The sequence below is a fragment of the Variovorax sp. V93 genome (assembly GCF_041154485.1).
GTDB lineage: Bacteria > Pseudomonadota > Gammaproteobacteria > Burkholderiales > Burkholderiaceae_C > Variovorax > Variovorax beijingensis_A.
Genome location: NZ_AP028670.1, coordinates 953,212 through 1,066,276 on the forward strand (window position 1 = coordinate 953,212; position 113,065 = coordinate 1,066,276).

A 113,065-nucleotide genomic window follows, 5' to 3' on the forward strand; every position below is an offset into this window, starting at 1 on the left:
GGTGGGCTTCGGCGCCTACGCGACGGCGCTGTTCATGATGCGGCTCTCGCTGCCGTGGTACCTCGCGCTGGTGGCGGCGATGCTGCTCACGGCCGCCGTCGGGGTGCTGCTGGGCGCGGTGAGCACGCGCATCAAGGGGCACTACCTGGCCATCGTCACGCTGGCGCTGAACGAGATCTTCCGCATGGTGGCGCTCAACGAGGAATGGCTGACCGGCGGCCCGATGGGCATGCGCGACATCCCGACCCTGAGCATTCCGGCGCTGGGCGACACCATCGACCGGCAGCTGTACTTTCCGCTGCTGGCGCTGTGCTTCGCGGCCTATGCCGTGACGGTGTTCTTCCATCGCGCACGCACGGGCCGCAACATGCGCGCCGTGCGCGACGACGAGATCGCCGCCGAGGCCATGGGTGTCGATTCGCGCCGAGTGAAGACCATCGCCTTCGTGGTGTGCAGCGCGTGGGCGGCGCTGGCCGGCGGCCTGTATGTGCTGCTCGTGGGCTTTGCGGCGCCGGCCAACTTCACGGTCTTCGAGAGCATCAAGATGATGCTGATGGTGGTGCTCGGCGGCCTGGGCTCGATTGCCGGCACCTTCCTGGGCGCGGTCGTCATCACGGTCCTGCCCGAAGCGCTGCGCGGCCTGCAGACCTACTATCTCGCGGCCTTCGGCATCGGCGTCGTGGCGATCCTGCTGCTCGCGCCGCGCGGTCTCGGCGTGGTCGGCGACTGGCTGCTGGGCGCGTTCCTGACCGGCAAGCGCGAGCCCGTGGGCGAGGCGCCCGCCGCGCCGCTCAACCTGGGCGCTGCGGCGGCGGCCGCGGCATCGGCGCTGCGTGCCCACGTTCCAGCGCCCGGCGCCGGCGAGGCGCTGCTCAGGGTGCGCGGCGTATCGCGCAGCTTCGGCGGCGTGAAGGCGCTGAACGAGGTGGCGTTCGACCTGCAGCGCGGCGAGATCCTGGGCCTCATCGGACCCAACGGCTCGGGCAAGTCGACCATGATCAACGCCTGCTCGGGCACGGTGGGCGTCGAAGGTTCCATCCAGCTGGGCAGCGACCGCATCGACAACCTCGCACCATGGACCATCCATGCACGAGGCGTCTCGCGCATTTTCCAGAATGTCCGGCTGTGGGAATCGATGACGGTGCTGGAGAACGTGATGGTGGCCCATCGCGCGCCGCGCGACCCGGCAGGCTCGCGCGAAGCCCGCAGCCGCGCCGCCGCACTGGAAGCCCTTGCCAGCATGGGCGTCGCGCATCTTGCGCACCGCCGCGGGGGCGACCTGTCCTTCGGCCAGAGCCGGCTGGTCGAGATGGCGCGCGCCATCGTGAACAAGCCGAGGCTGCTGTTGCTCGACGAGCCCGCGGCCGGGCTGCGCGGCGGGCTCATCCTGGAACTCTCGCAGATCCTCCAGCACCTGCGCGCGCAAGGCATGTCGATCCTGGTGGTCGAGCACCGCATCAAGCTGGTGATGAACATGTGCGACCGGGTGGTGGTGCTCAACCTGGGCGACAAGATCGCCGACGGCCGCCCCGCGGAGGTCATGGACTCCCCGGCGGTGATCGAGGCCTACCTGGGCGAGCGCATTCCACCGGAGCCGGCGGCTCCCCTGGCGCGCGAGCCGGCCCCGGCGTGAGACCGGCATCTCCATCTTTCCGCTCCCTCGGTTTTCAACAAGGCGCATGTTGCGCAACTCACCGGAGACACAAGCCATGAAGAAATCTTCCATCCCGTTCCCGCGCGCCGGCTGGCTCGGCGCCGCCGCGCTGGTGCTGTGCGTTCCAGCCATGGCCGATGCGCTGATCGGCGTGTCGCTGCCCCAGACCGGGCCCAAGGCCCTGGTCGGGCGCAACTTCAAGCAGGGCGTGGAACTCGCGGTCAGCGAAATCAACGCCGCGGGCGGCGTGCTGGGCAAGCCGCTGGAAGTGGTGTTCGAGGACGACCAGGGCGACAACCCGAACGGCGCCATCAATGCCGTCAACAAGCTGATGCAGGTCAGCAAGGTGCCGGTGATGATCGGCCCGCACTACTCGGTCACGCAGATGGCCACGCAGAAGACCTACTGCAACGGCAAGGTGGTGTCCATCACGGGCGGCACGTCGGTGGCGATCACGCACAGCGGATGCAGCTACGTGGTGCGCACGCGCTCGGACGACGACGTGCAGGCCCGGGCGCTGATCGCCTATGCGCGCAACGAACTCAAGGCCGGCGAGAAGACCGCGGTGTTCTATGCCAACGACGACTTCGGCAAGTCGGGCCAGGCGCGCGTCGTCGCGCAGATGGCCGCGCTGGGGCTGAAGCCCGTGGCGGTGGAAAGCCACAACCCGAGCGACAAGGACTATTCCGCCCAGCTCGCGAAGCTGCAGAAATCCGGTGCCGAGCTGGTGATCCTGTGGGCGCACGACACCGATGCGGCATTGATCCTGCGCCAGGCCAGGCAGTTCGGCCTGCCCTTCAAGTTCGCGGGTGCCGTGCTCTCCGAGGATGCGTTCCTCAAGCTGGCGGGCAGCGCGGCCGAGGGCTCGATGAGCGCGTCCTATTTCGTGCCCACCGATCCAAACCCCGCGGTGCAGGCGTTCGTCAAGAAATACGAAGCCAGGTACAGGATGGCGCCCGACGTGTGGTCCGCCACCTACTACGACGCGACCATCCTCGCGGCCAAGGCGATCAACGAAGCCAGGTCGGCCGATGTCGAGAAGATCCGCGCGGCGTTCTCCAGCGTGAACTACAGCGGCCTGCTGGCCGACTACAAGTGCGACAAGGCGGGCGACTGCAACAAGCAGGTGAACATCGTCGAGATCAAGGGCGGCCAGCCGGTCGTGCGCTCGGCCGTCAGGTTCTGAGGTGGCGCGCATGCGAGGAAAGCCATGATGCAAGCCGATCTGCCTGCTTCGGCGATGGCCGAGCGCCCGGAGCTCGAGCTCGCGCACGTCGACGTGTTCTACGGGAAGGTCCAGATCCTGTTCGACCTGTCGATCCGCGCCTACCCCGGCCAGATCGTCGCGGTGATCGGTGCCAACGGCGCCGGCAAGTCGACCACGCTCAACCTGGTCGTGGGACGCCTGAAGCCGAGTGCCGGCCGCGTGGAGTACTGCGGCCACGGCATCCATGATCGATCGGTGGAGCAGATCGTGGCCTCCGGCATCGCCTGCGTTCCGCAGCGCCGGCGCATCTTCTCCACGCTCAGCGTGAAGGAGAACCTGGACGTCGGCGCCTACGTGCGCCGGCACGACAAGGGGGCCGTGGCCGAGACCCTGGACGAGGTCTACGAGCTGTTCCCGGTGCTCAAGCGCAAGTCCGGCGAGATGGGCGGGGTGCTTTCGGGCGGCGAGCAGCAGATGCTGGCCATCGCCCGCGGTCTGATGGCCGGACCGCGCGTGCTGCTTCTGGACGAACCTTCGATGGGGTTGTCGCCCAAGCTGACCACGGCGATGTTCATGGACATTCGCCGCATCGCGCGCGCCGGCCGCACCGTGGTCATCGTCGAGCAGAACGCGTTCGCCGCGCTCAGCGTCGCCGACCATGGCTACGTGCTGGAGGGTGGGCGCATCGCTCTGGAGGGCAGCGCCGCCCAACTGCTGCACGACGACCATGTGCGCGACGCCTACCTTGGCGCCTGAACATCAACACGCAGTTAACGATGGCCTTTCACAAATCCCTCGAACAAACCGCGCGAGCGGTCGAACTGCTCCTGCCCGAGTTCCGGGCGATCTTCGGCGAGCGCGCCGTCACATCGGCTGCGGTGCGCGCGCACCACAGCCACGGCGAGGGCCTGCCCGACCCCGGGCAGCCGGACCTCGTGCTGTTCCCCCTTGCGAACGAGGAAGTGGCCGCCGCGGCCCGGCTGTGCCATCGTGCCGAGGTGCCGATCATCGCCTTCGGCAGCGGAACCTCGATGGAGGGGCACGTGGCGGCGATCCACGGCGGGGTGTGCATCGACCTCTCGCGCATGGACCGGGTGCTGGAGGTCTCGACGGATTCGATGGACTGCCGCGTCCAGGCCGGCGTGACGCGCGAGCAGCTCAACGAACACCTGCGCAGCAGCGGCCTGTTCTTCGCGGTGGACCCGGGCGCCAACGCGTCGCTGGGCGGCATGGCGTCTACGCGAGCGTCGGGCACGGCCGCCGTGCGCTACGGCACCATGCGCGAAACGGTCATGGGGCTGACGGTGGTGACGCCCGACGGCCGCATCGTTCGCACCGGCACGCGCGCGCGCAAGTCGGCGTCGGGTTTCGACCTCACCCGGCTCTACGTGGGCAGCGAAGGCCTGCTGGGCATCCTCACCGAGGTGCAGCTGCGCCTGTTCGGCCTGCCGGAGCATGTGGTTGCGGCGGTCTGCCAGTTCGACAGCCTCCGCGCCGCGATGGACACGGTGATCGCCACGCTGCAGCTGGGTGTTCCGGTGGCGCGCATCGAGCTGCTCAACGATGTGCAGATGGACGCATGCATCCGCTATTCGAAGCTCGACGAATTCGAGGCACGGCCCACGCTGTTCATCGAGTTCCACGGCAGCCAGGCGGCCGTGGCCGAGCAGGTGGACATGGTGCAGGGCCTTGCCAGCGAGAACGGCGGCAGCGGGTTCCGCTATGCCCACCGGCCCGAGGAGCGCTCGCGCCTGTGGAAGGCCCGCCACTCGTGCTACCACGCCAACCTGGCGATGCATCCGGGCTGGAGTTCGATGGGCACCGATGCCTGCGTGCCGATCTCGGCGCTGGTCGACTGCATCACCGAGACCGAGGCCGACATCCGCGAAAGCGGGCTCTATGCACCGATCGTCGGCCACGTGGGCGACGGCAACTTCCACCTCGGGATCATCTACGACGACGCAGACCGGGCGGCGCGCGCCAAGGCCGAGGCGCTGGCCGAGCGTGTTGCGCTGCGCGCGATACGGATGGGCGGCACCTGCACCGGCGAGCATGGCGTGGGGCTGCACCGCATCGGCCAGATCGAAGTCGAGCACGGCGAGGCGATCGATCTGATGCGCGACATCAAGCGGGCCCTGGACCCCGCCGGAATCATGAATCCGGGGAAGATGCTGCGCATGTGACCGCCACCGGCGGCTCGAACGCGCGGATCGGCGGCAGCGCGCCGTCGTAGCGTTCGATCTGCACCGTGCTGAGCTGGCCCGCGCAGCCTTGCGCGAGCGACGAGGTGCCGATGTCGCGCGTCAGCACGTTGGGGTTGCCGTGCGCGCACATCGGGCGGCCCTGGTCGTCCGTGGCCGGGTCGTACCAGGCGCCGGTGGGCAGCTGCACCACGTCCTCGCGCATGTCGGCACACAGGTGCGCGCTGGCCAGGCAGGCGCCGATCTCGTTGAAGAGCCGCACGATGTCGCCTTCCTGGATGCCGCGCGCCGCGGCGGCGGTGGGATGCAGCGTGCAGACCTCGCGGCCGCGGCGCTTGCTGGCCTGGCTGTGGGCGCCGAAGTCGAGCTGGCTGTGCAGCTTGGTGTGCGGCTGGTTGGCAACCAGCCACAGCGGATGCTCGGCGGTCGGCGCGAACCTCGGTGCAAGCCAGGCCGGATGGCCCGGGCAGTCGGCATAGCCGAAGGCGGCGATCGCCGGCGAGCTGATCTGCACCTTGCCGCTGGGCGTGGGCAGCGGCGCGGCGGCGGGATCGTTGCGGAAGGCGCGCAGCATGCCGCCGTCGTCGTCCCGCTGCGGCAGCATGAGTTCGCCGCGCTGCCAGAAGGTCTCGAAGTCCGGTGCGTCCAGGCCCAGTGCCTCGAGCCCGCTGCGGGTGCGCTCGTACAGGTGTGCCAGCCATTCGCGTGTCGTGCGGCCCTCGCTGAAGGCCTCGAAGGCGCCGAGCCGTTCGGCCAGGTCGCAGAAGATGTCGTAGTCGTCGCGCGCCAGGCCGCAGGGCTCGGCGATGCGGTGCATGGCCACCACCATCGGGTCGGTGGCCGTGGCGCCGATGTCCTCGCGCTCCAGTGTCATGGTGCTGGGCAGCACGATGTCGGCATGGCGCGCGGTCGCGGTCCAGGCGATCTCGTGCACGACGAAGGTGTCGAGGGTGCGGAAGGCCTCGGCCAGGCGCGCGAGGTCCTGGTGGTGGTGGAACGGATTGCCGCCTGCCCAGTACGCGAGGCGGATGTGCGGATAGGTCCGGCGCTGGCCGTTGTAGTCGAAGGGCTGGCCCGGATTGAGCAGCATGTCGCTGATGCGCGCGACCGGAATGAACTCCTTCACGCCGTTGCTGCCCTGGGGCAGCGCGGCCGCCGGCACGGCGTTGTTGCGCTTGCCGTAGTGCGCGAGCGTGCCCAGCGCGTAGTTGTAGCCGCCGCCGGGCAGGCCCAGCTGGCCGAGCGCCGCGGCCAGCACCGCGCCCATCCAGACCGGCTGCTCGCCATGCTCGGCGCGCTGCAGCGAGTGCGACACCACCACCAGCGTGCGCTTGCCCACGAGCGAGCGGGCCAGCTCGACGAGCTGCTGTGCCGGCAGGTCGCAGATCGGTGCGGCCCAGTCACAGCTCTTGGCCACGCCGTCGCTGCGGCCCATCAGGTAGTCCTCGAACGCGGCCCAGCCGTCGCAGTGGCTGGCGATGAATTCGCGGTCGTGCGCACCGTCGCTCACGATCTGGTGCACCAGCGCCAGCATCAGCGCCGTGTCGGTGTTGGGCCTGGCGGCGAGCCACTCGAACTGCGCCTCGTCGGGCAGGTCGCTCCGGAGCGGGCTGATGCAGACGAAGCGGCAGCCGCGCGCCGCCGCCTCGCGCATGGCGCCGCGCTCGACATGGCGGCTGATGCCGCCCGAGGCGATGCGCGAATTCTTCAGCGCCATGCCGCCGAAGGCCAGCACCACGTCGGTGTGTTCGACGATCTGCTCCCACGTCACGTTGCGGCGCGCCACCTCTTCCATCGAACCGAGGATGTGCGGCAGCATCGGGCCCGAGGCGCCGGCGCTGTAGCTGTTGACCGAGCGCACGTAGCCGCCGAGCGTGGTGTTGAGGAAGCGGTGCACCTGGCTCTGCGCATGGTGGAAGCGCCCCGCGCTCGACCAGCCGTAGGAGCCGCCGAAGACTGCACCGGCACCGTGCCGCTCCTTCACGCGCCGAAGTTCCGCGGCCAGCCGGTCGAGCACCTCTTCCCACGGCAGGGCCGCGTACGCGTCCCGGCCGCGCATCGGATCGGGCCCGGGGCCGCGTTCCAGCCAGCCCTTGCGCACCATCGGCGTGGTCACGCGCGCGCGGTGGCGCAGTGCATCGGGAAAATTGTCGATCAGCGGGTTCGGGTCCGGATCGCCCGGATGCGGCTTCACCGTGAGCGTGCGGCCGTCCCAGGCGGCGGAGAACACGCCCCAGTGGGCGCTGTGCGGATGGAAGGTGGGCATGCGCGGGTCCGCGGAGCTTCCGGTCAGGCGGCCGGTCCCGTGGCGATCGGCGCGCCCGGCTGCGCGCTCCATTCGCTCCACGATCCGGGGTACAGCGCCGCGCCCTTCAGGCCCGCGACTTCCATGGCCAGCAGGTTGTGGCAGGCGGTCACGCCCGAGCCGCACTGGTTCACCAGTTCCGCGGCGGGCCGGCCGCCGGTGATGGCGTCGAACTCGGCGCGCAGCTGCTGGGCGGGCTTGAAGCGGCCGTCGGCGTCCAGGTTGTCCTTGAACAGGCGGTTCCTCGCGCCCGGAATGTGGCCGCCGACCGGGTCCATCGTCTCGTTCTCGCCGCGGAAGCGGTCGGGGGCGCGGGCGTCGAGCACGAGCTTGTGCCGGCTCTCGATGTTGGCGCGCACCTCTTCGTAGGACAGCGTCGTGACCAGCGATTCGCGCAGCGCGAAATCGCCGGGCGGCCGTGCCGGCGGCGCCTCGGTCGACACCGCGTGGCCCGCGGCTTTCCAGGCCGCGATGCCGCCATCGAGCACGGCCGCCGCGCGGTGCCCGGCCCAGCGCAGCATCCACCACAGGCGCGCCGCATACATGCCGCCGGCGTTGTCGTAGGCCACCACCTGGGTGTCGTTGCCCACGCCGATCGCGGCCAGGGTGCGGGCGAAAGCTTCGCGCGCGGGCAGCGGATGGCGGCCGTTGCGGCCGGTCTTCTCGGCCGAGAGCGCGTGTTCGAGGTGCAGGTAGAACGCGCCGGGGATGTGGCCCGCGTCATAGGCCTGCTGGCCGGCGCCGTGATTGGTCAGCTCGAAGCTGCAGTCCAGCACCAGCGGCGGATGCGCGCTGCGCAGTGCCTCGGCCAGCTGCGCGGCGGAGACGAGGGTGTCGAAGGTCACGTGATTCACTGGGCGATCTCCTTCATCAGCGCAGGCGTGATGGCCGCCTTGTAGCGGGCGATGTCGTCGACGATGAAGCTGCGGAAGCGTTCCATCGGCAGGTCGTGCTCGGTGGCGGCGTCCTTGCGGATGGCGTCGCGCACCTCGGGCGTCGCCAGCGCGCGGCTGAGGTGCTCGGACAGCAGCTTCACCACCGCCTGCGGCGTGCCCGCGGGCGCCACCAGCCCGTACCACTGCGTCACCGGCACATCCACGCCCAGCTCCTTGAAGGTCGGCACCTCGGGGATCGCCGGGTTGCGCTTTTCGCCGGTGATCGCGAGCAGCCGCAGCTGGCCCTGGCGCACCTGGCCGACCAGGGGCGATGCGGTGGCGAAGAAGCTGTCGACCTGGCCGCCCAGCATGTCGGTGATGGCCGGACCCGATCCCTTGTAGGGCACGTGCAGCATGTCCACGCCGGCCTTCTGCTTGACCATTTCCATGCCGATGTGTGCGGCGCCGCCGGTGCCGGTGGAGGCGAAGCTCAGCTTCTGCGTCTTCGCGGCATCGAGCAGTTCGCGCGCCGTTCTGAAGCGCGAACCCTGGCTCACGAACAGGCCGTGCGGCGCTTCCAGGATCAGCCCGATCGCGGCGAAGTCGTCGGGCACCTTGTAGGGAAGGCTCTGGGGCTTCATGGCGGGCGAGACCGCGAGGTTGCCGCTCATGGCCAGCAGGATGGTGTAGCCGTCGGGCTTGGCCTTGGCCACGATGTCGGCGGCGATGTTGCCGCCGGCACCGGCGCGGTTGTCGACGATCACGCTCTGCCCGAGCGTCCTGCCCATGGCGTTGGCGATCAGGCGGCCATACAGGTCGCCGCCGCCGCCGGGCGGAAAACCCACCACGAGCTTGACGGGCTGCTCGGGGTAGGCGGCCCGGGCGGCGGGTGCGGCCAGGGCCAGCAGGCTGGCGCCGGCCAGTGCAAGGGCGCACAGGCGGCGGATCGGGGCGATGGTGTGCTGCATGTCATGTCTCCTGTCTTTGTTCGTGCAGCGGGAGATGCACTCCCGCAGCGGGCGCAATTCAGCCGAGCCAGGCCGCCTGCGCTGCCACGACACGGTCCACCGAAGCACCGCACTGGCCCAGGTAGGCCGCGGGGTCCGTCATGTCGCGGATCTCGTCGTCGGCGAGCAGCTGGCCGAGGCCCGCGTGCTGGCGCATCGCATCGGCGAAGCTCAGCTTCTGCGTGATGCCGTGCATCGAGGCTTCGTAGATCCATTCGTGCGCGGTCTGCTTGCCGACGCGCTCCGACAGCTCCAGCATCACGCGCTCCGAAAGCAGGTAGCCGCGCATGCGGTCGAGGTTGGCGGCCATCGCGTCGGCATTCACCTTCAGGCCCGCGAGCAGGTTCTTGGCCTGGAACAGCATGGCGCCGGCAATCAGGCAGCACTCGGGCAGCGCCTTCCATTCCATCTTCCAGGCGATGCCGTCGCGCTCGCCCTCCTGCACCATGCCCTCGACCATCATCGCGGCGTTGTAGCGCAGCGGACGCGAGAGGCCGGCCAGGTTCTCGGCCGAGGTCGGGTTGCGCTTGTGCGGCATGGTGGACGAGCCCAGCTTGCCTTCGGAGAAACCTTCCTCGACCTCGCCGAACTCGTTGCGCTGCATGTTGAAGAGTTCGTTGCCGATCTTCGACAGTGTGCTGCCCAGCATGGCGAGCAGGCCCGTGTATTCGGTGAAGCGGTCGCGCGCCGGTGCCCAGCTGATCGTGGGCACGCCCAGGCCGAGCTTCTTGAGCATCAGCGCTTCGAGCTCGATGGCCTTCGGGCCCAGCGAGGCCTGGCTGCCCACGGCGCCGGCCAGCATGCCGACCAGCACGCGCGGCGTGGCCTGCACCAGCCGCTCGTGGTGGCGGCCGAGTTCGTCGAGCCACACGGCGCACTTGTGGCCGAAGGTGATCGGCAGCGCCTGCACGCCGTGCGTGCGGCCTGCCATGGGCGTGTCGCGGTGGGCCACGGCCAGGCGGGCGAGTTCCCGGCCCACGGCCTGCAGGTCGCGCATCGCCACCGCATGGAATTCCTTGAGCTGCAGGGCGACGCCGGTGTCGACCACGTCCTGCGTGGTGGCACCGTAGTGCACCCATTCGCCGTTTTCCTTCGAGCAGGCGGCCTGCAATTGCTTCAACGCCGGCACCAGCGAATGCTTGATGCGGCGGATCTCGGCCGACATCGCGGCGATGTCGATGTGCTCGACCTTGGCCTTGCTCGCGATCTCCTTCGCGGCGGCGGCCGGGATGAGGCCCAGCTCGGCCTGCGCGGACGCCAGCGCGGCTTCGAAGTCGAGCCACTTCTGGATGCGGTTCTCCTCGCCGAAGATGGCGCGCAGTTCATCGGTGCCCCAGAGGTGCTGGAGCGATTGCATGTCGAAGACGGAAACGGGCATGGAGGTCCTGGTGGTTCAGCGGAAGGTGAGGGGGTCCAGCAGCGCGCGCGGCAGCATGCGGCCTGGATTGAAGGTGTTGGCCGGATCCAGCGCGCGCTTGATCCGCGCCATGGCGGCCAGCGCGACCGGGTTCTTGTAGTGCATGAAGGCCGCCTGCTTCTGCCGCCCGATGCCGTGCTCCGCGGAGATGGAGCCGCCCAGCCGCGCGGCGGTGGCATGCACGACGTCGTGCACCGCCTCCTCGCGCGAGCGGAATTCGGCATCGGCCATGCCGGCGGGCTTGCCCTGGTTGTAGTGCAGGTTGCCGTCGCCCACATGGCCGAAGCAGACGATGCGGATGCCGGGCATCAGCTGCTGCAGCGCTGCGCCGGCCTGCTCGATGAATTGGGGAATGCGCGAGATGGCAACGGCGATGTCGTGCTTGATCGACGGGCCTTCCAGCCGCTGGGCCTCGGGGATGTGCTCGCGCAGCGCCCAGAAGGCATGGGCCTGGCTGTCGGAAGCGGCGAGTGCGGCATCCGGCACCAGGCCGTCTTCCATCGCCGCGCCCAGCACCTCCTCCACCGCGGGCCGCAGGTCCAGGCTCGCGGAAACCTCCGACACATCGAGCAGCACCGACCAGGGGCTCGCGCTGCCGAGCGGCGCGCGCATGCCGGGCGTGCCGTGCCGCAGCACCAGGCCCAGCGGCTCCTCGCCGATCAGCTCGAAGGCGGTCACGCGCTCGCCCACCGCATCGGTCAGGCGCGACAGCAGTTCCACCGCGGCCTGCGGGTCGCGCACCGCGGCCCAGGCCGTGACCACCTGGCGCGGCCGCGCAAAGAGCTTGAAGGTGGCGGCCGTCACGATGCCCAGCGTGCCTTCGCCGCCGATGAAGAGCTGCTTCAGGTCGTAGCCGGTGTTGTCCTTGCGCAGCGCGCCCAGCAGGTCGAGCACGCGGCCGTCGGCCAGCACCACTTCCAGGCCCAGCACCAGCTCGCGCGTGTTGCCGTAGCGCAGCACCTGTTCACCGCCGGCATTGGTCGAGACCACGCCGCCCACCGTGGCGCTGCCCTCGGAGGCCAGCGAGAGCGGGAACAGGCGGCCCGCCGCCTCGGCCGCGGCCTGCGCCTCGAGCACCGTGCAGCCGGCCTCGAGCGTGAGCGTGTTGTCCAGCGGATCCGCGCGGCGCACGGCGCGCATGCGCTCGAGGCTCAGCACCACCTCGGTCCCCGAATCGTCGGGCGTGGAGCCGCCGACCAGGCCGGTGTTGCCGCCCTGCGGCACGATCGGCACGCCGGCGGCCGCACAGGCCGCGACCACGCGCGACACCTCATCGGTGCTGGCCGGGCGCACCACGGCGCGCGCGCTGCCGGGGAAGGTGCGGCGCCACTCGGCCTCGTAGCGGGCCCTGTCGGCGGCGGCCGTCAGCACGTGGGCAGAACCCACGATGCCGGACAGCATCTCGGCCAGCGCGTCGGTGGCCGGGGCGGCGGGAATGTCGATGGTCGCGGTCATGCAGAAGGCGGGTGGGCTTCTCGGCCAAGCTGGCACGAGGGCAGGAATGTCTCTTTGTCGATTTGCTGTATTTCATTGATTGAAATACAGTTCAATAAACAAAATTCTAGGCGGGCGCGCGACGCACTGTCAACCGGGTCGGTCCCGACGCGGCAATCGCACACAATCTGCTCCCATGAGATCTACCCCTGCTTCGAAGAAGACATCGGACGCGGCCCCGGTTCGCAAGACGGCGCGGCGCGCATCGGACGCCGCCTCGCCCGTCGAGGCGCCGGCTCCCGAGGTGGCGCCCAGTGCGCCGCAGCCGCCCTCCGGCGTGCTCGAGCGCGGCCTGTCGATCCTCGAATGCTTCACCGAAGACCGGCTGCGCCTGAAGCTGCGCGAGCTGGCCGACTGCACGGGCCTGGACAAGGCCACGCTGCTGCGGCTGCTCGGCGTGCTGGTGCGCGCCCGCATGGTCCACCGCTTCGACGACGGCGCCTACGCGCCCGGCCCGGCGCTGCTGCACATGGGCATGCTCTACCGGCGCACCTTCGACATCGGCACGCGGCTGCAGCCGGTGCTGCAGGAGGTGATGCGGCAGACCGGCGAGACGGTGGCCTTCTACGTGCGCGACGGCGACGAGCGCGTCTGCCTCTACCGCGAGAACAGCAGCAACGAAGTGCGCCACCATGTGGAGGTGGGCGCGCGGCTCAAGCTTTCGGCCGGCGGCTCGTCCTCGCACGTGCTGCGCTATTTCACGGGCGGCAGCACGCCGCATGCAGAGGCCATTGCGCGCGACGGCTTCGCCATCACGCGCGAGGAGCGGGTGCCGCAGATCGCGTCGGTGGCCGTGCCGGTGTTCGACAGCGATGGCGCCTTCCAGGGCGCGCTGGTGGTGATCGGCCTCGCGCAGCGGCAGAGCGCGACGGCCCAGCGCAAGGCCGTGCAGGTGGCGCAGAAGGCGCTGGTGCAGCAGGGCTTCAGCAACCGCCCGCCGCGCGACTGGCGCCGGTAGCGCGCGCGGGGCTCACAGCCGGTCGACCGGGATCTTCAGGTAGGCGGTGCCGTTGGCATCGGGCGGCGGCATGCGGCCCGCGCGCATGTTGACCTGCACCGCCGGCAGCATCAGTGCCGGCAGCGCCAGGGTGGCGTCGCGCGCCCGGCGGCGCGCGACGAAGTCGGCCTCGGGCACGCCGTCGCGCACATGGATGTTGCCCGCGCGCTGCGCGGCGACCGTGGTGCGGCAGGCGGCCTCCCGCCCCGCGGGCGGATAGTCGTGGCAGAGGTAGAGCAGGGTCTGCGGCGGCAGCGCGAGCAGCCGGCGGATCGAGCGGAACAGCGTGGGCGCATCGCCGCCCGGGAAGTCGCAGCGGGCGGTGCCCAGGTCGGGCATGAACAGCGTGTCGCCGACGAACACCGCGTCCGGGCCGCCGGCCGGGTCGGCGATGCGGTAGGCCACGTCGGCCGGCGTGTGGCCGGGCACGTGCAGCGCCTGCGCCTGCAGCCGGCCGATGGCGAAGGCCTCGCCATCGGCGAACAGCCGGTTGAACTGCGAACCGTCCGCCGCCATGTCGGCTGCATTGAAGATGCCGCGGAATTCGCGCTGCACGGCGGTGATGCCCGCGCCGATCGCCAGCGTGCCGCCGAAGCGCTGCTGCAGCCAGGGCGCGCCGGACAGGTGGTCCGCATGCGCATGCGTCTCCAGCAGCCACTGCAGCTGCAGGCCCCGTGCCTCGACGTGCGCCGCCACGGCCTCGGCCGGACGCGCATCGGTGCGGCCGGAATGCATGTCGAAGCCCAGCACCGGGTCGATCACCGCGCAGGCCCCGGCGCCGTCGTCGACCACATGGGAGAAGGTGGAAGTGGCCGCATCGAAGAAGGAACGGATGGACAGGCTCATGGGGCGGATTCCTCGCAACTCGTTGCATTTTATATAATGATCCAGATTTCATTCAATAAAATTACCTTGCCGTGATCGCAGCTCCCATTTCCGATGTCCTGCCGGAATCCGTGCTGGTGGCGCACCTGTTGCGCCAGGCGTCGCAGCCACTGGCCGCCGCCACGCGCGCGCGGCTCGCGCAGGCGCTGCTGGACTGGTTCACGGCCGGCTGGTCGGCGCAGGACATGCCCGCCGCCGCCACGCTGCGCGGCCTGGCGCAGACGCTGATGCCCGGTGCGGGCGAGGCGGCGCTGTTCGGCGGCCAGGGCGCCACGCCGCTGGCGGCCGGCTTCGCCAATGCCGGCATCGCGCACCTTCGCGAGATCGACGATGCGCACCGCGCGGCCATGCTGCATCCGGGAGTGGTCGCGATCACGCCGGTGCTCGCGCTGGCGTCCTCGCTCGGGCTCACGCACGAGCGCGCCGCGCGCGCCATCGTGGCCGGCTACGAGGTCGCGCTGCGCCTGGGCGAGGCGCTGGGCGCGCGCCATGCGGGCCTGTTCCATGCCACCGCCACGGCGGGCGCGGTAGGCGCGGCCGCTGCGGCCGGCATGGCGATGGGGCTCGATGCGCCGCGGCTGCACCATGCGCTGGGCATCGCCGCGACGCAGGCGGCCGGCCTCTGGCAGCTGGTCGACGACGATGCGCACGAATCCAAGTCGCTGCATCCCGCGTTCGCGGTGCGCAACGGCATGACGGCGGCGTTTGCCGCGCGGGCCGGCCTGCCGGGCGCGCGCGCCTTCTTCACCGGCCGGCGCGGCATGTACGCCGCACTGGCGGGCGAGGGGCCGTTGGCAGCCGTCGCTGAAGGACTCGATGCGCCCGAGCGGCTGCACACCGCCACCATCAAGGCCTGGCCGGCGTGCGCGATGCTGTTCACGCCGCTCGACGCGACGCGCGCGTTGATCGAGGAACACCGCATCGGGGCCGCCGACGTGCAGGCGATGGAGATCGAGATCTTTCCGCATGCGCTCAAGATCGCAGGCGTGCAGTGGCCCGCCAGGCCGGCCGAGGCGAGCTTCTGCCTGCGCTACCTGCTCGCGGTGCTGCTGGAGAAAGGAGGCGTGCTCGGCATCGCCGACACGGAAGCCCCCGATCTTGACAGCCCGAGCCTGCGCGCCCTGGCCGCGCGCATGCAGGTGCGGCCGAACGAGGAGTTCCAGCGCGCGTTCCCGCAGCGCCGCCCGAGCCGCGTGACCCTCATGCTGCGCGATGGAAGGCAGATCAGCGCCTACCGCGATCTGCGCCGCGGCGACCCCGAAGACCCGTACAACTGGGCCGGCCTGCAGCAGCGCATGCGCAGCTTCGCGCCCGCCATGGACGAGGCGCAGGCCGCCGCACTGGTGAGGTGGTGCGAGGGCTTCACCTCACCAGCGCAGGACGCCTTGCCCTGTGCGCCGGCCGGCGCGCTGTTCGGCGCAGCCTAGCGCGGCCCCCGGCACCGGGGCGGCGCCATGGCTCCGCCGCGTTCAGGTGGCCAAGCTCAGCCCGGCAAGCCGGCCTTGATCCGGGCCGCCAGGCCATCGGCCGCTGCGTGCATTGCATCCCAGAGGCACACGGCAGCACGCGTGTGGTAGCGGTTGAGCGAACGTATCAGGCAGGCCGTTCGCGCGAGCGTGGGATCATCGATGGCGACGGCGCCGCGCACATCGAGGCTCAATGCCGTGGCCGCATTCACCACGGCCGTCATGCCCCGGTGGCGCACGGCATGCACCAGGTCTTCCTGGGCATCGGACTCGAAGCGGACCTGCGGCCTGAGGCCTTGCGCGGCAAACAGGCTGTCGATCCGGCGGCGCATGGCGTATTCGGGCGGCAGCAGCGCCAGCGGCTCGCCGGCGAGTTCGGCCAGCGCCATGGGACGCCGCCGCCTGCCCGATCGCACGGCGACATAGGGTTCGGCAAAGCAGGGCTGGACATCCATGTCCGGGCGGTCCGACGCATCGAAGGTGACGGCGAAATCCAGGTCGCCGCGCGCGACCCCTTCGGCCAGCGCCGATACCGTGCGGCGGGACATCGAGATGGACAGGTCCGGCCAGCGCGCCTGCGCCGCACGCACCACCGGCGCCACCCAGCAGCTGCCGTACGACTGGACCAGGCCGATGCGCACGGTGCCCGAAACGGCAGCGGAACGATCGCTCGCGGCGCGCAGCGCCGCCTGGAGATCTCCCATGGTGGCGGTGATGCGCCGATGCAGTTGCAGCGCTTGCTGCGTGGGAATGGCCCGCCGGCCCACGCGGTCGAAGAGGCGCAGGCCCAGGGCCGACTCGAAGGCGGCGATCTGCTCGGACAGCGCGGGCTGCGAGATCGAGCATTCGCTGGCCGCCTTGCCGAAGCTGTCGGCCCGGATGACTGCGTTGAAATAGCGAAGCTGGCGCAGCGAGACGAGTTCCAGCGGATCGCGGGCACGACGGGACATATTGATAGGTTTTTCCGAAGAATATCGAGGATAGAACCGATTTGATCAATTCCCTCCTATCCGTGACATTGGGATGTACCCAAGCAACCCCGAGAATCATGCAGACACGCCGACACTTCATCCAAGGCGCCGCGGCAATGGCCACGGCCGGCAGTTCGTGGACCGCAGCGATTGCGCAGGGCTTTCCGGCAAAGCCCATCCGCATCGTCTGTCCCTACCCGCCCGGTGCCACTACGGATGCGATCTCCCGCCTGATGGCCACGGCGCTCCAGACCACGAGCGGCGCCACGGTGCTCGTCGACAACCGCGACGGCGCGGGCGGCAACATCGGGACCGAGGCCGTGGCCCGCGGCGATGCCGATGGCTACACCCTGCTGCTCGGCGCGCTGGGGCCGCTGAGCGCGAACGAGGCCCTATACCCCCGGCTTGGCTTCAACCCCGGGCGGGACTTCAAGCCGCTGGCGCTCGCTGCGGTGGTGCCGCTGATCATGGTGGCGCACCCGTCGTTTCCCGCAGCCACGCCGGCCGAAGCTGTCAAGCTGCTGCGTGCGAACCCCGGGAAATACGCTTACGCATCGGCCGGCAACGGCACGCCGCAGCATCTCGCCGGTGAACTGTTCAAGCAGGTCACCGCCACCGACTTCGTGCATGTGCCGTACAGGGGCTCGGGCCCGGCGCTCAACGACGCCATGGGCGGGCAGGTCCAGCTGCTGTTCGAGGCCTCGCCTGCCGTGCTGCAGCACATCAAGTCCGGGCGGTTGAAGGCACTGGCCGTCACCACCCGCGAACGGATCGCAGGCTTGCCCGGGGTACCGACATTGAAGGAGTCCGGCATTGATGCCGATATCGGCGGCTGGTACGGCTTCCTCGCCCCCGCGGCCACGCCCGCCGACAGGGTGGCCTGGCTGTCGGAGCAGATGCGGCGTGCCCTGGCCGATCCGCTCGTGCAGACGCGCCTGGCAGACCTGGGATCGCAGAAGGTCGACAGCTCGCCGCAGGCGTTCGCCCGGCTGATCGACGCCGAGCGGGCGCGCTGGGGCCAGTTGATCCGCGAACGCGGGATAAGGCTCGACTGATGCCGCACCTGCATATCGAAGTCAGCGCGGACCTGGCCGCCGCATTGCACTGGAAGCAGCTGGCTCGCGACATCCACCTCGACCTGGCCGCCCGCGAATGGGCCGACATCGGCGACCTGAAGACACGGGTCCTGGTTTGCGCCGATACCCTGTCGGGCCAGGATGGCGGCGCGCAGCAACTGGTGGCGACCTTGATCCTCACCCGGGCGCGTGCGCCCGAGCTGCAGCGCGCCATGAGGGACCGAGTGATGGCGCACCTGGAACAGGCCGTGGGTGCGTTGCGGCCCGTGCATTGGGTCCAGTGCTGCGTCTTCATCCAGGCCACACCCAGGGACGACTATGCGAAGCGGCAGTGGAACGCGCCGGCCGCGCTGCTCCCGCGCGTGCGATGAGCGGCGTGGCTGCGGCGACCCGCCCTGGGCGGGCGTCAACGCACGGAATTCGCCATACGGCCGGAAGCCACTTGGGCGCAAAGGTTGCCGCCGATCGGCGGTTCGTGCGACCGCCTGGAGCGATCGCGCGCGGCCACATTTCAGGAAGCCGGTTCGAACCATGTTCGCCCTTGCAGGCGAGTGCATGTCTCAGCCCGCTCGCGCGGAACAGCATGCGCCAGGCTGGGCATCTGGCATTCCATCTTGGGCGACTGAAGCGGCATGGGCCTGCGGGCGCGTCGAGCGGGTCGGCGGGCCCCCCACTTTCTCCTGCCATTGCCCGACGGCACAAGCCGCGGGCTTCCGCTTGATCTTCCTCAAGCACCCTGTGGCGCCATCGGTGCATCCTCGTGCCTGGATCGTCGTCTCCTGATCAGGCGGATCCGACCATGACCGAACCGACCCTGGCCCCACGTCCCCATTCGCTACACCGGCCGCGCACTCGCGCCATGCTTTTCCCGGCTGCCGCCATCCGGCGGCGGGTCGTGCGCGTCGTGTCGAACGCAGTCCGGTGACTGTGCCTCTTCATCCGATCGTCCGAAAGCAGCGCATGTCCAGGCCCGTTCCGCATCTCTTTGGCGACGCCCCTGCCGCGCTGCCGGCACCCGCCACCACGATCGAGCAGCTCAATCGCGAGTGCTTCTGTCTCAGCCTCGACCGGGACGCGCTCGCGCGCGCGCTCGACGCCGAGCTGGGGCAGCCGGGCCTGTCCCAGCTGGTGCGCGAGCGCTGCCCGTTCGTGTTCGCGGCCCAGCCGGTGTTCGTGGCCGCGCCGCGGATACGGCGCATGGCGCAGGTGGTGCGGGCCGTGGAGTCGGTGGTGGCGCTGCCGGCCTACCGCGAACAGGCCCTGGCCACCGCTCCCGCGATTGCCCGCCTGGGCAGCGCGGGCCCGCGCGGCGTGTTCTTCGGCTACGACTTCCACCTCGAACAGGACCGCCTCGGCCTCATCGAGATCAACACCAACGCCGGCGGGGCGATGCTCAACGCGGTGCTGGCGCGCGCCCAGCGAGCCTGCTGCGAGGCGATGGATTCGATGGTGCCCACGCGGGCCAGCGCGGCCGACTTCGAGCAGCGCATCGTCGACATGTTCCGCCAGGAATGGCGCCTTGCAGGCCGCTCGCGGCCGCTGGCCAGCATCGCCATTGTCGATACGGCGCCGCCGGAGCAATACCTCTACGCCGAGTTCCTGCTGTTCCAGCAACTCTTCGAGCGGCATGGGCTGCGAGCCGTCATTGCCGACCCGTCGTCGCTCGAATGGCGAGATGGCACGCTGTGGCACGGCGACGTGGCCATCGATCTGGTCTACAACCGCTTGACCGACTTCTATCTCGAGCAGCCGGAAAGCGCCGCGCTGCGCGAGGCGTACCTGCATCAAGGCGTTGTGCTGACACCCCACCCGCAAGCCCACGCGCTGTACGCGGACAAACGACAGCTCGCCGTTTTCAGCGATGCAGCGCGGCTGCAGGCGTTGGGTGTGCCCGAAGCCACCCGGCAGGTGCTGCTGGACGCGGTCCCGCACACGGAGGTCGTGAATACTGCCGATGGCGAGCGCCTGTGGGCCGCACGCCGTGGCCTTTTCTTCAAGCCCGTCGCCGGCTTTGGCAGCCGCGCCGCCTACCGCGGCGACAAGCTCACGCGGCGGGTGTGGCAGGAGATCCTCGCTGGCGGCTACGTCGCGCAGGCCATCGTGGCGCCGGGCGAACGCCTGATCGACGAGGACGCCGACCATGCCATGAAGTTCGACCTGCGTGCCTACGCCTACGCCGGCGACGCGCAGTGGGTGGCGGCTCGCCTGTACCAGGGGCAGACCACCAACTTCCGCACCCCCGGCGGTGGTTTCGCGCCGGTGTACAGCACGGTCGATGCGTCGGGCCGCGCGCTGCGCCAATCGGGTGGCGAGCATGCCTCGTATGTGTTCCTGCTCGACGAGGCCGGCGGTGTGCACGCGGTCCCGCATGCGCTGTATGTGGCGCTCGCGCGCCGCGAAGCCGCGGCGCCCGCATGGGCCGGCCGGAACCTGCGCCTGGCCGACTGGTATGTGCGGCTGAAGGACGGTGAGCCCGATGCCATCGTCAACGAGACTTATGGCCTTGCCCATGTCGACGCGCAGGGTCGTCTCGGGTCGGTGGCCGCACCCGCCGATGCCGGCTGGCCGACGGTGAAGGAACGGGAACGCATGCATGCCATGCTTTTCGAGGCGGCGGATTGCCCGGGGAGCGCGCGATGAACGATCGGGTCGATCAGCCGCCGGCCCGCATCGCCTGCTTCGAATGGCGCCGCCGCGGCGAGAGGCTTGGCCGGTGCATGCTCCTCGTGGCTGCGGCGCTGCTGCTCGCTGCCTGCGCGGCGATCGCCTTCGACGCGCCGCGCGCGCCGTCCCATGCGTTCGACCAGCCCCTGCAGACGTCGCTCGGACGGACCTACTTCGCGCAACTCGCATCGGCACCGGGCCAATCGGGCTTTCATCTGCTGGTTTCCGGACCGGAGGCGTTTGCTGCTCGCGGCGCTCTTGCCGCGGCGGCGGAGCGAACGCTGGACCTGCAGTACTACAGCGTCGCCGACGACTCGACGGCAACGCTGCTGCTGGACGGTGTGCTGCGCGCCGCGCAGCGGGGCGTTCGCGTGCGGCTGCTGGTCGATGACCTCAATGTGGGCGACCGCGAAGCTCACCTGTCGGTGCTTGCCGGGCATCCGAATGTGGAGGTGCGATTGTTCAATCCGTTTTCGCAGCGCGGCAGTTTCGGCCTGGTGCAGGTGCTCGAACTGCTCGGCGATGGCGAGCGCCTGAATCGGCGCATGCACAACAAGCTGTGGATCGCCGATGGCGCCGTGGCCGTGATGGGTGGCCGCAACCTGGGCAACGCCTACTTCAATGCGTCCCAAGAGCGCGACTTTGCCGATCTCGACGTGCTGGCCGCCGGTCCCGTGGTGGCCGAAGTATCGCGCAGCTTCGACCAGTACTGGAACAGCCGGGAGGCGGTGCCGATTGCCGCCGTCGCCGGACCCGCGCCGCCGCTGGCCGATCTTCGGCAAGCGTGGGCCGAGACTGCCGCGCAGGCCGGACATTTTCGGGAAGGCGCCTATGTGCGCTCGCTGCGCAGGACAGCGTTCGGCGGCCTGGTGCGCTCGGGACAGCTGCCGCTGGTTGTGGCGCCCGCCGAGGCGCTGTTCGACGTGCCCGCGAACTCGCTCGCCGGTTCGCCCGAGACGACCAGCGCGATCTTCCCGGTGCTGCGCAAGGACGTCGAGCAGGCCCGGCACGACGTGATTCTGGTGTCGCCCTATCTGGTTCCGGGTGCGACCGGTGTGGAGGTGCTGTGTGGTCTGGCTCGTCGTGGGGTGCGGGTGCGGATCCTTACCAATTCCCTGGCCTCGACCGATGTGCCGGTGGTGCACGCCGGATACGCGCGTTACCGCCCGCAGCTGCTCGCCTGCGGCGTGGTGCTCTATGAGTTGCGGCCCGGGGGACCCGGCGCCAGGACCCCGCGCCTGGGACTGTCGTCCGGCGCCAGTCTTCACGCCAAGGCCGTCGTCGTGGATGGCCACGCGGTGTTCATCGGATCGATGAACCTCGATCCGCGCTCCAGCAAGCTCAACACCGAGGTGGCGCTGCGGATCGAAAGCCAGGAACTCGGGGGGCAGCTGACCGCGCTCTTCGGCGAGGCCACCACGCTCGACCAGGTCTTCGAGGTCGAGCTCGATGAGCCGGGCAACGCCGCTTCATCGCTGCGCTGGCAGTCCCTGGATGGCGATCGGCCGGTGCGCTATTCGAGCGACCCCCTCGCCAGCGCGTGGCGCGTCTGGATGGCCCGCTTTCTGGGGGGGCTGGCGCCGGAAGCGCTGCTGTAGAGAGCCCCTGCTTTGCACGCTGGCTGCGCTCCCTGCGGGCCTGTCAGGGGCGCGATCCTGCTGGCGGATCGGCCTCAGTGGCCGCTGGCGGGGCGTGCGTGCGAAGCCTTGAAAAAATTCGGCACGAACCGAGGCGTGGTCTTCGCGTACTCCCGCCAGGCATCGCCGAAAGCCATCTCGGAGTCGCGCTCTTCCGAAATGGCCAACCGAACGTACATCACCACCAGCACCGGGAACATTCCGAGCGTGAGCATCGTGGGCCACTGAAGCAGGAAGCCGAACATGATGGCCACGAAGCCGATGTACTGCGGATGGCGAACGAGCCGGTAGGGACCTGCCTTGGCCAGTTCGTGACGTCGCTGGGCGTGATACAACACGTGCCAGGCCTTGGACAGCAACGTGAACCCGGCAAAGATGAAGGCGAAGCTCAGGACGTGCAGCGCGCCGAAATGCGGATTGCCGTGCCGGCCCGTGATGAGCCACCACAAATGGCCAGCGTCATGCTCGAGCAGGTTGACGCCCGGAAACTTCGTGCCGAGCCAGCCGGAGAGCAGGTAGATGGTCAGCGGGAAGCCGTACATCTCCGCGAACAGGGCCACGATGAAGGCACCGTACGCTCCGAAGCTGCGCCAGTCGCGCAGGTTGGCCGGTTTGAAGAAGCTGTATGCGAACCCCACGAAGATGACGGAGTTCAGGAACACGAGGCCCCAGAGGCCGTAGTCATTCGGAGCGCTGTTCATGGTCGTTCCCCGGGGGCTGTCCGTGCGGCTGTCCATGGCCGCCGTGGCCATGGCCGTGGTGCATGAAGATGTGCATCAACGGACAGGCCAGGATGATCAGGTAGGGCAGGGCGCCGAACAGGTGTGCCGTGTGCTCCGTGACGAGGTAGAAGCCACCAGCGGCAGTGGCTACGAGCAACGCCAGGCCCGCAGGAGACCGCCAGAACGACGGCGGCTCGGAACGATCGTGGTCCATGGACGTGCTCCTTTGGTCACCGGGCTCCCTGCCGTTGCACGAGCGTCGCACGTATTTCGATGCGCGGCTTGATGTGCGTCAATGCAGCCCGGCCCCATCGCGCCAAGATCTGAAGTGGCAACAGGAGAATCTCATGGGCACGACCTCGCCTTCAGTCCGGAACCTGGAATCCGCTCCCACGGCTCTGCGTACGGGGATGGCCTTGGCCGTGACCGTTGCGGTCTTCTACACGCTGTGCGCAATGGTCTGGCTCGCCGCGCCCGGCCCATTCCTGAATTTCATGAATGGCCTGTTCCACGGCATGGACTTCAGCGCACTCCTGCGGCCTGCACCGTTCTCCTGGGCCGGCTTCCTCGAAGCGATCGTCGTGTTGAGCGTTTGGGCATTCCTCGCAGGGTCGTTCTTTGGGTGGCTGCGCCGGCGTCTTGGCAGCTGAACCCTTCTTCGGGGTGGTCCTCCCCGCTTCAGGTCCTGCAGACGCCGGTCCGGATCCAAGGCCCGTCCGTAGCCGCGATGCCAGATGCGCCCAGGGTGTTCCAGCTGGATCACCTCTGCACCAAGGCCACGGACGACCATCGCGCAGTTCATACAGGCCGCGGACTCCGACATCCATTGGTACACCGAACAGCGGATCAAGATCTTCCTGGGCTGTCCGAGGCCCATCGAATACCGAGAGAGCCCTGGACTTACGACATAGAACCAGTCCAGGTTTTTATCCGCACCCCCCTCGGCACCAACTTGAAGTCAATGCCGTAGCCGCCCCAGAAGCCGGCGAGATCCGGGCTGACCTCGGCAGGCTTTTCCTCCATCCTGAAATCAAAGGGCTCGTAGCCCGCGAGTCGAAATGTGCGTTGCAACGCAAGTTCGATGCGGACTTGCACGGCTTCGGTTCCGTCCGGAAAGTCATGGCGCATCGAGAAGTCGAGGTCGACAGATTCGCGCGACGTCAGCTGGTGGATGAGGGCCATCGCGTTGCCGCCCTTGAGCACCAACTGGTCCATGAGCTCGTCGTCAGAGAACATGGCCGTGACGGCCAGTTTCTTGATTTGCTCGAGGCTGATGAGCTCGTCGTGTTTCCTGTTGACCGCGCTTTTCGCCATGTTCTTCCCGTGACTGCCAAGGGGCCCTGCTGCGTTTTCGGCATCGCTCGAGTGCGACGTTCCTCAAGTTGTCGGCCCGATGTTGCCATATGCACGCAAGAGTTCATAAAGGCTGTATTTTGAATGCCATGGGTGATCAAAATGCCGGAAAACTGAACCGCCTGCTGGCCGAGTTGGGCGGCACACGCCTTGGTATCGCCGGCGTGCGGCGTCCACATGCCCAAGGGCGGGCGCCTGCAATGGGAGGTGGGTGATCCGCAGCCTGGGGGCGCAACGACGCGCTGGATGGTGGCGCCGGCAACGCCACCGTCAGTGGCCTCGGCGGGATGACACGTATGTCGACGGCGCAGGCAACGACACGCTGACCGAGACGGCGCCACCTCGTCGGACGTGTATTGGAGAATTGATTCATCGCCTCCTTCCAGTTGTGCGCCGCTCGTCCACCGTCGGCCGCGGCGTTGCGCAGAGATGAAGGTCTTGCGGAATCACCGCTAGGTCACCCGGAGCGTTGGGACTTGCGCGTTTCCGGCAAGTTGATACAGATAGTCCGCCCAGCGCTGCATCATGTCCTTGCGCATGTCCATGAATTGCGCACGAGCGTAGGCTGCACCCATCGGCCCGCTCTTGCCATGGGCAAGTTGTGCCTCGATGACATCGGGCGAAATGCCGTGCATCTGTTCTGCCATGACCGTGCGTGCCATCGCGCGAAATCCGTGGGCGGCCATTTCGTCGTTGGTGTAGCCGAGCCTTCGCAACGCCGCGTTCATGGTGTTCTCGCTCATGGGGCGCTCGCCAGTGCGGATACTCGGAAAGACATACCGGCCGTGCCCGGTCAATGGCTGAATATCTTCAAGTGCCTGCACCGCCTGCCTCGCCAGCGGCACGAAGTGGGGACGGCCGTTGAGCTTTTCATGGAGCCTTCGCTTCATGTCCTGCGCCGGGATGGTGAGCATTGCCTTTTCGAGATCGATCCAGGCCCATCCCATCGCACGGATGCTGCTCTGCGCGCTTCGCGAGGCCGGGATCGATGTTGTCGGCAAGCAGTTCGCGGGCCTTGTCGCGCCGTTGCCGGGCCTTCGCGAGCGAGACCGCGGGGTAGACGCCCAAGGCCAGCGTCTTCGCCTTGCCGTTGAACCGGTAGTCCATGCGTCAGTACTTGCCTGCCGCCTTGACGCGCAGGTACATGCCGCCGCCGTCCGCGTAGCGCTCGCCGATCTCGGTGCCCTTGTGCTTCACTTGCCTCACAAAAGTGTCTGTCAGCATTGGATTCTTCTCCTTGCTGTCTATCTCCGGATACTTTTTCTAAATGGTGCGCGTCTGGTGCAGGGGCGCCGTGCGCGCAATCACGCGGATCTGCTCGAAATCCAGCCGATCGAGCGCCTGGCGAAGCGTCTGCGCCAGCGGCTGGCTGTGTGCGTCCGCGGCCAGCCGGTTCACCCATTCGTGCAGATCGCTCCATCGCCCATCGCGGGCCAGCGCCTCGAGTTCCTCCTTCTGCGCCGGCGACAGCGGTGTCAATGCCGGCAGCGACCGGCCACGCGCCCTCGGCGTTGCGCGCGGGATCGGCGTGGAGACTGGGTGCGGCGGCGGTGCGGGTGGCGCATCCGATGAGGGCGCAGGCCCGGTCGACAGCGAGAAGGCGATCCGCGTTCCCGTGCCCATGCCGCTGTGGATCGCGAGTTGTCCGCCCATGCGCTGCACGATGCGCTGCGCAATCAACAGCCCGAGGCCGCCGCCCGCCAAGCTCGGTGCGTTGCCGGCCAGCAGGCGGCTTATGCGGTCGAGCGTGTCGGGGTCGATGCCCGCGCCGCTGTCGGTCACCTCGAAGTGCAGTTGCCAGGCCTCGCCGAAAGGTTGGGCTCGCAGCCGCAGTCCGATGGCGCCGTTGCGCGTGAACCTGGCCGCGTTCGACAGCAGGTTCAGCACCACCTGCTGCAGCCGCTTGCCGTCCAGCCGGACCAGGGTCGGGAGCTCGCCGTCGATCGTCAGTTCGAAGCTGTTGTGCTGCCGCTGCGCGAGCGCGTCCGCGTACCGCGCGATATCGTCGACCAGCGTGCGCAGCTGCACTGGCTGCGCCTCGACGGCCAGCGGCGCCAGCTCGCCCTTGGCATAGTCGACCAGGTCGTCGATGAGCTCCAGCTGGTAGGCCGCGCTGCGTTCGATGGTGGCGAGCTGCGCGGGCGCGGGCGTGCCGCCGGCGTCCTGCATCAGCTTGAGGCTCCCGAGGATGGTGGCCACCGGCGCGCGCAGGTCGTGGCTGATGTAGGCCAGCAGTTCCTTCTGCTCGCGTGTGCGCTGCTCGGCCTGGCCCAGCGCCTCGCTCAGGGCGCGGGTCTTGCGCGCCACTTCTTCGTCGAGCCGCTGCTGCTCCTGGGCCTGCCACAGCAGCAGCGTCTGCTGCGCCGCGTTGCGCTGGCGCGTCTCCCGGAACGACCAGGCCGTGATCGCGAAGGCGGCGGCCAGCATGCCCGGGAATGACAGCGCATCGTGGTCGAAGCCGGACATCGGGTGCTCCGCGAACATCATCGCCGACATGTGCACCAGCATGCCCACGCAGATCAACAGCATCACGAGCAAAGAGAGCCGACCGCCCGGGCCAACGCGCCGCTGGTAGATGAAGATGCAGGCCGTGAGTGCGAGCACGATCAGCAGCGCGTTCACGATGCCAATGGCCGCGAAGCTCGCGTAAGGGCCGAACAGGGTGCCCAGCAGCACGGCGATTTCGACACCCGCCAGCAGATACAGCAGCGGGCGCCCGGGCACGCGCACCGGGCTCCGGCGGCTGTGCTCGTGAAAGTACAGCAGCAGGCACAGCGCCGTGGCCGCCAGCAACACGCCGTGGCTGCGATAGCTCCAGCCGGTGCTGTCCGGCCACAGCGCAATGCGCGCATAGCCGCGGTAGGTGGCCTCGTACAGCGCCAGCAGCGCAAAGCTTCCCGCCTGGAACGCGGGCATCGGCGCGCGCGAAATCCACCATAGCGCGGCCGAATACACCGCGAAGGCCAGCAGCCCGCCGATCAGCAGGCCGCTCAGCAGCGCGTGGTTGCGTTCGAGGTGATGCCAGGCCTCCTCGGTGTGCAGTTCCGGCACCAGCTGGATCTGGTCCGTGCTCATGATCCGCACCTGCACCCGCACCGACTCTCCCGGCTGCAGGTCGATCCGCAGTTGCGGAATGCGGTCGTGGCGGTGCGTCGCATCCATCGGGTCGGACACGCCGGCCTGCGCGTGTGTCCACGCGGGCTGCCCGTTGCGCATGCGCAGCAGGTGGAAGTCGACATGCCGCAGCCACGTCGCGTCGAGCCCCAGCCGTGCCGTGCGGAGGTCCGGCGTGTCATTGACCAGCGACAGGCGCAGCCAGACGGCCGATGACGAAAACCCGCGCACCAACTGGTCGGGCGTGGCGGGCACGAAGCCGTTCGCGCCACTGCTCGGCAGCGCGAGCACCTCGCTCGCCGACAGGCGGGCCGTCGGGTCTTCCAGCACCTCCACGGTCTGCGCGACGGCGATGTCGTCCCGGGCCAGCGCGCTGACCTTGATCGCTTCCGCCGCACGGGCCGCGAAGACGCACAGCCACAAGGCCAGGCCGAGCAGCAGGCAGCTCGTCCATCGGGACAGGCGCGCCGGCTGCATCGCGCCTCAGGTGCCCGACCGGCCGGCGCCGGCCTGGCGGCAGGCGGAGGGCGTGCAATCGAAGTACTCGCGAAATGCCGTCGCGAAATTCGCGGCGCTGGAGAACCCGACCGCCGCGGCGATCTCCTCGATGCGCATCGCCGATTCGAGCAGCAGGCGCTGCGCCTCATGCAGCCGTGCTTCGCGCACGAACTCGAAGACTGTGCGGTCCGCAAGCTCCTTGAACACGCGCGACAGGCGCTTCTCGTGCGTGCCCACGCGCGCAGCCAGCTCGCGCAGCGGCGGCACGCGGCTCAGGTCGGCCAGGATCAGGCGCTCGGCTGCCTGGAGGAGCGCGTGGTCCATGCCCGCGCCCGCCGCACCGCCGTCGTTCGCCGCGGGGCGGTCGGGCGGCGGCGCAGGTCGTGTCCCAGCGGCGGTGCGCGCCCTGCGGGATTCCGCGAGCGCCAGGTGGATTTCGATGCGGGCCATCACCTCGGCGGGGTCGAAGGGCTTCACGATGTAGTCGACCGCGCCGGCCCGCAGGCCCGTCAGGCGTTCTTCCAGGCTGGCCGACGAGCTGACAAAAATGACCGGGATATCCGCCGTGGTCGGGTTGGCCTTCAGCAGGCGGCAGACGCTGAAACCGTCGGTGCGCCCCAGGCGCACGTCCAGCAGCACCAGGTCCATCTGCAGCGTCGTCGCGCGTCGGTAGCCCTCCATCGCGTCGAAAGCGAGCGTGATGCGGTAACCGGTACCCCGCAGCGTTTCCAGCAAGAGCTTGAGCTCGTCAACGTTGTCGTCGACAACGAGAAGATGAGCTCTCCGGGGCTCCGGCGCGGACCAATAGGACATGGGCAGGAAGGGCGCGGACACGGCGTTTGCACGCCCGGTGACCGAAACAATGTAACCAAAATATTAATTAGTAATCATTGTCACAAGAAATGCCATTTCATCCAATGACTGCTATTCAGTCCTTATTGGGTGACCTGCCATTCGCACCGAGGGTTCAAAAACGGGATGCCGCGCGCGGGTCTCCGAAACCGCCTCTGCCAGAGGGGAAACGGGGCGTGGGAGGAGGGCGAATCCAGCATTGCCGGTATTCCAGCAAAGGGCCCGGCCAATGCCGTCCAGCAAAAGAAACAGGCGCTCTTACAAAGCCCAGAAGCCGCAGGCCATCTGCATCCGCTTTCCTTAATGCACAAATTGTTTGGTTTCTTTTGCCATTTTTGTGAAGTATTCGACGTTTACACACGTTTGTAAACAACTGTCCGCTGCGGAAAAAGCCACAGCCTTTCCAGCAAAAGTCTGGCCGACACCTCGCACCAAGAATCCCGCCCCATGCAAGCGCAAGCCGGCGTGGCCCACGCACCGGGCCTCGCTGGCGAGTCCTCGAGAGACGCAAGCTGCACTCGAGATTTCCCAATGTGCGACCCGGGCTGTTCGTCCAAGACGAAGGCTCGCCCGAGGTTCGAAGTCAAGGAGCAAGGACAAATCATGGAAGCTGTTTACAAGTCTGGTGGCGCCTCCCGCAAAGCGGCGGCTGAAGCCCCTCTGGTTCTGGATCGCCCGTCGATCGTCTCGCTGAAGGTTGCGCCCGAGAGCGTGCTCAAGTTCGAGCGCCGCGGCGGCGACCTCGTGCTCGTGCTGCGCGACGGCCAGGAAATCGCCGTGCGCGGCTTCTTCGCCGAGTACCCCGACGGCGGCCGCAACGACCTCGTGCTCGAAGACGGCGCCGGCGTGCAGTGGTGGGGCCAGTACACCGCACCCTGGAAAGACTTCCACTTCACCGAAATCGAGTGGAACGACGCCGGCGGCGCGCTGCTGCCCGACGGTGTGCCGGGCTGGCTGCTGGGTGCGCTCGGCGTGCTGGGCGTCGGTGCGGCCGCGAGCGGTGGCGGCGGCGGCGGTGGAGGTGGTGGCTCGGCCTTCATCCCGCCGTTGCTCCCGCCGCAGAACCGTGGCCCCGAAGGCAAGGCCGAGCCCGTCGTGACCGCGCAGGACAAGCCCGTGCAGGGCCAGGTGAACGCCACCGACGCCGATCGCGACGCGTTGAACTACACCGTCACCAAGGCCCCCGAGCACGGCACCGTCACCGTCGATCCGTCCACGGGCCACTTCGTCTACACCCCCCAGCCTGGCTACGAAGGCCCCGACAGCTTCGAAGTGATCGTCAGCGACGGCAGGGGCGGCACCACCACCGTCACGGTGCCCGTGACCGTCTCGCCCGTCAACGACGCGCCCACGGCGCCCGACTACACCGAGACCACGAACGAAGACACGCCCGTCAGCGGCCGCGTGACCGGCAGCGACCTCGACAGCAGCGACACGCTGACCTACATCAAGGGCACCGATCCGTCGCACGGCTCGGTGACGGTCAACCCGGATGGCACCTACACGTACACGCCAGACCCGGACTTCCACGGCACCGACAGCTTCACCGTGACGGTCAGCGACGGCCACGGCGGCACGACGACGAGCACCGTGACGGTGACCGTCGACCCGGTGAACGATGCACCGACGGCACCCGACTACACCGAGACCACCAACGAAGACACGCCGGTCAGCGGGAGCGTGGTCGGCACCGACGTGGAGGGTGACGCGCTGACGTACGTGAAGGGCAGCGATCCGTCGCACGGCACGGTCACGGTCAATGCCGATGGCACGTACGTCTACACGCCGAACCCCAACTTCAACGGCACGGACAGCTTCACGGTGACGGTCAGCGACGGCCACGGCGGCACGACGACGAGCACCGTGACAGTGACCATCGACCCGGCGAACGACGCACCGACGGCACCCAACTACAACGAGACGACAGACGAAGACACGCCCATCAGCGGCCAGATCGTCGGCACCGACGTGGATGGCGATGCGCTGACGTACGTGAAAGGCAGCGATCCGGCGAACGGCACGGTCACGGTCAATGCAGACGGCACGTACGTCTACACGCCGAACCCCAACTTCAACGGCACGGACAGCTTCACGGTGACGGTCAGCGACGGCCACGGCGGCACGACGACGAGCACCGTGACGGTGACCATCGACCCGGTGAACGATGCACCGACTGCACCCGACTACACCAAAACCACGAACGAAGACACACCCGTCAGCGGCCAGGTGACGGGCACTGACCTGGACGGTGACGCACTGACCTATGCGAAGGGCAGCGACCCCGCGCACGGCACGGTGACTGTCAATGCGGACGGCACGTACACCTACACACCCGCGGCCAACTTCCACGGCACCGACAGCTTCACCGTGACGGTCAGCGACGGCCACGGCGGCACGACGACGAGCACCGTGACGGTGACCATCGACCCCGTGAACGACGCACCGACGGTGCCCAACTACAACGAGACGACAGACGAAGACACACCCGTCAGTGGCCAGGTCGTCGGCAGCGACGTCGATGGCGACGCGCTGACCTACGCGAAGGGCAGCGACCCGGCGCACGGCACCGTCACGGTCAACGCCGACGGCACCTACACCTACGTCCCCGGGGCCAACTTCCACGGCACCGACAGCTTCACCGTGACGGTCAGCGACGGCCACGGCGGCACGACGACGAGCACCGTGACGGTGACCATCGACCCCGTCAACGACGCACCGACGGTGCCCAACTACAACGAGACGACAGACGAAGACACGCCCGTCAGCGGCCAGGTCATCGGCAGCGACGTCGATGGCGACGCGCTGACCTACGCGAAGGGCAGCGACCCGGCGCACGGCACCGTCACGGTCAACGCCGACGGCACCTACACCTACGTCCCCGGCGCAAAATTCAACGGCACCGACAGCTTCACGGTGACGGTCAGCGACGGCCACGGCGGTACGACCACCAGCACGGTGACCGTGACCATCGACCCGGTCAACGACGCCCCGGTGTTCGTCGACGCCGGCGGCACGCCGGTGGACACAAGCACCGGCTACGTCTTCGGCTATGAGGAGAACCGCCCCGCAGGCACCGTGCTCGGCACCGTCCGCGCCACCGACATCGACAGCGCAACCGTCACCTACAGCATCCTCTCGGGCAACGACAACGGCTACTTCAGCATCGATCCGGCCACGGGCGAGATCAGCCTCACGGCCTCGGGCGCTGCGGCGTTCGTCAACGACTACGAAGCGGGCGCCAACGCACATGCGCTGGTGGTCGGTGCGAACGACGGCACGGTCACGACGAGCATCCCCGTCACGCTCAACGAGCAGAACCTCAACGAGGCACCCGCGGTGCCCGACTACAACGAGGTCACGAGCGAAGACACGCCCGTCAGCGGCCAGGTCGTCGGCAACGACGACGACGGCGACACGCTGACCTACGCCAAGGGCAGCAACCCATCGCACGGCACGGTCACGGTGAACGCCGACGGCACCTACACCTACGTTCCCGGCCCCGACTTCAATGGCACCGACAGCTTCACCGTCACGGTGAGCGACGGCCATGGCGGCACGACCACCAGCACGGTGAACGTGACCGTCAATCCGGTGAACGACGCGCCATCGGCCACGGTGACCAATGCCGACCCCGTGTCCGAAGGCAGCCTGCCCGGCGGCATCGCGGGCGCGGGAGAGCCGCCGGTGCAATCGACCGGCAAGATATCGATCGCGGACCCGGACAGCCTGGCCGGCGACCTGTCGGTGTCGCTCAGCGGCCCGGCCGGCGTCACCTCCGGCGGCCAGCCGGTGTCGTGGACCTGGGACGCGGGCACGCACACGCTCACGGGCAGCGTCACCGTCGGCGGTGTCACCACCGAGGTGATGACCGTGGCGGTAGGCAACGTCACCGCCGACGGCGCGGGATTGTTCGAGGCGGGCTACACCGTCACGCTGAAGGCGCCGATCGACCACCCCGCGGGCAACGGCGAGGGCGTGTCGAACCTGCACTTCGAGGCGCATGTGACCGACGGCCAGGCCAGCGCCGCGCCGGTGGGCTTCGACGTGCCTGTCAAGGACGACGCGCCGGTGCTCGTGAATGGCGAGCAGGCCGTCGACGTGGCGCCGATCAACACGAACCTGATGGTGGTCCTCGACCTCTCCGGGAGCATGGGGCAGGAAACCCCGACACGCCTCAGCCGAGCGAAAGAGGCCGTTCAGAACCTGATCGACGGCTACGACCTGTACGGCGAGGTGCGGGTGCAGCTCGTCACCTTCAGCACGACCGGGGCGTCGCAGCAGGCCTGGATGACGGCGGCCGAGGCCAAGGCGCTGGTGCAGAACCTGCAGGCCAGTGGCAGCACCAACTACGACGCTGCCCTGGCTGCAGCGATGAACGGCTTCTCGGCCAGCGGCAAGCTGGACGGCGCCCAGAACGTGTCCTACTTCCTCACGGACGGCGAGCCGACCCTGGGCGACGGCAACACAGAGCAGCTGACGAATGGCAGCAACAGCAATACGGCCGACAGGGGCATCCAGGCCGCGGAGGAAACGATCTGGAAGGACTTCCTCAGCACCCACCAGATCAACTCGTTTGCACTGGGCCTGGGCTCGAGCCTGAACGCGGCGGCGCAGGCTTTCATCGACCCTATCGCCTACAACGGCAACACCGGCACGAACACCAACGGCCAGATCATCACCGACACGAGCCAGCTGAACGACGTGCTGCAGGGCACGATCGGCGTGCCCCCAACGGTCAGCAACCTGCTGACCGGCGGCCTCGGTGGCTCGTCGGGCTTCGGCGCCGACGGCGGCCATGTGGCCGAGCTGAGCATCGACGGCACCACCTACGCCTTCGACAGCAGCACGGGCCTGATGACAAAGACCGGCCCCGCCACCGGCAGCGACTACAGCTACGACGCGGCGACGCACCAGGTCACCATTGCCACGGCGCAGGGCGGCAAGCTGGTCGTGGACTTCGACTCGGGCGAGTTCAGCTACCAGGTGGCACCGAAGACCGCTGCCTCGCAAAACTACGAGGAGACCATCGGCTACCAGGTGGTCGACCGCGACGGCGATGCAAGCAACGCGGCCACGCAGACGCTGCACGTCAACTACACGCCTGCGGCTGGTGCGGCTGGTGCGGCGGCGATGTACAGCTCGGCCGACTCGCTGGGCCTGGCCGGTGTCGACGAGGTGACGGTGTCGCTCGAGCAGCAGCCGCACGAGGCGCGGCATCTCGCCTTCGGCGACAGCGCGGCGGGGGAGGGCATGCAGCTGTCCGACATGCTGCAGGCCTACAGCGCTGCCGAGTCGCTGCATGCGCTGCTGCAGGCCGCGTTTCCGCCGGCCTTCGCGGGCACGCAGCCATCGCCCTCGGTGCTGGCCCTGGCGTCGTCTGCCGATTCGCTCGCGGCCTACGCGCCGCCCGTGGTCCCTTCGCTCGACGACGAGCTTCACATGGGCCTCGCGCTTCACCACTGACCGACCGGGGCGCCGGTGCCGATTGCGGTGCCGGCACCTTGTCCGCACGTCTTCACGCATGCTTTCTCCTCGTCATCTTCCGCTCGCCGCCGCGGGCCTTCTCATCCTGCTCGCGAGCACGGCGGCACTCGCACAATCGAGCGCCGCCCCCCCGCTGGGCATGGCCGAGGCGGTGCGCCTGGCCGCCACCTCGCACCCGACCGTGCGCAATGTCGTCGGCCAGGCGCTGCAGGCGGGCGAGGGCATTGCGGCGGCGCGCTCGGGCTACTACCCGCAGGTCAGCGCCGGCCTCAGCGCGCGCACGGGCAACCGCCAGCTCCAGACCGACGGCCGCCGCCAGGCGCACGAGGCCTCGCTGTCGGTGACCCAGCTGCTGTACGACTTCGGCAAGGTCTCGAGCGCCGTGAACGAAGCCGAAGCCTCGGCCACGGCCGCGCGCGCCAAGCTGCTCATGGCGGTCGACGATGTGGTGCGCGACACCGCGCAGGCATGGATCGAAGTGCATCGCCAGCAGGCGCTCGGCGAAATCGCGCAGGCCCAGGTGAAGGGCGTGCAGTCGCTGGCCGGCCTGGTGGGCGAACGCCAGGCCAAGGGCGCCACCAGCCAGTCCGACGTGGCGCAGGCGCAGTCGCGCCTGGAAGCCGCGCGCGCCCAGCAACTCAACACCGCGTCGCAGGCCGAGCGCTGGCGCCTCAACCTCATGCATCTGACCCAGGGCCGCATGCCGGCCGATATTGCCGGCGAAGCGTCGCCGCCGCTCGCGAGCGCCTGCGCCGTGCAGCCGCAGGCGGCCCTGCCCGCGCCGGCCGTGCAGGTGGCGCAGGCCGAGCGCGACATGGCGCAGGCCGCGCTGCGTGGTGCCGATGCCCAGCTGCTGCCCACGCTGTCGCTGAACGCCGGCGTGAACCGGGGGCTCGAATCGGGCGCGCGGCTCGCCGGCCAGTCCGGCACCGAAAGCACGCTCACCGTGAGCTTCACCGCACCGCTGTACGAAGGCGGGCGCAGCCAGGCCCGCCAGCGCGCCGCCGCGCACGCCGTCGAGGCGGCCGAGGCCGCGCTGGGCTATGCGCAACTCAGCGTGCGGCAGCGCCTCGAAGACGCGCGCGTGCAATCGCAAGGCCACGCGCAGCGCCTGCCCGTGCTCGCCGCGCGCGTTCACAGCACGCAGCGCACGCGCGACCTGTACCGGGAGCAGTACCTGCAACTGGGCACGCGCTCGTTGCTCGACCTGCTCAATGCCGAGCAGGAGTTCCACGGCGCGCGCTTCGAGCAGGCCGAAAGCGCGCACGAAGTGCAGCGGCTGGCGGTCGAGTGCCTGTACCAGTCGGGCCGGCTGCGCGAGGCCTTTGGGCTGGTCGATGCGGGCGAGCTGGTCGCAGGAGGCCAGCCATGACCGCCACCACCGTGCCCGAGCTGTCCGCCGCGCGCGGCCCCGTGCTGCTCGGCAGCTGGGTCGACGCCGTGCTGGCCGTGGCCGCCCACTACCACCTCGACACCTCGCGCGAGCGCATCCGCGGCGCTGCCGCATGGAGCGACCACGAAGACATCGGCGAGCGCGTGCGCCAGATGGCCCGGCAGGCCGGGCTCACCGTGCGCCAGGTCGCGCCGCGCCTGGACACCCTGAGCCCCTGGCGCCTGCCCGTGGTGCTGCAACTGCGCGACGGGCAGGTGGCCGTGGTCACCGCCATCTCGGCGCAGGGCCTGCGCCTGATGCTCGGCGGCGACCAGGGCGCGGAAACCGTGCGCACGGCCGACGAGCTGCAACCCGCGCTCGAAGCCATGGCTGTGCTGCGGCCTGCGCAATCGGCGCCCGACTCGCGCGTGGACGCCTACATCCGGCCGGTGGAGCCGCATTGGCTGCGCCAGATCGTGCTGGCCGACTGGCGGCCCTACGCCCACATCCTCGTCGCGTCGCTGGCCTACAACCTGATGGCGCTGGCCGGCACGCTGTTCTCGATGCAGGTGTACGACCGCGTCGTGCCTGCGCAGTCGCTGCCCACGCTGCATGTGCTGTTCGGCGGCGTGCTGCTGTCGATCGCGTTCAGCTGGGTCATGCGCGGCGCGCGCATGCGCATCACCGACGTGGTGGGCAAGCGCGCCGACCTGCGCATTTCCGACCGCGTGTTCGGCCACGCGCTGCGCGTGCGCGGCTCGGCGCGCCCGCGCGCCACCGGCACCTTCATCTCGCAGTTGCGCGAGCTGGAGCCCGTGCGCGAGATGCTCACGTCGACCACCGTGGCGGCCGTGGCCGACCTGCCGTTCTTCTTCGTGTTCTGCGTGCTCTTCTGGTTCATTGCCGGATGGCTGGTGCTGGTGCCGCTGGCCGCATGCGTGCTGCTGCTCGTGCCCAGCCTGGTGGCGCAGCCGCGCCTGCGGGCGCTGGCCCAGGCGGGCATGCGCGAGTCGTCGCTGCGCAATGCCATGCTGGTCGAGACTGTGCAGGGCATCGACGACATCAAGGTGCTGCAGGCCGAGCCGCGCTTCCAGAACCAGTGGAACCACTACAACGCCGTCAACGCCGACTCCGGCCTGCAACTGCGCGCGCTGCTCAACACCCTGAGCAACTGGACGCAGACCGTGCAGGGCGGCGCCTTCGCCTTCGTCGTGTTCTTCGGTGCGCCGCTGGTGATGGACGGCCACATGAGCACCGGCGTGCTGGTGGCCGCATCGATCCTGTCGACCCGCATGCTCGCGCCGCTGGCCGGCGTGACGCAGGTGCTCAACCGCTGGCAGCAGGCCAAGGTGGCCGGCGAGTCGCTGGACCAGCTCATGAAGCTCCCGGTCGACCATCCGCCCCACGAGACGCGCGTGCACCGGTCCGCCGTGCAGGGCGACTACACGCTGCGCGACGCCGTCTTCAGCCACGACGGCCGGACCACCGCGCTGCAGGTGAAGGCGCTGCACATCGGCGCCGGCGAGCGCATTGCCGTGCTCGGGCGCAACGGCGCGGGCAAGTCGACGCTTCTGCAGGCGTTGTCGGGCCTCCTCGAGCCGCGGGCGGGCAGCGTGCTGCTCGACGGCGTCTCGATGGCCCACATCGACCCCGCCGACGTGCGCCGCGACGTCGGTCTGCTCGCGCAGGACGCGCGCCTGTTCCATGGCACCCTGCGCGAGAACCTGCAGATGGGCACGCCCCACGCCACCGACACCGAACTGATCGCGGCCCTGCAAGCGACCGGCGCCTGGGCCTTCGTGCGCGGCCTGCCCTCGGGGCTGGACCACCCGCTGCTGGAAGGCGGGCGCGGCCTCTCGGGCGGACAGCGCCAGAGCCTGCTGCTCGCGCGGCTCATGCTGCGCCGCCCCGGCGTGCTGCTGCTCGACGAGCCCACCGCCTCGCTCGACGAAGTGGCCGAGCGAGAAGTGATCGAACAACTGCGCGCGCTGCCTGCAGGCCGTACGCTGGTGCTGGCCACGCACCGCCCGGCCGTGCTCGAAGCGGTGGACCGCATCCTCGTGGTGGACGGCGGCGCCGTCGTGCTCGACGGGCCACGCGAACAGGTGATGGCGCGGCTGCGTCAAGGCGCGGCGGCATCGCGCGAGACGGCGGCTTCCGCAGGCCGTGGCAAGGAGGGGCAGGCATGAACGCCGTGACACGGACCGGGACACAAGTGCAGGCACCGGCCGCATCCACCGCCACCGTGTGGGGACCGGGCGGCGCCGACGACTTCGACGAGGCACGTGCCAGCGGTTCCGCCCGCGTGGTGTGGTTCATCGCGCTCTTTCTGCTCGCGTTCTTCGTATGGGCCTGGTGCTTCGAGATCGACGAGGTGTCCAGCGGCATGGGCAAGGTGATTCCCAGCTCGCGCGAGCAGCGCATCCAGTCGCTCGAAGGCGGCATCCTCGCCGAGCTGCGCGTGCACGAAGGCCAGATCGTCGAGAAGGGCCAGGTGCTCGCGCAGCTCGATCCCACGCGCGGCGAATCGAACGTCGAGGAAACCGCCGCGCGCTACCGCGCCGCACTGGCCAGCAGCGCGCGGCTGCGCGCCGAGGTGGAGGGGCGAAGCACCCTGCAGTTCCCCGCCGAACTGCAGGCGCACGCGCAACTCGTCGATTCCGAAAGCGCGCTCTTCCGTTCGCGGCAGGGCAGCCTGCGCGACACGGTGTCCGGCCTGGGCCAGGCGCTTGCGCTCGTGCGCAAGGAGCTCGACATCACGCGCTCGCTGCAGGTGAGCGGCGCTGCCAGCAACGTCGAACTCATCCGCCTGCAGCGCCAGGCCGCCGACCTGGAGCTGAAGATAGCCGATGCGCGCTCCAACTACATGGTGCGCAGCCGCGAAGAACTCGCCAAGGCCGATGCCGAGGTGAAGTCCTTGTCGTCGGTGGTGCGCGGGCGCACCGACTCGCTCGAGCGGCTCACGCTGAACTCGCCCGTGCGCGGCATCGTCAAGAGCTTGCAGGTCACCACCATCGGCGGCGTCGTGCCGCCCAACGGCTCGCTCCTGACCCTCGTGCCCCTGGACGACCAGCTGCTGGTCGAGGCGCGCATCTCGCCGCGCGACATCGCCTTCATGCGGCCTGGGCAGGAGGCGCAGATCAAGATCACCGCGTACGACTACGCCGTGTACGGCGGCCTCAAGGGCCGCGTGGTGACCATCGCACCCGACACCCAGCGCGACGAGGTCAAGCCCGAGATCGTGTACTACCCCGTGCTCGTGCGCACCGAGTCCGACGCACTCACCGACAAGGCCGGCCGCCGCATGCCCATCGTGCCCGGCATGGTGACCACCGCTGACATCCGCACCGGCCGCAAGACCGTGTGGGACTACTTGACCAAGCCGCTGAACAAGGCGCGCGAAGCCATGCGCGAGCGTTGAACCGCGCGCTCATTCCCCAAGAAACCCATCTGACCAAAGAGGACGCTAGCCATGAACCAGACCCTGCATGCATCACCCGCCGCTGCCACCTTCGTGCTTGTCGCCGCGCTGCTCGGCGTCGCCACCACGGTGGCAGCCCGCGACAACCCCGTGGACCCCGTGAGCAACCCCGACAAGCTGAGCTATCGTGACGTCGAGGCGCGCCGCCCGGACTTCAAGGAACCCTTTCTGCGCGACGGCGTGGTGTCGCGGCCCGAGCGTTTTCGCGAGATCAAGCCCGGCATCAGCCAGGCCCAGGTGCTCGCCGTGCTCGGCCAGGCCCTGAAGGAGCAGCGCGGTGCGCTCGGCACCGAGTGGGACTACCACTTCAAGTTCCAGATGCCCCAGTCGGCCAACTACCTCGTGTGCCAGTACAAGGTCGTGTTCGACGACAGCCAGGCCGTGCGCAGCGCCGTGTGGCGCCGCCGCCAATGCCTGGACCTGATTCCTCGTTAGGCCCTGCTTCGATCCCACGAACGCCGGGCCCCAGGGGGGCCGCATTCGAGCGGAACGGTGCACGCGGAGAATGCGGGCTGTTCCAGGAGAAAGCGATGGACGAAGAAGGTGGTGTCGCGGAAGACTTGATGCTGCTCGTCGCGGTGATCGAGGCGGGCGGTTTCAGTGCGGCGAGCCAGCGGGTGGGTATCCCCGTGTCGCGCCTGAGTCGCCGCATTGCTGCGCTCGAGAAGCGGCTGAACGTCCGCCTGATCGCGCGCAGCTCGCGCAGCTTCAAGGTGACGGACATCGGCCAGCGCATGTACGAGCATGGCGTAAGCATCCGGGCCGCGACCCAGCGCGCGGTGTCTGCGGCGCATGACAGCCTCGGCGAGCCATCGGGGCCGCTGCGCATCTCCTGCCCCATGGCACTGAGCGCATTTCTCGTCGGCCCTCTCGCCATCGGTTTCAGTGCGCGCCATCCCGCCGTGGCGATCACGCTCGACGCGACCGATGGCCGGGCGTCGGTGTTCAGCGAGCCCGTGGACCTGTGGATCCGCCCCAGCGACCAGTCGCTGCGGGATTCGAGCTGGGTGATGCGCAAGCTGATGGACGTCCCCTACATGCTGGCCGCATCGCCCCGGGTCCGCGACGCCTTGCCCGATGCCGCGACGGCCGCCGGCCTGCGCGGGTGCCCCGCGATCGGCTGGACCTTCAAGCCGCGGCCCGCCGCCTGGCTGCTGCGTCATGCGCGCGACGGCGAACTGGAGATCGATGTGCGCGTGCAGTTCACCAGCGACAGCCTGATGCAGATCAAGGAGGCCGCCATCGCCGGCCTCGGCGTGGCGCAACTGCCGGCGATGATGTGTGTCGCGGACCTCGAGGCGCACCGCCTGGTCGCCGTTGCACCGGGATGGGCGCCGCCGTTGATGTCGCTCTATGCGCTGTACCCCTCGCGGCGCGACCTGACCATCGCGGGGCGCATGTTCCTGGACGAACTCTGCAAGGCCGCGGCCGGCATCGCAGGCCCGCCGGCGCCGCCGCAAGCCTCGCATTCATAGAAAGCTGCGTTGCACGGATGGCGCTGTCGTCCGCGGGCCATCGTTCATAGACTCGCCTGCGTTTCGGGCCTCTTCAGGCCCGGCGATCAGAGGATGCGGCCATGAACCCGAGCGCTTCACGCGAACCCCTGGCGGCCGACCGGCGCCGCTTCGTCCTGGCAGCCGGCGCGCTGGCGGCGCTGCCGCTGGCAGGATGCGGCGGTGGTGGTGGCGGCAGCGGCGGCTTCCCCGCGGTCGCGGTGCCGCCCCCTGCACCGGCACCCGCACCGGCACCCGCACCGGCCCCGGCGCCCGACACGCGGCCCGTGGCGGACACGAGCTCCGGAAAGCTCCGGGGGCAGCGCAGCGCCGACGGCAGCATCGTGTCCTTCCTCGGGGTGCCGTATGCGCAGCCTCCCGTCGGCGCACTGCGCTTCCGATCGCCGCAGGCCTACCGGGCGGCGGCCGGCACTTTCGAGGCCACGGCCTTCGGGGCCGCGGCCCTCCAGACGCTGCCTCCCTATGTCACATGGATCTATCCGCGGCCGGACCGCCAGGACGAGGACTGCCTGAGCCTGAACGTCTGGGCACCCAGCCAGGACGGCCGGCTGCCCGTGGTGGTGTGGCTGCACGGCGGCGCATGGCGCACCGGCGCGACGAGCATGCCGCTGATGCATGGCGAGGCATTGGCCCGCAAGGGCGTGGTGGTGGTCACGGCCAACTTCAGGCTGGGCGTCCTCGGCACCCTCTCGCACCCCGATCTCGCCGATCCCGACACCGGCATGCAGGCCAACTGGCAGCTGCAGGACCAGATCGCCGTGCTGCAATGGGTCCGGGAGAATGCGCAAGCCTTCGGCGGCGATCCTGGCAACGTCACGCTGATCGGACAGTCGGCCGGCGGCACGAGCGGCGCCATCCTGGCGCAGAACCCCGTGGCCCGGGCGTGCTTCCACAAGGCCCTCCTGATGAGCCCGGCAGGCGTCCCGCCGCCCACCGCCTTCACGCTGGCCGACGCGGCCACCTATGCCCAAGCGCTGGCGGCGCGCCTGGACACCACCCCCGCGGGCCTGCGCAACATCCCGGCGCAGACCCTGCACAACGCCGAGCTGGCGCTCAATGCGTTGCCGCTGCCTGCCGGCATCACCTCGGGCCGGGGCTTGCGCGCCGCACCCGTCATCGACGGGAGGACCTGCCTTGGCGACTGGACGCGCACGGCATGGCCGGCCGACATGCCGCTGATGCTGACCAACACGCTGACCGAGGGCTCGTTCTTCCTCGATGCGTACGACCCGGCCACCCAGGCCATGTTGACGCCGCCGCTGCCGGCAAGCCGCTCGGAGCTGCTCGCGCTCGTCACGCCCCAGGCGGGCGGCTCCCAGGCGAATGCCGATGCCGTGATCGACGCCTACGCGTCAGCCGCGGCGAGCGACAACCGCTCGTCCACGCCGGGCGACCTCTGGATCGAGATCTACGGCGACCGGGTGCTGCGCAACTTCGGCGTCAGGTACGCCGCCCGGGTCGCCCAGGCCGGCGGCAACGTCCGCTACGCCACCTATGCCCACGAGATCGTGGCACCGGGCCGCGGCGTGCCGCACTGCGCGGAGCTTCCGATGCTGTTCGGCAGCTACGGGCTCGACCACTACCGCGACAAGGTCGGGGCCGGACCGGCCGAAGCGCAGCTCGCGGACATGCTCATGAACGCGGTGGTGTCGTTCGCGCGCGGCGGCAACGCGCAGCTCGGTGCCGGCGCGGCCTGGCCGGGCCTGGCCGACCTCGCCACCAGCGCCGTATCGCTGGGCGCAGCCGGCGATGCGGCGGGCTTCAGCATCGGCGCGGTGCCGAAGCTCGCGCAGCTGGGCATCTGGGATTCCATCCTGGGCTACTGAAGCGGCATGGGGCCCGCGGGCGCTGCAGAAGCGCTACATTGCATGCGCCATGGACCGCCTCGAAAACATTGAGACCTTCGTACGGGTCGCGCAGACCCAGAGCTTCGCGGAGGCCGCACGCCAGCTGCGGGTCTCCAAGTCCGTGGTGACCAGCCGCGTGAAGCAGCTCGAAGACCATGTCGGCGCGCCGCTGTTCCACCGCAGCACGCGCGTGGTGCGCCTCAGCGACGTGGGGCAGGCCTTCCTGCGCGACTGCGTCGAGCTGGTCGGTCGGGCCAACGACATCATGGACCAGATGCGCGACGCCAGGGACGGGCCCACCGGCACCTTGCGCGTGCATGCGCTCACCGGCTTCGTGCTCGGGCATTTCGCCACGCTGCTGCGGGCCTTCCAGTCGAGCTTTCCCGACATCCATCTCGAACTCATCGTGAGCGATGCGGTGGTCGATCCGGTGAAGGCGGGCGTGGACTGCGCGCTGCAGATCTTTCCGGCGGCGTCGACCGAGCTGGTGTCGCGCTCGCTGTTTCCGGTGCGGCGGGTGTTCTGTGCCACGCCCGAGTACCTGCGCGCGCACGGCCGGCCCGCGAGCCCGCGCGAGCTGCACAAGCACACGCTCGGCCTGTACTCGGGCTATCCGACGCGCGACCGCTGGACCTTCCACCACGGCGGCGAGCAGGTGACGATGTACATGAGCGCCGTACTGCTCACCAACAGCGTCCACCTGCTGCGCGAATACGCGATGGAACATGCCGGCATCGTCTGCCTGCCGACGCTGGTGGCCGGCGAGGCGATCCTGCGCGGCGAGCTGGAAGTGGTGCTGCCGTCGCACCAGCTGTCGTCGTTCTCGCTGAGCGCGGTGTATGCGGGCACCTCGCGCAATGCGTTCAAGCTGCGGCTCTTCATCGAGCACCTGACCCAGGCCTTCTCGAAGATGCCGCCATGGGATGCGGCCATGATCGAACGGGGCCTGCTGCCGCCGGGCCTGATCTGGGACGCTTGAGCCGGACACGGGTCGTTCGCGGGTAAACCCTGCGCATTGGACGGAATTGCCGAACAATGCGGACCGCGTTTCGGGCCTACCGCCCGTGCCGCGCGTTTCCTACAGTGCGTACATCGCAGCGCCACGCTGCATCGTCCAGCACCTCAGGAGACATCCATGACCGTTGCCTACCAGACCCGCTTCGGGTCGCTCAAGCACTTCGAGAAGGGGCACGTCGAGCCGATCGACGACGACGTGCGCCACTACGCGTTCTCCAACTGCTTCGAGATCGCCAGCATCAGCCGCCCGTACGAGAAGGTCGTGTTCGGCCAGAACCAGATCTACGTGCTGGAAACCCTGCGCGCCGAAGGCACCTCGCCCTGGTACACCAGCGCGCACGACGAGTTCGCGCTGGTGATGGATGGCGAGGTGGAAGTGCACCTCGTGCAGCTCGATGCCGCCCAGGCCGTGGCCGACAAGGACAAGAACGGCGCCGTGCTCGTGGAGGGCGAGCCCAAGGGCAGGAAGATGGGCTGGATGAAACTCTCGCGCGGCCACCAGGGCCTGCTGCCGAAGAACGCGGCCTACCAGTTTCGCGTCGCCGGCGACCCGGGCGTGATCGTGCTGCAGACCTGCAAGGGCGACCTCTCCGTGGAGAAGTGGGCCGACATCTGCCAGACGCAATGAACGCATCCAGGAGCCACACCATGAACGCACCCGCAGAACTCGCCAAGGTCCTCGCCTCGCAGCCCGACGCCACGCTCGGCTACAAGGACTTCTCGCTCGGCAGCTTCGGCTTCCGCCGCGACGAGTATTTCGCCCACATCACCTGGAAGACCCGCGACGGCCGTCCCATGAGCCACACCATGGACGCCGGCAGCTACCTGCGCGCGCTGATGCGCGACGTGGCCTGGGGCTTCTTCTACGGCTGGGTCAACTTCGACGACGTGTTCGGCACCATCAACCACTACGACTCGGTCGACCTGTATGCCGGCAGCTTCAACGGCACGATGAAGGACGCGGGCATCGACCTGCTGGAGAACTTCCCCACGGCGCAGATCCGCGCCACCTTCGAGGCCATGCTCGACGACTGGACCAACGAGAGCTTCGACCCCTTCGCCGCGCCGCAGGAAACCGGCTCGCCCTACGGCCGCAAGAGCGGCAACAACACCGCCAAGATCACCCGGGCGCGCGAGCTGGCCAAGCGCTGCGTGGGCCTGAAGGGCGACCTCGACCTGCGCAGCGACGAGCGCGGCGCGCCGGTCAACCGCGCCTTCGCGGACGTGCCGCAAGGCCAGCCCGAACTGCACCCCGAGCCCGGCTTCGAGAACGAGGTGCACGGCTTCAACCTCTTCGGCTTCCTGAGCCGTTCGCAGGTCACGTGGAACCCTAGCTTCACCTCAGTGGTGAAGCACAGCTTCATGTGCCCGACGACCGAGGAGCACATCCTGCCGATCATCCACGGCAACGACCGCGTCGAGTGGTTCTTCCAGATGACCGACGAGATCCACTGGGACTGCGGCGACAAGAACACCGGCCGTCCCATGGCCCGCGTGATCATGAAGGCGGGCGACATGGCCGCCATGCCCGCCTACTGCCGCCACCAGGGCTTCAGCCCCAAGCGCTCGATGCTGCTGGTGTGGGAGAACGGCTCGCCGAGCCTGGTGTACGAGATCCAGAAGGGCGAGAGCCCCGAGATCCCGGTGCAGTTCTGAACTGACTTGCTCCCTCCCCCGCTGGGGGAGGGCAGGGGTGGGGGCCCTCCGAGCCCGCGCCCTCCTTGATGAAGCCCCCACCCCAACCCTCCCCCAGCGGGGGAGGGAGAGGAACGCCCATGCCTATTTCTTCCATCCGCCACCAGCTCTTCATCGACGGCCGCTTCGTCGACGCCGAATCCGGCGAGACCCTGGCCACGCTCAATCCGCACGACAACACGCCCATCGCCCATGTCGCGCTGGCCGGCAGGGCCGATGTCGACAAGGCCGTGGCGGCCGCCAAGCGCGCGTTCCCGAAGTGGAGCCGCATGGCCGCCGCCGACCGCGGGCGCATCCTGCTGAAGCTCGCCGACCTGATCGAGGCCAACGCCGAAGAACTGGCGCGGCTCGAGTCGCTCGACACCGGCCATCCGATCCGCGACTCGCGCCGGCTCGACGTGCCGCGCACCGCTGCGTGCTTCCGCTACTTCGGCGGCATGGCCGACAAGTTCCAGGGCGAGACCATTCCGGTCGAAGAGGGCTTTCTCAACTACACGCTGCGCGAGCCCGTCGGCATCGTCGGGCAGGTGGTGCCGTGGAACTTTCCGCTGATGTTCACGAGCTGGAAGATGGCGCCCGCGCTCGCGGCCGGCAACTGCATCGTGATGAAGCCGGCCGAGATCACGCCGCTCAGTTCGCTGCGCATCGCCGAGCTGATGGCCGAGGCGGGCGTTCCGCCCGGCGTGGTCAACATGCTGCCGGGCCTGGGCAGCGTGGCAGGCCAGTCCATCGCCGAGCATCCGGAGATCGCCAAGATCGCTTTCACCGGCAGCACCGCCACCGGCCGGCGCATCGTGCAGGCCAGCGCGGGCAATCTCAAGAAGGTCCAGCTCGAACTCGGCGGCAAGGGCCCCAACATCGTGTTCGAGGATGCGAACCTGCAGGCCGCCGTGAACGGCAGCGCCTGGGCCATCTTCCACAACCAGGGACAGGCCTGCATCGCGGGCTCGCGGCTGATGCTGCACGAGAAGATCGCCGACGCCTTCCTCGAGCAGTTCATTCCGCTCGCGCAGTCGATCCGCCTGGGCAACCCGCTCGACGAGGCCACCGAGATGGGCCCGCTCACCAGCGCCCAGCACCGCGACCGCGTGCTGGCCTATGTCGAGGTCGCGCAGGGCCAGGGCGGCGAGGTGCTCGCGGGCGGCACCTCGCCCGGCGGCGATCTTGCGCAGGGCTGCTACGTGGCGCCGACCGTGGTGCGTGCGAAGTCCTACCAGGACCGCGTCGCGCAGGAAGAGGTGTTCGGCCCCTTCGTCACCGTGCTCACCTTCAAGAGCGACGAGGAGGCGATGCAGATCGCCAACGGCACCGACTACGGCCTGGGCAGCGGCCTGTGGACGCGCGACCTGCAGCGCGCCCACAAGGTGGCGCGCGACCTGCACGCCGGCATGGTCTGGATCAACAGCTACAAGCGCGTGAACCCCGGCTCGCCCTTCGGCGGCGTGGGCCAGAGCGGCTACGGCCGCGAGATGGGCTTCGACGCGATGCGCGAGTACACGCAGGTCAAGAGCGTGTGGGTCAACGTCGACGCGCAGATTCCGCCGCACTTCGCGCGCTGAGTTTCTTTCTTTCAATCCACCGGGCACACACGATGTCTTTTCCGATCCTTTCCCGGGCGCTGGCCGCCTGCATGCTGTTGCTGCTCGGCGCCGCGGCCCAGGCCCAGGTGCCGGCCTGGCCCGCCAAGCCCGTGCGGCTGGTCGTCGGCTTTCCGCCGGGCGGCATCGTCGACACGGTCGCGCGCCAGCTGCAGCCGCGCCTGCAGGCCGCGCTCGGCCAGACCGTGATCGTCGACAACCGCAGCGGCGCCGGCGGCACCCTGGCGGCGGCCGAGGTGGCGCGCGCGGCGCCCGACGGCCACACGCTGCTGATGGTGTTCGACAGCTATGCCACCTATCCGCTGGTCTATCCGAAGCTGAGCTTCGACATCGCGAAAGACCTGCAGCCCGTGACCCAGGTCGCGAGCAATCCGCTGGTGCTGGTGGTCAACCCGAAGGTGCAGGCCAAGGACTTCCAGCGCTTCGTCGGCCTGCTCAAGGCGCAGCCGGGCGGCCTCAACTACGCGAGCGTCGGCCCGGGGTCGAGCAACCATCTCACGGCCGAATACTTCAAGGCCGTGAGCGGCACCTTCGTCACGCACATCCCCTACCGCGGCGGCGGCCCGGCCCAGCAGGACCTGCTGGGTGGGCAGGTCGAGATGATGTTCCTCTCGGCCGTGCTGGCCCAGCCGCATGTCAACGCGGGCCGGTTGCGCGCCCTGGCCCAGACCGGCTATCCCGGCTTCGAGGTGAGTTCCTGGGTCGGCCTGCTCGCCCCGGCCGGCACGCCGCGCGCCGTGGTCGACCGGCTGCAGGCCGAAGTGCGCAAGGCGGTGACCGAGCCGGCCTTCCAGCAGCGGCTGCGCGAACAGGGCCTGACGGGCATCGCCAACACGTCCGAGCAGTTTGCCGCCGTGCTGCGCACCGAGCGGGACAAGTGGACCCGCCTGGTGCGCGAACGCCGCCTGAGCCTGGAATAGGCAGACCGAAGGAACGCGCCATGCACGACTTCATCCACACCACCCATCCGCAGCGCGTGGTGTTCGGCGCCGGCTCGCTGCGCCACCTGGCGCGCGAAATCGACGCGCTAGGCGCGAAGAGGGCGCTGGTGCTCTGCACACCCGAGCAGCGCCCGCAGGCCGAGCGCGTGGCGGCTTCGCTCGGCGCGCAGGCGGCCGGCCTGTTCGACCGCGCCGTGATGCACGTGCCCGTCGAGACCGCGCGCGAGGCGCGCGAGCTGGCGCGCCGGCTCGGCGCCGACTGCGCCGTGGCGCTCGGCGGCGGCTCCACCACGGGGCTGGGCAAGGCCATTGCGCTGGAAGGGGGGCTGCCGATCGTCGCCATTCCCACCACCTACGCAGGCAGCGAGATGACGCCAATCTACGGCCTCACCGAGAACGGCCTGAAGAAGACCGGCAAGGACCCGCGCGTGCTGCCGCGCACGGTGATCTACGACCCCGAGCTGTCGCGCACGCTGCCCGTGGGCCTGAGCGTGACCAGCGGCATCAACGCCATCGCCCATGCGGCCGAAGGCCTCTATGCGCAGGACAGCAATCCGGTGATGGACCTGATGGCCGAGGAGGGCATCGCCGCGCTCGCACGCGCGCTGCCGGCGATCCGCGCGCAGCCCGGCGAGCTCGCGGCGCGCTCGGACGCGCTCTACGGCGCCTGGCTCTGCGGCAGCGTGCTCGGCGCGGTGGGCATGGCGCTGCACCACAAGCTGTGCCACACGCTCGGCGGCAGCTTCAACCTGCCGCATGCCGAAGTGCACACGGTGGTGCTGCCGCATGCGCTCGCATTCAACGCCGAGGCCGCGCCGCGTGCCATGGCGCGCATCGCGCGCGCGCTCGGCGGCGTGTCTGCGCAGGCGGCGGTCTTTGCGCTGGCGCAGGGCAACGGCGCACCGGTGGCGCTCAAGGACATCGGCATGCGCGCCGCCGACCTCGACCGCGCGGCCGACATCGCCGTCGCCAACCCGTACTGGAATCCGCGGCCCTTCGGCCCGGCCGAGCGCGTCGAGATCCGCGCGCTGCTGCAACGCGCCTTCGACGGCGAGCCGCCGGGCTAGGCGCGGCGCAAGCATCGAAGACACACACACGAACAACGAAGGAGACAGCCATGACATTCAACCGCAGACAGTTCACGCAGGCCGCCGCCGCACTCGCCGCTACGGGCGCCGCGCCGCGGGTGTTCGCCGCCGACACGCTCAAGATCGGCTACGTGTCGCCCCAGACCGGGCCGCTCGCGCCCTTCGGCGAGGCCGACAAGTGGGTGATCGAGCAGATGAAGGCCGCCTTCAAGGACGGCATCGCCGTCAACGGCAGGAAGTACGCCGTGCAGATCGTGCTCAAGGACAGCCAGTCGAACCCCAACCGCGCGGGCGAGGTCGCGAACGACCTGATCCTCAAGGACAAGGTCGCCCTGGTACTCACCGCTGGCACGCCCGAGACCGCCAACCCGGTGAGTGACGCCTGCGAACTCAACGAGGTGCCGTGCATCTCCAGCGTGGTGCCGTGGCAGCCCTGGTTCTTCGGCCGCAAGGGCGACCCGGCCAAGGGCTTCAACTGGACCTACCACCTGTTCTGGGGGCTGGAAGACGTCATCGCCAACTTCACCAACGGTTGGAAGACCGTGGCCACCAACAGGAAGGTCGGCGGCCTGTTTCCCAACGACGGCGACGGCAATGCCTGGGGCGACAAGGAACTGGGCTTTCCCAAGCCGCTCGCGCAGATGGGTTTCACGCTCACCGATCCCGGCCGCTTCCAGAACGGCACGCAGGACTTCAGCGCGCAGATCGCGGCCTTCAAGCGCGACAACGTCGAGATCGTCACCGGCGTGGTGATCCCGCCCGATGCCAAGACCTTCCTCACGCAAGCGCGGCAGCAGGGCTTCAAGCCGAAGGTCATCACGCTGGGCAAGGCACTGTTGTTCCCGGGCGCGATCGAGGCGCTGGGCGATCTGGGCGACGGGCTGTCGACCGAGGTGTGGTGGAGTCCCTCGCATCCGTTCACGTCGAGCCTCACGCAGCAAAGCGCGAAGGCGCTGGCCGAGGCCTACGAGACCGGTGCGAAGAAGCAGTGGACGCAGCCCATCGGCTTCGCGCATGCGCTGTTCGAAGTGGCGGCCCATGCCCTGTCGCGGTCGAAGTCGTTGAAGGCGGCCGACGTGCGCGATGCGGTCGCATCGACCTCCATCGACTCCGTGGTCGGCCCGGTGAAGTGGGGCGGGCAGGGCCCCTTCAAGAACGTCAGCAAGACGCCGCTGGTGCTCGGCCAGTGGGGCAAGGGCAAGAAATACAAGTACGAGCTCGGCATCGTGAACAACGAAGCGGCCAAGGGCATTCCGGCCGGCGGCGCGCTGCGGCTGCTCTGAAGAACGCCATGGCACTGCTGTCATTGCATGCGGTGAGCAAGTCGTACGGCGCGCTGCGGGTCACCGACGACATCTCGCTCGAAGTGGCCGAGGGCGAGACGCTCGGCATCCTCGGGCCCAACGGGGCAGGAAAGACCACGCTGTTCAACCTGATCTCGGGCGACGCGCGCGTCGATGCGGGGCGCGTGGAGTACGCGGGGCGCGACGTGACGCGGCTGCGGCCGCACCAGCGCTGCCATGCCGGCATCGGGCGCAGCTACCAGGTGCCGCAGCCCTTCGGAAACATGAGCGTGTTCGAGAACCTGGTGACCGCGGCCTGCTTCGGCGGGCAGCAGACCGAGCGCGAGGCGTGGCGGACGGCGCACGAGGTGCTCGCGCAGACGGGGCTGATGCCGCATGCGAACAAGCCGGCGGGCGGGCTCACGCTGCTCGATCGCAAGCGGCTGGAACTCGCGCGCGCGCTCGCGACGAAGCCGCGCCTGCTGCTGCTCGACGAGATCGCGGGCGGGCTCACGGAGCCCGAGGCCGCGGTGCTGGTGGCGGAGCTCCAGCGCATCAAGGCGCGCGGCGTGACCATGATCTGGATCGAGCACGTGGTGCATGCGCTGCTGTCGCTCGCCGACCGGCTGTTCGTCATCAACTTCGGGCAGAAGCTGGCGGAAGGCGCGCCGCTGGAGGTGATGAACGATTCCGACGTGCGTCGGGTGTACATGGGGATGGAAGCATGAACGCTCTGCTCGGAACCCGCGGCCTCCAGGCCTTCTACGGCGACGCCCAGGCCCTGTTCGGCATCGACTTCTCCCTGGCCGCCGGCGAGCTCGTCGCCATCATCGGCGCCAACGGCGCGGGCAAATCCACTTTCCTCAAGAGCCTTGCCGGCCTGGTACGTACGCCGCGCGACGCCATTCGATTCAAGGGCGAACCCATCGGCGGGCTTCCTCCCGGCGAGATCGTGCGGCGCGGCGTGGCCATGGTGCCCGAGGGCCGCCGCCTCTTTCCGAGCCTGAGCGTCGAGGAGAACCTGCTCATGGGCGCCACCGCGGCCCGCAAAGGCCCGTGGAGCCTGCAGCGCCTGTACGCCCTGTTCCCCATCCTCGCCGAGAAGCGCCACGCGCCCGGCACTTCGCTGTCCGGTGGCCAGCAGCAGATGGTCGCGCTCGGCCGCGCGCTCATGAGCAATCCGGAAGTGCTGCTGTGCGACGAACTCTCGCTCGGCCTCGCGCCGATCGTCATCCGCGAGATCTATGCGGCCATGCCCACCATCACGGGCGAGGGCATGACCGTCGTCATCGTCGAGCAGGACGTGACGATGGCGCGGCAGGTCTCGCAGCGCATCTACTGCTTCCAGGAAGGCCGCGTGTCGCTCGAAGGAAAGTCGGGCGATCTCACGCGCGAACAGATCTCGCAGGCCTACTTCGGCATCGAGGCCGCCCATGCTTGAAACGGTCATCCAGGGCGTGCTGCTCGGCGGCCTCTACACGCTGTTCGCGCTCGGCCAGTCGCTGATGTTCGGCGTCATGCGGCTCACCAACACGGCCCAGGGCGACTTCATCATCCTCGGCGCCTTCGCCGTCATCGCGGGCGTGTCGGCGGCGGGCGACGCCGCGCCGGGGCTTGTTGCCATGGTCGCGCTCGCGGTGCTGCCGGTGGCCTTCGCGTTCGGCTACGCGCTGCAGCGCTGCGTGCTCAACGGCACGCTCGGCAAGGACCCGCTGCCTTCGCTCGTCGTCACCTTCGGCTTGTCGGTCGTCATCCAGAACCTGCTGCTCGAACTGTTCTCGGCCGACCCGCGCGCCATCGAGACCGGCGGGCTCAGCACGCAGGGCGTGGCGCTGGGCGACACGCTTTCGCTCGGTGTGCTGCCGCTTGTCGTGCTCGCCGTCGCGCTGGTTGCAACGGCCGCGCTGCAATGGCTCTTCGCGCGCACGGCGCTGGGCCGCTCGTTCCGCGCGGTGTCCGACGACCGCGAGATCGCCGAACTCATGGGCCTGGACGCGAAGAAGGTCTATGCCTTCGCGACCGCCATCGCCTTCGTGCTGATCGCCATCGCCGGTGCGCTGCAGGGCATGCGCACCACGGTGTCGCCGTCGGACGGCCCGATGCTGCTGCTGTTCGCCTTCGAGGCCGTGATCATCGGCGGCATGGGCTCGTTCTGGGGCACGCTGGCCGGCGCGATGATCCTGGGCATCACGCAGCAGGTCGGTTTCCGGCTCGATCCGGGCTGGGGCATCTGGTTCGGCCACATCGTGTTCCTGGTCGTTCTGGTGCTGCGGCCACAGGGCCTCTTTCCGAAGACACGTGGATGAAGCGGATGACGAACATGCCCCCACCCCTCATCGCCGTCGAGCGTGCCACCGCCGCGAGCCGCGTCGCGCTTGCCGCCGGCATCGCAGTCGTGCTGATCGCCGCCAGCCTGCCCTTCTGGGGCGAGCCGAGCTGGATGCGCGAGTTCGTCGAGATCGCCTGCTACTTCATCTTCGCGATGATGTGGAACCTGCTCGCCGGCTACGGCGGCATGGTGAGCATCGGGCAGCAGGCCTTCTTCGGCTTCGGCGGCTACGTGATGCTGATGCTCGGCGACTTCGCGGACATCAACCCCTTCGTGGCGGTGCCGCTGGGCGCGCTGGCGGCGGGGCTCATCGCCGCGCCCGTATCTTTTGTCGCGTTCCGGCTGTCGGGCGGCTACTTCGCCATCGGCACCTGGGTGATCGCCGAGGTGTTCCGCCTCAGCTTCGCCAACGTGTCGGCGGTGGGCGGCGGCTCGGGCACCACGCTCACGGCGCTGCGCGGCATCGAGCGCGCCACGCGCGAAAGAACCACCTACTGGATGGCACTGGCCTGCGTGGTCGCGGCCGTTGCGCTGGTCTACCTGTTCCTGCGCAGCAAGCACGGGCTCGCGCTGCTGGCCATCCGCGACAACGAGGTGGCCGCGGAGTCGCAGGGCATTCCGGTGGCGCGCATGAAGCTCGCGGTGTATGTGGTGGCGGCCTTCGGTGCAGGGCTCGCGGGCGCGCTCTACTTTGTCGGCAACCTGCGCATCAGCCCCGACGCAGCCTTCAGCGTCAACTGGACGGCGTTCGCCATCTTCATGGTGGTGATCGGCGGCATCGGCCGCATCGAGGGGCCGCTGGTGGGCGCGCTCGTCTTCTGGGCGTTGAACAAGTTCCTCAGCGACTACGGCACCTGGTACCTGCTCGGGCTCGGGCTGCTGGCCATTGGTGTCACGCTCTTCTTCAAGCAGGGGCTGTGGGGCTGGGCGCAGCAGCGCTGGGCCTGGTCCCTGTTCCCGACTCAGCGGCGGCTCTTGCCGCCCGCGCTTTCTTCTTCTTCTTCCGACCTGGAGCGGGGCTTCCATGCGAAACATCGATGAACACACCATCACCGCCGCCGTGCTCGAACGCATGGCCGGCTGCGAGGACGCGCGCCTGAAGGAAGTGATGTCGGCGCTCGTGCGCCATCTGCACGACTTCGCGCGCGAGGTGAAGCTGACCGAAGCCGAATGGAGCGCCGGCATCGAGTTCCTGACCGCGACCGGCCAGAAGTGCGATGCGCAGCGCCAGGAGTTCATCCTGCTGTCGGACACGCTGGGCCTGTCGATGCTGACCGTGGCGATGAACCACGCGAAGAGCCCGCAGGCCACCGAGGCCACCGTGTTCGGCCCCTTCCACGTGGCGGGCGCGCCGCAGCTGCCGCTGGGCAGCGACATCTCGGGCGGCGCGGCGGGGGAGCCGCTGTTCGTGCAGGCCAGCGTGCGCGGCCGCGGCGGCGAGCCGGTCGCCGACGCGGTGGTCGATGTCTGGGAGGCCGACACCGAAGGCTTCTACGACGTGCAGCGGCCCGTCGCGCAGCCGCAGGGGCGGGCGGTGCTGCGCACCAACGCCGAGGGCCGGCTGTGGTTTCGCGGCGTGGCGCCGGTGGCTTATCCGATCCCGACCGACGGCCCCGTGGGCGCGATGCTGCGCGCGACCCGGCGCCATCCATGGCGCCCCGCACACGTGCACTTCATGATCCAGGCGCCGGGCTACGAGACGCTGATCACGCACGTCTTCCGCGAGGGCGATCCCTACCTCGACAGCGACGCGGTGTTCGGCGTGCGCAGTTCGCTGATCGGCGACTTCGTGCCCCATCCCGCGGGCCGTGCGCCCGACGGCAGCCTGCAGGAGGGACCGTTCCACACGCTGGAGTTCGCGTTCGTGCTCGAGCCCGCCGGAAGAGGCTGAGCGGCTGCGGGTGGCTGTCGAGTTTGACTGCCAGGCCAAACACGAAGTCCTTCGAGATCACCCACTTGCGCGCGAGTCGATCATTGGCGTTGGCAGCGGCGTTTCACCTGGAGTGGAATTTCTCGGGGTTTGCGTCACTAATTTTGGAATTGAGCGGCTAATTTGCGGACTCGGCACCAGCGTCACAGGTCGTTGTGGTGATGCGATGCCCAACAAGAGGATTGCAATCGGCCAAGAGTCGGCCGTTCATCACAAATTCTCTGTTTCGCTGTCAACAAGCTTGGCGACGTGCGACCTCATGGTTAAAGTGAGCCGGACGCAAGACATCCATATTGCTGTGCGTGGGGCAGAGGTTCACGCGGCCTTTGTCATTACATATTTTCCGGCCCAAGGAGAGCCGACCGATGAAACAACAAATTGAACGATTTTCCCCTCACCAGAATGCCAAGGTCTTCGGCGTCCTGATGGCTGTGAGTTCGCTGATCATCATGCTGCCGTTCTCGCTCCTGCTCTTCGCCGCGGCTCCCACACAAGCTAGACCACCAGCCTTTTTTCTTCTGCTTGCACCGCTGATGTACTTAGTTATGGGCTACGTCATGGTCGCGGTGGGATGTGCAATCTACAACTTCATGTTCAAGTACATCGGCGGCATCGAGTTTCAAGCCAAGACCGACGGCGCTTGAGCGCCGTCGGCTACGCAGTCGGCCAAGACCGGCTCGGACAGCAATCGGCCAGAAGCTGCCGCTCGACCGCGCGGTCCAGTTGGCTAGGAAGCAGACAGTCGGTGCGCTTGCAGATCATGCATTTCACTGAAATAAGACATGCCCGATCGTGACGATGCATGGCCCTTCGAGGACGCGCCGAGCCGCGTGAATTCTGGCCGCAAAGCTCTGCCCGACGCGTGTCACTGCGGCCGGTAGAGGTCAACATGACATGCCTGTCCGCTTACGAGATTCGTCGTCGATGCTTCATGGCGGGGACGGGGGAGCTTTTTTTGCTAGAACCAGCGTTGCTGATTCAGCGCGTGCCAAAAACCAGCGGCGGCCTAGTTTGCAGTTTTGCTGTTCTTAAAGATGAAATTCAACCCTGTTAGAACCCGTGAAGTGACTCCAGGCGCTGTGGCGCGAGCACTGCGAACCGAGTACGCATTTGGACGACCGATGGGAAATGTTGCGGCATGCGAGCTTAGTGAGTGCATTCGTGCATGGATGGTAGGTTTTCATTCTGAAGTCGCATCTATAGTTCGTCGGAGCAATGAATGGCTGGATCGTGCGATCAAAGAAGATGAAAAGTTCGGAGTAAATCCTGATCTTCATCGTGTGACCCTCTATCAGGCCAGGGCACTGGGGGAGTGGATGGAGACCGGAAGCAATGAGGAGCTCATGTGGAATCGAGCTCACGTCCATGAAGAATCAGCTTGGCGCTACGTGCCAAGCCCCTGGTCGAACAAGGAAATTCTGCAGAACGGCTTGGATGATTTCATGGCGTTTGCTTGCCAGAGCGGGAAGCAAAGCGACACGATCGAGGCAGCGATTGCCACATATGAGCGCAGGACAGGAAGAAACGAGATTTCACTTAAGAAGTCCCTCAAGCCTCGTGATTTTGGATATGCCAGATGCTTGCACCTCGCGCGGCGGCAGTTTGATCCAGGCGACCTGTTCGAGGCCGGTCGGAAGATGCTGCAAGCCCATCTTGAAGAGAAGTGGCTTGGCGGAGGGCAATTCATCAGGGCGGCGACTTGGTTGATGATCGTCTACTGTGACGATTCAAGTCTAAGTCCGCTTCGGAAAATCCTTTGCGCCTATGACAACATGCCCAGCGTGCACCGTCCTGATTGGTTGGCATAGCGATTATGCGGACTACTACCTGCGCCAAGTGGAGAACAGCGGCTTTTCACAGTTCATTTACAACTAACAGCGGACGACACCTGTCACGCCGCTTCTGCGTGAAGATCTGGGCTCGATTGGTGCGTATCCCTGCGCCATTCACAAACGACCGCTATTGAGCAAACGAGAGGGCTGCTTAGGTCCCGATGCCGCGGCACAATGATCAGGATCAGAAGGCCGAACTCGGCCAGGAGCTGTCCCCGGGCAATCCCGCCTAAACGCATAAATCAGAGGATCAATTGAGCTTTGAACGGCATTGGGAGCGAAGCAGCCTGTGGGCTGAAGTAAAGGCGTCATTCGAGGTCGCCGCCTTCGGTTTCGACGGTGAGTTGATCGGGACCGGGACGCGGCGACTCGATCAGCTATCGCCACGGTGGCTGTCTGCCTGCGACGTAATGCTCCGGGAAAATGGGGACGTCTTCCGTAGGTCGCTAGGGACACAACTCAGTCACATAGAGATCCAACTGACATCTGCTGATGGCACGGCACTCGGCATGTTCTTTGTGAACGGCACGCTCGCTTTGTCGACCGCGTACTTCCGTGGGGAAAGCGCGTCTACAGAGTCCTCCGTCATGAGCCTGTTCGTCGACTCTTTGCGCAATATTCCCAGAGTGCAGGAAGCGGCGGAATCGCCGCTTCCCTTTGAGGCCTTGCTGTCCGTCAAAACTCGACCGCTTGCCGCGCTTGTCTTCTGGGCGCCGAGTGATGTGGACGAAGGTGACCATGAACTTGTGCGGGAGCTTTCGACGCATTTTGCTGGTGCGTATCTCTGCCGGACGACCAATTCTTCGGGCGCGAAGAAGTCATAGAGCACCGTTCGCGAGTCCACTTGGGAACGTCGCGAACGGTCGCTCGGGCCCTTTGCTCCGACCGTGCGCGGGGCTCCAGTCGGCCAATAGCAGCCTCTCGCCGTCATCAACCAAACTGAGAGTTTTATGCCTTCTTCGCCGCCAGCAGCGAACACATGCCCTCGATGTCACAGCGATGCGCAAGTCAAGGCGAAGCTTGTTCTCATCGGAAGAGCTAGTCCACGCCTGCTGTTTCCCGATGAGGAGCGAGCCGGCTATAGGCGGCGTGACCAGTTGGCCATCGACGAGTGCAGCACCGAGAACCTGCAGAAGGCGCCCTTGCAGCAGTTCGTGCCTGGGTTCTACTGCCATGCCTGCGGTGTCGGCTTTGTTGCCAACAGCATATTGAAGTGAGGCAAAGGCAGTCATGAGCTGCACGATTCGGCCGACTACAGTCGGCCATAACGAGACTTTCCCGATGACCATTCAACTGCCAGACGTCTACCGAGTCGTCATCGACACAAATGGATTGTTCGAGGGCTTTGCCGGGACGGCTGACGATGAACAGTACGTCATCCTCTGGGGCGAAGACGAGGTAGCTACCGCCAACGCCGAGATGGAAGTCGACGTGTACGCTCCGGGCTTCGTGGCGTTCGCCGGGAACGGTGGCGGCGAAATCTATGCCTTCAACGAAGTTGGCGCCGTCTTCATGCTGCCGATGATTGGAATGGAGCCAGGCGCGGCAATCAAATTGGCTGCTGACTTTCTCGAATTTGCGCGGGGTTTTCAGCGGGAACCCGCACCCGGCAAGTGACCGCTTCGGAGCAAAGCGTATTGCCGCAACGGGCCCAAAGCTTCGAGGCTGCGACCGGCTACAGTCGGCCAGAAGCAGCCGGACACCGGCGATGCAGAATCGCGTCACACCTCACACCGTAGAACGATAGGCATCATGGGAAAGATTGTTTCAATTCCAAATTGGGCCGCGCCTGCCCTTCAAGGTCTTGCGTATTGGCTGGGATCGCAACACTCCCTTGGCCTCGCTAGCAACATCAGCGAAGGCGCAATCACTTGGGAGCTGATGCGCCAGTTGTTTACACACCGAATGCCGGAGCGTCATCTGGAAGCAGAAGTCTTTTATCGCCACATTCCTGAGTTCCGATCAGCAGAAGTGCAAGACAGATCTCGCGAGCGCGCCGATCTAATAATTGCTCGCAAGGCTCGCGCAAATCGGGCAACGCCGTACGCTACGGGTGATGTGGAGGCAGTCGTTGAAGTGAAGCACAGCCGCTCACGCAAAGATCTAGTTTGGCAAGACATTGACTACCTGGCCGAACGACGAAAAAAGGATCCGGCAGTGCGTGCGTTCTTGATCTACGCAACCATTAACGAACGTCCGCCTGACTTCACGAATTCGGACGGTGCTGCAATTACTCCTCGCAGCCGCGAAACACCGAAGGGCAACAAGTACCGGGTGCGGCGAGTCTGCCGCGCCAGCAAAATCATTCCCGCCAATAACAAAAGTGCGAGTGGGCACTACGCTGTGCTGATCGAGGTAGCCCCGCCCAAGAGTGCTGCGGAAAATGACGCCTAACCGCCCCAAGCTCATGTGAAAGATCGAGCGTCTGCTATTAGGTCTGAGCTACTTCCGCTTGGGGCCCGCTCATGACAGCGTCGCGACCGGCTACAGGTCGGACAAAGCTCTGCTTTCGTTGAAGTCAAAAAATTAACGCTTGCCCCAATGAACTTCCGAATTTCCTCTTCAAAGCGCAGAACTCTATTCGGTTTCTTCCTTTTAATCACCATTTTGGCACTCGATGCGTGCACTACTCAAATTTCCGCGTTGAAGGCAACTACGGAACATTCAGCAATGTTTCCGAAGGCTCCGTATGTCTATGGTGATGCGGGCACTACCCTACGGGTCGCGACAAGAACGACGCTTTTGCCTGGCACCTACAGACCACTTGGTTCGAACGAGCAGGGGCTTTGGTATGTCGGCGCGGAAAGCAACGTGCGCGTCTTCTATACCGAGAAGAAGAGAAGTGATGGGAAAAGGCTCCTTGCAAGCTATACAGGGGGCATTCTTGTACCTCCTAAGCTCGATAGCCTTCCCGCCGTTTTTATCATTCCTTCCACCGAGAGACTGGCGCTTGTTTCAGATTCGGCGGAAATCGAGGCCATGGAGTCTGGGAACATAACTGAGGGTCAGATGCATGCAGAGGCTGCTACCAACGTGGGGGTAAATCCTATTGGAGCGACCGTGGGTGGCATCATTGCGGACGGCCTCCTCGCTTACGACGCGAAAGGTCTGAGGGTGATTCCTCAGACAGCGGGTGCGCCAGGACTTGTGGCCTGGTTGGAAGGACGCTAGATCATCGGTCAGGTCGCGCGCGGAGGTACTGGCACTTGATGCCGACGAGTCACGGTGATTTGTGCACGTAGGGCGGCTTGGCTTCTAGTCGGCTCCTCCACAGGTGGTTGAAGAAGGTCTGCTTTCGAGCAGCGGCAACGACGCCTTCGGGCCCTTTGCACCGACAGCCCGTCCGGCTACAGTCGGCCACAACCAGACACTGGGGGACACGTTCGTGCGTTCATTGAATGAATTGCTGGAGATCCGAGAGCCAGCAATGGCGCTTGTTGAGCAATGGGCTCGGGAGGCCGAACTCCCCGTTGAGATACTGCCTCCTTCCACAAGCAGCGGCGATGTCCTCGTTGAACTTCAGGTGACCACCCGGTCGGTGCTCGGAGCCGTGGCATACGGGACGGGTGGCATATTGATAGACGGGGGATGGTTACGGATGCTTGGCTCGGGACACCCCAGGTTGACTCGCAACATTGCGGCTTGGAACGCAGAGCGGTCGAACGGGTTTTGTCTTGTGGCAGATGATGCGGTCGGCGGCTTCTTCGCGCTCAATGGCGGCGCTTTCGGTGACGACCAAGGGGTTGTTTACTACCTCGCACCGGACACGCTCAAGTGGGAGAGCCTGGGAATTGGTCATGCTGCTTTCACACAATGGGCGTTTACCAAACGCCTCCACACCTTTTACGATCAGATGCGCTGGGTCGGATGGGAGCGTGAGGTGAGCAACCTACCTGGGGACCAGTGCTTCAACTTCTACCCTTTCCTCCATACGGAGCAGGGCTCGACGCAGAGTAGCTCACGGCGTCCAGTCCCGATCTCCGAGCAATACGCACTCAACACCGAATAAATTGTCGCGACCGGCTACAGTCGGCCAGCACCGGTCTTTCGCCCGACGGGCACAACTCAGCCAGAACCGGACGCTCAACTCATTGACTCACCAGCCTATGAATGATGACCTGATAGAACAACTGGTCCAGTGGCAGCGAAGGCTTAGTGAGGCGCTGCTGCAGCGTTACCCCGAGGTGCAAGGCAATAGATGGCTCCTCGGCGTTCAGATAGCTGAGGATCTCGAAGTTCAGGGTGAGCGTTGGGCAGCCCAGAAGCACGGATCTGGCGTGGTCTTCACCCGGCAAGCTCCAGCGCCCCACTTGGTCGTCGATATGCACACGGCGGTCAGCGACCCGGAGGTAACCGATCCTTGGCGAGTACAGCAATTCGCCGAATCGAAGGGTCAGCCTTTGAGTTATGACGAAGCCGAATCGCTACTTCGCCGATCATCAGTGGGCTGACAGCCCTCGGCCACAAGCAGACCTACTACCGACACATGCACCTCGACGGAAAACTGAATCGCATCAGTCGCGACGGATACGAACGCACTCTCGAAGTCGTCGTCGATGGTTGGGCCGTTTATTGGATTGGGGCCATCGAGTTCGAAGAGAACAATCGAGAAGTTGAGCGTTTCGTGGAGGGAGGTGAATTTTCCTCTCAGATCAAGGTTCAATTTGCCACCGAGATCCGTCCGCAAGTTGCTTCAGTGCGCCACTCGTTTGCGCAACCTATCGCTTCGTCGCCCCACTGCCAGATCGCTACCACCGTTCTCGATAGTCCCGACGCCTACAGCTTCCGTTGTTCAATCTCAGAAGGCGGGCCGGCTATCCTTGTCGAAACGGAAAAGGCTCACTCCTTAAAAATGGGGGAAGTCATCGAGTTTGCCGGTGAACTCGCGCTACTTGAAATCGACGACCGAACGTCTGCTTTGGAGAATGACCGAGGACTGCTTTGGGCCCTAAGCTGTCCTACGGTTTTCTCAGAAGCCGTCGTTCCAGTGACGGGACCTACGCCAGCTTCAGCGCGACTCGATTGGCTTGCTCCAAGGCCAGCGCCTCAGGGTCTTTGTCGCGCCACCTTTGATGCAACTGTGAATACGTGGAATGCCAGTCGCGATTCGGAAGATTGGCCAAGAGGCCAAGGAGCTTCTCCACTTCTGAGATGGCATCGAGCTTGGCCAACTCATGTGACCGGAGAACCTCGATAACCTGCTGCATGCCGTTCGCCGCGCTCTCGGGCGTCGCCATGTTCCATGCTCGCCCGTTGGCTATTCGGGACCCATGCGGGTCCATGTAGCCGTCGACGGGCCCGAAGGGTAACGATGCACAAAGGACGACGCATGTTCTCTTGCTCCCTCCAGAGCCATTGGCATCAACCCACAGTTGCTGAAACACGTCGCTCCGTTGCCGCACGAACTTGCGAGGCGTCACCTTTTGAAAGCCCTCGTTCTTCAAGAATGGCCATAGAGTCGTCGTTATCGCGTGGGTGAGTGCGTCTGCCATTTCAGATTTTTTGGTCAGGCTTCAAGGAACTGCAGAAGTCCGCTGTTGACCGACTGTAGCCTCTACGATCGAGATAGCCGCCAACGGTCTTCTGGCCGCTACCGGCGACAGAAAACAACGCCTCGTCCTGTCTGGCATCCCTTACTCGTCATTTGTCGCTGCTCCTTCCTGCCAACCACATAGCAGCTGTGGCAATACAGGTAACGCCAAGGACGGCGAAAAGGAGGTTGCGAAGCTCAGAAGAGCTAACAGGAAAATGGAGCACCCCGTGGACTGCCCAGCGTATCAAAGGCATGGCAACCAGCGCGCTCAAGGAAAACCCAACGCCAATCATGAAAAGGAAGGTCAGGAACAAAGTACCCAACCTTCTAAGGCCTGATTTACTTGGTTCAATCATCCACAATCTCTAGTTCGGATCTGCTTGGTGGGCTGGCGATTCAGAAGGCGGCTTTTGGCCGCCTGTCGAACTTGCGGAGCAGGACGGTCGAGCAGCTTGCCAGCATCACCGGTAGAGATTCGCCTCAACTGAGGAGGGTCAGCCGCGATCGAACGCAACTCGCTAGGACGACCTCACGGGCCCAAAGATTTGGCCGCCGACGAGGGGACCCCAAGCATAGGCATATTGGTCCGCGGCTGCCTCAACTTCCTTGGAGTTCGCCTTGCTCCACATACGGGTGTACCAATCCACGTGGTGCCCGACCTCGTGGCATAGCAGGTGCTCAAGATAGAAGCGACGCAGTCCTGCCATTTCGAAAGAAATCGACCAAGAGTCCCGCATTGGCCGCAGCACACCTCCGTATCGAATGAAGTGTGCAACGTCGCCTCGTGGGGGCTGTCGTTTTCCCAAGGGTAAGACGCCATCTGCAGGCCAAGCGTACAGAACAACTACGCGCACGCCACTGCCACAAATGAACTCCGCGAGCGATTCATCTGGCCCTCCATGGCGACGCGCACGCTTCCGCAGCCAGATATGAGTGATGCCCTCGCGGTGCTGTGCCGGCAGACGCTCCAGCGCCGCTGCTACTTCTTCTACGCTGACTGGAAACACATAGTCGCGCGAAGGATTGTCCTGCAAGAGCACGGGCAGGCGTTGCCCGTCGACAGGGCGTTGCAGCGAGTGCGCGCGAGCAAAGATGTTGTCAGTCAACCTCCGGCGAGTTCGGCCGCCGTACAGGTCGTCATAGGTTCGACTCTTCTTCCAAGGAGTTGTGGAACGCCGCGTCATGTGGCCTATCGCCTGAGTTCAAGTGGCCGAATTCTGCCGCAACTGCGAAAGTCCGGTCTTGGCCGACTGTAGCCTCACGCCGGGCCGGAGCAAAGGGCCCAAAGCCGTCGCCCACGCGATGTTCCTCACACCCGCGCGGAGTACAGGCCAGAGCGCTGCAGGAAGCGCCAACGAAACCGTACTTGCGCCCGACCGCCCGGAGCCCAGACGTGCTCCGGCCTACTTGGGCTGTGCGGCCTGGGGAGTGTTCCGAAAGCTGATCGCCATCCGGTTGTAGGTGTTCATCACGCCGATCGCGATGGTGAGGTCCACCAGTTCGCGCTCGTCGAAGACCCTCCTTGCGGCTTGGAAGTCCGCATCGGGCACGCCCGAATCGGCAACGCGCGTCACCGACTCCGCCCAAGCCAGGCCTGCCTGCTCACGAGGATCGAACAGGTCGCCGGCCTCGCGCCAGGCCTGCAGCAGCGCAAGCTTTTCCACGGGCACGCCCTTCTTCAAAAGGTCCCGCGTGTGCATGTCAAGGCAGTATGCGCAGTTGTTGATCTGCGAGACACGCAGGTACACGAGATCGACGAGGACGGGTGAAAGGCTGCTCTGGGCGACGTAGCCGTAGACGGCGCCGAGCGCCTTGATGCCAGCGGGGGCGAATTGGTTGTAGTCGAGACGTTGGCTCATTGCTTCTTCTCCATGGATTCGGATTCGGCTGCAGGGGTGGTCAGCGGAGAGTCCCCGGTGTCCGTCACAAAGACCGCCAGCAGCTTCGCGGGCTTCATCCTGCTGGCATTGCGGCTGACGGTGTGCCGCGCGCCAGGTGGCTCGTAGAAACTCTCGCCGGCGCGCAGGAACTGCTTCGGCCCGTCGTTCACCTGCGACTCGATGGAACCCGAAACCACATAGGCGTAGATGAATGCGGACTTCGCATGCATGTGGGCGGGCGAGGCGGCCCCCGGCGGATAGTCGACCACGACCGCGGTCAGCGACTTGCCGGGAATATTGGGGATGGCCTGTTGAAGCGCGGGGGTGACTTTCTCGCTCTGCTCGTGCGCCGCCGCGGCAGCACACAAGAGGCCGGCCGAGGCTGCTGCAACCAGGCTGGCAGCGAGCCGTGAGTTGTTGTGTTCATGTGGGTTCTCCTTGGTGAAACGGTGAAGGTGCCCCTATAGGGATGGCCTTGCCACCGAATGATGGTTGCTCCGCAGCTCCAAGGGAACTGATGTCTTTTCAGCCACGAAATGCACGCCGTGCACTTCGGCGGCGGCGCTTACTAGCCGAGCGATTCCTCGGCGGCACGGGCCATCTTTGCCACCATGTCGAGCAACCACACGTGCGCGGCCTCGTGCTCGTCGCGGCGATGCCAGACCGTGCGAATGGTGGAAGTTCCGGCCTGATAAGGCGGTTGCCGACGCAGCAGATCGCGGTCCTTCACGAGCGCCACTGCAAGCGAGGCGGGGACGATGGACAGCATGTCAGTGTCACGAAGGAGTTCGGGTATCGCCAGGGAGTGCGGCACTGTGACGCGCGCATGTGGCGCTTCCTGTTCCGCCTGGAGCGCCTCTTCGAGCGCTTGCCGGTCGAACATTTCCGACTGGCGTGCGAGGCCGCGCTCCAGAATGAATCCGCCGACGGCGCCTTCTTCCTGGCCGCCGACGGAAACGGTCACAAGCGGGTACTTGGCCATGTCACGCAGCGTGAGCTTCCGGCGTGACGCGGGATGACCGCGCCGCATCAAAATGGCCTCGCCTTGCGACATCAGCGTGCGCGAGTTCAATCGGTCGGGCACATGCGCGAAGATGCCGATAGCGAGATCGATCCGCCCCAGGTCGATCTGCTCCGCAAGGTCAAGCCGCGTGGAGGGCCGAATCACCAGCTCCACGCGGGGGGCGACGTGCTGAAGCTCGCGCGAGAGCGGTGCAATGATCACCGAGGTCAGATGATCGTTCGCGGCAATGACAAAGCGACGGGACGACTCTGCCGGAGCGAAGGGCTCGACACCGAGGGTTGTCTCGATTCGACGCAGGGCATCGCGCAGAGCCGGGGCCATGGCTGCAGCCCGCCCGGTAGGAACCATTCCCTTGCCCGTTCGCATGAACAATTCGTCGCCGACCAGCTCGCGCAGCCTTCCGAGCGCGTGGCTTACCGCAGATTGGGTGAGATTGAGCCGCTTGCCCGCGAGGACCAGATTGCGCTCCTCGTAGACGGCATCGAACACCTTCAGCAGGTTCAGGTCCATTCGGCCAATGCTCATGCTTGCCCTTCTGCAATGAATGGCGTGCATTATGAGCTTGCAAAAGCAGCAGTTCCCTTCAGTTCGGTCAGCGCCCATGATTGCCCTCAAGTTAACCGCCGGAGCACTGAAGATGACCACCGAGACACCCCTCTGCGCACGCGAGGCGCTCATCGAGCGCTGCATTCCCTTCCTCGAAGAAGTGAAGTACATGACCGCCGGCCCGCTGGTGGAGCGCTGGCTGAACGAGAAGTACGGACCAGAAAGCGAGCTGTATCAGACCCTCTACCGACTCGTGAAGTCGGGCGTCAAGCAGGGTTGGGCGGCGAACGTGGAGATCGACGGCCCCAGCTACCGCCGAAGCCGCGTCGCCGAACCGTCGGACCGCACCTTGCACTTCAGTATCACCGCGGTGTACATGAACAGCACCGGCAACCACCAAGGGCATCCCGACCACCGGTTCCGCGGCCAATACCACGGGCATCCATACGGCGAGTTCAACATGGTCGTGCCCGTCACCCTCGGCGCGGCGCTATGCGGCCCGAGTGGATGGTGCTACGGCGGCTGGACCGCGCCTGCACCCGGCAGCAAGCACTACCCGGAAGCCAAGGGAGGGGCGGTCATCGCGCTGTTCTTCCTTCCTTCGGGGCGGATCTCCTACCACTCTGCACCGCAGGAGTAGACGATGGACAACTCAGTACGTGATTTGGGCCAAAAGGCCATTGCCCAATGCGTCTCGGCCGTCATGCGCTCGCGGCACGCGGTTCGTGCGTTCAAGCCGCAGCCACTCGACCGTAAGCTGGTGGAGGACATCCTGGAGGACGCTGTCACGGCGCCGAGCGGCGCGAACATCCAGCCCTGGCGCGTCTACGTCATCACTGGTACGGTGAAGGATGATCTCGCCGATGCGCTGCTCGCGGCTTCGCGGGCCGGCGCTGTTCCGGCGCCGGCACACTTTCCCGACCCATTGCCGGATGTGTTTCGCGCGAGGCTGCAGGACTTCGGAGCGCGCTACTACGAATCCCTCGGAATCGATCGGACCGATGCTGCCGCGCGGGCGCGCCAGTCCGAGCAGAACCTGTCTTTCTTCGGTGCACCGGTGGGACTCTTGTTCACCATCGATCGCAGGCTGAGGCCGCACAGCTGGATCGACCTCGGCCTGTTCGCCCAGAACGTGATGATCGCGGCGAAGGCCCGCGGCATCGACACCTGTCCGCAGGTCTCCTTTGCACCCTTTCATGACGTGATCGCCACACACCTGCAGATGGAGCTCTGCGAGGTGACAGCCTTCGGCATGTCGATGGGACATGGCGACCCGCATGCCCCGGTAAACCAGATTGTCACGCCACGCGAGCACCTCCGCGACTTCGCGCGGATCGTCGGCTTTCCCGAAGAGCACTCCGCGCGGTGACGCCCGCGTCATTTCATCAACCGCGAGAGATCATCATGACACCTCAAGAAGTCTCCGGAATCCGCATTCCGGACAGCCAGGTCGCCCGTGAGCTGACGCAGCTCATTCGCGACACCGAAAGCGACCTGCTCTACCACCACTCCTTGCGCGTCTATTGCTGGGGCGCGCTCGCGGGCCGCCGGGCAGGGTTGAAGTTCGATCCCGAACTGCTCTACGCAGCATCCATGTTCCATGACGTCGGGTTGACCGCGCGCTACGGGAACAGCCAGCTTCGTTTTGAAGTCGATGGTGCCAATGCGGCGCGCGATTTTCTTCGGAACCACGGCATTTCCGAAAGTGGAGTCGAGACGGTCTGGAACGCCGTGGCTCTCCACACGACGCCCGGAATTCCGCAGTTCATGCGGGCGGAGATCGCATTGGTGCAAGCGGGCGCCGGCATGGACGTTGCCGGCCGCAGCTACGACCAGTTCACTGCTGCGGAGCGCCAAGCCGTGCTCGCTGCGTTTCCGCGGGAATGCGATTTCAAGAGCGGGATCGTTGACGCCTTTTACCAAGGCTTGAAGCACCGTCCCGACAGCACCGTGGGCACGTTCAACGACGACTTCCTCGCATGCAAGGATCCGCACTTTCACCGCGTCGACATGTGCGCTGTCATTCATGCGTCGAAGTGGCATGGGTGAACTGCCGGTCGAGAGCTAGCGCCTTCTACGGCCGCTGCTCAACTCAGGCTCCAGCCATAGTCCGTCAAGAGCTCGAGGCCAAGGACATCTTGGTAGAACGCCCGGGCCCTACCTGGGCGGAGCGCCTCGAAATTGGCGACTATCCGTAAACTTGCAACATCGTTCTTCTTTCTGCTGTCGAGGATGGTGCTGCTTTGCTTCAACCGGAGGGGTGACCCCAACGGCGGCTTCTGGCCGAATTCTGCCTCCGCCTACACATGTCCCAAGTCATCAAGCCGGCGAAGCTCCTCGGCCTCCTCCTCGGACGCTTGGAAGATGTTTCGCAGAATCTGCGGAGTGATAGGCCGGCCAGCCTCACTGACAAGAGGCTGATGCCCGCCGTACTCCAGCGCCGAAAGCAGCGCCCGCGCTTTCGCAAAGACGTCTTCTGTTCGGTTGCCAAAAAGCTCCTGGTCGAACAAGGGTTCCCCGGCGGAAAGACGGTCACGCACGTCGAGAACACCTAGCTTTGTAATGCGGCGAACGTCACTCACCAGCGAGGCCGAAGGGTCGCACGGCGCTGTCGAAATGGTCACACGGCTCATCTTCGCTGGGAGGTGATAGTGGATGACTGGTCTTAGCCGGAAGCGCTATAGACATCGAGGGCTCGCTGCCTGCGGATCTGACGTTTCTGCTCGGCACTGGGCGGCTTGTAAGCGCCGGAAAGGCGGCGTCGGAGCGACTTTAACGCGGCGGCTTTTGCGCGCCTCACGCCCGGGTCGGTCACCGTCTGCGCCTCCGCCCACTCCAGTGATCCTTCGATTGGAGCCCCTCTCAAGGCACATAGGCAAAGTGTCTGCTGATGCGATGTGGTGGCACTGGCGAACGTCTCGATCACCAGGTCTCTCAACTTCTCCTGCTGATCTTGCGGTGGCACGAGACCGTCGTCGAAACTCGTCAACGTATTCAGCGCGCCGAGCGCTCGCCAGAACGGATCGTCTGGTTCGTCCGAAACGGCGATTGTCGACATGCAGTAGTCCAACAGCGCCGTTACGCAAGACTCGGTGCGAACTTCCTCAAGAACCGCAATGGCAAACGTCGCGAGCGTCCGATCGGTCAGCAAGTGCTGCAAAGAAGCAACGCCGCCGCGGCCGTAGGCGACGCAGGCCGCAGCCCAGCGCGCGAGCGGCACCACCCTTGTGCCCTCCTCAAGCAGACCGTCTTCGTGCCATCCGTGCTGCTCGCAGAGCCGTTCAATCTCATCAGCGCCGACAGCGCCATACGCCAGCGAAAACCGAATCAAGTCTTCCGGATGAACCGAGCCACCGTAGGACAGCAGTCCGGAGCCCTTGGCGGCCTTGCGGGCAAGATCATTGAATTTCATCGGAATTCGGTACGCATGCTTTTGCAGCCGTCATAGCGCATTCTGCCGTGCCATCAGCTGCTCTCCCGCACCACCAGCTCGAACCCCAAGTCCACCGTGCGTTCCGCCACGGTCTCCGCGCGCATCAGCGCGAGCAGCATGCCGGCCGCGCGCTCGCCCATCTCGTGCCGCGGGGTGCGCACGGTGGTCAGCGGCGGCAGCATCTGGTCGCTGCCGCCCAGGTCGTTGAAGCCGGCGATCGCCACGCGCTGCGGCACCGGCACGCCGTTGCGCAGCGCGGCGAGCAGCCCGCCCTGGGCGAGGTCGTCGTTGCAGTAGAAGATGGCGTCCAGGTCCGGGTGGCGCGCGAGCAGGTCCTCGAACTGGCGGCCGCCCAGCGCCATCGAGGTCGGGCCCGGCACCAGCAGTTCGAGCGCGGGATCGTGGCAGCCCGCCTCGCGCAGCGCCTCGCGGTAGCCCTCCAGGCGCAGCAGCACGCGCGGATCGAGCTGGCCGGCGGCATAGGCAATGCGCCGGCGGCCGCGCTGCAGCAGGTGCCGGGTGATGGCGCGGCCCGCGTCCCGCTGCGAAAACCCCACGCTGTGGATGCCGGGCGCGGCCGAGGTTTCCATCATGTACACGCAGGGCGCATGGCTGCGCTCGAGCATCTGCGCGGCTGCGGCGCTGCGGTCGAAGCCCGTCAGCAGCAGGCCCGCCGGGCGCTGCGAGAGGTAGCTGCGCAGCAGCGCTTCTTCCTGCGCGGGGTCGTAGTGGGTCACGCCGATGAGCGACTGATAGCCGTGCGGCGCGAGCGCGTCCTGCACCGCCTCGAGCAGTTCCACGAAGAGCTGGTTGGTCAGCGAGGGGATCAGCACCGCCACGTGGGAGCTGCGCGCCGAAGCCAGCGCGCGGGCCGCCACGTTGGGCACGTAGCCCAGTTGGTCGACCGCCGCCTGGACGCGGGCCTTCAGCTCGGGCGCCACGTTGCGCGCGCCCCGCAGTGCGCGCGACACGGTGATCGGGCTCACGCCCGAGACGCGGGCCACGTCGTCCAGCGTGACCTGGCTCGAGGAACGGGGACGGGGGCGGTCGGTTGCGTCGGCCATGGATCGAGGTTCTAAGGGTTAATACCAAGCTGCAATTGGACAGCGCTGTCCTAGGATAGCGCTGTCCCAGCCATTGGTGCTCCGGAAAAACCCGAGAACACCCCCAGCGCTGGCTTTTTTTGGATTGTGCGGGATAGCGCTATCCCTGGCACCACCGGCCGCTCCTGAAGCGGCCGGATTCAGGAGACATACACATGTTCGGAATGAGCAAAGAGGTGTTCCTGCTCGTCGACGCCCTGGTGGCGATCCTCGGGCTGATCCTTCTGATCACGCGCTGGCGCGTGCACCCCTTCATCGCGCTGACGCTGGCCGCGGGCTTCCTGGGCCTGACCTCGGGCATGCCCGTGGATCTGGTGATGAAGTCCTTCCAGGAGGGCTTCGGCGGGGTGCTGGGCTTCGTGGGCATCGTGCTGGGCCTGGGCACCATGCTCGGCAAGATGATGGCCGAGTCGGGCGGCGCCGACCGCATCGCGCGCACGCTGATCGACGCCTTCGGCCGCGAGCGCGTGCACTGGGCGATGATGTTCGCGGCCTTCCTGGTGGGCATCCCGCTGTTCTTCGAGATCGGCTTCGTGCTGCTGATCCCGCTGGTGTTCATCGTGGCGCGGCGCACCGGCGTGTCGCTGATCCGCATCGGCATCCCGCTGCTGGCCGGCCTGTCGGTGGTGCACGGCCTGGTGCCGCCGCATCCGGGGCCGCTGCTGGCCATCGGCGTGTTCGGCGCCGACATCGGCAAGACCATCTTCTACGGCCTCCTCGTGGGCCTGCCCACCGCGATGATCGCGGGCCCGATCTTCGGCAAGTTCATCTCGAAGTACGTGCCGGGCGAGGCCTCGCCCGAGCTGATGGAGCAGCTGGCGCACGAACCCGAGGCGCGCGATCTGCCCGGCTTCGGCATCACGCTGCTCACGGTGCTGCTGCCGGTGGGGCTGATGCTGCTGAAGACCTTCGCCGACGTGGCGCTCGACGACAAGAACGTGGTGCGCCACTGGATGGACTTCATCGGCCACCCGATCACCGCGCTGCTGGCGGCGCTGCTGCTGTCGCTCTACACCTTCGGCACCGCGCGCGGCTTCACCGCCAAGCAGATCATGAAGTTCGTCGACGACAGCCTCGCGCCCACCGCGGCGATCGTGCTGATCATCGGCGCGGGCGGCGGCTTCAAGCAGATGCTGGTCGCGAGCGGCGTGGGCAACGCGATCGGGCAGATGGCGCTGCATGCGCAGGTCTCGCCGGTCCTGCTCGCCTGGCTGGTGGCGGGGCTGATCCGCATCGCCACCGGCTCGGCCACGGTCGCCACCATCACGGGCGCGGGCATCGTCGCGCCGCTGGCCACCATGGTGCCGGGCGTGAACCGCGAGCTGCTGGTGCTGGCCACCGGCGCCGGCTCGCTGATCCTCTCGCACGTCAACGACGCGGGCTTCTGGCTGGTGAAGCAGTACTTCAACATGACGGTGGCCGAGACCTTCAAGACCTGGACCGTGATGGAAACGCTGATCTCGGTCGTGGCCATTGTGTTCATCATGCTGCTCGGCATGGTCGTGTAAGCCAAGGGACAAGCATGGGCCGCATCGTCATCGGGGTCGACATCGGAACCACCAGCACCAAGGCGGTGGCCTTCACGCCGGCCGGGCGCGTGCTGGCGCACGACGCAGTCGAGTACCCGCTGCTGCAGCCCGAGGCCGCAGCCGCCGAGCAGGACCCGGAGCAGATCTTCCAGGCCGTGCTCGCGGCCATTGCCGGCTGCGTGAAGCAGAGCAAGGCCGCGCCCGCCGACGTGCTCGCGGTGTCCTTCAGCGCGGCGATGCACAGCCTGATCCTGGTCGACGGCGCTGGCGCGCCGCTCACGCGCAGCATCACCTGGGCCGACCACCGCGCCTCGGCCTGGGCCGGGCGCATCCGCGACCAGTGGGACGGCCTGGCGATCTACCGCCGCACCGGCACGCCGATCCATCCGATGTCGCCGCTGGCCAAGCTGGTGTGGCTGCGCCACGAGCGCGCCGACCTGTTCGCGCGGGCTGCGCGCTTCGTCGGCATCAAGGAGTACGTGTTCTTCCGGCTCTTCGGCCAGTGGCAGGTCGACCATTCGATCGCCTCGGCCACGGGGCTGTTCGACATCGAGCGGCTCGACTGGGACGAGGGCGCGCTCGCGCTGGCCGGCGTGCGCGCCGACCAGCTGCCGCGCCCGGTGCCGACCACCTGGCACATCGAGGGCCTGGCGGCGGAGACCGCGGCGCAGCTGGGCCTGGCGCGCGACACCCCGTTCGTGATCGGCGCCAACGACGGCGTGCTCTCCAACCTGGGCGTGAACGCGATGGCGCCCGGCGAAGTGGCCGTGACCATCGGCACCAGCGGCGCGATGCGCACCGTGGTCGACCACCCGATGACCGATCCCGAGGGCCGCACCTTCTGCTATGCGCTGGCCGAGCGGCGCTGGGTGGTGGGCGGGCCGGTGAACAACGGCGGCATCATCCTGCGCTGGGTGCGCGACGAGTTCGCCTCGGCCGAGGCCGAGACCGCCAAGCGCCTGGGCATCGACACCTACGAGGTGCTCACGCGCATCGCCGAGCGGGTCTCGGCGGGCTCCGAAGGGCTGGTGTTCCATCCCTTCCTCACCGGCGAACGCGCACCCTACTGGAACGCGGACCTGCGCGGCTCCTTCTTCGGGCTGGGCATCCACCACCGCAAGGAGCACATGATCCGCGCGGTGCTCGAGGGCGTGATCTTCAATCTGCACAGCATCCTGCCGGCGGTCGAATCGATCGCGGGCCCGAGCGCCCGCATCAAGGCCACCGGCGGCTTCGCGCGTTCGGGCATGTGGCGCCAGATGATGGCCGACGTGTTCGACCGCGAGGTGGTGGTGCCCGAGAGCTTCGAGAGCTCCTGCCTCGGCGCCGCGGTGCTCGGGCTCTATGCGCTGGGCCATGTCGATTCGCTGGACGTGGTCGCGGGCATGGTGGGCGCGACCCACCGCCACACGCCCAACGCCAAGAACGCCGCGCTCTACCGGCAGCTGCTGCCGGTGTTCCTCTCGCTGCCGCGCAAGCTCGGCGAGGAATACCGGCTGCTGGCCGCGTTCCAGCAGCAGACGGCGGTGCCGCCGCCGGTGCGCAAAGGCTGACGGCTGCGCTTCGCCCAGCCCCTTTTTGGAGATCCGGCTTTGCTGAACACGACGCCGCAGGCCTTCGCTCCCCAGCAGGTGTTCGATGCCTGCGCCACGGTCCACTGCGAGGGCGCCTGCGCGCCTTCGCCGCGAGAGAGCAATCCGCGCTGCCTGCATGAACACGAGCTGCACCTGATCGGCGCGAGGCCTGCGCGCCTGCGCATCGGCGGCGGCACGGACCAGGAGACGCACAGCTTCGCGCCCGGCACCGTCGTGCTGCTCGGTCCGCGGCTGCCGCGCAGCCTTGCGTTCGAGCACCGCGCGTCCCCGGGCGGCGACGCCGCTGGCGCGCTGGTGCTGCGCTTCAGCGATGAGCTGCTGCGCCGCGGCATGGCGCTTTTTCCGGAGCTCGGCGATGCCGGCCCGCTGCTGGCGCGTGCGCGCCAGGGCGTGCAGTTCGTCGGCCTCGGCGCGGACACGCTCGCGCGCCTGCGCCGCATCGAGACGCTGCGCGGGCTTGCGCGATTTTCCGAATTCATCGCACTGCTGAACGAGCTCGCGCAATGGCGCGACTACCGCCTGCTGGCCGATGTCTTCCTTGCCGATGCCGGCTTCGACGAGGACGGCCGGGCGCTGCGCATCCACAAGGCGATCGACTACATCCGCGACAACTATGCCGAGGCGCTGTCGCTGGCCGAGGTCGGCGCGATCGCAGGCATGCGCGAGAACGCGTTCTCGCGCAGCTTCCGCCGCGCCACCGGCCAGACCTTCACCGACTTCGTCAACGGCCTGCGCGTGGCCAGGGCCTGCCGCCTGCTGGCGTCGACGCGCCAGCAGGTGAGCAGCATCTGCTACGAGGTGGGCTTCAACAACATCTCGAATTTCAATCGGCACTTCCGCCGGATCAAGGGCATGACGCCGGGCGAATTCCGCGGCGGCCGGATGTGAACGCGGGCCGCGCCGGGCATCGGGGCACGCCGGTCCTCGCGTGCCTGGTACTTCGTCTCGCCATCGGCCAGGTGGTGGGGGTTCTCGAAGGCCGCGGCGTTGCGCTCGGACGTGGCCGCGCGAAGAAGCTCAGGACGCGGCCGCCGCCCGGCGAAACATGGTCCGCCGCGTGTTGCGGAAAGCCGGCCGCACGCGCGAACTCCAGGGCGTCGCGCGCACCGCCAGCCACGCGGGGCTGCCCAGGGCCCCGGGGTCCGCAAGGTCGTAGCAGGCGTAGTAGCGCGGCGAGCCCGCCAGGTCGATGTAGCGTGCGGCCCGGACGGTCCCGGGCACGGCGGCGAGGCCGGGCAGGTGCTCCTGCGCATACCAGGCATTGAGTTCGTCCTCGAGTTCGGGCAGCACGTCCGTCTCCACGACGTAGTGGTGCGTGGCGACGCGGCCGGCCGAGGCACCCGGCACTTCCTGCAGGCAGGCGAGCCGCCGCCACCCGCCCACGCCGCCTTCCGCGGGCGGCTTGGGGCTCGAAACATAGAAATAGGCCAGGTGCCCGTCCACGGCCTGCCACGGTCGCGCTTCGCGCAGCCACGAACCTGCCAGCGGCCCCGCCACCGATGCGTCATGCCTGAGAAGCCAGAGGTCCTGCATTCGAATGGCCTCGTTCAATGCGCCACATTCAGCGCGACAAGCAGGCGCGACACCATGTTGTAGGCCGCCACGGTCGCCACGACTTCCACCACGCCCTTGGCGTCGAAGTGCTGCTGCACGCGGCCCATGAGTTCGTCCGGCACCACGACCTGCCGGGTCATGGCATCGGTCAGCTCCAGCACCAGGCGCTCGAGCGGCGCGAACACGCCGGACAGCACGTCCTGGCGCACCGCGTCGATCTTCTCGGCGCTCACGCCCGCCTTCTGCGCATGGGGCACGTGCGCGTCGTACTCGAAGCTTGCGCCGTTGAGCACCGCGACCCGCAGGATCATCAGCTCGCGAAGGTCGGCCGGCACGCCGGTCTGGTTGCGCACCGCCGTGAGCATGCGTTCCCAGCCCGAGGCGATCGGCCCGCTGTTCAGCAGCACCTGGTAGAGCAGCGACACGCGGCCGCGCTCGGCCATGATGCGGGCTTCGACCTCGGCCAGTTTCGGATGGGTGCCGGGCTGCACGAGGGGTACGCGGATGGATGTGCTCGTCGTCATCATTCGGCCCTGATGTTCTTGGCGCGGATCAGCTTGGCCCACTTCTCGGTGTCGCGCTTCTGGATGGCCGCGAGTTCCTGCGGGGTGGAGCCCACCGGCTCGGTGCCGGTCTTCAGCAGTTTCTCGCGCACCGCCGGGTCGGCCAGCGTGCGGCGCACCGCCTTGTTGACGGCCGCGACGATTTCCGGCGGCGTCTTCGCAGGCGCGAACAGCGCATACCAGTTGTTGGTGTCGACGCCCTGGATGCCTTGCTCTTCCAGCGTCTTCACCTCGGGCAGCGAAGGATGCCGCTTGCCCGACGCCACGCCGAGCGCCTTGAGCCGCCCGCCCTGCAGGTGTCCGAGCAGCCCCGGCACGTCGCCGAAGAAGCCGCTGATCTGGCCGCCCATCAGGTCCGTGATGGCGGGAGCGGCGCCCTTGTAGGGCACATGAAGCAGCTTCGCGCCGCTCGCATCGGCGAGCTGCTCGATCGCCAGGTGCGGAATGCTTCCGGTGCCGGAGGAGCCCATCGGCGTGGGATCGGCGCGCTTCTTCGTCGCGACCACGAACTCGGCCGCGTCCCGGGCCGGGTTGGCCTGCTGCGCCACCAGCAGCTCGACGTTGTTGACCACCAGCGAGACCGGCACGAAGTCGCGCTGCATGTCGTAGGGAAGCTTCTCGTAGAGCGAAGAATTGATGGCCGCCGCGCCCACGCTGGTGAACCACAGCGTGCTGCCGTCCGGCGCCGATTTCATGACATCGACGGCGCCGATCGCGCCATTGGCGCCCGGCTTGTTGTCGATGAGGACCGTGCGGCCCAGCTCCTTGCCGAGCCGTTCGGACAGGGTCCGCGCGACCGCGTCGACAGGGCCGCCCGATGTAAAGGAAACGACGATCCGCGTCGTCTTCGGCTGCGCGTGCACGGCGGGCATCGGCAGCGCGGCGAATGCCGCCGCGAGCAGGTAGCGCTTGATCATGGATGTCTCCGTCTTTCTTGCAGGGGCTCGAGCCTCAGTCGCAGCGCGCGGTCATGCCGCCGTCGACGATCAGTTCGGTGCCGGTGATGAACCGGGCCTCGTCGCTCGCCAGGAACAGCACCGCGCTCGCGGTGTCGCGGCCGTCGCCCATGAAACCGAGCGGAATGCGCTTCTGGCGCTGGGCCAGCAGGGCATCGACGTTGCCGCCGGCGCGCTGTTTTGCCAGCCGCGTCTCGACCATCGGCGTGTGCAGCTGGCCCGGCACCACGCTGTTGACCCGCACGCCCTGCGCCGCGTGCTGGACCGCGATCACGCGCGACATCTGGATCACGCCGGCCTTGGTCGCGGCGTACGCGACCTGCGCACTGCCGGTCCAGCGCAGGCCCGAGGTGGAGGAAATGTTGACGATCGATCCCGCACCCTTCGCAAGCATCGTGGGAAGCACGTGCTTGCAGGTGAGGAACACGCTCTTGAGGTTCACGTCGACCTGCAGGTTCCATGTTTCCTCGGCCAGTTCCACCGGCCCGCCTGCGGCCGAGCCGCCCACGTTGTTGACGAGGATGTCGATGGTGCCGTAGCTGTCCAGGCAGGCGGCCGCCATGGCCGCGACGCTCTCGTTGCTCGTGACGTCGCACAGCCATGGCGTGATCGATGCACGGGCCTCGCCGGCCAGCTCGAGCGTTTCTTCGAGCCGTGCGCGGTCGCGGTCCACCGCCAGCACCTTGGCGCCTTCCTCGGCCAGGCGCACGGCAATCGCGCGGCCATTTCCCCAGCCGGCGCCGACGCAGCCGGCGCCGGTCACGATGGCCACCTTGTTCTCGAAGCGCGGGCTCATGGCTGGTCTCCAAATCGGTAGAGGCGTTGCGGGTTGTCGACCAGCAGCGCATGGCGCGCGGATTCGCTCGGCGCCATCTCGGCAATGAGGTCGACGAGCTGCTGTTCGTCGGGCACGGGGCCCGCGTGGTTGGGATGCGGCCAGTCGTTGCCCCACACCACCCGGTCGCCGAATTCCGCGACCAGCTTCCGCGCGAAGGGCAGGGCGTCGGCATAGGGCGGACCCTGCCGCGTGATGCGGTCCATGCCGCTCACCTTGACCCAGAAGTGTTCGTGGGCCATCAGCCCGAGCAGCGCGCGGAAGTCGGGCTGGTCCAGGCCCCGCGACGCATCGATGCGCCCGATGTGGTCGATCACCACCGGCGTCGGCGAACGGCGCAGCGCCGGCGCCAGGTCCGTGAGCAGGGCCGGATCGCCGTGGATCTGCAGATGCCAGCCGAGCGGCGCAAAGCGGCCCGCGAGCGACAGCACCTCCTCGATGGGGGTGTGGCGGCCCAGGTGGCCCATGAAGTTGAAACGGACGCCGCGAAAACCCGCTGCGTCCAGGCGCCGGAGCTCCGCATCGCCGACGTGGGTCGGCAGCAGCGCGATGCCGCGGTAACTCGAAGGCCGCGCGGCGACCGCGTCTTCGGTGGCCCGGTTGTCGAAGCCATGGCAGGCCGACTGCACGACCACGCAGCGCTGCAGCCCGAGCCGGTCGTTCAGCGCGTAGAGGGCTTCCTTCGGCGCATCGGCCCCGGGAACGAAGCTGGCGTCCTCGGCGTAGGGAAATCGCGTGCGGGGCCCGAACACATGGCAATGGGCATTGCAGGCCCCGGAGGGGAGGGTGGAGGTCATGCATGCAGTTTCCCGGCTGCGGGCGGTATGCGTAAGGACGGCATCTCTATATCAGCTATGCTGCCTGGCTATGGAACTGCGCCAGCTTCAGTATTTCGTCGCCGTGGTCGATGCGGGGAGCTTCAGCCGTGCGGCCGTGGTGCTCGACCTGGCGCAGCCCAGCTTGAGCAGGCAGATCGCGCTGCTGGAAGCGGACCTCGGGCAGCGGCTGCTGGTCAGAACCGGGCGCGGCGTGACCCCCACGGATGCGGGCGAAGCCTTGCTGGTTCACGCGCGCGCCATGCTCGAGATCTCGCGCCGCGCGCGCGACGAGCTCGGCGAGATGGAGGAAAGCCCGGGCGGCCGGATCGTGGTCGGCATGCCGCCGCGGGTGGCCCTGGGCTTGAGCGCGCCCCTGATCCGGCGCTTCAGGCAGAGGTTCCCGCGCGCCGTCATCACCGTGCTCGAAGGCCTGAGCGTGGCGCTGCGCGAATCGCTCGTCGCAGGGCGGCTGGACCTGGCGCTGCTCTTCGATCCCGCGCCCTCGGCCCAGCTTTCGTTCCAGCCGCTGATGCGCGAGAAGCTTTTGCTGGTGGCGCCGCCCAAAAGCAAGCTGCCGGCCCGCGTCGGCTTGCCGGCGCTCGCCAACTATCCCATGGTGCTGCCCAGCGCGCCGAACGCGATCCGGCACTTGCTCGACTCGGTGCTGGGCCCGCGCGGTGTCGAGCTCCAGGTGCTCGCGGAGGTGGGTGCGGTGCGCACCGTTCTCGCGCTCGTCGCGACCGGCGTCGGATGCACGATCCTTCCGGAGAGCGCCTTGAGTGCCGCCGACGACGAGGCCCTGCCGCGCGCGCCGATCGGGCCGCCCGCCATCTGGAATGCGCTGGTCCTCGCGACGCCGACGGCGCGCCCGGCCACCCGGCTCGTGCGTGGCACGGCGCAGCTGCTCCAGGAACTGGATTTCCGGCGCCCCCAGGTCGAATAGCCAACAGGCATAGCTGGTATAGGGCAAGATTGCTTACGGGCTGCGGCGGGCCCGCCGAGACTGCCGGTCATGCCCACCGATACCCCACTCCATCCCGCCAGGCGCGAGCCGCCGGCGAGCAAGCTGCTCTCCTACCGGCCCCGGAATTCGAACGGAACAACGGTCGAGATCGAATTCCACGACCAGGGCGCCGGCCCGGTCATCTGCATCCTGCCTTCGCTCGCGCGCTCGGGGCGGGACTACGACGTGGTCGCGGACCTGCTGTGCGACGCCGGCTTCCGCGTGCTGCGGCCCGAGCCCAGAGGCGTCGGCCGCAGCCGCGGGCCGATGGAGAACCTGGACATGCACGATTTCGCGGGCGACGTGGCCGCGGTTCTCGACCATGCGCAAACCGGGCCGGTGGTCATCGTCGGCCATGCCTGGGGCAGCCAGCCGGCGCGTGCGCTGGCGGCCGATCGTCCGGACCTGGTGCGCGGCATCGTCATGGCAGCGGCGTCGGCGGGCAAGCTGCCGCCGGGCTCGACCGAGAGGCCGTACAGCCGCCTGCGCGACGCGATCGACGGCGCCGGGGATCCGTCCCTCTCGCAGGCCGAACGCCTCGCCTGCCTGCGCAAGGCCTTCTTCGCACCCGGGCACGACCCGAGCGTGTGGCTCGACGGCTGGTTTCCGGCCGCGCACGAAGCGCAGGGCCGCGCGCGCGAGAACACGCCGATCGACGACTACTTCTCGGGTGGAAAGACGGCGCCGATCCTGGACCTGCAGGCCGAGCACGACGCGGTCGTCATTCCCGATGTCATGCAGCCCCTGTTGGGCGAGCGGGTCACGGTCCGGGTCATCCGCGACGCGGGGCATGCGATGGCGCCCGAGCAGCCGCACGCCATGAGCGCGGCGATCGCCGAGTTCGCGCGCGGCATCTAGAAATCCAAGAGAAGGAGACACAGCATGCTGAAAAAGATCATTTCGCTGTCCAGGTTCGCGCTGCTGGGAGCTGCCGTCGCGGGCGCCCAGGTCTGCAGTGCGGACGACTATCCGAGCAAGCCCATCCGGATGGTCATTCCCTACACGCCCGGAGGCTCCATCGACACCGTGGGCCGCATGGTGGCCGACCAGCTGCAGCGGCAGCTGGGCCAGCCGATCGTCATCGAGAACACGCCGGGCGCCTCCGGGGTGCTCGGGTCGCTGAATGTCAGGAAGGCCAAGGCCGATGGCTACACCCTGCTGTTCAATGCATCGAGCCAGGTGTACCTGCCGCTCGTCCTCGCCAAGAAGAGCTATGACGCGGAGAAGGACTTCACCCCCGTGGGACAGATCGGCTACGTGCCGTTGATCGTGGCGGTCAACAACGATGTTCCGGCCAAGAACCTCGCCGAATTCGCGGCGCTGGCCAGGGCGAACCCCGACAAGTACACCTGGGCGACCTCGGGCCTCGGGACCACGAGCCACCTCAGCGAGGAAATGATCAATCGCGCGCTGAAGCTCAGGATGGCGATCATTGCGTACAAGGGCGCGGTGCCGCAGCTGACCGACGTCATCGGGGGGCACGTCTCGGCGGCGGTGTCTCCGATGCCCGGCGTCCACTCTTTCGTGCAGGCCGGCCGCCTGCGCGCACTGGCTGTCACGAGCAAGACGCGGGTGCCGAGCATGCCCGAGGTTCCGACGGTCGCGGAAAGCGGCATCCCGGGCTTCGAGCTCCTCTCGTGGTACGGCATCTGGGGGCCGGCCCACATGCCGGCAGCGGTGGTCGACCGCCTGAACGCGGAAATTGCCAAGGCGGTCGACACGCCCGCGCTCAAGGCCAAATTTGCCGAGCTGTCCTTCATTGCGGCCAGGTCGAATCCCGCGCAGTTCCGCGAGCTGATCCGCGAGGACCTGTCGAAGATCGGCCAGGCGGTCAAGGAAGCCAACATCCGGATCGACTTCTAGCGGGCGCGCGAGGGCGGCGGCTCGGCCGCGAGCAGGACCGCCCTTGCCCGGTCGCGCAGGGCCAGCAACGGCCCCTTCAATTCCGCTTCGGTCTCCTGCATGCTGCCTGCCGTGGTGACGCTGACATTGAAGACATAGATGGGCCGCTGCGCCATGACGAGCGGCGCCGCCATGGCGACGACTTCCGGCTGCCAAGACGCCACGCAGTAGCCGCGCTCTTCGACACTCGCGATCGCGGCCTTGATCTCGTCGCGTAGGCGGCCCCATTCGGAGCGCCGCCCCGCCTTGAACCTTGCCATCAGCGCGCGGCGCTCGTCCTGCGGCGCCACGGCCAGGTAGGCCCTGCCGAGCGAGGTGAGCTCCATCGGCACGCGCTGGCCCGCAACCACGTTGCGCAGTGCGACTTTCCGGTTGTAGCGCACGGACTCCAGGTAGACCATCTCGTCCCGGTCGGGCGCGGCCAGGCCGACGTTGATGCGCATCTTTTCCGCCAGCGTCCGCATCAGCGGCGCCACCGCGTTCAGCACGGGCGAACCCGAGCGCATGGCGTGGCCCAGGCTCAGCACCGGCGCGGCCAGCCGGTAGGCCCGGCGGCTGCGGTCGTGCTCGAGCAGGCCGGTCTCGACCAGCGTTTGCGCGAGGCGGCTGACCGTCGCGCGCGAGAGGCCGGTGCGCTCCGCGATCTCGCCGTTGCCCAGCAGGTCGGCGCCGGGGCGGAAGGCCCTCAGGATCTCGATGCCCCGCACCAGGGAGCGGTTCAGCAGCGGGTCTTCGTGGTGCTGGCGCCGGGGCGCGGGGTCTGCAGGAGCATGCATGGCAAGGTGGGAGAGGTGTGCCGGCGGAGCCTATCTCAAATTCCATGCAATGGAAATGTGGGGATGCGCGGCGGCGCCCGCGTCCCTAAGCTTGGACCCGTCGATGAGAAGAGCCGCAGCGCCGCCCTCGATGCCTGCCTTCTCACATTTCTTTTGACGGAGACAAACCATGCAGAACCCGATGACGCTGGCACGCGCCAGGCATGCCATCCTTCTTTCGCTGGCCTGCGCGGTCGGCGGCCTCGTCGCGATGCCGGCGCGCGCGGCCTTTCCCGACAAGCCGATCAAGCTCGTGGTGCCGTTCGCACCCGGCGGCGGCACCGACCTGGTGGCCCGCACCATGGCCATCGCGATGGGGCAGGAGCTGGGGCAGCCCGTGATCATCGACAACAAGCCCGGCGCGGGCACGATCATCGGCACGGACGCGGTGGCCAAGAGCGCACCCGATGGCTACACGATGGTGATGGCAACCGTGGCGCACGTCGTGAACCCGAGCCTCCAGCCCAAGCTCCCGTACAACCACGAGAAAGCCTTTGCGCCGGTCATGCTGGTAGGCATCTCGCCGAACGTGCTGGTGGTTCGCGCCGACAGCCCGCTCAAGTCGGTGAAGGACCTGATCGATGCGGCCAGGGCCCATCCGGGCAAGCTGTCCTTTGCGTCGCAGGGCGCGGGCACCTCGGCCCACCTGGCCGGCGAACTCTTCAAGAATCTCACCAAGACCGACATCACCCACATCCCGTACCGCGGTGCCGGCCCCGCCATCACCGACCTGCTAGGCGGACAGGTCGACGTGATGTTCGCGACCGCCGCGGCGGTGGGCAGCTTCGTCGAGAGCGGCAAGCTGCGCGCGCTGGCCGTGACGACCGCCGCGCGATCCGCGGCCCACTCGCTCGCAAAGGTGCCGACGATCGCGGAGAGCGGCGTGCCGGGCTATGTCGCAGACAGCTGGTACGGCCTGTACGCGCCCGCCGGCACCCCGGCCGACGTGATTGCGCGCCTGAATGCCGCGGCGAAGAAGGCCGTGCAGACGGACGCCTTCCGCAAGCGGGTGGAGTCCGAGGGCCTCGTCATCAACGGCGGCTCGCCGCAGGACTTCGACAGGTACGCCAAGGGCGAGGAAGCGCGCTGGCGCAAGGTGGTCAAAGAAAACAACATCACGGCCGAATGAACGGAGAAATCGAATGAACAGCAGCAGCCTGATCGAACTGGAAGTCGCGGACGGCATCGCCACCCTGTGGCTGAACCGCCCCGAAAAGCGCAACGCGATGAGCGACGACATGCGCACTGAATTCATCGCCGCACTCGAGCACGTGGCCGGCGACAAGGCGATCCGCGCCCTGGTGCTCACGGGACGCGGCAAGGGCTTCTGCGCCGGCGGGGATGTCGCCGGCATGGAGCGGCGGATGCAGGCACCCGCGGGCGAGGTCGGCTTCAACGGCTGGAGCCGCCAGCAGCGCGTGCACCACACCCAGTCGCTGCTGCACACCATGCCCAAGCCGACGATCGCTGCCGTCAACGGCGCGGCCTCGGGCCTCGGGGCCGACACGGCACTGGCCTGCGACTTCATCATCGCTTCGGATGCCGCGAGCTTCACCTGGTCCTACATCCATCGCGGCATCGTTCCCGATGGCGGCGGCATGTACTTCCTGCCGCGCCGGGTCGGACTCTCCAGGGCCAAGGAACTGATCTTCAGCGGCCGGAAGGTCGAGCTCGAAGAGGCCCTGCGCCTGGGCATTGCCGATCGCCGGTCGCAGGCCGAGCACCTGGTTGCCGATGCGCAGCGCTGGGCGGCCGAGATGAGCCAGGGGTCGGCCACCGCATTGGCCCTTGGCAAGACGATCCTCAACCAGAGCTTCGAGCTGTCCGCGCACCAGGTGTTCGCCCAGGGCAGCCAGGCGCAGGGCATCTGCTACACCAGCACCGAGCATCGCGAATCGGTGATGGCCTTCCTGGCCCAGAGCAGCGCGAAGAACGGGACGACGAAATGACCGAACTGAACGCCATCGCCAGGCTTCTGAAGCCGCGCAGCGTCGCCGTGATCGGCGCCTCGGCCGATGCGGCCAAGACGGCCGGCCGGCCCGTGGCCTACCTGCGCAAGCACGGATTCACGGGCGAGATCTACCCGGTCAATCCGCGTGCCGATGCCATCGGCGGCCTGGCCTGCTATCCGGACATCGCCTCGATCCCCGGCACGCCCGATGTGGGCATCGTGCTGCTGGGCGCCGAGCGCGCGCACCAGGCCGTGCGCGAACTCGCGGCCAAGGGAACGGCCGCGGCGATCGTGCTTGCGAGCGGCTACACGGAAACCGGGGAGGAAGGCGCGCGCCGCCAGCAGCAGCTCATCGAAGCGGCCGGCCGCATGCGGATCCTCGGCCCCAACACGATCGGACTGGTCAACCTGACCGACAACATCGTGCTCTCCGCCAGCGGTGCACTCGAGATGGAGCACTTCCCGGTCGGCGGGATCGGCGTGGTCTCGCAGAGCGGGGGCATCCTCGGCGCGCTGCTCTCGCGTGCCGCCGCGCGCGGCATCGGCCTGTCGAAGCTGATTTCGACCAGCAACGAAGTGGACCTGGACCTGGCGGATTTTGTCGACCATCTGGCCGACGACGCCGACACCAAGGTCATCGCCCTCTATGTGGAGAGCGTGCGCAACCCGGAGAAGTTTCGTGCCGCTGCACTGAAGGCCGCGCGCGCGGGCAAGCCGGTGGTCGCGTTCAAGATCGGCCGCTCCGAAGCGGGCGCGAAAGCCGCCGTGTCGCACACCGGCGCGCTGGCGGGCGCCGACCGCATGTACGACGCGCTGTTCAGGCAGGTCGGCGTGATCCGCGCCCAGACCTTCGGCGACCTGCTCGACATTCCCGTCGCGCTGGCCACGGGCCGGAAGCTCCGCGGCAGGCGCGTGGCCATCCTGACCTCGACGGGCGGCGCCGGAACGCTGGTGTCGGACGACCTGGGCATGCAGGGCTTCGAGACGCCGGCGCCGGATGCTGCAACCGCCGCGGCCTTGCGCGCGCTGCAGAGCGGCGATCATGCGGTGCTCGACCGCAACCCCATCGACGTCACCCTGGCCGGCCTGCAGCCGGACCTGCTGCGCGGCGCCATCGACATCCTGCTCGAGAGCCCCAGCTACGACGCGCTGGCGATCATCGTCGGCTCCTCCAGCCTGGCCATGCCGGAACTGATGGCGGGCGCCATCCAGGACTGCCTGCCGCATTCGGACAAGCCCGTGATCGCCTACGTGAGCCCGCATGCGCCCGAAGTCGCGGCCTTGCTCACGCAGCGCGGTGTGCCCGCCTTTGCCGCGGCCGAGAGCTGCACCCGTGCGCTCGCTGCCATGCTGAATGCCGGCAGCTGGCGCGAGCCGGATCCATCCCGTGCGCCTGCCGCCGCCGTGCCCATCGACGACCTGCCCACCGGCTCGCTGGATGAGGCCCAGGCCAAGCAGCTGTTCACCCGCTTCGGCATCGCGTGTGCGCGCGAGGTGGTGGTGACCACGCCGGCAGAGGCCGAGGCTGCGGCGCGCGAACTGGGCGGACGCGTCGTGCTCAAGATCCTGTCGGCCGAGATCACGCACAAGAGCGATGTCGGCGGCGTCGCGGTGAACCTGACGGCCGAGACGGTGGGCGCGCGCCTGCAGGCGATGGCCGCCGAGGTTGAGGCCAAGGCCGGCGTGCGGCCCCGGCGCTTCCTGGTGCAGGAAATGGTGGGCGGCGGCACCGAGCTGATCCTGGGCATGCACCGCGACCCGCTGGGAACCGCCATCCTGCTGGGCATGGGCGGCATCACCGCCGAACTGTTCAAGGACACCACGATGCGGCTGCTGCCGCTCCAGGGCGGCCTGAGCCGCGAGGATGCGCTCTCCATGGCGCACGAGCTCAAGACCTGGCCCTTGCTGGATGGTTTCCGCGGCCGGCCCAAGGCCGACGTCGAGGCGCTGGTCGATGCCATCGTCGCCTTCTCGGACATGGCGGCGCGGCTCGGCGAGCGCCTGCTCGAAGCCGAGATCAACCCGGTCTTCGTGCTGCCGCAAGGGCAGGGCGTGCGCGCGGCCGATGGCGTGGTCGTGCTGGCCGGCTGAACGAGGCAAGGCAAGCCACTCTCAGGAGCCATCGAGATGCACGTCACCCAAGTATTCGCGCGCTACGCCGCCGACTTCCGGCGGCAGGATCTGCCGGCCGAAGTCCTCCACCACGCCAAGCGGGCCGTGATCGACTGGTATGCCTCGCTGTTCCCCGGCCTCGGCGCGGCGCCGGTGCGCCAGCTCGAGGCCGCCCTCAACGAGGACCTGGACCGCGGACGCGCCTTTCTCGCGCGCGGCCGGTCGGCCACCGCGCGCGCCGCTGCGCTGATCAACGGCACGGCCGCCCATGCGGCGGAGGTGGACGACAGTTTTCGCGAAGCCATGTACCACCCGGGCGCGGCCACCATTGCCGCCGCCCTGGCCGCAAGCCATGACACCGGCGCAAGCGGGCTGCAGTTCCTGCGCGGCGTGGTGCTGGGCTATGAAGTGTCGACGCGCATCGGCGTCGTGATGGGGCGCGCGCACTACCGGTTCTGGCACAGCACGGGCACGGTGGGCAGCTTCGGCGCCGCGGCCGCCGCAGGCGTTCTCATGAACCTCGACGAAGCCGCCTTCGCGCACGCGCTGGCCACGGCCGCCACCTTCGCGGCCGGCCTGCAGCAGGCCTTCCGCATGGACTCCATGTCCAAGCCGCTGCATGCGGGCCGCGCGGCCGAGGCCGGCGTGCTCGCCGCCCAGCTTGCGCGCAACGGTGTCACGGGTTCGCTCGACGTGCTCGAAGGAGAGGCGGGGCTGGGCCGGGCCATGAGCGACGGGCCGGACTGGTCGCAGATCGGCGCGACGCTGGGGCGGGACTTCCACATCGCCCGCCTGACGTTCAAGAACCACATCGGGTGCGGCCATGCCTTCGCGGCCATCGACGGCGCGCTGGCGCTGAAGCGGCGGCATGGCATCGAAGCCGGCGAGATCGCGCATGTGCATGTGGCAACCTACCGCCCGGCGCTCGACATTGCCTGCCACACGCAGCCGGCCACGGCCAACGAAGCGCGCTTCAGCCTGCGCTACGTGGTGGCGACCGCGCTGGCGCACGGCAGCGTGCGGCTGGCGGCGTACGAGCCGGCGCGGCTGCAGGATCCGGCCACGCGTTCGTTGATGGAGCGCACCAGCGTCGCGGTGGACCCGGAGCTCGATGCCGCCTTTCCGGGCCGGCGCGCCGCGCGCGTGGTGATCACGATGCGCGACGGCCGCCGCTTCGATCACCTGCAGCCCAACCGCAAGGGCGATCCGGAAGAACCGCTGAGCGATGCCGAGCTCGAAGACAAGTTCATGGAACTGTCCTCGCCCGTGATCGGCAGTGCACCCGCGCGGGCGCTGCTGGACCGCCTCTGGACGCTGGAGCGCAGCGCGGCGGTGCCGAACTGATCCGCGTCTGCGTCCGAGGGCGGGCGGCGCCAGAGCCGCAACTCAGGAACTGCAGCTGTAGTTGGCGGCCAGCTTCGCCGCCGCCGCATCGTTGGCCGGGCCGGTGTAGCGCGGGTATTGCGGGTACTGGCACAGCGGCCGGCTCAGCAGCACCGCCCCTTGCGCATCGCGCTTCTCCGCGAGCAGCGTGGAGGGGGCCGCGCTCTTGGTCACCCACTGGTCCAGGGCCGTCAGCAGATCCGATGAATCGGCACCCGGTCCTCCGGCGCAGTGGTTCACGCCCGGTGCGACATAGAAGCGCGTCGATGCGTCGGCGGTTGCGGCGCCGATGGCGCTTCGCATGTTCCCGTAGTACTCGACGGTCGACCGCACGCTGAGCGCGGAATCATTCCCGCCGTGCCACAGTATCAGCTTGCCGCCGCTGTTGATGAACGGGCGGATGTCCGCATTGGTCGCGTCGTTGAGCGCGGCCATGGCATAGAGGGCATTCTGGTTCTGATCCCAGGGCGTGTAGGCCAGCGAGTCCGCGCTCCGGTCGCGGGCCAGGTAGTTCTTGACCGTCGTGTCCTGGAACAGGAACTGCAGCGCCATGGTGACATTGCCGTCGCCCGTGAGCCAGGTCCGCCAGGCGCCGGGGTCGTCCTCGTTGCCCGTCAGGTTCCAGCCTGCATTGCGGAAGGTGGGGCTGCCCGTGAATGCGGCCTGCGTGGTCCAGGACGTGACCACGTCGAGCTGCGCGTCCGACAGGCAGGTGTCGCCAGTGTCGGCTCCGCCGGTGCAGCGCAGGGCGGCCACGTTGGCGAGCGCCGGCGTGCAGGCGGCCTGGTTCGACACCACGCCGTCGACAAGCCCGTCGAGCCCGTCGCAGGCGTCCCGCACATGCTTGCTCAGGAGCGCGGTCTTCGCGGCGCTGAATGCACCGCCGGGCGCGGCCAGTGCCCTGGAGTTCCGGTTGAAGGCGCCCATGAACCCGACCCAGTTGTAGGCCGGTGCGCGCGCAATGACGCCATCGAAGAGGTTCGGCGCGCGCTGCACCGCCATCAAGGCTTCGCGGCCGCCGTTCGAGCAGCCTTCGAAGTACGACTTGGCCGGCAGGGTTCCATAAGCCGCCGCCAGGGTCTCGGTGGCCGTCGACATCACGGTGGGCACCGAGAGGCTGCCGAACAGCTGCGCGGCAAAGGTGTCGGTCAATGCGAAGTCCGCGCTCAGGACATTGCCCTGGTGCCCCGAGTCGCTCGCGACCACGGCGTAGCCCAGGCCCAGCGCCGGCACCGAGGGCGGCGTGATCGCGCCGTTGTAGCCGCCGCCGCCCTGGTAGTAGAGCTTGCCGTTCCATGACTGCGGCAGGGAGATCTGGAAGTTCAGCGCCGGCGCGATCGTGCCGGTGACCTTGCAGTAGACGGGCACGCCCGCGGCCGCCTCCTGCATGGCGGCCGTCAGCGCGGCGCCCGCCACGATTTTTCCGTTCAGCTCGCCGCAGGCCTTCTGGGCCGTCACGGCCGGTGCAGGTGGCGGGCTTGCGGGTTGCGCAGCAGGCGGGACCGGAAGCAGCACGGGGACCGCGCCGCGGTGATCGGAGCCGCCGCCGCAAGCGGCCAGCATCGCAGCGCCGGCAGCAGCAGCGGCAACGGCGTGGAGCTTCGTGCGGGCCCGTGATTCCTTGGAGAAGGAGGAGAAGAAGTGCATGTCTCGATTCCTTTGTCGGTTGTCAGCCTGTGCACCGCAACGACATGGAGCGATGCCTGCGTGATTCTGAAAGGCGAGACCCCGGGCAACTGTTCCGGGACGGACATTCGGGCCACTGATTTCTAAGGAAAAACCCTTCGGTTTCCCACGATGCACCGCCGGCCGGTCAGGGGTACCTGGCAAGCGCCTGCCGGTCCATCACCGTGATGTAGCCGTAGCCGCGCCGGATGAGGCCGGCGGCTTCCAGTTCGGTCAGCGCGGCGTTGACGCGCTGGCGCGAGATGCCGACGAGCGAACCGATCTCCTCCTGGTTGATCCGCAGCGTGGAGTCGGTGTTCGGATAGAGCACCGGATGGAACAGGCTCGAGATCCCCCGCGCCACGCGCGCCGTCGGTTCGAGCAGCCGGTCGAACTTCACCATCGCGATGAACTGTCCGAGGCGCTCGTTCAGATGGGAGAGCATGAAGTGGTTGAACGGAATGCTTCGATCGAGCAGCCAGGAGAACGTGGCCCTCGGCAGATGCACGGTGACGGTCGGCCGCGTCGCCATGACCTCGTACTTGCGCTGCTCCGGCTTCAGCAGCGATCCCTCGCCGATCCATCCGCTCGATGCGACCCCGGTGAACATGATCAGGCGGCCGTCCACCGTGGTGTCCTGGACGCGCAGAAAACCCTCCAGCACGCCGATCCAGCTGTCGGCGGTCTCGTCGCGCCGGCACACATAGGAGTGCGCTTCATGGCGGCGAACGTACAGGGCTTCGAAGGCTTTCGTCCGCTCGGCCTGCGTCAGCGCGCGCGGCCAGATGCAGCGCTCGAAGAAGGCGTGGAGATCCTTCAGAGGCAGCATGCGTCACCACCGTGCCGGGCGGAGGCCCTCGGCGCGGGCGAAGAACAAACCGGATCGAACGCGCATGGCGAATTTCCTTGGGCTGGCGAATCCTAGGGCACACCGGCTTGCGGAGTTTGTAGCGCGGACGACATTTGCGTCCTTGCATCGTCGGGACAAACCCTGGGGCGGGCAGGCAAAGGCAGAATGCGGCCCATCTCCCTCGTTCCCTCCTCCGCCGAGATGCAGCCCAGCAAAGCCACGAACATCCAGCTCGACATTGCCTCGGACCTGCAGAAGTGGCGCGCTTTCCTCGCGATTGCCGAACTGGGAAGCCTGACGCGCGCCGCGCTGTTCCTGGACAGCAGCCAGTCGCTGCTGAGCCGCCACCTCAACGCGCTCGAGCGCGAATGCAACGCGCGCCTGTTCAATCGCACGGGCCGCGGCGTGCAGCTGTCGGAGGTGGGGCAGCGGCTCTTTCCGCATGTGAAGGCGCTGCTCTCGGACGCCGAGCAGCTCCAGCTGGAGATTCGCGGCGAGGCCCGCGAGCCGGCCGGCCGCGTCACCATCGGCTCGCTGCCTTCGGTCACCAATCCGATCGTCGGCAAGCTGTTCAATCGGCTGCAGGCGCGCCATCCCGGCATCCAGCTCAAGATTCTCGAGGGATCGAGCGGGCAGGTGGAAGAGTGGCTGGCGGACGCGCGCGTGGACATCGCGATCCTCTACCGCTACGGCGCCGTGCTGCCGGAGCAGGAGCAGGCGCTCGCCACGGTGGACAGCTACCTGATCGGCCCTGCCGGCGACCGCCTGACCGCCAAGCCGGAGCTGCCGTTCAGCGCACTCGACGGGCTCCCGTTCATCCTTCCGAGCGCCCCCAACGGTCTGCGCAGCGCGCTCGATGCGCTCGCCCGCCAGCAGCACATTTCCCTGTCGCCCGTGCTCGAAGCCGACTCGCTGCCGCTGATGCGCTCGGTCGTGGCGCAGGAGCGGCTCTACACGGTGCTGCCGCTGCATGCGGTCTGGGCGGAGGTGGAGGAGGGCCGCCTGCAGGCTTCGAAGATCGTCTCGCCCGGCCTGCAGCGCATCGTCTCGATGATCATGGCGCGCAGCAAGGGGCCGGGCAAGGCGGTCCTGTCCGTGGCCGCGCAGATCGTGCAGGCCGTCGAAGAAAGCACGCGGCAGGGGCTCTGGCGCCCGGGCGCGGAAAGCGCCTGAAGAACCGCTGGCCGTGCGCCGGCGTGCATAGCAGCCTTCCTCGCCGGTGCATAGGTTGCACGCGCATCCTGGCCTACCCTCCACGCACAGGCCGCGCCGCAGTCCTGCCTGGGGGCTGGAGGCGAGCGGCCAAGGAGACCACAGGCCATGCCATTCGATTTCCCCGCATCACGCCGGCGCCGCACCGCCCTGGGCGCGCTGGCCGGCGCCTTCGCGGTGGGCGCCTGCGCGCCTTTCGTGCCGGCGCGGGCCGTCCGCCAGCGCGTGCTGCTGAGCGAAGGCGCCGTTCGCATCGATGTCATCGTCGAGGGCCAGGGGCCTGCCGTGGTGCTGCTGCCGTCCTCGCAGCGCGACTCCGAAGATTTCGGCGGCCTTGCAGAACGCCTGGCCGCCTCCGGCTTCAAGCTGCTGCGTCCGCAGCCGCGCGGCATGGGAGCATCGGCCGGGCCGATGAACGATCTCACCTTGCATGTGCTCGCGGGCGATGTCGCGACCACCGTGCGGCAACTGGGCGGCGGCCGCGCCGTGCTGGTTGGCCACGCCTATGGCCACTTCGTGGCGCGGGTCGCGGACCTCGACCATCCCGGCCTCGTGCGCGGCGTGGTTGTCGCGGCGGGCGCGGCGCGCACCTTCCCGCCCGGCATGGCCCGGTCGCTCGCGGTCGCCAGCGATCCGGCCCAATCGCGCGACGCGCGGCTGCGCGGCCTGCGCGAGGCCTTCTTCGCGCCCGGCAACGATCCCACGCCCTGGCTCGAGGGCTGGCACCCGGCCTTGCGCGAGGCCTACAGCCGCGCCGGCCGCACGCCGGCCAAGGAGGTATGGTGGCCGGTGAGCCACGCGCCCATCCTCGACCTGCAAGGCGCCGAAGACCCCTGGCGCCCGCCGGCCACGCGCAACGAACTCAAGGACGTGCTGGGCGACAAGGTGCAGGTGAAGATCGTTCCACGCGCCAGCCATGCACTGATCCCCGAACAGCCGGAGGCGGTGGCCCAGGCGATTGCCGATTGGATCGGCACGCTGCCGCCCTGACCCGGACACTTTGAAGGAAGCACCTCATGCCACGCATACCCCTTTTTCCGACCGACTCCATGAGCCCCGAACAGCGCGCGGTCCACGACAGGATCGTTTCCGGCCCGCGCGGCAGGATCCAGGGTCCGCTGCGGGCCGCGCTGCACAACCCGGAGCTGGCCGACAAGTGGCAGGCGCTCGGCGCGCTGCTGCGCTACGGCACAGGCTTGCCGCCGCGGCTGTCGGAGCTCGCGATCCTGGTCACGGGCCGTGCCTGCAACTCGCCCTTCGAGTGGTATGCGCACCGCGCGGAGGCCGAGAAGGCGGGCATCGAGCAGCCCGTGATCGAAGCCATCCTGGCCGGCGCCGAGCCGCCCGGCCTGTCGGCGGACGATGCCGCCGTCTACCGCTACGCCGTCGAGCTCAACCGCCACAACTCGGTCTCGGATGCCACGTACCACATGGCGATGGCGCGCCTGGGCGCGCGCACCGTGGTGGAGCTCACGGCGCTGGTCGGCTACTACACCATGGTCGCGATGACGCTCAACTGCCACGAGATTCCGCTGCCCGAAGGCGTGGCGCCGGCCTTTGCCCTGCCGCAGCACGCGGCGCTTGCCGAATGAACGGCGCGCCGCATGCGCCGGCCGGATGGGACTGCCACGCCCACCTGTTCGGCCCCTACGACCGCTTTCCGCTGGCGTCCGAGCGCAGCTACACGCCGCCCGAGGCCGTGGCGCCGCAATACCTGGCGCTGCTGGCGCGCCTCGGCTTGGGCCACGGCGTGCTGGTGCATCCGAGCGCCTATGGCGAAGACCACGCGCTGCTGCTGCATGCACTGGCGGCCCATGTGAACCTGCGCGGCGTGGTGGTCGTGCACCCCGGCAGCCGATTGGCGCTGAACGGCCTGCACGGCAAGGGCGTGCGCGGTGCGCGCTTCAGCCACCGCAGCGGCGCCGGCAGCAACTTTGCGGGCAGCGCCTCCTTCGACGACCTGCGGGCACTGGCCCCGGCACTGGCCGATGCCGGCCTGCACGCCGAGCTGTGGACCGACGGCCAGGCCTTGCCCGGCATCGCCGCCGAACTGAAGGCGCTGCCGGTGCCGGTCGTGATCGACCACATGGGCGGCTTCGACGTGGAAGCGGGCGTCGACGCGCCCGGTTTCCGCGTGCTGCTCGAGCTGATGGCCTCGGGCCGCACATGGGTCAAGCTGTGCGCCTACCGCAATCTGCTGGGCGCGCCCGACTGGCAGGCCGGCCGCGCGTTCCAGCAGAAGCTGGTCGAGGCCAATCCGGAGCGCCTCGTGTGGGGCAGCGACTGGCCGCACCTGCGCGTGGCGCCGGCCCCGGACACGGCCGCGCTGCTCGCGATGTTCAAGGACTGGGCCGGCAACGACGACGTCGTCCGGCAGGTGCTCCAGGACAATCCGGCGGTGCTCTACCGCTGAGCTGAAGTGCTCAGCCTTCCGCCGGCTCGGTCGCGGCGAAGGAGGGCCGCGCACGCAGCGTCTCGAACCAGTCCGCGAGCGCCGGCGCCGCGCTGCGCCATCCGAGCGTGCCGAAACGGTAGTCGAGGTAGCCGAGCGCGCAGCCGAGCGTCAGCTGGCCGATCGAGAACGGTGCCTGGCGCAGGGCCGCCGCTTCGCGGTCGAGCCTCTGCAGCGAGGCGCGGGTCTTGAGCTCGAACGCATCGAGCAGCGCCTGCAGCGGCACCTCGCGTTCGCGCTCGTTGCGCCAGAGGATCAGCGCGTCGAGCAACCCGTCGCCGAAAGCGTGCCAGCGCAGCGCCTGCCAGCGCGCCTCGCCCTGCGGCGGGAACAACGATCCGCCGGCCAGCTCGTTGAGGTATTCGCAGATCACGACCGAGTCGAACAGCGTCGAGCCGTCCTCGCGCACCAGGGTCGGGATCTTCGACAGCGGGTTGTCCGCCATGAGGGCCGGATTGGGCGTGCGCATCGCAGCGACCGAGCGCACCAGCTCGAGCCGGGGCAGCAGGCCGAGCTCGTGGGCGCAGATCATCACCTTGCGCACATAGGGCGACTTGGGCGACCAGTGCAGCTTCATCGCGGCGGCCATCAGATCGCTCCGGCCTCGCGCAGCGCATGGATGCCGGCCGCGCTGTAGCCCAGCTCGGACAGGATGTCGTCGCTGTGCTGGCCCAGCAGCGGCGGTGCGGCCGGCGTTTGCAGCGCCGCGTGCGCAAAGCGCATCGGGCTCGCGACCTGCGGTGCGTCGACGCCGCTGGGATGCGGCACATGGCGCAGCATTCCGCGCGCCTTGACCTGCGGCTCCTCGAACACCTCGGCGACCGTGTGGATCGGACCGCAGGGCACGCCGGCCTTGTCGAGCGCCGCAATCAGTTGCCCGCGCTCCCACTTTGCGAACGCGTCGCGCAGCATCGCGGACAACGCGCCGATGTTGCGGACCCGCTGCGCATTGGTCGCAAAGCGCTCGTCCGCGGCCCAGTCGCTTCGCCCGAAGACTTCGCAGAGCCGGGCGAACTGGGCGTCGTTGCCGACCACGAGGATCACGTCGCCGTCGGCGCAGCCGTACACGTCCTGCGGCTGGATGTTCGGATGCGCGTTGCCGTTGCGCTGCGGCACCTGGCCCGACACCAGGTAGTTCATCGCCTGGTTGGAAAGCGCCGCCACCTGCACGTCGAGCATCGCGATGTCGATGGCGTCGCCCACGCCGCTTTCATTGCGGCGCGCGAGGGCGGCAAGCACGGCGACGGCGGTGTACATGCCGGTCATCAGGTCGACGATCGGGATGCCGACCTTCTGCGGGCCGCCGCCGGGGCGGCCGTCCTTCTCGCCGGTGACGCTCATCAGGCCGCCCATCGCCTGGATCAGGAAGTCGTAGGCCGGCTGGTCGCGCCGGGGGCCCGTCTGGCCGAAGCCCGTGACCGAGCAGTAGATGAGGCGCGGGTTGATCCTGCGCAGCGAGGCCTCGTCCAGGCCATGGCGCGCCAGCGTGCCGGCCTTGTAGTTCTCGAGCACGATGTCGGCCCGCATGGCGAGTTCCTTGATGATCTTCTGGCCTTCCGGCTTGTCGAGGCTCACGGTGATCGAGCGCTTGCCGCGGTTGACGGCCAGATAGTAGCCCGCCTCTTTCGTATCCTGGCCTTCGGCATCCTTCAGGAACGGGGGCCCCCAGGTCCGCGTGTCGTCGCCCGCGCCGGGCCGCTCGACCTTGATCACTTCGGCCCCCAGGTCCGCGAGGATCTGGCTGGCCCAGGGTGCGGCGAGGATGCGGCTGAGGTCCAGCACCTTGACGTGCGACAGCGGCCCCTTGGTCATGCTCATTCGGATTCTCCTTGTGTTGGATGAATTCTGGAATCCGGTCCGGCCGCGGGCTAGAGGCGGGCTCGCAAGGCTGTGATGCGCGGCGGCGCATAACGGCCCGCATCGCATAGCAGCTATGCGCCCGGATGCGGTGGCACGGCCCGGTGCCATGCCTAAAGTCCGGGCACGACATTCGAAGACATCGGAGACATCGACATGAACGGACTTTTCAAATCCGCAGCCGCGCTCGCCCTCGCATTGGCCGCCGCCTCGGGCTGGGCGCAGGCCTATCCCGCCAAGCCGATCCGCGTGGTCGTTCCCTTTCCGGCCGGCGGGCCGGTGGACCAGACGGCCCGCGCACTCGGCGCCAGGATGAGCGCCTCCCTGGGCCAATCCATCATCATCGACAACAAGGGCGGCGCCGGCGGCCTGCTCGGTGCCGACGCGGTCGCCAAGTCGGCGGCCGATGGCTACACGCTGCTGTTCTCCTCGGCCGGTGCGCTGGCCATCGTGCCGCACATCGCGCCCTCGATGCCCTACGATCCGCAGAAGGACCTGGTCGCGGTGACCCAGGCACTGAAGGTGCCGGCGGTGCTGGTGGTGGCCGCCGACTCAAGATTCAAGACCTTCGCGGACCTGAAGGCCGCCGCCACCGGCGACGCCAGCAAGGTCAACTACGCCTCGGCCGGCAGCGGGACCACGCCGCACCTGCAGGCGGAGCTGCTCAAGCGCGAGGCCCGGTTGAACATCACCCACATTCCCTACCGCGGCGCCGCGCCGGCGCTGACCGACCTGATGGGCGGCCAGGTGGACATGATGATGGTCGACATTCCCGTGGCCCTGCCGTTCATCCAGTCAGGCAAGGTCCGCGCGCTGGCGGTGACCAGCGCCGTGCGCATTCCGGTCCTCAAGGAGGTGCCGACGGTCGGCGAGCTCGGCCTGCCGAAGGTGGAGGCTTACAACTGGTACGGAATGCTCGCCCCGGCACGCACGCCGGCCGAAGTCATCGACAAGATGCATGGTGCCGTGGGCGCCGCATTGCGCTCGCCCGACCTGAAGCAGCAGTTCGAGCAGCAGGGCGTGCAGGTCGTCGGCAGCAAGCCCGCGGAGTTCGGACGGTTCATTTCAGCGGAGTCGGAACGCTGGGGCTCGCTGGCCAAGGCGGTGGGCGCCAAGCTCGATTGAGCCCGGGCGCGCTGCGCCTCGGCGGGTTCAGGCGCGCGCCGGCGCGGCGCGCTTGGCCAGCTCCAGCTTGGCGATGGCGTTGCGGTGCACTTCGTCGGGTCCGTCGACGATGCGCACCGTGCGCTGGTGCGCATAGGCCTCGGCCAGCCAGAAGTCCTGGCTGACGCCGGCGGCGCCGTGCGCCTGGATCGCCCAGTCGACCACCTTGCACGACATGTTGGGCGCCACCACCTTGATCATCGCGATCTCGGCGCGGGCTTCCTTGTTGCCCACGGTGTCCATCTTGTAGGCGGCATTGAGCGTGAGCAGGCGGGCCTGGTCGATGAGGCAGCGCGATTCGGCGATGCGCTCGTGCCAGATCGACTGCTCCGCGAGCGGACGGCCGAAGGCCACGCGGCTGCGCAGGCGGTCGCACATGAGTTCGAGCGCACGCTCGGCGGCGCCGATGGAGCGCATGCAATGGTGGATGCGCCCCGGGCCGAGCCGCCCCTGCGCAATCTCGAAGCCGCGTCCTTCGCCCAGCAGGATGTTCGACACGGGAACGCGCACGTCTTCCAGCAGCACTTCCATGTGGCCGTGCGGCGCATCGTCGTAGCCGAACACCGACAGGTGGCGCAGCACCGTGATGCCCTTGGTGTCGCGCGGCACCAGCACCATCGACTGCTGCGCATGGCGCGGCGCATCGGGGTCGGTCTTGCCCATCACGATGAAGATCTTGCAGCGCGGGCTGCCCGCGCCCGAAGAGAACCACTTGCGGCCGTTGATCACGTACTCGTCGCCTTCGCGGCGGATCGTGCACTGGATGTTGGTGGCGTCCGACGATGCGACGGCCGGCTCGGTCATCAGGAAGCCCGAGCGGATCTCGCCCGCGAGCAGCGGCGCCAGCCATTCGTCCTTCTGCGCCTCGGTGCCGTAGCGTTCGATGGTCTCCATGTTGCCGGTGTCGGGCGCCGAGCAGTTGAACACCTCGCCCGACCACGACACGCGGCCCATCACCTCGCACAGCGGCGCATAGTCGAGATTGGAGATGGCCGGCACGTCGCGGTGCGGATGCGGCAGGAACATGTTCCAGAGGCCGGCCGCGCGCGCCACGGGCTTGAGCTCCTCGATGAGCGGCGACACCTGCCAGGCATTGCCCTGGCGGCGGAAGGCGTCCATCTCGTGGTGGTAGCGCGCTTCGTTCGGATAGATGTGCTGGTCGAAGAACTTGTTGAGGCGTTCGAGCAGCTCGCGGGTTTTCGCGGAGGGTTCGGCAAACATGGGGAGCGTCCTTTCTTGATGGCGAGCAACCCGGCCAGACCGCTCGCATGCAGAAGATTTGAACATCGCAAGCTGGTGGATGCCGTCCCGCAAGCGACGCCCCAGGTGCGCTTCGGCTCCACCGGCCCGAGGGCTCAGCGCCCCGTGAATACCGGCGCGCGTTTCTCGGCAAAGGCGCGCTGGGCTTCCTTCGCATCGTCGGTCTTCGCGATCTGCGCCGTCATGTCCTGTTCGTAGCGGTAGCCGTCGCGCAGGCTCATGTCCTCGATCACGTTGAGCGTGTGCTTGCCCATGCGGGTGGACACGGGGCTCTTGGATGCAATGGCGGCGGCGATCTCGCGGGCCGCGGGCATCAGGTCCTCGGGCGCGGTGCAGGCCTCGACGATGCCAAGCCGGTAGAGCTCGGCGCCCGGCACGCGCATGCCCGTGAGCATCATGCGGCGCAGGCGCGAATGGCCGAACAGGCGCATCGCATGGCGGCAGCCGCCGAGCAGGCCGACGTCGACCTCGGGCAGCCCGAGCGAGGCCTTTTCCGAGGCAATGAGAATGTCGCTCGAAGCCGCCATGGCAAGGCCGGAACCGAGCGCGGCACCGTTGATGGCGCAGACCACGGGCTTGGCGCATTCGCGGATCGCGTGGAAGCATTCGCGCGTGCGGCGCGAATGGGCCATCAGGTCGCCCGGTCCCTTGATGACTTCGGCGCGTCCCTTCAGGTCGGCGCCGGCGCAGAACACCTTGCCTTCGCCGGTCAGGATCACCGCGCGTACCTCGTCCATCTCGGAGATCTGGTCCAGCGCGCGCGTCAGCTCGTCGTTGAGCACGCGCGTCAGCGCATTGACCGGCGGCGCATTCAGCGTCAGCGTTGCGACGTGATCGGCGATGGCCACTTTGAGCTGCAAGAAGTTGTCCACGATGTCTCCTGATGCCATGGTTTGAAATGCCGCGGCTCAGTCTACGAGCCGCATTCCATGGCGGCGAGCGTCCCCGGTGTACATCAGCTATTCCGCAGGAGACATAGCGCAGCCCATTGCTATCATCGGCAAACGCAGTCCCGAACGACCGGGCCGTCGTGCCCAGCGAAGGAAACCCAGTGCGGCTCAAGCTGAGAACGAAGACAGCCTTGCTCATCACCTTGCTCGTGCTCGCCCTGGTGGGTGCAACGGGCGGCTGGCAGTACCGGAGCCTCTCCAGCGAGTACGTCAACCTGATGCGCGAACAACAGCAGGCGCTGACCGAGAGCGCCGCGGCGGATCTCGACTACAAGCTGGGCGTTCATCTGGCTGCGCTGTCGCGGGCCGCCCGGGAACTCGGCGCGGCCGGCATTGCCGACCCCGTGGCACAGCAGCGCTTCCTTGCGGACAAGGACTTGCGCGCGATGTTCGACAACGCCGCGGTGGCCACGCCGGACGGCGCCATCGTCGCGATCCATCCGGCCGCAGGCCAGCCGCCGAACGTGGCCGACCGCGACTATTTCAAGCAGGTGCGCGACCGGCGCCAGCCCGCCATCTCCGCGCCGCTGCTCACCAAGGGTGGCCGGCAGCCCGCCGTGGTGATGGCGGTTCCCGTCGAAGGAGCGGACGGCCGTCTGGCCGGCGTGCTGGGTGCGGCGCTGAACCTGCAGCGCGCCAACGTGCTCGGCGATCTCAGCCGCGCCAGCGTCGGCCGGGGCGGCCACTACGAGATCGTCACGCGCGGCGAGTCGCCTCGGATCGTCATGCACCCGGACGCGAAGCTGCTGCTCAAGCCGGCCGACACGGCCACCGACGCCTTCGCCAGCGATCCCGAGCGCGACCTGGCAACGCACGCCACGGTGCGCAGCGCCGACTGGGACCTGCGCCTGGTCGTGCCGGCGCACGCCGCCTACGCCCCCCTGGAACGGGCACGGCGCAACCTGCTGATGCAGTTGTTCTGGCTGGGCCTGGGCTGCGCGCTGCTGGTGTGGCTGGGCACGGCCTGGGTCATGCGCCCGCTCGAAGCGCTGAGCAATGCGATCCGCACCTTGCGCCAATCACCGGACAGCCAGGTCAAGCTCGACGTCGTCGCCAACGACGAGCGCGGCGACCTGGCGCGCGAATTCGATGCGCTGATGGGCGAGCTGCGCGAACAGCGGCTCGAGGTGGCGGCGGTCACCGATGCATCGCCGGTCGGGCTGTTCCGCTGCGACAGCGATGGCCGCATGACCTACGTGAACGACGAGTACCTGGCGATCCACGGACTGGCGCGCGCAGAGGCGCAGGAGGGTTGGCTCACGCTGGTGCGCGAGGAGATCCGCGAGAAGGTCCGCCAGGACTGGGTCCGCATCGTCAGCGCGGCCGAACCGCTGAACGCCACGCGCCGGCTGCACCGCAAGGATGGCACGCAGGTGCTGGTGGCCTTGCGCAGCCGGCCCGTGCTGGCCGCTGGCCGTGTCATGGGCCATGTCGGAACGGTGACCGACATCACGGAGCGCACCCGCGCCGAGCGGGCCCTTCGCACGCTGACGGCCATCTTCGACATGACGACCGACTACATCATCCAGAACGATGCGAAGGGGCGGCTCATCTACATGAACCCCGCCGCACGGCGCCGCACCGGCGTGGACCTCGATGCCCCGGTCGAGACGCTGAAGGTGTCCGACTTCAATCCGCCGCAGACGCTGGAGCGGTTCAGGTCGGAGGTGGTGCCCACCACGGTCGCGACCGGTGTCTGGGTGGGCGAGTCGCTGGTGTGGGATGCGCAGAAGCAGCCATTCCCGGTCAGCCACATGGTGATCGCGCACCGCGACAAGCACGGCAATCTCGAATATTTCTCGGGGCTGATGCGCGACATCTCGGCGGCCAAGGCCGCGGAGCAGGCCCTGCGCGAGAGCGAGCAGCGCCTGCGCATGGTGACGGACCACCTGCCGGCACTGATCTCCTACCTGGACCGCGACCTGCGGTTCCGCTTCGTCAACAAGGCCTACCAGGACTGGTTCGGCATCGAGCCGCAGCAGCTGCTCGGCCGCAGCCTGTGCGAGTTCTACGGCGAGGAGGCGTGGATGCAGATGGAGCCGTACATCCGCGCGGCCCTGGGCGGACGCCAGGTCACCTACGAGCGGCGGGTGACGGGGGCCGGCGGACGCCGCGACATCCAGGCCACGCTGGTGCCGGAGCGCAACGAAGCGGGCGAGGTGGTGGGCCTCTACACGCTGGACAGCGACATCACCGCGCATCACGAGGCCGAGGAAGCGCTGCAGGAAAGCGAGGCCCGCCTGCGCACCGTGGCCGACGCGCTGCCGATGCGCGTGGCCTACATCGATGCCGACGAGCGCTACCGCTTCAACAACCTGGCCTATGAACGCGAGTTCGGGCTCTCGCGCGACCAGATCCAGGGGCACACCGTGCAGGAGCTGCTGGGCGAGCCGGCCTACGAATCCTTGAAGCCGCACATCCGTGCCGCGCTGGCCGGCGAGGTTGTCACCTTCCAGAGCGAAGTCAGCCAGAGCGACAGCTACAACTGCTACGAGGCCCAGTACATCCCGCAGCCCGCGGCCAATGCCGATGCGATCGTCGGCTTCCATGCCGTGATCACCGACATCACGCGGCAGAAGCTCGAGGAGAAGCGCCTGATGAACCTGGCGCAGATCGATCCGCTCACCGGCCTGGCCAACCGCGCGGGCTTCGAGGCGCGCCTGCGCGAAGCGATGGACCGCAGCCGCAGCGCGGGCGCGCTGATGGCGCTGATGTACCTGGACATCGACGGCTTCAAGCAGATCAACGACCAGTTCGGGCACCAGACCGGCGACGAGCTGCTGAAGGCTTTCTCGGGCCGGCTGTCGCAGGGGCTGCGCTCGAGCGACGTCCGCGCGCGCCTGGGCGGCGACGAGTTCACGGTGATCATGGAGGGGCTGCCCCATGCCGACATCGCGGTATCGGCCGCCGCGAAGCTCGTCGTGGCCATGCAGGCGCCGTTCGACATCGAGCAACAGCCGACGATCCGTGTCACCGCGAGCATCGGCGTGGCGTTCTACCAGGGTGGCGGAACAACCGCCGCCGCACTGGTGAAGCAGGCGGACGAGATGCTCTACCGCGCCAAACGGGCCGGCCGCAACAACGTGCAGGTGGCGCCATTGCCGGTCGATGGCGGCCAGACGTAGCCGTGGCTGAAGCGGTGGGGCTGGCCCGGGTCCAGTCCATGCCGTGGCGCTCGGTGCCGCCGCGCAATGCGAGCGCGATCAGGCGGGCTGGCGCAGCGGCCGGAACGCCGCGCGCAGTTCCTCGCTGAACAGCTGCGGCTGCTCCCAGGCGGCAAAGTGGCCGCCCTTGCCGACTTCGTTGAAGTAGTAGAGCGTTCGATAGGCGCGCCCGGCCCAGCTTCTTGGCGCGCGGTAGATCTCGCCCGGGAACACGGTGATGGCCACCGGAATCGAGATGTCCTGCGTCTTCTGCGCCGCCGCGCTGAAGTTGTTGTTGTTGTTCTCCCAATAGAACCGAGAGGAAGAAGCTGCCGTGTCGGTGAGCCAGTAGAGGGTGATGTCGTCGAGCATCTCGTCCCGGCCGAGCACGCGCTCGGGTTCGCCGCCGCTGTCGGTCCATTGCGCGAACTTCTCGTAGATCCAGCCGGCCAGGCCCGCTGGCGAGTCGGCCAGCGGATAGCCGATCGTCTGGGGGCGCGTCACCATCATGGCGCCGTAGGCAGCGCCCGTCTTGAAGAAGGCACTGAGCGTGTTGAACGCCGCACGCTCGGGCGCCGACAGCCCGGCCGGCGCGGGATCGCCGTTGTTGATGGGCTTGACCAGTTCCGCGGGCACGGTGGCGGGCATGTTCAGGTGGATGCCCCGCAGGCCTTGCGGTGCCTGGCGTGCCATCGCATCCGAGATGACCGAACCATGATCTCCGCCCTGGGACACGTAGTGCGTGTAGCCCAGCCGCTTCATCAGCGTGTCCCACGCGCGGCCCACGCGCTCGGGGCCCCAGCCCGTCTCCCTGGGCTTGCCGGAGAAGCCGTGGCCGGGGATGGACGGGATCACGACGTGGAAGGCGTCGGCGGCACTGCCTGCGAAGGCGGTCGGGTCGGTGAGCGGACCGATGGTTTTCAGGAACTCCAGCATCGAGCCGGGCCAGCCATGCGTCAGGATCAGCGGCAATGCGTCCGGATGGCGGGAGCGCACGTGGATGAACTGGACGTCGACGCCGTCGATCGCGGTGATGAACTGCGGCAGCGCATTGAGCCTGGCCTCGATCTTGCGCCAGTCATAGCCCGTTTCCCAGTAGCGAACCAGCGCCTGCAACCTGGCCAGCTGAACGCCTTGCGAGGTGTCGCCGACCGTCTCGCGGTCGGGCCATCGCGTGGCCCTGAGGCGCCGGCGCAGATCGGTGATCGCCTCCTCGGGAATGTCGATGCGGAAGGGCCGTATCGCGTCGCCTTGCGCTGCGGCGCTCCTGTCCGCGGGTGTGGCCGCGAAGGTCGCGGCCGCCGAACCTGCGAGAAGGCCCGCAGTGGCCACCAGCGCACCGCGGCGCGTCAGGGTGGGATGGAACGCCGCGCGGCGGCTGGATGCGTCGGAATCTGTCATGGTCATTTGCCTTGTGCTGGTGAACGGAAATCTCTGCGTCCTCTATCGGCTGGCCGCCTCGTCGATGAGCTTCGCGACCACCTCGGGCCTGGACGTCATCACGACGTGCGAGGCGCCCTTGACCACCACCGTCTTCACCGACCTGGCACGCTCTGCCATGAAGGCCTGCGCCGCGGGCGGAATGTTCTTGTCGGCGTCGCCATAGACGAACCACGAGGGCACCGTCTTCCACGCGGGTGCGCCCGCGGGCTCGCCGAGCGCCGACTCGGCGATGGGGCGCTGGGTCGCGGCCATCAGGCGCGCGGCCGCAGCCGGAACGTCGGCGGCGAACTGGTCGTGGAACCTGTTCTTCAGGATGTACAGGTCCTTGCCGCCGTCGGCGAGTGCGACCGGCGGTGCCAGCGCAGGTCCGAGCGTGCTGCCGGGGAACTTGCCGGCGAGATCGGCTGCCGACTCGCCGGCTTCAGGCGCGAAGGCAGCGACGAAGACAAGTGCCTTCACGTTGCTCTTGCCGGTGGCGGCGCTGGAGATCACGGAGCCGCCATAGGAATGGCCCACCAGCACCACCGGTCCCTTGACCGCATCGACGATGCTCGCGACATCGGCTGCATCGGACTTGACGCCACGCAACGGATTGGCGGCGGCGATCACCGGATAGTGCTTCGCCTCGAGCTTGCGGATGACGCCATCCCAGCTCGACGATTCCGCGAAGGCGCCATGCACGAGCACGATGGTGGGCTTGGCTTGCTGTGCCTTGCCTGGGGTCTGCGCCGAAGCATTGAACGTGAAGGCGCCAGCCAATGCCATGAGGCCCACGGCGGCCATGGTGCGGGCGAAGCGGCGGCTGAGATTTTTCATTTGGTTTTTCCTGCGGTTGAAGTGAAGGGCAATGGAGAGTGATTGCCTTCTGCAGCTCATGGCGAGCGCGGCGGGGCAAGGCACGGCCGCGTTTATAGGGCGCGCCTCCACGTGCGCTGCGGATGTCTGTATGCCACTGTGTCGGCCGGACAGGGCGACATGAAGAATTACACGAAGGCCACGCCGATGAAACGTAGTGTGGGCGTCCGGCCGTGCAGATACACAGGAATACGGAACCCCGTTTGGAAGCGACAGGGGCGCTGAACAATCCACGCGTTCAGGCGCTGCGGGGCCTTCGCGCCCGGCGGCAATTCCCAACACACAAGGTCCGCCTCATGAATCGAAACAACACACAGCAGGTGTCCGCCCCGGACGCCATCGCCCGCCATGCATGCCTGGCTTCATGCCGGCGCACGCTGGCCAAGCTCAGCGGCCTCGGCCTGCTTGCGCTCGCGGCGGCGGCCGGCGTGTTCGCCGCGACTTCCAGCGCCGCGGAGGACGTGAAGATTTCAGATGCCTCGCCCTTGTATGGCGTCACCATTCCCAAGGGCTATCGGCAGTGGCAGCTGATCGCGCCGGCGATCGAGGCAGAGCCGTTGAACGAACTGCGCGTGGTGCTCGGCAACACCAAGGCGATCCAGGCCTACGACCAGGGCACGCTGCCGTTCCCGGACGGAACCATCCTCACCAAGCTGGCATGGAAACATGTGCAATCGCCGGAGTTCGCGCCCGCGTCGATTCCCGGCGCAGCGACCACCGTGCAGGTGATGGTGAAGGACTCGAAGAAATACGCGGCCACCGGCGGATGGGGATTCGGCCGCTTCGTCGATGGCAAGCCCGTGGACCTGGCGCAGCACCAGACCTGCTTTGCCTGCCACCAGGCGCTGGTGAAGAACCACGACTACGTGTTCACGCGGTTCGCGCGTTGAGGCGCGAACGGCGGGCAAAAAAAAGGGCGCTCCCTTGCGGAAGCGCCCCTTCGTCTTTCAGTTGAGCCTGGAGCCTTTCGGAAGCCGGCTCGCCAGCCGCTCGTGCACGTCGGCTCGCACGTTCCGTCCCTCCAGAAGGAAGTCCTCCCATCGGCTGGGAACATAGGGAAGATAGACCAGCTTCATCCAGTCCCAGCCGCCGCCTCGGCTTTTCGGAAGAATGTGCTCGCACGTGAGGTCCTGCTCACGGAATCGCTGACCATGGTGCGGGCTTGGTTACGCCCCGCGCCGCAGGACCTTGCCGGGTCGCGCTTCAGTCATCGCGGCGTCGCGCATCACGGCTGCGCCGTTGACAAAAACGTGAGTCACACCTGTCGACCTGACGTTCGGGTTCTCCAATGTCGAGTGACAGTGGATTCGATCGAGATCGAAGACTGCTAGGTCCGCGTAGTATCCAGCCCGGAGTTCTCCCCGATGCTCCAGCCGGAAACGCCGTGCAGGAGTCCAGGTCAGGCGTCCTACAGCCTCGACGATATCCAGGACGCGCTGATCTCTCACGTACTTCTGAAGGAACGACGCTGCCCACGAGAAAGCGATCGGCGAGAACCGCAGGTCTTTCAAAGCGCCCACTTCACTGACGGACACGCCATCGGAAATCACCATGCAGTCGGGCTGCCGGATCAATGTGTCGATGTCTGCTTGACTCGATACCCGTCCGCACCACATCAAGCGAGACATCTCGGCGCCTTCTTCCAGGAGGAGGTCGCAGATGCAATCCCAAGGCGTGGATTGCCGCTCGACGGCAATCTGCTGAATGGTTTTTCCCATGTAGGACGGGTTCGCTCCGCAATGGTAGAGAACCAGCCAGTCCCACCGGTGGTCGGCGAGCAACTTCCAGTTGGGAAATGCGTTCTCCTGCAAGCGCGCACGGGAAGGTCCAGGTCGCAGTAGGGACCGCAGGTCGTCGCTTGGCAGCTCAAGTGCCCAAGCCGGGAGAGACGCAATGACTTTCGTGGGCCCCCATTCATCGGGAATGACATCGAAGCCCACATCGGCGCCATCCTCGCGCGCCCAGCGCACCATCTCCAGCAGACGATCCGCAGCGCCCTGCGGCGCGCCGTATTTTGGAGCTATGTGAGACAGCTGGAGTTTGGACTGGGTCGTGCGAGCGATGCCGAGCGCTTCACCGACCCCCATTTCGATCAACCAGTCGCGGTTGCGGACGTGACTGGCGTACACCACGTCGAACTCCGCCGCAATCGCACCTGCCTCCAAGAGTTCCACAGCGGTCGCGTGCATGCCTGGCGCGTACTCCAGCCCAGTGGAGATACCAATCGCGCCGTCGTCAAGCGCTTGGCGCAGATACTTCCCCATCGCTGAGAGTTCGTCCGCGCCGGCTGCCGAACTGGCTGTTCCCTTGACAGCAAGGCGAACCGTACCGTGGCCGACGTATGAAGCGACGTTCAATACGGGGCGCGTGGCCTGCAGCACGTCGAGGTACTCGGCGAACGTCCTCCAGGTGATCTCTGTCGAGTCCTGCACCGCGAGAAGGTGCTTCCTCAGCAAAATTGGGTCGGCGCAAGGTGCACAGCTATGACCGCAGTTGCCGGCAATCTCGGTTGTGACTCCCTGAGTGATCTGACTCTGGCCACCGGAATCCTTGAGAAATGCAGCATCCGAGTGGGTATGAATATCGATGAACCCAGGTGCAACGATCAGGCCAGAGCAGTCGATCCTCTGACGCGCGGGTACGTCAACGATGCCTTGCTGCACCCACACGATTCGTTCGCCTGCGATTGCCACCGTGCCGATGAAGGGCTCCGCTTGGCCCTCGCTGGCGACAACCTGGCCGCCGACGAGTAGGTAATCGATCACCATGAGTTGGCCTCAGTTGTCGATGCGAATGTTCTTCGCCTTGATCAGGCCTGACCAACGTCCTTCTTCGGCCGCAATGAAGCGAGAGAATTCGCCGGCATTTTTGGGCTGGACTACCATGCCCCGGCCTCGCAAGTCTTGCAGCACTGCGGGGTCCTTCAAGACTTCCAGGATTTCCTTCGCCAGGTAATCCTTGATGGCAGAGGGCGTCTTGGCGGGCGCCGCGATGCCGTACCAGAGTGAAACGTCGATTCCAGGGAGGCCCTGTTCTGCAAGGGTTGGGACGTCAGGGAAAGAGTCCATCCGCTTGTCCACGGTGACTCCGAGTACCTTCACCTTGCCCGATTTTGCGAGCTCAGTGGCACTTAGCGCCGACAGGAACATGAGATCGATCTGTCCGCTGAACACTTGGGTCAGCGCAGGAGCGGTACCCGGAAAGGGAACGTGCAAGAGTTCCACGTGTGCGGCCTGCTCCATCAATGCGATAGCGGCGTGCGCGGTGCTTCCAACCCCCCAGCTTGCTGCGGACACCGAGCCGGGCTGCTGCTTTGCCACGCGAACGAGATCCGGAACACTGGCAGCCTTCGAGCTCGGATTGGCAACGAGCGCAAAAGGCATGATGCCCATGAATGCCACCGGGTCCAGATCCTTCGAGGTATAGCTGATGTTCTTGTACACCATCGGGTTCAGCACGTTTGTCTCCGGCAGTGCCAACATGAGGGTATAGCCGTCAGGCTGCGCACGAGCGACGGCCGTCGTGCCGACGATTCCGTTCGCTCCGGGCTTGTTGTCTACCACCACCTGTTGGTTTATTCGCTCCGACAGCTTCAAGGCCATCAGCCGCGCAATACCGTCCGTGTTGCCCCCTGCGCTCCAAGGCACGACCAGCCTGATCGGTCGGGATGGGAACTTTTCGGTCTGCGCGGAAGCCGGCAGAAGGATGGCCGCCAGCAGGGCGCCAAATGCGAGATTGCGGAAAGACATGGTGGGTTCCTGGGTAGTGAAGTTCCCAATCTAGTTGGGTCGATTTCTGTCCCGCGTACCACTTTGTCGAAAAGGGAAAGACCGGTTGCGGGTTTCCGGATGAACTACTTATCGAGGGGCAAAGGGCGCCGCGCGCCGGTGCGCCCGGCAGGACATGCATGTCCGGGTTTTTTCTCAAGCCGCAAGGTCAGAGGAGGGCACGCGTGCGCAAGGTCACGCAACTGCGTCATCAGCCCCCAGGCGAACACCCTCACCCTCAGCGGCAGACCACGACGAACTCGCATTGTCCCAGCGTGCAATTCGGCCATCGCGGACTTGAAGAATCTCGATGGCTCGAGTGTGCTGCAGTGTTGAGTGTTCAGGTGACTTCCAGCGCAATCGCGCGTCACAGATAACCAGGTCGCCGGCGATTGCGCGAACAGTCTTGCGAAGGTCGTAGTGGGTGTATCTCGAATATCGCTCACGGATGATCGGACGCAGCTGCTCCTTGCCGGTAAGGAAGACTGCGCCGAGGTCGGCGATAACGTCATCCGTGAAGATATCTAGGATGAGCTCAGGATCCAAGGTGCTGCAGGTCGCCACCACTTGATTCAGCCAATTCTGTGCGGTCTCCGCATCGAGGGCTGCACTGCCGTCTTGATAGCTCTTCCAATCGGTCATGGGATCTCTCCGGTAAATAAAGGTGCAATCAGGTCGCCTGACGATCAAGCCTCGTAAGCCACGCCGTCGCGGCCAGGGTCGGCGCCACCCTCGAGCCGTTCGCCGTTGATGCGGATCCCGTGCACAGAAGCAATCGTGTACCCGAAGGGGTTCCGAACCACTTCGTAGCCCAGACTCTCGAGCGGCCGGGACACGGAGCGTGGAATGCGATTCGAAATATCGATGATGTTGCTCGTGGACGAGAAGCGCGGAGCAGATACGGCCTCTTGCATGTTCATCCCATGATCCGCAACGTTCAGGATTGCCTGCAGCACGCCCATCGCGATCTGCGTCCCGCCTGGCGCGCCAAGCACAATTTCGGGCTCGTCTCCGCGGAACACGATGGTGGGACAGGCCGAAGTGAACCGTGCTTTTCCGGGTGCGATGCTGCCCGTTCTGCCTGGTCGCGGGTCGAACACGCCCATGCAGCCGTTGTACATGAAGCCAAGGCCGGGCGTCATCACACCGGACGGCATCGCGAGCGAATGCGTGATGGCGGCACAATTGCGTTCACCATCCACCACGGACAGGTGCGTCGTGTCCTTGGGAACAGGCGCCTCCAAGTTGAGACGGGGCACGTCGGCCTTCTCGCCGGCCTTGATGGCGGCAGCAGCCTGCACCGCGTAGGCTTTTGAGAGCAGGCGATCCAGCGGCACCTCTAGAAACGCCGGATCGCCGAGATGACGGTCTTTGTCGATGGTGGCGCGCTTCATGGCCTCGCATACGATGCGGATGTATTCCGGCGTGTTGTGCCCGAACGCCTTCAGGTCGAACTGCTCCAAGATGTTGAGCATCTGGAGCAGCATCGCGCCGCCACCGGGAGGCTGGTTGGTGGTGATGCGCCGGTCCCTGTAGGTTCCTGCCAGCGGAGCGTTCTCGCGTGGTGCGTAAGTCGCGAGATCTTGCAAAGACAGCAGGCCGCCGTGGGCAGCAAAGTCCTCCACCATACGGTGGGCGAGTTCACCGCGGTAGAAGGACGCTGCGCCATCACGCGCGATCGTTTCCAGCGTGTTGGCGTAGTCCGGGTTGCGCAGCGGCGTGCCGATGGTCTTGGGAGTGCCGTCCGGCCGGCAGAAAAGTTCCCGACCGGAGGCCGAGTAGAGGAGTCGATCTCTGTTGCTTGCTCGGCCCGCGAGCGGTTCGTCGATCCAGAACGCATACATCGCCGGCCGTACCATGAACCCGTCCCGGGCCCATGCAATGGCAGGCGCGACCACTTCTCGCCACGGAAGGCGGCCATGCCGCTCGTGCAGGCGCTCCAGCCCGCTGAGCGTTCCCGGAACGGCGATGGCTTGGTAGCCGATGTCGTTCAAGCGGCCCTTGATGCTGAAGCCGAAACCGTCGCGCGTCTCACCCTCCAGCAAGTGCTCCCACATGTCTGCGCGAGCGCCAAGCGGCGCGGGAGCGTGGAAGTCCACATACTCGTGAATGCCGGCTTCTGGGCGGTGTACGACGGCCGTGCCGAAGCCGCCGATGCTGCACATCAGCGGATCCACCACGGTTTGCACAAGGGCGCAGGCGACTGCCGCGTCGACCGCGCTCCCGCCTGCCCGCAGGATTTCAACGCCCGACTCGGCCGCTTCAGGCTGCGGACAGCTCACCATTCCTTTGCTGCTCATGTCGACTCTTGTATCAAGTTGAGCCCACGGCGCCGGTGGCCCGCTGCCGCTTGGCCGGGCGGAGTGTGCTATCGGAGCGTCATGCGTCCGGAGTGTTGTCGACCTCCTGCCGTTCCACGCTGGGCAGCTTCTCGTACTCCTCGATGTACCGCGGCACCGGGACGTCCTGCCGACCTTGGGGATCGCGGATGGCACCCGCGAAGACCTGCTTGATCAGCAGTTCACCGGCCCAGCAATCGCGGTCAAGATCGAACTCGAAATCGGTGGGCGGGCCCGACCGCATCTTTGCCACAGCCTCGGCAATGGGAATGCGCATCACCGTCGTGCTGTTCAACTCCTTGGAGTTCGGAGGCCTCACATCGGCAAAACGGCCTTTCAGGACGTGGCGCGCGTAGGCCTCGAAGGAGGCGATTTTTTCCTGTGGATCCGTCACTTCTTCTGGACGCCCGAACACCACCACGGACCGGTAGTTAACGGAGTGGTTGTAGAGTGCGCGTGCCAAAACCAGGCCATCCACATGAGTGACAAGGACGCACACCTCCCCACTCAGCGCCGCGCTGAGCATGGTGCTCTGGTTGGAGCCGTGAATGTAGATGTAGTCGCCAATCCGGCCGTAGCCAGTCGGCAAAACGCGGGGCGCGCCTTCGTGGACGTAGGCCACATTGCACATGAACCCTTCGTCCAGGATGGCGTGGATGGCCTCCTTGTCGTAGATCCCACGGTGCGGACGACGGGTTAGCTTCGTCCGCTCTGTCACTTCGTACTTCTCAGTCATCGACTTTCCTTCGGATTGCGGGGCTGTTCCCCTGGAGCGCGGGGTGCGAAAAGTGTCTTGCTAACGATTCTTGACGGATCTAAGTGTCACTGTCGGGCCACTTCGCGGCGTTGCTGCAGGCCACTTTGCGAGCGGGCATGCTGCGCGGCCGTCCCGATCTACTTCGCGGGTCCGACCGATGCCGGTCGCCTCGCGATGAAGTCCCCGCGGATCTGCTCGTATGCCGCTCCTGCACGAAGAACCTTGGCGTCGCCGCCGTACGGGCCGATCAGCTGGATGCCCATGGGCCAACGGCCGTTCGCATGGAAGCCGGCGGGTACCACCAAGGCCGGCAAGCCGCCCAGGGTGGCATAGATTGCGACCTCCATCCAGCGGTGGTAAGTGTCCATCTCGCGTCCCGCGATCTGCTTGGGCCAGCGCTCCTCCGCGTTGAATGGCCAACACTGCGCGGAGGGCAGCACGAGCAGGTCCCACTGATCCAGCATGGTGCGCATGTGCTGGTAGTAGTTCGTGCGAACCTGGCTTGCCTGACGGAAATCGGTGAAGCTCATGCCGCGTGAGCACTCGTACTCCCACTGAGCCTCCGGCTTGATCTTCTCCTTGGCACCTGGCAGTTGCATGAGCGCGCCGACACGTGGCCCCGCGCCTGCGCGGCGCCAAGTCAGCCAGCATTCCCACAGTTGCTTGGGATCGAACCCCAATGGCACCTCCTCGACCACGGCGCCCGCCGCTTCGAGGTGACGCAGCGCTTCGCGACAGGCGTCCAGCACCCCGGTTTCCATCGCGAGGTGGCCGCCAAGGTCGCCCAGCCAGCCTATGCGCATGCCGCTGAAAATCCCCGGATCGACGGCTTCGTTTTCGTTCCAGCCCAAAGGCATCTGCATGGAAAGCGGCGAACGCGGATCGAAACCGCTTTGTGTGGTCAGAAGCCGCCCCACATCGCGGATGCTACGGCCCATGGGACCCTCGTTCGAGAGCAGGTCGATCCACACGTCCGACATTCCAGCCTGGGGCACCCTTCCTTGCGACGGGCGCATACCGAAGACATGGTTCCAGCCTGCCGGGTTCCGCAGTGAACCCATTCCGTCTGACCCGTCCGCAATAGGGAGCATGCGCTGCGCCAGGGAAACGGCCGCGCCTCCGCTGCTGCCGCCGGCGCTCACTGCCGGATCCCATGCATTGCGGGTCACACCCCACAGAGTGCTGAACGTATGCGAGCCCAGTCCGAACTCAGGCGTCGTCGTCTTGCCGATCACGATGCAGCCGGCGGCCTTCATGCGTGCGGTCAGGATGGAGTCGCTCGTCGGCATATTGCGGGCCAGCAGCTCGCAACCTTTCGTGGTGGGGAAGCCAAGGACGTCTGCGAAATCCTTGACGGCCATGGGGATGCCATGCAGCCAGCCCCGCACCTTGCCGCTGGCCAGTTCGGCGTCAGCAGCATCGGCTTCGGCCAATAGCTTCTCGACCGGAGCCATGTTTACGATAGTGTTGAAGATGGGGTTGAGCGCATGAATGCGATCGACCGTGGCCTGCATCAGCTCGCGGCAAGAGAACGACCGGCGCCGCAGGCCATCGGCGAGTTCGGAAGCCGTCAGGTCGGTCAAGGCAGGCCTCACGGAGGCGGTTTCACTCATCATTTCTCCTTGAACCGCGGCCGGGCGCATAACAGACCCCCCGCGTCGAGCCACTTAACGTCGTCTGTCATGTAAGTGGCATGCCACTTGCATCATCAGCGAGCCACACTCGGCACCATGCCGAAGCGACTTGGCGCATTCTTGACGGGGAACAGCGCGATGAACGGGCCACTTTCAATCGATGAGTCGAACCACTTTGGTGCGCAGCCCAAGCCCCGGCGACGGCGAGCGCGGGCGTCCAGGGCACGCCTGCTCGAGACCCTGGTGATCAACCGGCAAAGCCCGGTGACCGTGGTGGACCAGGTTGCCACCGGGATTGAACACCTGATCGTCACCGGCGGCCTGAAATCAGGCGACCTCCTGCCGTCGACGCGCGAGCTCGCCCGAACGCTCGACATCGGCAGGGCCACGGCGCTCAGTGTCATCGCCAGACTCAGCGCAGAGGGATTCATCGAGACCCGCGTCGGCTCCGGCTCGCGAGTGCGCGAGCGATCAGCCGACTTGTTGACCGGGAGTGCCGCGCCCGCGCCAAGCTCGCTCAAACGCAGCCACGTGCCGGGCGCCGTGGCCATCCAGCAGCAGGTTGCCTTGCTGGACACCTTGCCAAAGCATGTCTCGCGCAGCACCAGCTTGATGGATTTGCAAAGCCTGTCAGTGGCTACGCCTTTCGCTCCAGGGATGCCGGCAATCGATCAGTTCCCCTATCACTCCTGGAGCGACTTCTGCGCAAAGTCCTGGAAGCACGCGACGGCCGCCCTGCTGGAAACTCGCGACCCGGCCGGCTACAGGCCGCTTCGGGAGGCACTTGCCGGCTACCTGGCGAGTGCACGTGGGGTCCGTTGCACGGCGGACCAGATCATCATTGTCTCTGGTGCTCAGCACGCGTTCGATCTCACCTTGCGCGTGCTGACGCAGCCGGGTGACCGGGTGTTGATTGAGGACCCGGGCTTCCTGGGCGCCAGGAATGCCATGCTGTCGGCGGGATTGAATCTGAGGGGTGTCCCGCTAGATGAAGAAGGTGTCATGGTGCCGGATGACAACGGCGGCGCCAAGTTGCTCTACACCACCCCGTCGCATCAGTATCCGATGGGTAGAACCATGAGCCTCGCGCGCCGCCGGGCACTCCTCGAGTGGGCGCGCCGGACATCGTGCTTCATCTTTGAAGACGACTACAGCAGCGAATTTCGGTATGACGGCAAGCCCTTGCCTTCCCTGCAGGGGTCTGACGAGTACAGCCGGGTGATCTATGCTGGAACGTTCAACAAGATCATGTTTCCGTCCTTGAGGCTGGGTTACCTCGTCGTCCCGGAAGAACTCGTTGATGTTTTCCTGAGTATCCGAACCTGGTCGGACGGCTGTCCTCCGGGCGTGATCCAGGCCGCCATGCTCCAGTTCAT

The 113,065-nt window shown here is 67.4% G+C and carries 98 protein-coding genes and 1 pseudogene (2 of these 99 running past the window's edge); 58 read left to right on the forward strand and 41 right to left on the reverse strand.

What is annotated here, in order from left to right; genetic code table 11:
• From ACAM54_RS30550 to ACAM54_RS30565, 4 genes are all read left to right on the forward strand, one after another.
• On the forward strand, positions 1-1,633 hold the 3' portion of the coding sequence (locus ACAM54_RS30550) for an ATP-binding cassette domain-containing protein (RefSeq protein ID WP_369651246.1). The gene continues 191 nt to the left of window position 1, outside the view; the window shows 1,633 of its 1,824 coding nt (coding positions 192-1,824); its start codon lies beyond the left edge, outside the window; its stop codon occupies positions 1,631-1,633.
• Positions 1,634-1,709: 76 nt separating this feature from the next.
• Positions 1,710-2,840: an ABC transporter substrate-binding protein gene (locus tag ACAM54_RS30555; protein WP_186454271.1), complete on the forward strand. Its 1,131-nt coding sequence runs from the start codon at positions 1,710-1,712 to the stop codon at positions 2,838-2,840.
• Between the two features lie 24 nt (positions 2,841-2,864).
• Positions 2,865-3,617 (forward strand): ABC transporter ATP-binding protein, encoded by a 753-nt coding sequence (locus tag ACAM54_RS30560; protein ID WP_369651245.1) that lies wholly within the window; start codon positions 2,865-2,867, stop codon positions 3,615-3,617.
• Between the two features lie 20 nt (positions 3,618-3,637).
• Positions 3,638-5,044: an FAD-binding oxidoreductase gene (locus ACAM54_RS30565; RefSeq protein WP_369651244.1), complete on the forward strand. Its 1,407-nt coding sequence runs from the start codon at positions 3,638-3,640 to the stop codon at positions 5,042-5,044.
• Here the strand turns inward: ACAM54_RS30565 and ACAM54_RS30570 are convergent.
• The 5 genes from ACAM54_RS30570 to ACAM54_RS30590 are packed head-to-tail and all read right to left on the reverse strand — an operon-like array spanning position 5,013 to position 12,121.
• Positions 5,013-7,328: a molybdopterin-dependent oxidoreductase gene (locus ACAM54_RS30570; protein ID WP_369651243.1), complete on the reverse strand. Its 2,316-nt coding sequence runs from the start codon at positions 7,326-7,328 to the stop codon at positions 5,013-5,015. The two genes, ACAM54_RS30565 and ACAM54_RS30570, sit on opposite strands and share 32 nt — an antisense overlap.
• A 23-nt stretch (positions 7,329-7,351) precedes the next feature.
• On the reverse strand, positions 7,352-8,221 hold the full coding sequence (locus tag ACAM54_RS30575) for a sulfurtransferase (RefSeq protein WP_369651242.1): 870 nt from the start codon (positions 8,219-8,221) through the stop codon (positions 7,352-7,354).
• Positions 8,218-9,210, reverse strand: a complete 993-nt coding sequence (locus tag ACAM54_RS30580; RefSeq protein WP_369651241.1) for a Bug family tripartite tricarboxylate transporter substrate binding protein — start codon at positions 9,208-9,210, stop codon at positions 8,218-8,220. Before ACAM54_RS30580 ends, ACAM54_RS30575 begins: the two co-directional genes overlap by 4 nt.
• Positions 9,211-9,268: 58 nt before the next feature.
• The gene (gene purB / locus ACAM54_RS30585) at positions 9,269-10,627 is read right to left on the reverse strand and encodes an adenylosuccinate lyase (protein ID WP_369651240.1); all 1,359 of its coding nucleotides are present in this window, start codon (positions 10,625-10,627) and stop codon (positions 9,269-9,271) included.
• Between the two features lie 15 nt (positions 10,628-10,642).
• On the reverse strand, positions 10,643-12,121 hold the full coding sequence (locus tag ACAM54_RS30590; RefSeq protein WP_369651239.1) for an FAD-binding oxidoreductase: 1,479 nt from the start codon (positions 12,119-12,121) through the stop codon (positions 10,643-10,645).
• 175 nt (positions 12,122-12,296) lie between these two features.
• Between ACAM54_RS30590 and ACAM54_RS30595 the strand changes: the two genes are divergently transcribed.
• Positions 12,297-13,118 (forward strand): IclR family transcriptional regulator, encoded by an 822-nt coding sequence (locus tag ACAM54_RS30595; protein ID WP_369651238.1) that lies wholly within the window; start codon positions 12,297-12,299, stop codon positions 13,116-13,118.
• 12 nt (positions 13,119-13,130) lie between these two features.
• Here ACAM54_RS30595 and ACAM54_RS30600 read toward each other — a convergent pair whose 3' ends face one another.
• On the reverse strand, positions 13,131-14,003 hold the full coding sequence (locus ACAM54_RS30600) for an MBL fold metallo-hydrolase (RefSeq protein WP_025569824.1): 873 nt from the start codon (positions 14,001-14,003) through the stop codon (positions 13,131-13,133).
• Positions 14,004-14,074: 71 nt separating this feature from the next.
• Here ACAM54_RS30600 and ACAM54_RS30605 point away from each other — a divergent pair, with 71 nt between their 5' ends.
• The gene (locus tag ACAM54_RS30605; protein WP_369651237.1) at positions 14,075-15,469 is read left to right on the forward strand and encodes an MmgE/PrpD family protein; all 1,395 of its coding nucleotides are present in this window, start codon (positions 14,075-14,077) and stop codon (positions 15,467-15,469) included.
• Positions 15,470-15,525: 56 nt separating this feature from the next.
• On the opposite strand, the gene ACAM54_RS30610 is transcribed toward ACAM54_RS30605, so the two are convergent.
• Positions 15,526-16,458, reverse strand: a complete 933-nt coding sequence (locus tag ACAM54_RS30610; protein WP_261380430.1) for a LysR substrate-binding domain-containing protein — start codon at positions 16,456-16,458, stop codon at positions 15,526-15,528.
• A gap of 98 nt (positions 16,459-16,556) precedes the next feature.
• On the opposite strand from ACAM54_RS30610, the gene ACAM54_RS30615 reads away from it, so the two are divergent.
• The 4 genes from ACAM54_RS30615 to ACAM54_RS30630 all read left to right on the forward strand — a co-directional run bounded on the left by ACAM54_RS30615 (position 16,557) and on the right by ACAM54_RS30630 (position 21,817).
• A complete protein-coding gene (locus ACAM54_RS30615) occupies positions 16,557-17,534 on the forward strand; it encodes a Bug family tripartite tricarboxylate transporter substrate binding protein (protein ID WP_369651236.1) in 978 nt (325 codons plus the stop codon).
• The gene (locus ACAM54_RS30620; protein WP_145746922.1) at positions 17,534-17,926 is read left to right on the forward strand and encodes a 5-carboxymethyl-2-hydroxymuconate Delta-isomerase; all 393 of its coding nucleotides are present in this window, start codon (positions 17,534-17,536) and stop codon (positions 17,924-17,926) included. The genes ACAM54_RS30615 and ACAM54_RS30620 overlap by 1 nt, the downstream gene beginning before the upstream one ends.
• Before the next feature lie 589 nt (positions 17,927-18,515).
• A complete protein-coding gene (locus ACAM54_RS30625; RefSeq protein ID WP_369651235.1) occupies positions 18,516-20,195 on the forward strand; it encodes a hypothetical protein in 1,680 nt (559 codons plus the stop codon).
• Entirely contained in the window at positions 20,192-21,817 is a 1,626-nt protein-coding gene (locus tag ACAM54_RS30630; protein WP_369651234.1) for a phospholipase D family protein, read from the forward strand. Before ACAM54_RS30625 ends, ACAM54_RS30630 begins: the two co-directional genes overlap by 4 nt.
• A 74-nt stretch (positions 21,818-21,891) precedes the next feature.
• Here ACAM54_RS30630 and ACAM54_RS30635 read toward each other — a convergent pair whose 3' ends face one another.
• Together ACAM54_RS30635 and ACAM54_RS30640 are read right to left on the reverse strand one after the other, a co-directional pair.
• The gene (locus ACAM54_RS30635; protein ID WP_025569512.1) at positions 21,892-22,557 is read right to left on the reverse strand and encodes a methyltransferase; all 666 of its coding nucleotides are present in this window, start codon (positions 22,555-22,557) and stop codon (positions 21,892-21,894) included.
• Complete coding sequence (locus ACAM54_RS30640) at positions 22,538-22,792, reverse strand: DUF2933 domain-containing protein (protein WP_025569510.1); 255 nt, start codon at positions 22,790-22,792, stop codon at positions 22,538-22,540. Before ACAM54_RS30640 ends, ACAM54_RS30635 begins: the two co-directional genes overlap by 20 nt.
• Between ACAM54_RS30640 and ACAM54_RS30645 the strand changes: the two genes are divergently transcribed.
• The gene (locus tag ACAM54_RS30645; RefSeq protein ID WP_369651233.1) at positions 22,791-23,228 is read left to right on the forward strand and encodes a DUF5676 family membrane protein; all 438 of its coding nucleotides are present in this window, start codon (positions 22,791-22,793) and stop codon (positions 23,226-23,228) included. The two genes, ACAM54_RS30640 and ACAM54_RS30645, sit on opposite strands and share 2 nt — an antisense overlap.
• Positions 23,229-23,478: 250 nt before the next feature.
• Here ACAM54_RS30645 and ACAM54_RS30650 read toward each other — a convergent pair whose 3' ends face one another.
• From ACAM54_RS30650 to ACAM54_RS30665, 4 genes and pseudogenes are all read right to left on the reverse strand, one after another.
• Positions 23,479-23,892, reverse strand: coding sequence for a nucleotidyl transferase AbiEii/AbiGii toxin family protein (locus ACAM54_RS30650; RefSeq protein ID WP_369651232.1), 414 nt, complete (start codon positions 23,890-23,892; stop codon positions 23,479-23,481).
• Between the two features lie 491 nt (positions 23,893-24,383).
• A pseudogene (locus ACAM54_RS30655) lies at positions 24,384-25,155 on the reverse strand (integrase arm-type DNA-binding domain-containing protein).
• A 39-nt stretch (positions 25,156-25,194) separates the two neighbouring features.
• Positions 25,195-27,522, reverse strand: a complete 2,328-nt coding sequence (locus ACAM54_RS30660; protein ID WP_369651231.1) for an ATP-binding protein — start codon at positions 27,520-27,522, stop codon at positions 25,195-25,197.
• A gap of 6 nt (positions 27,523-27,528) precedes the next feature.
• Positions 27,529-28,356, reverse strand: a complete 828-nt coding sequence (locus tag ACAM54_RS30665; RefSeq protein ID WP_025569500.1) for a helix-turn-helix domain-containing protein — start codon at positions 28,354-28,356, stop codon at positions 27,529-27,531.
• Positions 28,357-28,998: 642 nt separating this feature from the next.
• On the opposite strand from ACAM54_RS30665, the gene ACAM54_RS30670 reads away from it, so the two are divergent.
• The 26 genes from ACAM54_RS30670 (at position 28,999) to ACAM54_RS30795 (ending at position 59,815) form a co-directional block, all read left to right on the forward strand.
• On the forward strand, positions 28,999-33,858 hold the full coding sequence (locus ACAM54_RS30670; RefSeq protein WP_369651230.1) for an Ig-like domain-containing protein: 4,860 nt from the start codon (positions 28,999-29,001) through the stop codon (positions 33,856-33,858).
• A 58-nt stretch (positions 33,859-33,916) separates the two neighbouring features.
• Positions 33,917-35,251 (forward strand): TolC family outer membrane protein, encoded by a 1,335-nt coding sequence (locus ACAM54_RS30675; protein WP_369651229.1) that lies wholly within the window; start codon positions 33,917-33,919, stop codon positions 35,249-35,251.
• Positions 35,248-37,440 carry a type I secretion system permease/ATPase gene (locus tag ACAM54_RS30680; protein ID WP_025569603.1) on the forward strand — a complete coding sequence of 731 codons (2,193 nt, stop codon included), beginning with the start codon at positions 35,248-35,250 and terminating at the stop codon, positions 37,438-37,440. The genes ACAM54_RS30675 and ACAM54_RS30680 overlap by 4 nt, the downstream gene beginning before the upstream one ends.
• Positions 37,437-38,672 carry an HlyD family efflux transporter periplasmic adaptor subunit gene (locus tag ACAM54_RS30685; protein WP_369651228.1) on the forward strand — a complete coding sequence of 412 codons (1,236 nt, stop codon included), beginning with the start codon at positions 37,437-37,439 and terminating at the stop codon, positions 38,670-38,672. Before ACAM54_RS30680 ends, ACAM54_RS30685 begins: the two co-directional genes overlap by 4 nt.
• 51 nt (positions 38,673-38,723) lie before the next feature.
• Positions 38,724-39,167 carry an outer membrane protein assembly factor BamE gene (gene bamE / locus ACAM54_RS30690; RefSeq protein ID WP_145746901.1) on the forward strand — a complete coding sequence of 148 codons (444 nt, stop codon included), beginning with the start codon at positions 38,724-38,726 and terminating at the stop codon, positions 39,165-39,167.
• A gap of 95 nt (positions 39,168-39,262) precedes the next feature.
• A complete protein-coding gene (locus ACAM54_RS30695) occupies positions 39,263-40,207 on the forward strand; it encodes a LysR substrate-binding domain-containing protein (RefSeq protein WP_369651227.1) in 945 nt (314 codons plus the stop codon).
• 101 nt (positions 40,208-40,308) lie between these two features.
• Positions 40,309-42,072 carry a carboxylesterase family protein gene (locus ACAM54_RS30700; protein ID WP_369651226.1) on the forward strand — a complete coding sequence of 588 codons (1,764 nt, stop codon included), beginning with the start codon at positions 40,309-40,311 and terminating at the stop codon, positions 42,070-42,072.
• 49 nt (positions 42,073-42,121) lie between these two features.
• Complete coding sequence (locus tag ACAM54_RS30705) at positions 42,122-43,072, forward strand: LysR family transcriptional regulator (protein WP_369651225.1); 951 nt, start codon at positions 42,122-42,124, stop codon at positions 43,070-43,072.
• A gap of 156 nt (positions 43,073-43,228) precedes the next feature.
• A complete protein-coding gene (locus ACAM54_RS30710; RefSeq protein WP_145746899.1) occupies positions 43,229-43,738 on the forward strand; it encodes a hydroxyquinol 1,2-dioxygenase in 510 nt (169 codons plus the stop codon).
• A 20-nt stretch (positions 43,739-43,758) separates the two neighbouring features.
• On the forward strand, positions 43,759-44,766 hold the full coding sequence (locus ACAM54_RS30715) for a hydroxyquinol 1,2-dioxygenase (RefSeq protein WP_369651224.1): 1,008 nt from the start codon (positions 43,759-43,761) through the stop codon (positions 44,764-44,766).
• Between the two features lie 134 nt (positions 44,767-44,900).
• Entirely contained in the window at positions 44,901-46,364 is a 1,464-nt protein-coding gene (locus ACAM54_RS30720; protein ID WP_145746996.1) for an aldehyde dehydrogenase family protein, read from the forward strand.
• A 32-nt stretch (positions 46,365-46,396) separates the two neighbouring features.
• Positions 46,397-47,323, forward strand: coding sequence for a tripartite tricarboxylate transporter substrate binding protein (locus ACAM54_RS30725; RefSeq protein WP_369651223.1), 927 nt, complete (start codon positions 46,397-46,399; stop codon positions 47,321-47,323).
• Between the two features lie 20 nt (positions 47,324-47,343).
• Positions 47,344-48,411 (forward strand): maleylacetate reductase, encoded by a 1,068-nt coding sequence (locus ACAM54_RS30730; RefSeq protein ID WP_369651222.1) that lies wholly within the window; start codon positions 47,344-47,346, stop codon positions 48,409-48,411.
• 50 nt (positions 48,412-48,461) lie between these two features.
• On the forward strand, positions 48,462-49,715 hold the full coding sequence (locus ACAM54_RS30735) for an ABC transporter substrate-binding protein (protein WP_369651221.1): 1,254 nt from the start codon (positions 48,462-48,464) through the stop codon (positions 49,713-49,715).
• Between the two features lie 8 nt (positions 49,716-49,723).
• Positions 49,724-50,443, forward strand: coding sequence for an ABC transporter ATP-binding protein (locus ACAM54_RS30740; protein ID WP_369651220.1), 720 nt, complete (start codon positions 49,724-49,726; stop codon positions 50,441-50,443).
• On the forward strand, positions 50,440-51,156 hold the full coding sequence (locus ACAM54_RS30745; protein ID WP_369651219.1) for an ABC transporter ATP-binding protein: 717 nt from the start codon (positions 50,440-50,442) through the stop codon (positions 51,154-51,156). Before ACAM54_RS30740 ends, ACAM54_RS30745 begins: the two co-directional genes overlap by 4 nt.
• Positions 51,149-52,021 (forward strand): branched-chain amino acid ABC transporter permease, encoded by an 873-nt coding sequence (locus ACAM54_RS30750; RefSeq protein ID WP_369651218.1) that lies wholly within the window; start codon positions 51,149-51,151, stop codon positions 52,019-52,021. Before ACAM54_RS30745 ends, ACAM54_RS30750 begins: the two co-directional genes overlap by 8 nt.
• 5 nt (positions 52,022-52,026) lie before the next feature.
• Positions 52,027-53,085: a branched-chain amino acid ABC transporter permease gene (locus tag ACAM54_RS30755; protein ID WP_369651217.1), complete on the forward strand. Its 1,059-nt coding sequence runs from the start codon at positions 52,027-52,029 to the stop codon at positions 53,083-53,085.
• Positions 53,069-53,935, forward strand: coding sequence for an intradiol ring-cleavage dioxygenase (locus tag ACAM54_RS30760; protein ID WP_369651216.1), 867 nt, complete (start codon positions 53,069-53,071; stop codon positions 53,933-53,935). The genes ACAM54_RS30755 and ACAM54_RS30760 overlap by 17 nt, the downstream gene beginning before the upstream one ends.
• 404 nt (positions 53,936-54,339) lie before the next feature.
• Positions 54,340-54,618: a hypothetical protein gene (locus ACAM54_RS30765; RefSeq protein ID WP_369651215.1), complete on the forward strand. Its 279-nt coding sequence runs from the start codon at positions 54,340-54,342 to the stop codon at positions 54,616-54,618.
• Between the two features lie 390 nt (positions 54,619-55,008).
• Positions 55,009-55,782 carry a hypothetical protein gene (locus ACAM54_RS30770; RefSeq protein ID WP_369651214.1) on the forward strand — a complete coding sequence of 258 codons (774 nt, stop codon included), beginning with the start codon at positions 55,009-55,011 and terminating at the stop codon, positions 55,780-55,782.
• Between the two features lie 611 nt (positions 55,783-56,393).
• Complete coding sequence (locus tag ACAM54_RS30775; RefSeq protein ID WP_369651213.1) at positions 56,394-56,630, forward strand: hypothetical protein; 237 nt, start codon at positions 56,394-56,396, stop codon at positions 56,628-56,630.
• Positions 56,631-57,087: 457 nt separating this feature from the next.
• Positions 57,088-57,423, forward strand: coding sequence for an SMI1/KNR4 family protein (locus ACAM54_RS30780; protein ID WP_369651212.1), 336 nt, complete (start codon positions 57,088-57,090; stop codon positions 57,421-57,423).
• Positions 57,424-57,558: 135 nt separating this feature from the next.
• The gene (locus ACAM54_RS30785; protein ID WP_369651211.1) at positions 57,559-58,200 is read left to right on the forward strand and encodes a hypothetical protein; all 642 of its coding nucleotides are present in this window, start codon (positions 57,559-57,561) and stop codon (positions 58,198-58,200) included.
• A 147-nt stretch (positions 58,201-58,347) separates the two neighbouring features.
• Positions 58,348-58,977: a hypothetical protein gene (locus tag ACAM54_RS30790; RefSeq protein ID WP_369651210.1), complete on the forward strand. Its 630-nt coding sequence runs from the start codon at positions 58,348-58,350 to the stop codon at positions 58,975-58,977.
• A gap of 214 nt (positions 58,978-59,191) precedes the next feature.
• Positions 59,192-59,815 (forward strand): DUF2625 domain-containing protein, encoded by a 624-nt coding sequence (locus ACAM54_RS30795; protein ID WP_369651869.1) that lies wholly within the window; start codon positions 59,192-59,194, stop codon positions 59,813-59,815.
• A gap of 79 nt (positions 59,816-59,894) precedes the next feature.
• Here the strand turns inward: ACAM54_RS30795 and ACAM54_RS30800 are convergent, their stop codons facing one another.
• The 5 genes from ACAM54_RS30800 to ACAM54_RS30820 all read right to left on the reverse strand — a co-directional run bounded on the left by ACAM54_RS30800 (position 59,895) and on the right by ACAM54_RS30820 (position 64,768).
• Complete coding sequence (locus ACAM54_RS30800; RefSeq protein ID WP_369651209.1) at positions 59,895-60,134, reverse strand: hypothetical protein; 240 nt, start codon at positions 60,132-60,134, stop codon at positions 59,895-59,897.
• Between the two features lie 669 nt (positions 60,135-60,803).
• Entirely contained in the window at positions 60,804-61,298 is a 495-nt protein-coding gene (locus tag ACAM54_RS30805) for a hypothetical protein (RefSeq protein WP_369651208.1), read from the reverse strand.
• Between the two features lie 1,444 nt (positions 61,299-62,742).
• Positions 62,743-63,198, reverse strand: a complete 456-nt coding sequence (locus tag ACAM54_RS30810) for a carboxymuconolactone decarboxylase family protein (protein WP_369651207.1) — start codon at positions 63,196-63,198, stop codon at positions 62,743-62,745.
• Entirely contained in the window at positions 63,195-63,587 is a 393-nt protein-coding gene (locus tag ACAM54_RS30815; RefSeq protein ID WP_369651206.1) for a cupin domain-containing protein, read from the reverse strand. The genes ACAM54_RS30810 and ACAM54_RS30815 overlap by 4 nt, the downstream gene beginning before the upstream one ends.
• Positions 63,588-63,787: 200 nt before the next feature.
• On the reverse strand, positions 63,788-64,768 hold the full coding sequence (locus ACAM54_RS30820) for a LysR substrate-binding domain-containing protein (RefSeq protein ID WP_369651205.1): 981 nt from the start codon (positions 64,766-64,768) through the stop codon (positions 63,788-63,790).
• A 112-nt stretch (positions 64,769-64,880) separates the two neighbouring features.
• On the opposite strand from ACAM54_RS30820, the gene ACAM54_RS30825 reads away from it, so the two are divergent.
• From ACAM54_RS30825 to ACAM54_RS30835, 3 genes are read left to right on the forward strand one after another with little or no spacing between them, the layout of a single operon-like run.
• Positions 64,881-65,429: a DUF4863 family protein gene (locus ACAM54_RS30825; RefSeq protein WP_369651204.1), complete on the forward strand. Its 549-nt coding sequence runs from the start codon at positions 64,881-64,883 to the stop codon at positions 65,427-65,429.
• Positions 65,430-65,432: 3 nt separating this feature from the next.
• Positions 65,433-66,158, forward strand: coding sequence for a nitroreductase (locus tag ACAM54_RS30830; RefSeq protein WP_369651203.1), 726 nt, complete (start codon positions 65,433-65,435; stop codon positions 66,156-66,158).
• A gap of 35 nt (positions 66,159-66,193) precedes the next feature.
• Positions 66,194-66,838 carry an HD domain-containing protein gene (locus ACAM54_RS30835; RefSeq protein ID WP_369651202.1) on the forward strand — a complete coding sequence of 215 codons (645 nt, stop codon included), beginning with the start codon at positions 66,194-66,196 and terminating at the stop codon, positions 66,836-66,838.
• Between the two features lie 251 nt (positions 66,839-67,089).
• Here ACAM54_RS30835 and ACAM54_RS30840 read toward each other — a convergent pair whose 3' ends face one another.
• The 3 genes from ACAM54_RS30840 to ACAM54_RS30850 are packed head-to-tail and all read right to left on the reverse strand — an operon-like array spanning position 67,090 to position 69,286.
• Positions 67,090-67,422, reverse strand: a complete 333-nt coding sequence (locus ACAM54_RS30840) for a hypothetical protein (RefSeq protein ID WP_145747688.1) — start codon at positions 67,420-67,422, stop codon at positions 67,090-67,092.
• 32 nt (positions 67,423-67,454) lie between these two features.
• On the reverse strand, positions 67,455-68,201 hold the full coding sequence (locus ACAM54_RS30845) for a hypothetical protein (RefSeq protein ID WP_369651201.1): 747 nt from the start codon (positions 68,199-68,201) through the stop codon (positions 67,455-67,457).
• Between the two features lie 53 nt (positions 68,202-68,254).
• Entirely contained in the window at positions 68,255-69,286 is a 1,032-nt protein-coding gene (locus tag ACAM54_RS30850) for a LacI family DNA-binding transcriptional regulator (RefSeq protein WP_369651200.1), read from the reverse strand.
• A 194-nt stretch (positions 69,287-69,480) separates the two neighbouring features.
• Here ACAM54_RS30850 and ACAM54_RS30855 point away from each other — a divergent pair, with 194 nt between their 5' ends.
• The 3 genes from ACAM54_RS30855 to ACAM54_RS30865 are packed head-to-tail and all read left to right on the forward strand — an operon-like array spanning position 69,481 to position 73,337.
• On the forward strand, positions 69,481-70,833 hold the full coding sequence (locus ACAM54_RS30855; protein WP_369651199.1) for a GntP family permease: 1,353 nt from the start codon (positions 69,481-69,483) through the stop codon (positions 70,831-70,833).
• A 14-nt stretch (positions 70,834-70,847) separates the two neighbouring features.
• Positions 70,848-72,407, forward strand: coding sequence for a gluconokinase (gntK, locus tag ACAM54_RS30860; RefSeq protein WP_369651198.1), 1,560 nt, complete (start codon positions 70,848-70,850; stop codon positions 72,405-72,407).
• Positions 72,408-72,446: 39 nt separating this feature from the next.
• Entirely contained in the window at positions 72,447-73,337 is an 891-nt protein-coding gene (locus ACAM54_RS30865; RefSeq protein ID WP_369651197.1) for a helix-turn-helix domain-containing protein, read from the forward strand.
• A gap of 129 nt (positions 73,338-73,466) precedes the next feature.
• Here the strand turns inward: ACAM54_RS30865 and ACAM54_RS30870 are convergent, their stop codons facing one another.
• The 5 genes from ACAM54_RS30870 to ACAM54_RS30890 are packed head-to-tail and all read right to left on the reverse strand — an operon-like array spanning position 73,467 to position 77,154.
• A complete protein-coding gene (locus tag ACAM54_RS30870) occupies positions 73,467-73,982 on the reverse strand; it encodes a DUF4286 family protein (RefSeq protein ID WP_192326797.1) in 516 nt (171 codons plus the stop codon).
• 14 nt (positions 73,983-73,996) lie between these two features.
• Positions 73,997-74,530, reverse strand: a complete 534-nt coding sequence (locus tag ACAM54_RS30875) for a carboxymuconolactone decarboxylase family protein (protein ID WP_369651196.1) — start codon at positions 74,528-74,530, stop codon at positions 73,997-73,999.
• Entirely contained in the window at positions 74,527-75,483 is a 957-nt protein-coding gene (locus ACAM54_RS30880) for a Bug family tripartite tricarboxylate transporter substrate binding protein (RefSeq protein ID WP_369651195.1), read from the reverse strand. The genes ACAM54_RS30875 and ACAM54_RS30880 overlap by 4 nt, the downstream gene beginning before the upstream one ends.
• Positions 75,484-75,517: 34 nt before the next feature.
• Positions 75,518-76,318 carry an SDR family NAD(P)-dependent oxidoreductase gene (locus ACAM54_RS30885; protein WP_369651194.1) on the reverse strand — a complete coding sequence of 267 codons (801 nt, stop codon included), beginning with the start codon at positions 76,316-76,318 and terminating at the stop codon, positions 75,518-75,520.
• Entirely contained in the window at positions 76,315-77,154 is an 840-nt protein-coding gene (locus ACAM54_RS30890; protein WP_369651193.1) for an amidohydrolase, read from the reverse strand. The genes ACAM54_RS30885 and ACAM54_RS30890 overlap by 4 nt, the downstream gene beginning before the upstream one ends.
• A gap of 70 nt (positions 77,155-77,224) precedes the next feature.
• On the opposite strand from ACAM54_RS30890, the gene ACAM54_RS30895 reads away from it, so the two are divergent.
• The 3 genes from ACAM54_RS30895 to ACAM54_RS30905 all read left to right on the forward strand — a co-directional run bounded on the left by ACAM54_RS30895 (position 77,225) and on the right by ACAM54_RS30905 (position 80,041).
• The gene (locus ACAM54_RS30895) at positions 77,225-78,118 is read left to right on the forward strand and encodes a LysR substrate-binding domain-containing protein (protein WP_369651192.1); all 894 of its coding nucleotides are present in this window, start codon (positions 77,225-77,227) and stop codon (positions 78,116-78,118) included.
• A 69-nt stretch (positions 78,119-78,187) separates the two neighbouring features.
• The gene (locus ACAM54_RS30900; RefSeq protein ID WP_192326804.1) at positions 78,188-79,036 is read left to right on the forward strand and encodes an alpha/beta fold hydrolase; all 849 of its coding nucleotides are present in this window, start codon (positions 78,188-78,190) and stop codon (positions 79,034-79,036) included.
• A gap of 24 nt (positions 79,037-79,060) precedes the next feature.
• Entirely contained in the window at positions 79,061-80,041 is a 981-nt protein-coding gene (locus tag ACAM54_RS30905) for a tripartite tricarboxylate transporter substrate binding protein (protein ID WP_209503178.1), read from the forward strand.
• Here ACAM54_RS30905 and ACAM54_RS30910 read toward each other — a convergent pair.
• A complete protein-coding gene (locus ACAM54_RS30910) occupies positions 80,038-80,856 on the reverse strand; it encodes an IclR family transcriptional regulator (protein ID WP_369651191.1) in 819 nt (272 codons plus the stop codon). The genes ACAM54_RS30905 and ACAM54_RS30910 overlap by 4 nt on opposite strands.
• Positions 80,857-81,025: 169 nt before the next feature.
• On the opposite strand from ACAM54_RS30910, the gene ACAM54_RS30915 reads away from it, so the two are divergent.
• Genes ACAM54_RS30915 through ACAM54_RS30930 form a run of 4 tightly spaced genes read left to right on the forward strand, consistent with a single transcriptional unit; the run spans position 81,026 to position 86,302 of the window.
• Positions 81,026-82,024 (forward strand): tripartite tricarboxylate transporter substrate binding protein, encoded by a 999-nt coding sequence (locus ACAM54_RS30915; RefSeq protein WP_145747673.1) that lies wholly within the window; start codon positions 81,026-81,028, stop codon positions 82,022-82,024.
• 13 nt (positions 82,025-82,037) lie between these two features.
• Positions 82,038-82,844 carry an enoyl-CoA hydratase/isomerase family protein gene (locus ACAM54_RS30920; RefSeq protein ID WP_369651190.1) on the forward strand — a complete coding sequence of 269 codons (807 nt, stop codon included), beginning with the start codon at positions 82,038-82,040 and terminating at the stop codon, positions 82,842-82,844.
• Complete coding sequence (locus tag ACAM54_RS30925) at positions 82,841-84,937, forward strand: acetate--CoA ligase family protein (RefSeq protein ID WP_192326810.1); 2,097 nt, start codon at positions 82,841-82,843, stop codon at positions 84,935-84,937. The genes ACAM54_RS30920 and ACAM54_RS30925 overlap by 4 nt, the downstream gene beginning before the upstream one ends.
• 36 nt (positions 84,938-84,973) lie before the next feature.
• On the forward strand, positions 84,974-86,302 hold the full coding sequence (locus ACAM54_RS30930) for an MmgE/PrpD family protein (protein ID WP_369651189.1): 1,329 nt from the start codon (positions 84,974-84,976) through the stop codon (positions 86,300-86,302).
• Positions 86,303-86,344: 42 nt separating this feature from the next.
• On the opposite strand, the gene ACAM54_RS30935 is transcribed toward ACAM54_RS30930, so the two are convergent.
• Together ACAM54_RS30935 and ACAM54_RS30940 are read right to left on the reverse strand one after the other, a co-directional pair.
• On the reverse strand, positions 86,345-87,988 hold the full coding sequence (locus ACAM54_RS30935) for a tannase/feruloyl esterase family alpha/beta hydrolase (protein ID WP_369651188.1): 1,644 nt from the start codon (positions 87,986-87,988) through the stop codon (positions 86,345-86,347).
• Between the two features lie 166 nt (positions 87,989-88,154).
• Positions 88,155-88,835, reverse strand: coding sequence for a Crp/Fnr family transcriptional regulator (locus ACAM54_RS30940; protein WP_209503183.1), 681 nt, complete (start codon positions 88,833-88,835; stop codon positions 88,155-88,157).
• Between the two features lie 222 nt (positions 88,836-89,057).
• Between ACAM54_RS30940 and ACAM54_RS30945 the strand changes: the two genes are divergently transcribed.
• From ACAM54_RS30945 to ACAM54_RS30960, 4 genes are all read left to right on the forward strand, one after another.
• Positions 89,058-90,029, forward strand: coding sequence for a LysR family transcriptional regulator (locus ACAM54_RS30945; RefSeq protein ID WP_369651187.1), 972 nt, complete (start codon positions 89,058-89,060; stop codon positions 90,027-90,029).
• 147 nt (positions 90,030-90,176) lie between these two features.
• Positions 90,177-91,058: an alpha/beta fold hydrolase gene (locus tag ACAM54_RS30950; RefSeq protein ID WP_369651186.1), complete on the forward strand. Its 882-nt coding sequence runs from the start codon at positions 90,177-90,179 to the stop codon at positions 91,056-91,058.
• A gap of 26 nt (positions 91,059-91,084) precedes the next feature.
• The gene (locus ACAM54_RS30955) at positions 91,085-91,660 is read left to right on the forward strand and encodes a carboxymuconolactone decarboxylase family protein (RefSeq protein ID WP_145747666.1); all 576 of its coding nucleotides are present in this window, start codon (positions 91,085-91,087) and stop codon (positions 91,658-91,660) included.
• A complete protein-coding gene (locus ACAM54_RS30960; RefSeq protein ID WP_369651185.1) occupies positions 91,657-92,481 on the forward strand; it encodes an amidohydrolase family protein in 825 nt (274 codons plus the stop codon). Before ACAM54_RS30955 ends, ACAM54_RS30960 begins: the two co-directional genes overlap by 4 nt.
• A 10-nt stretch (positions 92,482-92,491) precedes the next feature.
• Here the strand turns inward: ACAM54_RS30960 and ACAM54_RS30965 are convergent, their stop codons facing one another.
• Both ACAM54_RS30965 and ACAM54_RS30970 read right to left on the reverse strand, forming a co-directional pair.
• Entirely contained in the window at positions 92,492-93,109 is a 618-nt protein-coding gene (locus tag ACAM54_RS30965) for a glutathione S-transferase family protein (protein ID WP_225613212.1), read from the reverse strand.
• Positions 93,109-94,338, reverse strand: a complete 1,230-nt coding sequence (locus tag ACAM54_RS30970; protein ID WP_369651184.1) for a CaiB/BaiF CoA transferase family protein — start codon at positions 94,336-94,338, stop codon at positions 93,109-93,111. The genes ACAM54_RS30965 and ACAM54_RS30970 overlap by 1 nt, the downstream gene beginning before the upstream one ends.
• 195 nt (positions 94,339-94,533) lie before the next feature.
• Between ACAM54_RS30970 and ACAM54_RS30975 the strand changes: the two genes are divergently transcribed.
• A complete protein-coding gene (locus ACAM54_RS30975; protein WP_369651183.1) occupies positions 94,534-95,502 on the forward strand; it encodes a Bug family tripartite tricarboxylate transporter substrate binding protein in 969 nt (322 codons plus the stop codon).
• A gap of 27 nt (positions 95,503-95,529) precedes the next feature.
• Here the strand turns inward: ACAM54_RS30975 and ACAM54_RS30980 are convergent, their stop codons facing one another.
• Positions 95,530-96,762 carry an acyl-CoA dehydrogenase family protein gene (locus ACAM54_RS30980; RefSeq protein WP_192326828.1) on the reverse strand — a complete coding sequence of 411 codons (1,233 nt, stop codon included), beginning with the start codon at positions 96,760-96,762 and terminating at the stop codon, positions 95,530-95,532.
• 134 nt (positions 96,763-96,896) lie between these two features.
• Positions 96,897-97,673, reverse strand: a complete 777-nt coding sequence (locus ACAM54_RS30985; RefSeq protein WP_145747660.1) for an enoyl-CoA hydratase/isomerase family protein — start codon at positions 97,671-97,673, stop codon at positions 96,897-96,899.
• A gap of 209 nt (positions 97,674-97,882) precedes the next feature.
• Here ACAM54_RS30985 and ACAM54_RS30990 point away from each other — a divergent pair, with 209 nt between their 5' ends.
• Positions 97,883-100,876 (forward strand): PAS domain S-box protein, encoded by a 2,994-nt coding sequence (locus ACAM54_RS30990; protein WP_369651182.1) that lies wholly within the window; start codon positions 97,883-97,885, stop codon positions 100,874-100,876.
• 78 nt (positions 100,877-100,954) lie between these two features.
• Here the strand turns inward: ACAM54_RS30990 and ACAM54_RS30995 are convergent, their stop codons facing one another.
• Entirely contained in the window at positions 100,955-102,295 is a 1,341-nt protein-coding gene (locus ACAM54_RS30995) for an epoxide hydrolase family protein (RefSeq protein ID WP_369651181.1), read from the reverse strand.
• 42 nt (positions 102,296-102,337) lie between these two features.
• The gene (locus ACAM54_RS31000) at positions 102,338-103,153 is read right to left on the reverse strand and encodes an alpha/beta fold hydrolase (RefSeq protein WP_369651180.1); all 816 of its coding nucleotides are present in this window, start codon (positions 103,151-103,153) and stop codon (positions 102,338-102,340) included.
• 335 nt (positions 103,154-103,488) lie between these two features.
• Here ACAM54_RS31000 and ACAM54_RS31005 point away from each other — a divergent pair, with 335 nt between their 5' ends.
• Positions 103,489-104,082: a cytochrome P460 family protein gene (locus ACAM54_RS31005; protein ID WP_369651179.1), complete on the forward strand. Its 594-nt coding sequence runs from the start codon at positions 103,489-103,491 to the stop codon at positions 104,080-104,082.
• Positions 104,083-104,358: 276 nt separating this feature from the next.
• Here ACAM54_RS31005 and ACAM54_RS31010 read toward each other — a convergent pair whose 3' ends face one another.
• The 6 genes from ACAM54_RS31010 to ACAM54_RS31035 form a co-directional block, all read right to left on the reverse strand.
• Positions 104,359-105,960, reverse strand: a complete 1,602-nt coding sequence (locus ACAM54_RS31010; RefSeq protein WP_369651178.1) for an amidohydrolase family protein — start codon at positions 105,958-105,960, stop codon at positions 104,359-104,361.
• Positions 105,961-105,969: 9 nt separating this feature from the next.
• The gene (locus tag ACAM54_RS31015; protein WP_369651177.1) at positions 105,970-106,941 is read right to left on the reverse strand and encodes a tripartite tricarboxylate transporter substrate binding protein; all 972 of its coding nucleotides are present in this window, start codon (positions 106,939-106,941) and stop codon (positions 105,970-105,972) included.
• Between the two features lie 213 nt (positions 106,942-107,154).
• Positions 107,155-107,601, reverse strand: coding sequence for a nuclear transport factor 2 family protein (locus tag ACAM54_RS31020; RefSeq protein ID WP_369651176.1), 447 nt, complete (start codon positions 107,599-107,601; stop codon positions 107,155-107,157).
• A gap of 44 nt (positions 107,602-107,645) precedes the next feature.
• Positions 107,646-109,259, reverse strand: coding sequence for a gamma-glutamyltransferase (ggt, locus tag ACAM54_RS31025; RefSeq protein ID WP_369651175.1), 1,614 nt, complete (start codon positions 109,257-109,259; stop codon positions 107,646-107,648).
• A gap of 79 nt (positions 109,260-109,338) precedes the next feature.
• A complete protein-coding gene (locus tag ACAM54_RS31030; protein WP_047787184.1) occupies positions 109,339-110,034 on the reverse strand; it encodes a pyridoxamine 5'-phosphate oxidase family protein in 696 nt (231 codons plus the stop codon).
• Between the two features lie 158 nt (positions 110,035-110,192).
• Positions 110,193-111,638, reverse strand: a complete 1,446-nt coding sequence (locus ACAM54_RS31035; protein ID WP_369651174.1) for an amidase — start codon at positions 111,636-111,638, stop codon at positions 110,193-110,195.
• A gap of 147 nt (positions 111,639-111,785) precedes the next feature.
• Between ACAM54_RS31035 and ACAM54_RS31040 the strand changes: the two genes are divergently transcribed.
• Positions 111,786-113,065 carry the 5' portion of a PLP-dependent aminotransferase family protein gene (locus tag ACAM54_RS31040; protein WP_369651173.1) on the forward strand. It continues 355 nt past the right edge of the window, so the window shows 1,280 of its 1,635 coding nt (coding positions 1-1,280); its start codon is at positions 111,786-111,788; its stop codon lies beyond the right edge, outside the window.

Excerpts from the sequence above, each read along its gene's own strand:
- ACAM54_RS30555 (WP_186454271.1), top strand. The coding sequence starts at position 1,710 with ATGAAGAAATCTTCCATCCCGTTCCCGCGCGCCGGCTGGCTCGGCGCC.
- ACAM54_RS30560 (WP_369651245.1), top strand. The coding sequence starts at position 2,865 with ATGATGCAAGCCGATCTGCCTGCTTCGGCGATGGCCGAGCGCCCGGAG.
- ACAM54_RS30565 (WP_369651244.1), top strand. The coding sequence starts at position 3,638 with ATGGCCTTTCACAAATCCCTCGAACAAACCGCGCGAGCGGTCGAACTG.
- ACAM54_RS30570 (WP_369651243.1), bottom strand. The coding sequence starts at position 7,328 with ATGCCCACCTTCCATCCGCACAGCGCCCACTGGGGCGTGTTCTCCGCC.
- ACAM54_RS30580 (WP_369651241.1), bottom strand. The coding sequence starts at position 9,210 with ATGCAGCACACCATCGCCCCGATCCGCCGCCTGTGCGCCCTTGCACTG.
- purB (WP_369651240.1), bottom strand. The coding sequence starts at position 10,627 with ATGCCCGTTTCCGTCTTCGACATGCAATCGCTCCAGCACCTCTGGGGC.
- ACAM54_RS30590 (WP_369651239.1), bottom strand. The coding sequence starts at position 12,121 with ATGACCGCGACCATCGACATTCCCGCCGCCCCGGCCACCGACGCGCTG.
- ACAM54_RS30595 (WP_369651238.1), top strand. The coding sequence starts at position 12,297 with ATGAGATCTACCCCTGCTTCGAAGAAGACATCGGACGCGGCCCCGGTT.
- ACAM54_RS30600 (WP_025569824.1), bottom strand. The coding sequence starts at position 14,003 with ATGAGCCTGTCCATCCGTTCCTTCTTCGATGCGGCCACTTCCACCTTC.
- ACAM54_RS30610 (WP_261380430.1), bottom strand. The coding sequence starts at position 16,458 with ATGTCCCGTCGTGCCCGCGATCCGCTGGAACTCGTCTCGCTGCGCCAG.
- ACAM54_RS30615 (WP_369651236.1), top strand. The coding sequence starts at position 16,557 with ATGCAGACACGCCGACACTTCATCCAAGGCGCCGCGGCAATGGCCACG.
- ACAM54_RS30620 (WP_145746922.1), top strand. The coding sequence starts at position 17,534 with ATGCCGCACCTGCATATCGAAGTCAGCGCGGACCTGGCCGCCGCATTG.
- ACAM54_RS30625 (WP_369651235.1), top strand. The coding sequence starts at position 18,516 with ATGTCCAGGCCCGTTCCGCATCTCTTTGGCGACGCCCCTGCCGCGCTG.
- ACAM54_RS30630 (WP_369651234.1), top strand. The coding sequence starts at position 20,192 with ATGAACGATCGGGTCGATCAGCCGCCGGCCCGCATCGCCTGCTTCGAA.
- ACAM54_RS30635 (WP_025569512.1), bottom strand. The coding sequence starts at position 22,557 with ATGAACAGCGCTCCGAATGACTACGGCCTCTGGGGCCTCGTGTTCCTG.
- ACAM54_RS30645 (WP_369651233.1), top strand. The coding sequence starts at position 22,791 with ATGGACGTGCTCCTTTGGTCACCGGGCTCCCTGCCGTTGCACGAGCGT.
- ACAM54_RS30640 (WP_025569510.1), bottom strand. The coding sequence starts at position 22,792 with ATGGACCACGATCGTTCCGAGCCGCCGTCGTTCTGGCGGTCTCCTGCG.
- ACAM54_RS30650 (WP_369651232.1), bottom strand. The coding sequence starts at position 23,892 with ATGGCGAAAAGCGCGGTCAACAGGAAACACGACGAGCTCATCAGCCTC.
- ACAM54_RS30660 (WP_369651231.1), bottom strand. The coding sequence starts at position 27,522 with ATGCAGCCGGCGCGCCTGTCCCGATGGACGAGCTGCCTGCTGCTCGGC.
- ACAM54_RS30665 (WP_025569500.1), bottom strand. The coding sequence starts at position 28,356 with ATGTCCTATTGGTCCGCGCCGGAGCCCCGGAGAGCTCATCTTCTCGTT.
- ACAM54_RS30670 (WP_369651230.1), top strand. The coding sequence starts at position 28,999 with ATGGAAGCTGTTTACAAGTCTGGTGGCGCCTCCCGCAAAGCGGCGGCT.
- ACAM54_RS30675 (WP_369651229.1), top strand. The coding sequence starts at position 33,917 with ATGCTTTCTCCTCGTCATCTTCCGCTCGCCGCCGCGGGCCTTCTCATC.
- ACAM54_RS30680 (WP_025569603.1), top strand. The coding sequence starts at position 35,248 with ATGACCGCCACCACCGTGCCCGAGCTGTCCGCCGCGCGCGGCCCCGTG.
- ACAM54_RS30685 (WP_369651228.1), top strand. The coding sequence starts at position 37,437 with ATGAACGCCGTGACACGGACCGGGACACAAGTGCAGGCACCGGCCGCA.
- bamE (WP_145746901.1), top strand. The coding sequence starts at position 38,724 with ATGAACCAGACCCTGCATGCATCACCCGCCGCTGCCACCTTCGTGCTT.
- ACAM54_RS30695 (WP_369651227.1), top strand. The coding sequence starts at position 39,263 with ATGGACGAAGAAGGTGGTGTCGCGGAAGACTTGATGCTGCTCGTCGCG.
- ACAM54_RS30700 (WP_369651226.1), top strand. The coding sequence starts at position 40,309 with ATGAACCCGAGCGCTTCACGCGAACCCCTGGCGGCCGACCGGCGCCGC.
- ACAM54_RS30705 (WP_369651225.1), top strand. The coding sequence starts at position 42,122 with ATGGACCGCCTCGAAAACATTGAGACCTTCGTACGGGTCGCGCAGACC.
- ACAM54_RS30710 (WP_145746899.1), top strand. The coding sequence starts at position 43,229 with ATGACCGTTGCCTACCAGACCCGCTTCGGGTCGCTCAAGCACTTCGAG.
- ACAM54_RS30715 (WP_369651224.1), top strand. The coding sequence starts at position 43,759 with ATGAACGCACCCGCAGAACTCGCCAAGGTCCTCGCCTCGCAGCCCGAC.
- ACAM54_RS30725 (WP_369651223.1), top strand. The coding sequence starts at position 46,397 with ATGTCTTTTCCGATCCTTTCCCGGGCGCTGGCCGCCTGCATGCTGTTG.
- ACAM54_RS30730 (WP_369651222.1), top strand. The coding sequence starts at position 47,344 with ATGCACGACTTCATCCACACCACCCATCCGCAGCGCGTGGTGTTCGGC.
- ACAM54_RS30735 (WP_369651221.1), top strand. The coding sequence starts at position 48,462 with ATGACATTCAACCGCAGACAGTTCACGCAGGCCGCCGCCGCACTCGCC.
- ACAM54_RS30740 (WP_369651220.1), top strand. The coding sequence starts at position 49,724 with ATGGCACTGCTGTCATTGCATGCGGTGAGCAAGTCGTACGGCGCGCTG.
- ACAM54_RS30745 (WP_369651219.1), top strand. The coding sequence starts at position 50,440 with ATGAACGCTCTGCTCGGAACCCGCGGCCTCCAGGCCTTCTACGGCGAC.
- ACAM54_RS30750 (WP_369651218.1), top strand. The coding sequence starts at position 51,149 with ATGCTTGAAACGGTCATCCAGGGCGTGCTGCTCGGCGGCCTCTACACG.
- ACAM54_RS30755 (WP_369651217.1), top strand. The coding sequence starts at position 52,027 with ATGACGAACATGCCCCCACCCCTCATCGCCGTCGAGCGTGCCACCGCC.
- ACAM54_RS30760 (WP_369651216.1), top strand. The coding sequence starts at position 53,069 with ATGCGAAACATCGATGAACACACCATCACCGCCGCCGTGCTCGAACGC.
- ACAM54_RS30765 (WP_369651215.1), top strand. The coding sequence starts at position 54,340 with ATGAAACAACAAATTGAACGATTTTCCCCTCACCAGAATGCCAAGGTC.
- ACAM54_RS30770 (WP_369651214.1), top strand. The coding sequence starts at position 55,009 with ATGAAATTCAACCCTGTTAGAACCCGTGAAGTGACTCCAGGCGCTGTG.
- ACAM54_RS30775 (WP_369651213.1), top strand. The coding sequence starts at position 56,394 with ATGAGCCTGTTCGTCGACTCTTTGCGCAATATTCCCAGAGTGCAGGAA.
- ACAM54_RS30780 (WP_369651212.1), top strand. The coding sequence starts at position 57,088 with ATGACCATTCAACTGCCAGACGTCTACCGAGTCGTCATCGACACAAAT.
- ACAM54_RS30785 (WP_369651211.1), top strand. The coding sequence starts at position 57,559 with ATGGGAAAGATTGTTTCAATTCCAAATTGGGCCGCGCCTGCCCTTCAA.
- ACAM54_RS30790 (WP_369651210.1), top strand. The coding sequence starts at position 58,348 with ATGAACTTCCGAATTTCCTCTTCAAAGCGCAGAACTCTATTCGGTTTC.
- ACAM54_RS30805 (WP_369651208.1), bottom strand. The coding sequence starts at position 61,298 with ATGGCAGACGCACTCACCCACGCGATAACGACGACTCTATGGCCATTC.
- ACAM54_RS30810 (WP_369651207.1), bottom strand. The coding sequence starts at position 63,198 with ATGAGCCAACGTCTCGACTACAACCAATTCGCCCCCGCTGGCATCAAG.
- ACAM54_RS30820 (WP_369651205.1), bottom strand. The coding sequence starts at position 64,768 with ATGAGCATTGGCCGAATGGACCTGAACCTGCTGAAGGTGTTCGATGCC.
- ACAM54_RS30825 (WP_369651204.1), top strand. The coding sequence starts at position 64,881 with ATGACCACCGAGACACCCCTCTGCGCACGCGAGGCGCTCATCGAGCGC.
- ACAM54_RS30830 (WP_369651203.1), top strand. The coding sequence starts at position 65,433 with ATGGACAACTCAGTACGTGATTTGGGCCAAAAGGCCATTGCCCAATGC.
- ACAM54_RS30835 (WP_369651202.1), top strand. The coding sequence starts at position 66,194 with ATGACACCTCAAGAAGTCTCCGGAATCCGCATTCCGGACAGCCAGGTC.
- ACAM54_RS30840 (WP_145747688.1), bottom strand. The coding sequence starts at position 67,422 with ATGAGCCGTGTGACCATTTCGACAGCGCCGTGCGACCCTTCGGCCTCG.
- ACAM54_RS30845 (WP_369651201.1), bottom strand. The coding sequence starts at position 68,201 with ATGAAATTCAATGATCTTGCCCGCAAGGCCGCCAAGGGCTCCGGACTG.
- ACAM54_RS30850 (WP_369651200.1), bottom strand. The coding sequence starts at position 69,286 with ATGGCCGACGCAACCGACCGCCCCCGTCCCCGTTCCTCGAGCCAGGTC.
- ACAM54_RS30855 (WP_369651199.1), top strand. The coding sequence starts at position 69,481 with ATGTTCGGAATGAGCAAAGAGGTGTTCCTGCTCGTCGACGCCCTGGTG.
- gntK (WP_369651198.1), top strand. The coding sequence starts at position 70,848 with ATGGGCCGCATCGTCATCGGGGTCGACATCGGAACCACCAGCACCAAG.
- ACAM54_RS30870 (WP_192326797.1), bottom strand. The coding sequence starts at position 73,982 with ATGCAGGACCTCTGGCTTCTCAGGCATGACGCATCGGTGGCGGGGCCG.
- ACAM54_RS30875 (WP_369651196.1), bottom strand. The coding sequence starts at position 74,530 with ATGATGACGACGAGCACATCCATCCGCGTACCCCTCGTGCAGCCCGGC.
- ACAM54_RS30880 (WP_369651195.1), bottom strand. The coding sequence starts at position 75,483 with ATGATCAAGCGCTACCTGCTCGCGGCGGCATTCGCCGCGCTGCCGATG.
- ACAM54_RS30885 (WP_369651194.1), bottom strand. The coding sequence starts at position 76,318 with ATGAGCCCGCGCTTCGAGAACAAGGTGGCCATCGTGACCGGCGCCGGC.
- ACAM54_RS30890 (WP_369651193.1), bottom strand. The coding sequence starts at position 77,154 with ATGACCTCCACCCTCCCCTCCGGGGCCTGCAATGCCCATTGCCATGTG.
- ACAM54_RS30895 (WP_369651192.1), top strand. The coding sequence starts at position 77,225 with ATGGAACTGCGCCAGCTTCAGTATTTCGTCGCCGTGGTCGATGCGGGG.
- ACAM54_RS30900 (WP_192326804.1), top strand. The coding sequence starts at position 78,188 with ATGCCCACCGATACCCCACTCCATCCCGCCAGGCGCGAGCCGCCGGCG.
- ACAM54_RS30905 (WP_209503178.1), top strand. The coding sequence starts at position 79,061 with ATGCTGAAAAAGATCATTTCGCTGTCCAGGTTCGCGCTGCTGGGAGCT.
- ACAM54_RS30910 (WP_369651191.1), bottom strand. The coding sequence starts at position 80,856 with ATGCATGCTCCTGCAGACCCCGCGCCCCGGCGCCAGCACCACGAAGAC.
- ACAM54_RS30915 (WP_145747673.1), top strand. The coding sequence starts at position 81,026 with ATGCAGAACCCGATGACGCTGGCACGCGCCAGGCATGCCATCCTTCTT.
- ACAM54_RS30920 (WP_369651190.1), top strand. The coding sequence starts at position 82,038 with ATGAACAGCAGCAGCCTGATCGAACTGGAAGTCGCGGACGGCATCGCC.
- ACAM54_RS30925 (WP_192326810.1), top strand. The coding sequence starts at position 82,841 with ATGACCGAACTGAACGCCATCGCCAGGCTTCTGAAGCCGCGCAGCGTC.
- ACAM54_RS30930 (WP_369651189.1), top strand. The coding sequence starts at position 84,974 with ATGCACGTCACCCAAGTATTCGCGCGCTACGCCGCCGACTTCCGGCGG.
- ACAM54_RS30935 (WP_369651188.1), bottom strand. The coding sequence starts at position 87,988 with ATGCACTTCTTCTCCTCCTTCTCCAAGGAATCACGGGCCCGCACGAAG.
- ACAM54_RS30940 (WP_209503183.1), bottom strand. The coding sequence starts at position 88,835 with ATGCTGCCTCTGAAGGATCTCCACGCCTTCTTCGAGCGCTGCATCTGG.
- ACAM54_RS30945 (WP_369651187.1), top strand. The coding sequence starts at position 89,058 with ATGCAGCCCAGCAAAGCCACGAACATCCAGCTCGACATTGCCTCGGAC.
- ACAM54_RS30950 (WP_369651186.1), top strand. The coding sequence starts at position 90,177 with ATGCCATTCGATTTCCCCGCATCACGCCGGCGCCGCACCGCCCTGGGC.
- ACAM54_RS30955 (WP_145747666.1), top strand. The coding sequence starts at position 91,085 with ATGCCACGCATACCCCTTTTTCCGACCGACTCCATGAGCCCCGAACAG.
- ACAM54_RS30960 (WP_369651185.1), top strand. The coding sequence starts at position 91,657 with ATGAACGGCGCGCCGCATGCGCCGGCCGGATGGGACTGCCACGCCCAC.
- ACAM54_RS30965 (WP_225613212.1), bottom strand. The coding sequence starts at position 93,109 with ATGGCCGCCGCGATGAAGCTGCACTGGTCGCCCAAGTCGCCCTATGTG.
- ACAM54_RS30970 (WP_369651184.1), bottom strand. The coding sequence starts at position 94,338 with ATGAGCATGACCAAGGGGCCGCTGTCGCACGTCAAGGTGCTGGACCTC.
- ACAM54_RS30975 (WP_369651183.1), top strand. The coding sequence starts at position 94,534 with ATGAACGGACTTTTCAAATCCGCAGCCGCGCTCGCCCTCGCATTGGCC.
- ACAM54_RS30980 (WP_192326828.1), bottom strand. The coding sequence starts at position 96,762 with ATGTTTGCCGAACCCTCCGCGAAAACCCGCGAGCTGCTCGAACGCCTC.
- ACAM54_RS30995 (WP_369651181.1), bottom strand. The coding sequence starts at position 102,295 with ATGACAGATTCCGACGCATCCAGCCGCCGCGCGGCGTTCCATCCCACC.
- ACAM54_RS31000 (WP_369651180.1), bottom strand. The coding sequence starts at position 103,153 with ATGAAAAATCTCAGCCGCCGCTTCGCCCGCACCATGGCCGCCGTGGGC.
- ACAM54_RS31005 (WP_369651179.1), top strand. The coding sequence starts at position 103,489 with ATGAATCGAAACAACACACAGCAGGTGTCCGCCCCGGACGCCATCGCC.
- ACAM54_RS31010 (WP_369651178.1), bottom strand. The coding sequence starts at position 105,960 with ATGGTGATCGATTACCTACTCGTCGGCGGCCAGGTTGTCGCCAGCGAG.
- ACAM54_RS31015 (WP_369651177.1), bottom strand. The coding sequence starts at position 106,941 with ATGTCTTTCCGCAATCTCGCATTTGGCGCCCTGCTGGCGGCCATCCTT.
- ACAM54_RS31020 (WP_369651176.1), bottom strand. The coding sequence starts at position 107,601 with ATGACCGATTGGAAGAGCTATCAAGACGGCAGTGCAGCCCTCGATGCG.
- ggt (WP_369651175.1), bottom strand. The coding sequence starts at position 109,259 with ATGAGCAGCAAAGGAATGGTGAGCTGTCCGCAGCCTGAAGCGGCCGAG.
- ACAM54_RS31030 (WP_047787184.1), bottom strand. The coding sequence starts at position 110,034 with ATGACTGAGAAGTACGAAGTGACAGAGCGGACGAAGCTAACCCGTCGT.